This is a genomic window from Vibrio sp. 10N.286.48.B8 (genome assembly GCF_003050085.1).
Lineage (GTDB): Bacteria > Pseudomonadota > Gammaproteobacteria > Enterobacterales > Vibrionaceae > Vibrio > Vibrio crassostreae.
In genome coordinates, this window is sequence record NZ_PIGD01000007.1 from 1 (window position 1) to 115,343 (window position 115,343).

Consider the following 115,343-nt stretch of genomic DNA (forward strand, 5'->3'; position numbering starts at 1 on the left):
TCTCCTCCCAAAGAGTAACGGAGGAGCACGAAGGTGGGCTAAACACGGTTGGACATCGTGTGGTTAGTGCAATGGCATAAGCCCGCTTGACTGCGAGAATGACAATTCGAGCAGGTGCGAAAGCAGGTCATAGTGATCCGGTGGTTCTGAATGGAAGGGCCATCGCTCAACGGATAAAAGGTACTCCGGGGATAACAGGCTGATACCGCCCAAGAGTTCATATCGACGGCGGTGTTTGGCACCTCGATGTCGGCTCATCACATCCTGGGGCTGAAGTCGGTCCCAAGGGTATGGCTGTTCGCCATTTAAAGTGGTACGCGAGCTGGGTTTAGAACGTCGTGAGACAGTTCGGTCCCTATCTGCCGTGGGCGTTGGAAAATTGAAAGGGGCTGCTCCTAGTACGAGAGGACCGGAGTGGACGAACCTCTGGTGTTCGGGTTGTCATGCCAATGGCATTGCCCGGTAGCTAAGTTCGGAATCGATAACCGCTGAAAGCATCTAAGCGGGAAGCGAGCCTTGAGATGAGTTTTCCCTGGCGCTATAAGCGTCCTAAAGGGTTGTCGTAGACTACGACGTTGATAGGCAGGGTGTGTAAGTGCTGCGAGGCATTGAGCTAACCTGTACTAATTGCCCGTGAGGCTTAACCATACAACACCCAAGGGGTTTTGTGGACTCAAAGAAATACCAAACGCTTGAATGAGTTTGAAGAGAACAAAAACAGCTTTCCGAATTTTAAAATTTGCTTGGCGACCATAGCATTGTGGACCCACCTGATTCCATGCCGAACTCAGAAGTGAAACACAATAGCGCCGATGGTAGTGTGGGGCTTCCCCATGTGAGAGTAGGACATCGCCAGGCTTTAAATTAAATCTTTAGGTTGACCAACCTGGAGATATGGACGCTCACTTAGTGAGTTGACCACTGCGGAGTGGTAGTTCAGTTGGTTAGAATACCGGCCTGTCACGCCGGGGGTCGCGGGTTCGAGTCCCGTCCACTCCGCCACTTATTCGATAACCTCGCCTAGTGCGAGGTTTTTTCGAATCTGAAGTAGTAAAAAGTTTTAGGGGTGTAGCTCCAATTGGCAGAGCAGCGGATTCCAAATCCGCGTGTTGGGAGTTCGAATCTCTCCACCCCTGCCATATACGAAGCCTCAGCAGAAATGCTGAGGCTTGTTTACATCTGTTGCTTCTACGAAGCAATGTTGGGAGCTGGATCGCCAGCCCGGTCTAATCTCCGGAGTGCCGGCCCAGTCCACCCCTGTCATATTTAAGGCTCTAGCAGAAATGCTAGAGCCTTTTTGCTTTCTGAATCTAAGATACGCTATTAGTAAGCCGCGGATTCCCCGAATTACTAAAATAGAGGATGCAGGAATTTCGAATCTCTCCACCCCGTCATATCAAAGCCTCAGTAGAAATGCTGGGGCTTGTTTACGTCTGTTGCTTTGCCAGCTAGCTCGAATCTCCGGAGGGACCCAAGTCCACCCCAGGCTAGACTGCGCGTCCCGTAGAAATGCTAGAGCCTTTATTATTCCTGTCATCTTTAGAAGTTACACTGGAAGTACCAAGTGCTCCTTTAGCTATCTCTATCTACTCAACCTCTTGAACTCCTGCTTAGTACAGCCTTGTCGAATATAAAGACTTAGTTCAAAACCAGAGCTTTCTGATCAACACTCATTTTGTTCTGCAGTTTTGCTAATTAATAACTAGCGATATTAACGCTATTTAAGCGAGACGTTGAGTCCTGTTGTTTTTGTTTCCAGATGAAAGGTGAAGCCTTTTATCTGGCACTTATACAATCTTGTGAGTGGTTTATTGGGTAGACTCGCTACTGCGAATAGGAACTAGGCTGAACTTCCTGAAAGAGTTCTGGCCAAATCTAGTGTTTACCCTACATTGAGATTTTTGATTACTCCAATATCAGTACATCAAATGTCCTAGATACGATCGATGTGCTACATATACCTTTAGCTAGAGCTTCAGTGAGAAGATTGGTAAGTCTGATTTTCATCAGGTATAAAAAAGGCTACCTAAATTAGGCAGCCTAGTTTAATTTTTTAGATGTTAATCTAGCTCTTTCTCAGCTTGCTTCGCTTTTTCTATCATAGGAGTGATCGTCGAGCCTTGAACGAGAATCGAGAACACTACTACGGCATAGGTCATAACAAGGATTATCTCTTTAACATCTATTGCCTTATCTTCTATTACCCAGATACCTGAAGGGATTGAAAGTGCCATCGCTAGAGCTAGACCACCACGCAAGCCACCCCAAGTTAGAATCTTAATCGACCATGGGTTGTAAGTTCTAAAGCGTTTAAATCCGATGTAAGACAAGAAAACACTCAAGTAGCGTGCACTCAATACTAGAGGGACTGCGAATGCCATTAAGATCCAGTCTTCTTGGTGGAATTTGAATAGCAGCATCGACATACCAATTAATAGGAATAATACGCCGTTTAAGAATTCATCTATTAATTCCCAGAAATGATCTAGGTGATCTTCACTCTCTTTTGAGAATCCGATAAAGCGAGTCCAGTTACCAATCATGATACCTGATACCACCATTGCTAATGGTCCTGATACATGTAGAACTTCAGCAAACGCATAACCAGCAGTTGGGATGCCGATGGTCAATAGTAACTCCATCGAGTGGTCATCGGTGTTGCTGATTAGGTAGTGGAATACGAGACCTAAAACAAAACCGTAGACAATGCCGCCAATCGCCTCTTGAACGAATAACATGGTGACACTACCGACAGTCGGTGCTTCTGTGCCGAACGCGATGGTAAATAAGGTTACGAAGATAACTAAACCAAAACCATCGTTAAATAGAGACTCTCCCTCGATTTGAGTAGAGATTCGTCTTGGCGCATCGAGTTTCTTTACGATGGCTAACACGGCAATGGGGTCGGTAGGGGAGATTAGAGAACCAAACAGTAAGCAGTAAATCAGGTCAAATTGAATACCAATAAACTGACAGAACCCGTACAGCACAAAACCGATAAAGAATGTTGAAAACAGCGTTGCACCTAATGCGAGTACTGTTATTTCCCACTTCTGGTCTTTTAGGTTTGGTAATTTAATCCCCAAACCACCGGCAAAGAGCAAGAACCCCAAGATTCCCTTAAGTAAGAAATCTTCAAAGTTGATACTGGCAACGGTTTCTGAGGCGATGTCAGCCAATTGGAACCAATTGTTTTGTCCCGCAATGATAATCAATAGAGATAACATCATTGAGCCAGCTGTGATGGCGATGGTTGTCTGCATTTTACCAATTTTGGTATTCACGAAAGCAATAAGCATGGCTGCAGCGGACAAGAAGCATAAGGTGTAATAGACCGACATTGGGATTCCAACATGTAACAAAGTATGAATATGAATTTTCGTTGTCTCATGCTCAAATAGCAAACATTTTTTTGTCATGAGTCGGTAATCAATTTCCTTTTTTAGACGTCTAGACTCCTTTTTAATGTGTGATAGGATGGAGGGATAATTAAAGGAATGAGGTTGTACCGTGGGAAGTAATGTAAGGCAAAAGATTGACGCTCTGTTGAAGCAACGAATTTTACTGATTGATGGTGGCATGGGCACCATGATTCAGGATTATAAATTGGAAGAGCAAGACTATCGTGGTGAACGCTTTGCTGATTGGCACAGTGACTTAAAGGGTAACAATGACCTTTTAGTTCTTACACAGCCTAAGCTTATCAAAGATATCCATTCACAATATTTGGAAGCTGGGGCTGACATCCTCGAAACCAATACCTTTAACGCTACAACCATCGCTATGGCCGACTATGATATGGAAAGCCTTAGTGAAGAAATTAACTTTGCTGCTGCCAAGCTTGCTCGTGAAGCGGCTGATGAATGGACCGCAAAGACCCCAGAAAAGCCTCGCTTCGTCGCGGGTGTATTAGGTCCAACTAACCGAACTTGTTCTATCTCGCCTGATGTAAACGATCCAGGTTATCGAAATGTTAGCTTTGACGAGTTAGTTGAAGCTTATTCTGAGTCGACTCGCGCGCTCATTAAGGGCGGTTCAGACTTAATTCTTATCGAAACTATCTTCGATACGTTGAACGCGAAAGCGTGTGCTTTTGCGGTTGAATCCGTTTTCGAAGAAGTGGGTATCACTCTACCTGTTATGATCTCCGGTACCATTACTGATGCTTCAGGTCGTACGCTTTCAGGTCAGACGACAGAAGCATTCTACAACGCACTTCGTCATGTAAAACCTATCTCATTTGGATTGAACTGTGCATTAGGTCCTGATGAACTGCGAGAGTACGTTGGTGAGATGTCTCGTATCTCAGAATGTAACGTTTCCGCTCACCCTAATGCGGGCTTACCTAATGCATTTGGTGAGTATGACCTTTCTCCGGAAGATATGGCTGAACATGTTAAAGAGTGGGCTGAAAGTGGCTTCTTGAACCTAATTGGTGGCTGTTGTGGTACTACTCCAGAGCATATCCGCCAAATGGCTGAGGCAGTTGAAGGTGTAACGCCGCGTCAATTGCCGGATTTACCTGTTTCTTGCCGTCTTTCGGGACTAGAGCCACTGACGATAGCTAAAGAATCTTTGTTCGTGAACGTGGGTGAGCGTACTAACGTTACCGGTTCTGCCCGCTTTAAGCGCCTTATTAAGGAAGAGCTTTACGACGAAGCCTTGAGTGTTGCTCGAGAGCAAGTTGAGAACGGTGCTCAAATTATCGATATCAACATGGATGAAGGGATGCTAGACGCTGAGGCGTGTATGGTTAAATTCCTTAATCTATGTGCGTCAGAACCAGAAATCTCGAAAGTGCCAGTCATGGTCGACTCTTCTAAGTGGGAAGTTATCGAAGCTGGTCTGAAATGTATTCAAGGCAAAGGTATCGTTAACTCAATCTCTCTAAAAGAAGGCAAAGAGAAGTTTGTTGAGCAAGCCAAATTAGTTCGTCGTTATGGTGCAGCTGTCATTGTGATGGCGTTCGATGAAGTCGGGCAGGCTGATACTCGAGAGCGTAAAGTCGAGATCTGTACCAATGCCTACAACATTCTTGTTGATGAGGTTGGCTTCCCACCTGAAGACATTATTTTTGACCCGAACATCTTCGCGGTTGCTACTGGTATTGATGAACATAACAACTATGCGGTCGATTTCATCGAAGCTGTAGGGGATATCAAGCGTGATCTCCCTCATGCGATGATCTCTGGTGGTGTATCGAACGTGTCGTTCTCATTCCGCGGTAACAATTACGTTCGTGAGGCAATCCACGCAGTATTCCTATATCACTGTTTTAAAAATGGTATGGATATGGGTATCGTAAACGCTGGTCAGCTGGAAATTTACGATAATGTTCCAGAAGATCTGCGTGATGCTGTTGAAGATGTTGTATTGAACCGTCGTGATGATTCGACTGAACGATTGCTTGATATGGCGACCGAATACCTAGAGCGTGCTGTCGGTAAGGTTGAAGATAAATCTGCTCTAGAATGGAGAACTTGGCCTGTAGAGAAGCGCTTAGAGCACTCTTTGGTTAAAGGTATCACCGATTTTATCGTTGAAGATACCGAAGAAGCTCGCGTTAATGCCTCTCGCCCTATCGAGGTGATTGAAGGCCCTCTAATGGACGGCATGAACGTTGTCGGTGACCTATTTGGTGAAGGTAAGATGTTCTTACCACAGGTTGTAAAGTCTGCGCGTGTTATGAAACAAGCGGTTGCCCACCTAGAACCATTCATCAATGCATCGAAAGAAGTGGGCGCAACTAACGGTAAGATTCTATTAGCGACCGTTAAAGGTGACGTACACGATATCGGTAAGAATATCGTTGGCGTGGTTTTGCAATGTAACAACTACGAAATTATCGATCTCGGTGTAATGGTTTCTTGTGAAAAGATTCTGAAAGTCGCTAAAGAAGAGAACGTCGATATTATCGGTCTTTCTGGTTTGATCACGCCATCTCTTGATGAAATGGTACACGTTGCCAAAGAGATGGAAAGACAAGGTTTTAAGCTTCCTCTATTGATCGGCGGCGCAACTACATCTAAAGCGCACACTGCGGTCAAGATTGAACAAAATTATTCAGAACCAGTGGTCTACGTCAATAACGCCTCGCGTGCTGTAGGTGTGTGTACTTCACTACTTTCTGATGAATTGAAGCCCGCTTTCGTTGAGAAGCTAGATATCGACTATGATCGCGTTCGAGACCAGCACAATCGTAAGAAGCCGCGCACTAAGCCTGTCACACTTGAAAGAGCTCGTGCCAATAAAGTCGCTATCGATTGGGATGCGTATACGCCACCGGCACCCGCTAAGCCGGGAGTTCACATCTTCAATGATTTTGATGTGGCGACTTTGCGCCAGTACATCGATTGGACTCCATTCTTTATGACGTGGTCTTTGGTTGGTAAGTACCCTGCGATTCTTGAACATGAAGAAGTGGGTGAAGAAGCAAAACGTTTATTTAAAGATGCTAACGATCTACTGGATCGCGTAGAGAAAGAGAAGTTACTTGAAGCTCGTGGTATGTGTGCCATGTTCCCAGCGAACAGCGTTGGTGATGATATTGAAGTGTATACCGATGAGTCTCGTACTGAAGTTCTAAAGGTTCTACATAACCTTCGTCAACAAACCGAAAAGCCAAAAGGCTTTAACTATTGTCTGTCTGATTACATTGCGCCAAAAGAGAGCGGTAAAGCGGACTGGATTGGTGGTTTTGCGGTGACCGGCGGTATTGGTGAGCGAGAACTGGCTGATGAATACAAAGCGAAAGGTGATGACTACAACGCAATCATGATTCAAGCGGTTGCTGACCGATTGGCTGAAGCGTTCGCGGAGTATCTGCATAAAGAAGTGAGAAAGGACATTTGGGGTTACTCGCCAGATGAGGACTTGTCTAACGACGATTTGATTCGAGAGAAATACCAAGGTATCCGTCCTGCTCCAGGTTATCCTGCTTGTCCAGAGCACACAGAGAAAGGCACATTGTGGGAGTTGATGGACGTTGAGAAGGCCATCGATATGTCCTTAACGTCTAGCTACGCGATGTGGCCAGGTGCTTCAGTATCAGGGATGTACTTCTCACACCCTGATGCTCGATACTTTGCGATAGCCCAGATTCAACAGGATCAAGTAGATAGCTATGCCGACCGTAAAGGCTGGGATATGTTGGAAGCTGAGAAGTGGTTAGGGCCAAATATTAACTAGTTATTAAATCAGCGAGTTATTCGTAAAACTAGAAAGAGAAAGGGTTGCTTAATCGCAACCCTTTTTGTATTTGTGATTTGGTTAACTTAACCCAATCTCTTCATTGCCTTCTTATTCAAAAAGCTCTTGATGCAGTTTTTGAATTGCTAGCTTAGATACAGGTTCATCCAACAAGAAGCACAGATTGTGTGGGCTTGCTCCGTAACAAATCATACGTAGGTTGAAATCTTCTAGAGTGCCGAATACCTGCTTTGCATAGCCTTTGCTTTCGCTCATGTTGTTACCAATAAGAGCAACCAGGCATAGGTCATGCTCAATATCGACAGAACACAGTTCTTCAAGCTCAATACGCGCTGCTTCTGGTAATTCAGGAGCCCCACCTGATGTGTCTGTTTGATCCAGCGTAAGTGAAACGCTGATCTCTGATGTAGTGATAAGATCGACAGAGATCTTATGTGTAGCAAGGATCTCGAATACTTTCGCAAGGAAACCGTAAGCATGGAACATATTAGCGCTACGCAGCGTAACCATGGTTTGGTTGCAGCGAAGGGCAAGGGCTCTAAACAGAGGAGAGCTCTCAACTTCTTGACGAATCCAAGTGCCACCTAACTCTGGTGCTTTAGAAGATCCAACAAATACTGGGATTTGGTGGCGTAGTGCGGGTACTAGAGTCGATGGGTGCAAGATCTTCGCACCAAAGTTTGCCATTTCCGATGCTTCACTGAAGCTGATCTCTGGGATAGGAGAAGCTTTCGGTGCGATGCGTGGATCGGTAGTGTAGATCCCCGGAACATCCGTCCAAATTTCTAAGCCAATCGCTTGTACTGATTCGGCAATCAGTGCAGCCGAATAATCACTGCCTCCGCGACCTAAAGTCGTGGTATTGCCTTCACTATCAGCGCCGATAAAACCTTGAGTAACGACAACTTGCTGTTGGCAAAGTGGCATAAGTTTTTCTTGTGCTAGAGCGGAAATATCTTTTAGTTGAGGTTCTGCTTTGCCGAAGTCATCATTAGTGCGCATCACTTCTCTGATATCAAAGCGAACTGCAGGTGTGCCTCGTTCACGAATGATCTGAGCCAAGATGTGTGTCGACATCAACTCGCCACATGCGACAAGGTGATCAGTCAGTTTGGTACTGGTTTGAAATGATGCCGCTTCTGCTGCGCTCGCAATGTCATCAAGAATGCTGTGAACTTCTTTTTCGATGCTGACTGAGTCTGCCAGTTGGCCAAGAATTGCGTGATGAATGTCCGCTAATTGAGCCATCAATTCCTGACGACGAGCTTTATCTTGAACGCCATTCGCAAGTTCAACGAGCAAATTGGTCACACCAGAACACGCAGAACTTACGACTAACTTGGTATTTGAGTTGTTTTCAATAATGGCAGCACAACGGCTCATTGCTTCAAAGTTGGCAACACTTGTACCACCAAACTTAGCGACATTAAAAGAACCAGCTACATTAGATGCACTCACGATATATCTCCCACGACTTCCTAAAATAAAATTACGGTTGGGTAATCCAACGTCCGATGTTTTTCGAAGAGAGTTTTAGAGCAAAAAGAGAGGAATTATTAGAATAGTAACCTCAGAAGCTCTTCACCATATAGAAATGGCGACAGTTGACGGGATTCAGCCCGCTCAACCGATAATAAAGGTCCTGCATCCTTTTATTATCTCGGCACTGCTCCCCATAAATGTTTTGTATTGGAAATGCGGTTCCACAAAACACCTGCCTGGGCAGTGCTCCTCTTCTGCTAGATAGCCATTTCATTGAACGTGTTTGCGGTAACAATGTCAATCCGTAACTTGAGATAATTGAAAAATAATTTTAACAATTATGTGACAGTGGTTTGACCTCAATACTTATGGCTAATTGCTGAGGTACTCAATTTGCTTTAGGGTGGATTGTTCACAACATTAACGTAAGGGATGTACATGTCTAATTTAACACTCACTACTGCTATCGATAGCTTTTATCCACCACACCGAACGTTAATGGGACCAGGTCCTTCTGATATCTCACCTCAGGTACTGCAGGCTCTAAGCCGTCCGACGATTGGTCACTTAGATCCGCTTTTTATTGCGATGATGGATGAGCTTAAACAGCTTCTTAAATACGCTTTTCAGACTGAAAACGAATTTACGATTGCCGTTTCTGCACCGGGCAGTGCGGGTATGGAGACCTGTTTTGTTAACTTGATTGAGCCTGGTGAAAAGGTGATTGTTTGTCGTAACGGTGTCTTCGGTGAGCGTATGCGAGAAAACGTGGTGCGCTGTGGTGGCGAAGCGATCCTTGTTGATGATGAGTGGGGCAAGCCCGTTTCAGTTGAAAAAGTAGAACAAGCACTATCGGACAACCCTGACGCTGTTGCGGTTGCTTTTGTGCATGCAGAGACATCAACCGGGGCGCTATCTGATGCTCAAGCTATCTCAGCTATCGCTCGTCAGTTTGATGCGTTAACGATTGTTGATGCAGTGACATCACTAGGTGGTGTGCCATTGCTGGTTGATGAGTGGCAGCTTGATGCGGTTTATTCTGGAAGCCAAAAGTGTTTGTCTTGTGTGCCGGGTCTATCTCCGGTGACTTTCTCTCAGCGTGCCGTTGATAAAATGAAATCGCGCCAGTCACCTGTGCAAAGTTGGTTCTTAGATCAAAGCCTAGTATTAGGTTATTGGAGCGGTGAAGGTAAGCGTAGTTATCACCATACTGCACCCGTAAATAGCCTCTATGCACTGCACGAGTCTCTCGTGCTATTGAAAAACGAAGGTCTAGATAATGCTTGGTCTCGTCATCATGCGATGCATCAAGAGCTTAAAGATGGCGTAGAAGCACTAGGGTTAAAGTTTGTGGTTGATGAAGAGAGTCGCTTACCGCAGCTTAACGCACTTTATTTCCCTGAAGGAATTGATGAAGCTAAGATCAGAACGCAACTTTTAGAAGAGTATAATCTTGAAATTGGTGCAGGGCTGGGTTCTTTGGCTGGTAAGGCGTGGCGCATCGGCCTAATGGGTTACGGTGCTCGTAAAGAGAATGTTGCGCTGTGCCTCAAAGCGCTAAAAGATGTTCTGAAATAGTAGCGGCAATGAACTGAAATTAAAAAGAAAAGCGCCCGAGAGATCGGGCGCTTTTTTGTGTCAAACCGAAAGGTCAAAAATGGTGCATCAGTTCCGAATTCTAAACATCACTCAGCAGATGAAACGGTATCTTCTGCTTGTGACACTTTCTTATACTGAACCTTTGAAAAGTCTCTATCTGGGAACAAGAAGCTTGCTTCACTACGAATTTGTTCCGCCTTGCTGTGATCCCCCAATCCTTGATAAGCAAGAATAAGGTTGCTGTAAAAAGCCGGCCTAGGCTTACTCTTGATGATCTCTAACGACCAGTCGATGTAAGGCTGGATAAGGCTCGGGTCTGCTTTATAGAGACCAATATTAAGGTACGTGCTGTATACGTCCCAATCATAGCGATCCTTCCAGACTACGGGGTTGGTTACCTGCTTCAGAATGTCTGGGTTTTTAGGCTTAGACAGTTCAAATTGGGTCAGGACATAGTTGGTATGCAGAGCGCTCAACATATAAAAACTGACCAAGATAGGTATTACTAAGCTCGATACTCGAAACAAGGTTTTACTGATGATACTGAACGGCTGTTGATAGTGTCGGGAAGAGCGTTGATCGACCCAGTAAATCAATATAATGAATGTTATCCAATGAATCGCCGAATGATAGAAAGGATACTCGAGTTGAGAGTGCAAAAGGATTGGAATGAATAATGCGAGCAGAGCTAGACGCGTTCCCTTTGCAGAACTTGCTATGCGTGACATAACCAATATTGCAGCAATTAAGATTCCGATGATTGGTACTATGCCCCCTTCAACTCCCCAAAATAGGAACTCATTGTGAGGGTGATCCATTGAAGGAAGGCCGGGATGATAGTTCGAGTTGAGTTGATGTTGGCGAGCCGTATACAAGGTGTACTCAGATTCAAATTTCCCGTAACCATAACCGGTAAATGGCTTTTCGATCATCATATCTAGAGCTTGTGGAAAGGTATAAGCTCGTGGGCTTTCTAGATTCGCCTTCTTGCTAGCGATACTGTCTGTAGCGCTCAAGTTAATAACCGTAAACGCAACAGCGGTACCAGCCACTACAGATATACACCATCCGTAAAAGCGTTTTTTTGTCGAGAACTTGTAAAGATAAGGCAGGATACATATCAATCCAATTCCAGCCGCAAGCCAACCAGTACGAGAAGCGATGATAATCAACAGGGGTACGGTTAAGGTTGGGGTTAGATAAAGTAAAATGGACTCACTGATCTTATGGTTATATTTGGCGGGCTGCCTTGCTAAAAGATAAGCTGAAAGCACAAAGCCCGTAGCAAGGAAGCTTGCCATTACATTCGGTTGTTGGAATATCCCATATGGTCGGTTTGCCGCTGTGTTGTAGCCAAATAGGTTGCCAGGCTCTAAGAAGAAATATTGCACATAGCCAAATAGTGCTTGTATGACAACAGCAAGCACAATGAACCACAACATGCGCTGCTTGTGCTTATTGCTGAATTTAAATTGCTGCAGCACGAAGAATAATGCAAAGCCCGCCCACAATCCAAGCAAGCGTCCTGAAGCTCCTTGAGGAGCTGCATTGCTGTATAAAATGGGTAGTGTGAGTATGATGCAGCTTATCAACAAGCCAATCGTTAATTTTGAATACTTAAGTACTCGGTTGGTAGCGAGTTGGTAAAAGCCAATTGCTAGCGTGAAGCTTAGCGCCAGCCAAGTTGTTGGGTTAAATGATAACGCAAGCCCCGAGCCTCCAGGGTTAGGCATGAAAAAATGCATGGCTAACAAGAATACAACAGCTAAAGAAGCCAGAAATGCTTTGTTGAGTGGTAGCTGAGTGACCTGATTTTCTAGCTGGGTACCGCTAGTGTGTATTGTTGCCATAAATCCCTAACCTTATAAAAACAGAGCTTGTTCCTTCTGAAACAAGCTCTGTTACTTTAACATTTTTCTGTCTGCTCGCAGGGCGCTATTTTACACCTACTTCAAATTTAACATAGGCTTAAGGAAGCGAGCGGTGTGTGAACCTTCGACTAAAGCCACATCTTCAGGTGTACCTTCTGCAACAATCTCGCCACCACCTTGACCACCTTCTGGGCCAAGATCTAGGATCCAGTCTGCTGTTTTAACGACATCTAGGTTGTGCTCAATCACGACAACCGTATTACCGTGATCACGCAACCTATGTAGTACTGTTAACAGCTGCTGAATATCGTGGAAATGAAGACCTGTTGTTGGTTCATCGAGAATGTACAAGGTTTTACCTGTGTCTCGCTTCGATAGCTCACGCGCCAATTTAACACGCTGCGCTTCACCACCAGATAAGGTTGTCGCTGCTTGCCCTAAGCGAATGTAAGATAGACCCACGTCCATGAGTGTTTGCAGTTTACGAGCAATCACTGGAACCGGATTGAAGAACTCACGCGCATCTTCTACGGTCATTTCAAGGACTTCGTCAATGGTTTTGCCCTTGTAACGAACTTCTAGTGTTTCACGGTTGTAGCGTTTACCTTTACACACATCACACGGTACATACACATCTGGCAAGAAGTGCATCTCTACTTTGATTACGCCATCACCCTGACAAGCCTCACAACGACCACCACGCACGTTAAAGCTAAATCGACCTGGTTTATAACCACGAGATCGTGACTCTTGTGTGCCTGCGAATAATTCACGGATAGGTGTGAAGATCCCTGTGTAGGTTGCAGGGTTTGACCTTGGTGTACGACCGATAGGGCTTTGATCTATGTCGATCACCTTATCAAAATGTTCTAATCCTTTAATCTTTTTGTGTTGTGCAGGAACAGCAGTCGTGGCCCCGTTTAATTGAGTGTGGGCGACTTTGAAGAAGGTGTCATTGATTAGTGTTGATTTACCTGAACCTGATACACCCGTAATACAACTGAATAAGCCTACAGGAATTGTCGCGGTGACATTCTTTAGGTTGTTCCCCGTTGCGCCTACGATCTCTACGACCTTTTTCTTGTCGATAGGTGTTCTCTTTTCTGGCACTGCAATTTCTTTGGCGCCGCTCAGGTATTGGCCTGTCAAAGAGTTCGGGTTTTCGATGATGTCTTGCATGGTGCCTTCTGCTACCACGTGTCCACCATGCACACCTGCACCTGGGCCGATATCGATAACATGGTCAGCACAACGGATTGCGTCTTCATCATGTTCAACAACAAGCACCGTATTACCTAGATCTCTGAGGTGAACCAAAGTTTGCAGCAGACGTTCATTATCGCGCTGGTGGAGGCCAATCGATGGTTCATCCAGTACATACATAACGCCAACTAAACCGGCACCGATTTGGCTCGCCAAACGAATACGTTGCGCCTCACCACCAGACAGCGTCTCGGCACTGCGTGATAGGTTAAGGTAGTTTAAACCAACGTTGACTAAGAAATGCAGACGATCATTGATCTCTTTCATCACTTTATCTGCGATCTGCCCACGCTGACCGTCTAATTTCAATTCTTGGAAAAATTGTAGTGCGTCAGCAATGCTCAGTTCAACGATTTCCGGCAGTGTTGTATCACCAATGAAAACATTTCGAGCCTCTAATCTTAAGCGAGTACCATCACAGCTAGAACATGATTTGGTTGATATGTACTTGGCTAGATCTTCACGCACTGCGCTAGATTCAGTATCACGGTAACGGCGCTCTAGCGTATTTAAGATGCCTTCAAACGGATGACGCTTAACTCGAATATCTCCTCGGTCATTGATGTACTTGAATTCCACTTCAGTACGACCTGATCCTTTAAGAATGATCTCTTGAGTCTTTTTAGGCAGAGAATTAAGTGGCGCATACAAATCAAAACCATAATGTTCTGACAGCGATGTTAGCATCTGGAAATAGTAGTAGTTCTTTTGATCCCAACCTTTGATCGCACCTTCTGCGATACTTAGGTTCTCATCCAAAATCACTCGGCTTGGGTCAAAATACTGCTGAACCCCAAGACCATCACAAGTACCGCATGCCCCAGCTGGGTTATTGAAAGAGAATAGGCGAGGCTCTAGTTCCTGCATGCTGTAGCCACACTTTGGACAAGCGAAGTTAGCAGAGAATACGATCTCTTCTTGGTCTGTTTCATCCATCCAACCGACGACAGCGGTGCCGCCAGATAGCTCTAATGTGGTCTCGAATGACTCAGCTAAACGCTGTTGAAGATCAGGACGAACTTTGAATCTGTCTACCACAACTTCAATGGTGTGTTTCTTATGAAGTTCAAGTGCTGGTGGATCGGATAGATCACAGGTTTCACCATCAATGCGCGCACGGATAAAGCCTTGTGCCGCTAAGTTTTCCAGTGTTTTAACATGCTCACCTTTGCGTTCTTTGACGATAGGCGCCAGTAACATCATTTTTGAGCCAGCTGGTAGTTCAAGTACCTTATCCACCATTTGGCTGATAGTTTGCGCAGCTAGAGGGATGTTGTGATCTGGACAACGAGGTTCGCCAACTCGCGCATACAGTAACCTAAGGTAATCATAGACTTCAGTAATAGTACCGACGGTTGAGCGGGGGTTATGTGACGTCGATTTTTGCTCTATCGAGATAGCTGGAGATAAACCTTCAATGTGGTCTACATCGGGTTTTTCCATAAGAGATAGAAATTGGCGAGCGTAGGCAGACAAAGACTCAACATAGCGACGTTGTCCTTCTGCGTAGAGAGTATCAAACGCAAGTGACGACTTCCCTGAACCGGATAGTCCAGTGATAACCGTGAGTTTATCGCGGGGAATCGTTAGGTTAACGTCTTTGAGGTTATGCGTACGAGCGCCTCTAATTTCTATTTTATCCATCTCAATAGACCATGTAATTTTAAGTGGCTAAAGTATTACATAGAGTGAGATTTGTGCAAAGTTTTACTGGATAAAAAAACAGTAAAACAAAAAAGGGTGACTCATCGAGCCACCCTTTTACCATTCGAAACGCTAGTTATTAACCAGTCGTTATGCTTCTTTCTTGGTCGAGTGCTTACCTAGCTCGATTTGCTTTTGGTCTTTTTTGTATAGGTTTTCAAAGCAGTAGTTTGTTGCTTCGATGTAGCCTTCAACACTACCACAGTCAAAACGTTGGCCTTTAAATTTGTAAGCCAATACACAGCCCGCTTTTGCTTGTTTTAACAATGCATCGGTAATCTGGATCTCGCCGCCTTTACCTGGTTCTGTTTGCTCAATTAGTTCAAAGATATCTGGAGTCAGAATATAACGACCAATGATCGCTAGGTTGCTTGGAGCAGTACCTTGTTCTGGCTTTTCTACCATGTCATCAACACGAAAAAGATCATCTTTAATCATTTCGCCTGAGATAACACCGTACTTGTGAGTTTCTTCTTCAGGAACTTCTTGTACAGCAACAATAGAACAGCGGAACTGTTTGTATAGCGCAACCATTTGAGCCAATACACCTTGTTGCTCGTTAACACAAAGGTCATCGGCAAGTACAACGGCGAATGGTTCATCACCTACAAGTTCGCGACCCGTCAAGATAGCGTGGCCAAGGCCTTTCATCTCACGTTGACGAATGTAGGTGAAGTTTGCTGCTTCAATCGTTTCACGGATATTAACCAATAGGTCTTCTTTATTGGTGCCGCTAATCTGGTGCTCAAGCTCGTAGTTCTTATCAAAGTGATCCATCAGTGAATGTTTACCACGGCCAGTAACGATACACATTCCATCCATACCAGCTTCGATAGCTTCCTCTACACCGTATTCAATCAGAGGCTTGTTTACTACAGGCATCATTTCTTTAGGCATTGACTTAGTTGCAGGTAAAAAACGTGTACCGTAGCCAGCTGCCGGGAAAAGGCACTTTTTGATCATGATAAGACCCTTTATCTATAATAATTATTGATTCAACCTGAGTGGTTGATATTTCTGAGGGCAACTCTAGCACAAGTTATGTCGAAAATTCAGTAACAATAGCTATGGTTTTCTAGAGCTTCCCTCAAAATTATCGTCAGACTAAGAGGCGGATCGATTATGCAAGCAGATTCTGGTTTGCCCATGCAATCGCTTGAACTCTATTTTTGACCGCCAACTTACGGAATATCTGATAAAGGTGAGATTTAACCGTGAACTCACTAATAAACAAGTCATCGGCGATTTGTGTGTTTGAAGACCCTGATTGAAGACAGCGAATCACCTGGATCTCACGAATGGTTAAATCAACATTGGTTGGTGTCGTGTTGGTATTGACCATATTGCGATAATAAAACAACAGTTGATTGGTTACCTTCCTTGGCAGCCAGTTATCGCCATCAATGACTTCTTGAAGACCACGAGCAATCTTGTCCTTTTGTTCAGTGTTGTAAAAGAGTCCTTTTAGTACCCCATAGGTAAGAAGCTCTGAGGTTGGAAGTTGCTGGGGGACATTGAATAAAATGATTTCGTGATTTTTCCACATAACAGTCAGGTTAGGACAAATAACCAGTAGTTGTGGTACCTCTCTGTAATCGACGAGTAAGATCCGGTTACTCTGCTTTCTATCAACTAGCATTAATTCGTCGGGTGTCATTTTGTAGAGAATAATAGATAAGTGCTTTTCTATCTCTTTTACATGTAGATAGGTATCGTTTGGGTCGATGCACAGAAAATGCAAAGTGCGAGCGTATCTTGATTTTCTCATTGAAACGTCCTGTTTGAGTGGGATTAGATTCCACGTTGTCATGCAGGCTTTAGCTTCTCTAGCGTCTTGATAGTGACTTGCGTTGAATATCAATTATCAAAGTAAATGAGTGGTTTGTAAGTGGAGAAAAAAGCAACATCGCTCTGAATATCATGATTTGTTACGTTTTTATTCTTTGTAGTGGAGTGAGAATAGGAAGCGATTTATCACAGCAGAAAAGCATGCTATTCTTGTGCGCTAAAAATTTTCTGAGACTATGAATTTAGACGGAGCAAATCATGGCTAGCCGTGGAGTTAACAAAGTTATATTAGTGGGTAACCTAGGTAATGACCCTGAAATTCGTTACATGCCAAATGGCGGCGCAGTAGCGAACATTACCATTGCAACGTCAGAGTCATGGCGTGATAAAGCAACTGGCGAGCAACGTGAAAAAACAGAATGGCACCGTGTTGCTCTGTTTGGCAAGCTTGCGGAAGTTGCTGGTGAGTACCTACGTAAAGGTTCTCAAGTTTACATTGAAGGTCAACTTCAAACACGTAAATGGCAAGATCAAAGCGGTCAAGATCGCTACACAACTGAAGTGGTTGTTCAAGGCTTCAATGGTGTAATGCAAATGCTTGGCGGCCGTGCTCAAGGTGGTGCTCCTGCTCAAGGTGGTGCTCCTGCTCAAGGTGGCATGGGTAACAACCAACAGCAAGGTGGTTGGGGTCAGCCACAGCAGCCACAACAACAGCAGCAACAATATAGTGCTCCAGCTCAACAGCAGCCGAAAGCACCTCAACAAGCTCCTCAGCAGGCTCAACCTCAATATAATGAGCCGCCAATGGATTTTGATGATGACATCCCATTTTAAGCTCTGTTTTTAATATATTATAAAGACAGTATTAAATTGGAAAAAGCCGCGTTCATCGCGGCTTTTTGTTACCTACAATTCTTAACGCTTTATTTACAACGTCAATTTATAGTATAAGTAGCAATACGGTATAATGTGAGTTGAAAAGGATTTCGTTATTCATGAGATATACCCCGACACTAAAATTGAGCACCCGATTGGTCGCATTTGTCACAGTGATAGTGATCAGCGCGATGTTCATTCTTTTTATTGGTGGCACACTTTCCTTTAAGCGTATTGGACAGGAATATTTAGACCATTATTTGGTTGGTATTGTCGACGTTGTAGATAAAGAGATGGAAGATCCCGACGCCGCGTATTCAATGCAGCGTTGGATGCCTAAAATGTTGCAGGCGAGCAATATTGTTGAGATGAAACTCTCGAACAAGACTGGCATCGTCTATCGTTTCAAAGATACCTCCCCACAAATTGATCCCAATCGTCTTTATGAGAAAAGCTTCATTTTAGAGCGTAATGAAGGGTATCGAATCGAATTTAAAGCACTCCCTCCTTATATTGGCTACAACTACTCAATGGAAGCGATGTGGTCAATTACTTTGGCTGTCGCATTGGTCTTGTTCTGTCTGGCTCGCGGTGTTCGTTGGTTGAAAGAGCAACTCATGGGTTCTGAGATCTTAGAAGAGCGAGGAAGAATGATCCTTGCTGGACAGGTTGAACCTCACGCAAAGGGGGATGAGCGTGAATGGCCTTATACGGCAAGTGAAGCCTTAGATGTATTGATTGAAGAGCTACAAGATGCTCGTCAAGAGCGAAGTCGCTTTGATACCTTTATTCGTACCCATACCTTCCTAGATAAACTCACGGGCACGGCAAACCGAGTTTTATTTGATAATAAACTGGAATCGGTACTGCATGAAAGTGGTGCTCGAGGTGGTGTGTTACTGATACGTATCGACGAATGGGAACAAGTTCGTGATGCTAACGACAAGCAAATCACTGACGGCTTTATTATTGAAGTCGGTGAAGTCTTATCGAATATCGTTCAGCGTTATCCAGATGTCATTTTTTCTCGCTATTACGAAGCGGACTTTGCTGTATTCATCCCTCACCAGGGTGCAAAAGATATTGCGACCTTGGCAGCTCAATGTTTAAGGCAGTTGGATAAACTAACCCCGCCAGAGCCTTTGGAATCCGAAAACTGGTGTCATATCGGTGTGACTATGTATACCGAAGGTGATCGTCACAGCCAGATCATGGATGAAACGGAAACGGCATTAAAGAGTGCTCAGTTAGAGCGTATAAATAACTGGAGCCGTTACCCGAAACAGAATAAGAATGAGTTGGATAGAGGCAGTGTTCGTTGGAGAACATTACTTGATAAAGCGCTGCTTCCTGAAAATTTAGTAATCTTTGCTCAGCGGTGTTATCTTATGCCGGAATCTGGTCAAGCTAATGAATTACATAGAGAAATATTTACTAGAATTCAGGATCCTGATAAAGGTTTATTGAAATCGTCTCGATTTATGCCTGCGGTAGAGCAAGTGGGTTATCAAGCTCAAATGGACCAATCGGTTCTAAAGGTTGTGTTGAAATCGCTGAAAGAATCAACTCAACCTATCAACTATTCGGTGAATCTGAATGTTACCCCGTTTGCTAATAAACAGCACTTTAAGTGGTTTAGGAGTGAGTTGTTACAGCTTTCTGCTCAGCACCGCTCTCAGCTTTCATTTGAGTTTCCAGAAGGGCACTTGATTGCTCATCTTGATTATATGAGACCGGTGGCAAAGATGCTGCGAGGTTTAGGGTGTAAAGTTGTGGTTGGCCAAGCGGGGCGAACCATTGTTAGTACTCACTATATAAAAGATTTAAAGGTTAATTACATTAAGCTTCATCGAAGCTTAATCAAGAAAATTGATCAAAGGCATGAGAACCAACTGTTTGTCCGAAGCTTAATTGGGGCGTGCGGTGACTCTCCAACCCAAGTTATTGCCGTTGGAGTCGAGACAAAACAAGAGAAGAATACCTTGATAGAGTTAGGCATTAACGGCTATCAAGGAAGATATTTCGACGAAGAACAACAAATTATCCCTTTGCCTAGTCAAGCTGAAAAGGCCGTGAAAGCGGAATCTGTTGTCAAAGTTGGACGAAGAAATCGATGGCGTAAGAGTAGTAGTTAAGAATGAATTTTAAAGCGATTTTAGACAAGATAAAGCCAACGAATAATAAAGGTAGCTCGCAAGTTGTCCTGCTGGGCAATGATGCCATTTATATTTCACCGACAGAACAAGAACCTCAAGTAACCAGCATTCCCGTGGTTAATGGGGACTGGGAGAGTGCGCTAAAAAAATCGCTTAGCAGTGAGGCGTTTGCCAGTAATCGTCTCCAGTTGGTTGTCTGTGCTAACTACTACCAAACCTATCAACTTGATAAACCGGACATTCCAGAGAGTGAATGGTCGGTTGCGTTGCCATTTTTACTCAAAGATCTCGTCTCTGAAAGGGTTACTGAGATCACGGCGAGTGCGGTCGCGCTTCCGACGTCGAACAAGCTGCAAGTGTATGTCTTGCCTAAAAAGCTGTTAGATAAGCTTTTAAATATTGCCAACTCGGTTCAGATCGAATTAGTTGGAGTAGCTCCTGAAGATGAAATCTGGGGTTACAGTGCTGGCGAGTTGTCTAACTTCATCCTTTTACAGCGCAGCGCTAATTCACACTTTAAGTTGGGTGCGTTTGTTGAAAATACCGTTTGTTTTCAAAGAACGATTCGCAGTGTTGTTCCACCTTTAACGGGTGTTGCGTCAAGTGCTCTGCAGTTAGATGGTCTCGCTTTAGAGCTTCAACGCTCGATTGATTACCTTTCTTCACAAATTAAAGGTACACAGCTTCACCAGCTGAAAATTTGCTGTGACGAAGAAGATGAAGCAGAGTTACAAAGTGCCTTAAATAGTACATTGAGCTCGACAGTTTCATTGTTGGTTGAAGATGAACGTGATAATTCAGAGAGTTTGTTGGTTAAACTCGCAGCTGAAAAAGAGACGTTTAAGGTTAATCTTTACCCTGAACATCTTAAGCCTAAAAAAGAATATTTTACGCTGACCAATGTTGTTGCGAGCTGGGGGCTAGTTTGTGTTTTATTGCTTGGTGGTTACTTCGCGATGCAGTACCAAGTATCTAATCTAGATAAAGAACTAACAGCCCTGCAACAAGACTCGAATCAACTTAACAAGCAAGTTAACCAATTGAATAGTAAGTTAACTCAACACAAACCGTCCCCAGAGAAAGTGGCGGCCGTTGCGCGTCTCAAACGTGAGACTCAAGCAAAAAAAGAGGCTTTGAAGGCGGTCGGGCAATACGACGAATCCCAACAAGTCGGGTATTCTGGCGTCATGAATTCCTTAGCTAAACTAGGCCGAAATGACATCTCTCTTTCGCACATCTACATGACCCACGATACTTTAGATCTTAGTGGCTTGGCTCGTAACGCAAATGTCGTTCCTAACTGGATTGGTCAGTTTAAAAGTGAGCTTAATTTAGTTGGACGTGCTTTTGAAAAACTAAAAATAGGTCGTAATGATAAGGATGTGGTGACGTTTGAGTTAAGTACTCGTCGGGAGAGTAAATAATGCAGCAGTGGAATCAACTTAGCGATAAGTTTCTTGCATTGAGCCAAAGAGAAAAATGGCTACTTTTCGTGTGTGGTTTTGTTGGCCTATCCATGTTGTTGTTTACCTTATTGGTAGAGCCCGCGTATCTCGACTTACAAGCGAAAAATGCTAAGGCGACCAGCCTGACTCAATCAAACCAAAGGCAGCAAGGTGAGTTACTTGTTCTACAAGCTAAGTTAAACAAAGACCCAGATAAAGAAATTAACCTCGAATACAAGAAACTAATGCGAGAGAGCCAAGATCTTTCATTGCAGCTTTCAGAAATTGTCGACGGGTTGATTACGCCTTCTCAAATGTCGCAATTATTGGAGAGTGTTCTTAATGCCGGCAATGGGCTTAAGCTTGAATCGCTAGAGTCGTTAAAACCAGAGGCGATTTCGAACAATAAAGAAACCAGTGAATATTCAGGCTACTTTCTTCACCCTGTGAGAATGGAACTAACAGGTAGTTACTTTGATATTTCAGCTTACCTTCAAGCACTTGAGTCTCTTCCTGTTAGCTATTACTGGCGCACATTTGAATACACGGTAGAGGAATATCCTAAAGCTCGACTGGTGTTCGAGGTTTATACATTAGGTACCAGACAGGAGTTTATCGGTGGTTAGAACTCTTTTGTTGTTTCTGCTGTTTAGCAGTTCCGTGGTGTGGGCTGAGCAAGATCCAACGGCGCCATTAGGCTGGCTTTCACCTCAACAGAAAACGGCACCTGCTAAGAAAGCACCAACTCGCTATCGCTTACCTTCTTTAGAAAGCATCGTGTGTAAGGGAGATACGCCTTGCTATGCGATTATGAATGGTCAGATTCTCGGCCAAGGGGAAACGATCAGAGGGTACCGAGTTAAGAACATAGATCCAGAATACGTCACTCTGCAGAGAAGCTCTAAGCAGTGGAAATTAGAGATGTTCTCTTTAGATGTTAAGAATAATTAAGGTTAGAGTGAAGACATGCGTAAACTTGTAGTTGCAATCCTAGTGTCATCTTTGGTCGGCTGTTCGATGGGGCATAGAGATCCTGTTGAGATTAAAGAATCTTTAAACGAATCAATTAATGAAGCCAATAGCAGAGCGCTTCATGAGCTGCCTTCGTCGGTACAAGATGACCTTATGCCTCAGCTTAGTTCTGACTCTATGTCTCCGGGGATGGAAACGGTTAAGCGTTTTCGTATTCAGGCAAAAGGTGTTGAAGCGAGAACCTTTTTTGCAAGCTTAGTGAAAGGTACTGAGTATAGTGCTGCTATTCATCCAAGTGTTTCTGGAAAGCTCACTTTTAATTTAACCGATGTGACGTTAGATGAAGTGCTGGCTGTTGCTCAGGACATGTATGGCTACGATATTGAAAAGCGTGGAAAAGTCATTCAGGTTTACCCTGCAGGTTTACGTACAGTAACGATTCCTGTTGATTACTTACAAGTTAAACGTTCTGGTCGCTCATTAACGACGATCACGACAGGGACTATCACGACTTCTGATTCAAACTCGTCGAGCTCTTCCAGTTCCAATTCAAATTCGTCGAATTCATCCAACTCTTCTAACTCATCAAACTCGACATCGAACGGTGGTACAGAGATTGAAACGACCTCTGAAAGTGACTTTTGGCCACAACTTGAAGCCGCCGTTGCTCACTTAATTGGTTCTGGTGATGGACAGAGCGTCGTTGTTACCCCGCAAGCCAGTGTGATTACTGTGCGTGCTTATCCTGATGAAATCCGTGAAGTTCGTGAGTTCTTAGGCATTTCTCAGAAGCGCTTACAACGCCAAGTGATCTTGGAAGCAAAGATCATGGAAGTGACTTTGAGTGATGGCTACCAGCAGGGTATTAACTGGACCAAGATGTTCTCGTCAAATGGTACTAACTACACAATTGGCATGGGCTCTATTGTTAAAGATGCAGCCGGTACGATAATCCCAGGTACATTGCCAGGGATGGACCCAATTGGTGCAGCTTTAGGTGGTCAATCTAACCTAGTTGTTTCTGGTGGTAGCTTTGAAGCAGTATTAAGTTTCATGGATACACAGGGAGATTTGAACGTGCTGTCTAGCCCTCGAGTGACAGCTGCGAATAACCAAAAAGCGGTTATTAAAGTCGGTACTGATGAATATTATGTAACTGATTTATCAAGTGCGGTTGGTAGTGGCGATAACGCGAATGTCGCTCCTGAGGTTGAATTAACCCCGTTTTTCTCTGGTATCTCTTTGGACGTGACACCTCAGATCGATGATAAAGGCAGTGTGTTTTTACATGTCCACCCGGCAGTTATTGAGGTGGATGAAGAAGTCAAAGAGCTTAACTTGGGTTCAACAACGGGGGTCGTGACGCTTCCTTTGGCAAAAAGCTCCATTCGTGAGTCTGACTCAGTGATTCGTGCTCAAGATGGTGATGTTGTGGTTATTGGTGGCTTGATGAAATCAAATACCAGCGATGTAACCTCTAAAGTTCCATTCCTTGGTGATATTCCAGCCCTCGGCCATTTATTCCGTAATACCAGTCAGTTGACGCAAAAAACTGAGCTTGTGATCTTGCTTAAACCGACAATCGTCGGTGTGAACACATGGCAAACAGAGTTAGAGCGTTCTCGAGATCTGCTTCAACAGTGGTTCCCAGATGATGAAGAGTAGTTACTTACTTTTTCAATGTAGATTGGCAGTATCTAACTAAGCTAGGTTACTTATGTATCAAGCTCATTTTGGTTTTGAACAACTGCCATTTACCTTAACGCCGAATACCGATTTTTTTTATGGTTTAGCGCCTCACTTTGAAGCGATTCAGACGGTAATATCGGCGTTAGAAATGGGCGAGGGCGTGATTAAGGTCACCGGAGAGGTCGGTACTGGAAAAACCATGGTTTGCCGGATGCTGGTCAATCACCTAAATGATTGCACAGCTCTAATTTACCTGCCAAATCCTGTGCTCTCAGGTGCAGACTTACGCCAAGCCGTTGCTAAAGAGCTCGGTTTGACTATCGACAGTGAAGCAACCTTGGTTGACAACATTCAGCATAAGCTCATTGAATTGCACAATTCGGGTTTAAGAGTGGTGGCAATTCTTGATGAAGCTCAGGCTCTATCGGATGAAGCTCTCGAAACACTAAGGCTGTTTGGCAACCTTGAAACAGAAGATAAGAAGCTGCTGCAGATTGTTTTATTGGGGCAGCCTGAGCTGGATGCTCGACTAGAGGCTTACCATCTCAGACAGTTTCGCCAAAGAATCACGTTTAGCTCAACTTTGAGGCCGCTGACTCTCGATGAAACGGTGGCGTATATTGATAACCGGATCGCTAAATCTGGTGGTAATCCTGAGTTGTTCAGTTTGAATCAAAAAAAGGCGATTTGTCGATCGTCGTTAGGTATCCCTAGATTGATCAATCAACTTTGTCATAAGGCTCTATTGCTTTCGTTCAGTGAAGATAAGAAAAGTATCGACAACCAGCATCTGTTTTCCGCTATGCATGAAACATACGATGTGTGTAAGCCTAAATTTAAAACGCCAATACTGTGGGGTTGGAATTAATTATGAGCGTCATTAACAACGCCTTGTCTGAATTGGCAAAGAAAAAATCAGCGACTTCGATTGAAGCGGCAGTCGTACCTAAAGTAAAAACACGTTCCCCATTGGTTTGGGTCACAGCAGGTTTTACTCTGAGTTTAGCAATGGGCGGTTGGGCGATATCGCAAGGTCCAGTGATTGAGCAGCCTATTGTTGAACAGTCAATCTCAACTCGAGATCTACAGGTTCAGGTTTCTGTCGTTGATGATTCAAATGGTATTCAGGAAGCAGTTCAACCTATCTCATCACCAACTACGAAATTGGTGACACTAGACACTGCCAGCTTTTCAACAGAAAACACTGCGATGGTAAAAAGCGTTCAAGCTAAGCCAGTCGTATCTGAACCGGTTGCAGCGTCTATCCCACAGCCGACAAAACAGCAAGCATCAACGAAATCTCTAAGCGCGCCTCAAACGACTAAGACTGAAATTCCTCAGCCGACTTATGTTGCTAATGTGGCAAAAACAGATTCAGCCTCAGCCTCTATCTCTAATGGGTCAGTAACTTCTGGTGGTTCAGGAAATAACGGAATGTTGATCGAACAGGTTGAGTTAACACCTGCGCAGTTATCTGTGAATGCACAAGGGCGTGCTCAAAAAGCGCTTGATGCGAATGATCTTACTGGTGCTCTGAAAGGCTACACTGAAGCTCTACGTTATACGCCACGAAATGAAGATGTTCGTCAGAAACTCGCGATTCTCTATTTTGGTAAGGGTGATACACGTAAAGCGTACGAGCTGTTTCAGTCAGGGATTAAGCTTAATATTAACAGCGAAAAGCTACGCTTGGGCCTATCTAAGCTTTTGGTTAAAGCAAACCAAGCAGAAGCGGCTTTAAGTCCATTAATACATTTACCGCCGAACCCTACACAAGATTATCTAGCTATGCGTGCAGCATTGAGTCAAAAGTCTCAGCAAGAAGAAGTGGCCTTGGAAAGTTACCAAAAGTTGGTTGAGATTGATTCAGATAATGCTCGCTGGTGGTTAGGCTTAGCGATCCAGCAAGAACGTCAGCTCGATTTCGTAGCAGCTAAAGCGTCATACCAAGGTGCGTTAACCAGAGTAGGTATCTCATCTCAATCACAAAGCTTTGTGCGTGACAGGTTAAAAATACTCAATGCTTTAGAGGAGAGCGGCGATGCAAATTAGATTAAGAAAAAGGCTTGGTGATTTGCTTGTCGAAGAGGGCATTATCACGGAGACTCAAGTTGAGCAAGCACTGGCTGCTCAGAAAAGCACCGGTCGTAAGCTGGGTGATGCACTGATTGAACTTGGCTTCTTGTCAGAGCAACAGATGTTGAGTTTCTTGTCGCAGCAGTTAGCGATTCCTCTTATTGATCTAAGCCGAGCTGTTGTCGATGTCGAAGCGGTACAGCTTTTACCGGAAGTACATGCTCGTCGCCTTCGTGCATTGGTGATTGGACGCCAAGGTGACACTTTGCGTGTTGCAATGAGCGACCCTGCCGACCTGTTTGCCCAAGAATCTTTGCTTGGTCAGTTAGGAGATTACGCACTTGAATTCGTTGTCGCTCCAGAGAGGCAATTAGTTGATGGCTTCGATCGCTATTACCGAAGAACTAAAGAGATCGCCTCATTTGCTGAGCAGCTTCACGCTGAACACCAAGTTAATGATGCCTTTGATTTCGATATCGCTGAAGAAGACAGTGACGAAGTTACAGTAGTAAAGCTAATTAACTCGTTATTTGAAGATGCAATCCAAGTCGGCGCTTCTGATATCCATATAGAGCCAGACTCAAACGTACTGCGTCTTCGTCAGCGTATTGATGGTGTGCTGCATGAAACATTGCTGAACGAAGTGAACATTGCTTCTGCACTTGTACTGCGCTTAAAGCTGATGGCAAACCTCGATATCTCAGAAAAACGTCTTCCTCAAGATGGTCGCTTTAATATCCGTGCTAAAGGTCAGTCGGTTGATATTCGTATGTCGACCATGCCAGTACAGCACGGTGAGTCTGTCGTGATGCGTCTGCTTAACCAATCTGCAGGACTACGTAAACTTGAAGCATCGGGTATACCGAGCGATCTGTTGGTTCGTCTTCGTCAACAGCTGCGCCGCCCGCACGGTATGATCTTGGTTACTGGGCCGACAGGTTCGGGTAAAACCACAACCCTGTATGGGGCATTAAGTGAGCTCAACGAACCGGGTAAAAAGATCATTACCGCGGAAGATCCGGTGGAATACCGTCTTCCTCGTGTGAACCAAGTTCAGGTAAACCCTAAGATCAATCTCGACTTCTCTACAGTCCTAAGAACCTTCTTGCGTCAGGATCCCGATATCATTCTTATTGGTGAGATGCGTGACCACGAAACGGTTGAGATTGGCTTGAGAGCCGCGCTGACTGGCCACTTAGTATTAAGCACCCTCCATACCAATGATGCGGTAGACAGTGCACTGCGCATGATGGATATGGGAGCACCAGGTTACTTGGTCGCGAGCGCTGTTCGAGCGGTCGTTGCACAGCGATTGGTTCGCAAAGTTTGTACCGATTGTAAGGTTGAGGATGAGTTAGATGAACCTCGTAAGCAATGGCTGAGCGTTCGTTTCCCTAACCAAGTGGGTGTGCCGTTTATGAAAGGCCGTGGCTGTCAGAACTGTAATTTAACCGGTTACCGTGGGCGTATTGGTGTATTTGAAATGTTGGAGCTAGAACAAAACATGATGGATGCACTAAGAGCGAATGATGCAGTTGGTTTTGCTCAAACGGCGAGACAGTCTGAAAACTACAAACCGTTATTGGCTTCTGCGATGGAACTGGCTCTGCAAGGTGTTGTGAGTCTCGATGAGATCATGCATCTTGGCGAAGGTGATGCTTCTGGTGCCACCGACCCAATTTATCTTTAGGGGTAGAGTGATATGCCAATGTATCGTTATGTAGGTCGCAGCTCTGATGGTAGCCAAGTGAGTGGTCAATTGGATGCGAATAACGAAGATCTCGCAGCTGAAAGCTTGATGAGCAAGGGGATCATTCCAACCTCTATCAAGCTAGGTAAAAGTGGTGGTTCAGTCTTAGATATGGATGTATCGAGCCTGTTCTCTCCGAGTGTACCATTAGAGGTGTTGGTTCTGTTTTGCCGACAGTTATACAGCTTAACCAAAGCGGGTGTACCACTTTTAAGGTCGATGAAAGGCCTTACTCAAAACTGTGAAAATAAGCAGTTGAAGGCTGCTCTCGAAGAAGTGGTTGCTGAGCTAACTAATGGCCGCGGATTAGCAGCATCGATGCAGATGCATCCCAAGGTATTTAGCCCATTGTTTGTGTCTATGATTGGGGTTGGTGAAAACACGGGTCGTTTAGATCAGGCTCTTCTGCAGTTGGCCGGGTACTATGAGCAGGAAGTTGAGACTCGCAAGCGAATCAAGACCGCGATGCGTTATCCAACGTTCGTGATTAGCTTTATTTTGATTGCGATGTTCATTCTTAACATCAAGGTGATTCCGCAGTTCTCTAGCATGTTTGCGCGCTTTGGCGTCGACTTGCCGCTACCGACTCGTATCTTGATTGGTATGTCGGAATTCTTTGTGAATTACTGGGGCTTAATGCTTGGCGTGATCTTTGGCCTTATTTTTGCGTTTAAAGCCTGGGTTAAAACAGACAAAGGCTTGGAGAAGTGGGATCGATTACGCTTAAAAATGCCGGTTATTGGCGGGGTAGTAAATAGAGCACTATTGTCACGCTTCTCACGTACGTTTGCTTTGATGCTAAAAGCGGGCGTGCCACTAAACCAATCGTTAGCTTTATCCGCTGAAGCTTTGGATAACCGTTTTCTAGAGTTGCGAGTTCAAGCCATGAAATCGGCTATTGAAGCGGGTAGTACGGTGTCATCTACTGCTATCAACAGCGAAATTTTCACACCGCTGGTGATACAAATGATTTCAGTTGGTGAAGAGACGGGTCGTATTGATGAGTTGCTGCTTGAAGTGGCTGATTTTTATGATCGCGAGGTCGATTACGATCTGAAAACTTTAACCGCCAGAATTGAGCCCATTTTGTTAACCATCGTTGCGGGCATGGTGCTGATTTTAGCACTAGGTATATTCTTGCCGATGTGGGGAATGTTGGATGCAATCAAAGGCTAGGGAATGCTAAATAACCTACAACGCTCACGTTTTGTTATTTGGACTGTGGTTATTCTTTTTCTTATTGTCGGTGTGCTTTCGGCATTTAAAACGGTAGAAGAAGAAGCGACTAATACGGCATTTATTGTGGCGAGCAAGCGGATTTTAGAACAAGCCAATTTGTTCAAACAGCAGTATTTGTTATCAGGCTCCGAGCAAAACAATGATCCGGAGCACCCCAAAAGTTATAGTCGAACAGGCTGGTTAAAACCGATTCAAGGTACGGAGCGAGACTGTAATTATTGGCTGGATCAATTGTATCCCCAAGGGAGCATTTTAGGGCTAAGATCTCCAAGTGTTGAAGATAAAAGTGATAACATACTGTTTCACTGCAGTTATCATTATACTGATAAGTATCAGTTAGATATATTGCTCGAAAAAGAAAGGTTTAGTGTAAAAGCCAATATTTTGGCTTTGTGAAAATATTGACAGTTTTTGTATGGTTTTATACGTGCGCGAATGTATAATGCGCGTTAATAATTAGATGAGTAGGTAGAAAATGCTTAAGAATCAAAAGGGTTTCTCCCTTGTCGAATTAGTGATAGTGATCGTGGTCGTTGGTTTATTGGCGGTTGCTGCATTACCTCGTTTTCTCGATGTAACTGATGAAGCCAAGAAATCAAGCATTGAAGGTGTCGCTGGTGGTTTTGCGACCGCTGTTTTGTCGGCAAGAGCACAGTGGGAAGCAGAAGCAAGACCGTCAGAGAAGATTGGTGTTGAGACATACAATACTGTAAATTATGATGGTGTTGATTTTTGGTTAACAAGATCAAAGAACAGTAGCAACGTCGATACTGACTTTCGAGATGGCTATCCGTGGACTCTGAACAATAATTCGAGCACCGCGCCACAAGATATTTCAGATGAAACATGTTCTGAACTGATGGAAAACTTGCTGCAAAATCCACCTAAAGTAGGTGCAGTGGCAGATGTCGCTAACGACTCAAATTACAAATATTCAGCGCAAGCGAATTCAGGTGATGCAACCTGTACTTACGTTCAATTAGAAGGTAGTACAGAGCATGAATTTGTTTACGAAATTAAAACTGGTCGTGTGACCGTAACTTTGCAGTAAGTCTGCGTAAAATTAAACATAGAGAGAGCTTAACTATGAAAAGACAAGGCGGTTTCACCCTAATCGAACTAGTGGTTGTAATTGTTATTCTAGGTATTCTTGCTGTAACTGCGGCACCACGTTTCCTAAACCTGCAAGGCGATGCTCGCGCTTCATCTTTGCAAGGCTTAAAAGGTGCCATGTCTGGTGCTGCAGGTATTGTTTATGGTAAAGCAGCAATTGAAGGTGTTGAAACCGCAGTATCTGGTTCTGTAGACGGTATAGCTGTTGCTTATGGTTACCCTGACGCTACTTTAGCTGGTATTGGCTTAGCTGTTGAAGGTTTAACGGCAGATTGGACTAATGATGTTTCAGGTGCAACGTTTGTATCTACATTCAAAGCCGATACTGTTACTGATGCCGCGTCTATTGTAGCAACCAATTGTTATGTTCAATATAATCAAGCGACTAGTACAGCTGTTGGAACAACAGCTTCCGCAGCTGTTGTTGATACTGGCTGTTAATTAAAGCAACAAATAAAAAAGGTCAGCATTGCTGACCTTTTTTCTATCCATAACACACAAATGTCATAACTATTCAGATACATAAGTTCATCAGTTTCGTTATCTTCTATAATCAATACTTGTTAGGTAGTCAGAGGATTATTATGTATAACAGTCGGATATCTAAAGGTTTTACTCTGGTAGAGCTGATCGTTGTTATCATTATTCTTGCTATCGTATCAATTACAGCTGCATCTCGTATGTCAGGCCGAAGTAGTTTTGAACTATTCGCTTTGCAAGATCAAGCCATCTCAGTTGTGAGGCAAGTTCAGTTGAATCGAATGCAATCTAACATGGATATGTCTGTGTCAGGTGCTGAAAGCTTACGTTTAGTGGCTGTGAACAATTGTATCGGTTCGCAATCTGCTTGTGACAACACATCTGCAACAAGAAGTGATGTTATTGCTAGTGATGATTATAGTTTCTCGTCTGTACCGACCTCTAGCTACACTTCTCCAATCGAATTCAACCTTTTAGGTAACCCTGAAAATACCGCCTCATCTGGTGTTCAAATTACCATCTCATCCAATAATAGTTCAGACAAGGCTTGGGTTTGTATCAATTCTCAAGGTTTTGTTTATCCAAGTAATCAGGTATGCCCATGAAGTACGTAAATAGTGGCTTTACGCTTATCGAGTCGATCATTGTTATTGTACTACTTGGTTTTGCAATGCTCGCATTTTCTACTTTTCTTGCACCACAATCCGCGCTTTCAGGGCAAGTGAATTATTCCAACCGAGCTTCAGCATTAGGTCAAAGTATTATGACTGATCTTTTAGCTCGAGATTACGGCTCGGTGAGCTCTGGTACTCCAATTGAAATCGGTAGCACTTATACTAATTTTGATGTGGACTTGGTTGTTGCCAACGATACACCAACTGCTTCGATGCAGAAATTTACGTTAACAATCACCGCAAGCAATAATCCTCCTATCACCTTAGTTTCTTACAGAGGGGAGTATTGATGAAGGGGAAAGGGTTTACGCTTATAGAGATGATTTTAGCTATTGTCATCTCAAGTATCGTCTTGCTTGGTGTCGCGAATTTTACTGAGCTTGGTATGAGAGGCTATTTTGGCTCTGTAGAACGCTTTCGACTGCAAACTGAAGCCAGGTTTGTATTGGAAAAGCTTTCTCGTGAAGTAAGGCATGCTGTTCCTAACTTGTTCCCTGCTTCTGTAAGTAGCGGTTGCGTATCATTTTATCCAATTGTTGACTCGGGTTTTTACGCTATATCAGGGGCAGACATTAATTTTCTAGTTAGTGACAGTGGAGCGACAAGCAGCTCATTACAATCTATGTCATTGGTTATAAACCCGACTAGGCCACATACGGATATCAACAACCTAAATAATATATACCCCCTTGATAGTGTGGTTCCTCCGAGCGCGTCCGCTGCCTATTTTTCTATTCCAAACGGAGCTAACACTCTTGTCAGTGAATCTGTAGGTAAAAGGCACTACATTTTTGACTCAAATAACCTTGTGGAGTATTGCCTTGCGAATAGTAATTTACTAACTCGTAATGGTGTCACAATAAGCGATCGAGTTATGAGTGAGAATAGTACTCTGAGTTATCAACCTGCGGATGTTCAGAGTAATGGTGTTGTTGAGTTGACTCTCGAGTTTGCAGAAAATAATGAGTCCACAGTGTTTGAGCAAGATATACAGGTGATTAATGTCCCGTAAAGCAAGCCAAAGAGGTAGTGCGCTAGTCATGGTCATCTTTGTTATCGTGGTGCTTGGTTTCTTAGCGACAAGTTTGAGTCGAACTAGTTGGTCAGATAATGATTCAAACACTCGAGTTGTACTTGGTACACAAGCTTGGTTACTCAGTCATTCTGTTAATGAGTATGTTATGACTCAGTTTTATCCGGATCCTGATCCTCAGGCTTCTTCTGCTGTTGCTAGTGTTTGTAGCAGTAACGATCTTCAGCCTGGTGGTGGGATCTTTACGGTAGCAAGCTCTATGGTTGATACGGCTTCGGTGAATTGCTCTCTTGAGCGAGTGCAGTGTTCCAATCGAGGAGAGCTTGATGGCTTTGTTTTCTATGTTCTAGAGTCTTCGGTAATTTGCGGTTCCGGTGTGAATAAAGTGCAGCGTAATCAAGAGCTTTGGGTGAAGGAGTAAATCATAATGGAAGTATGTAAATATATTTTAGTTGCTTATTTTACTCTATTTCCTTTATTCGTTTCGGCGTCGACTTGTAACGTAAATCCTAGTGGCGAATTTAAAATATCATTTGATATAACGTCTGCTCAGTTGCTTGAGTCAGTTACTGCAGAAAAAGAACCAGGAAACAATAATACGGAATATGTAATCTGGACTAATGATACCAGTGTACAAAATGTTGGTGATACTCCTTATATTCGGGACCCTAGCTATATGATGATGGGCGGGGATTATAGTGTCGAGATTATTTATCAACCGGGAGTTGGGGGGAATGCTGGAACTGCCGATTACTATGTTGATGATGGGCAGGGTTTTACTTTTTTAGGTAATTACGAAGCAGACTTCAAAGGTATTCATCCTCAAAGCGTAAATATAGATGGTGGAAACTCTTCAAATTTAGAATGTGATAGTTCAGATACTACCCCTCCACCTCTTTATTCAAGAGACGCTAAATTTCAATTTGGTGTCGTACAATGTACAGGCTCAGAATGTAAGATTCCGTTGAACAAATCTTTTACGAATACGCCACTTTTGTTCGTGATGCCTACTATTGCTTCTAATAATCCTGACTTAGATGCCCCTGCATCGTTAATGGTTACTAATGTAACTAAAACGGAAGCCACTATCGAGCAGGTAAAAGCGCCTAAAAACGGTTGGGGACCTGATTTAAACAGCCAACCAATGACAGAGGTAAGCTACCTTGCCATTGAACCCGGTGTTGCTGATTTTAATGGACATCAAGTAATTGCGGGTTACATAGAGACAGATGAAGCAAGTGCAAAGTTTGGTTCAAACGATAATGATAGAGTTCTCTACAGTGATTTTGGTGGAGGTACATTTTCTTCAAACCCAGTCGTGTTACATCAGATCCAAACTCGGAACAACAGTCCTAAATGGATGACATCTGGAAAGGTAAAAAGAACTAATGAGCGATCTTATGTCGATCTATTTTTAGAGCTTAGTGCCTCTCACAACAGTAATCTCGACTATGAAGATGAAAAAATAGCCTTTTTAGCGACATTGCCGACTAACTCTAACCTTGAGGTTGATGGGTATAAGGTTCAGTTTGCAAGAGGGTATGATACACCTAGTCAAAATGGTAATGATCCAATGTTAGATGGTTGTGAAGATAAATATGCCACAACCTCTCTCACTAATATTGACGGGATCATAGCTAATAAACAAGAGAGGGCTGGTGGACACGGAGGTTGGTTACGTCGATGTAACATTAACACGAACCAAGTTAGCTTTGTTGTTGATGAGGACTTTAGAGACCGCACGCATATACCTGAAGAGGTTGGTTACTTTGCTTTTGAAATGGAAGATGTTCCATTAGATATATGTGATGTTGCTCCATATGTGGTTCAGTCTTGGGGGGATAATAGTAGCTTATTATGGACTTCAAATACGGCCTCGATTCAGATTGAAGGTACCTACCAGTCTAGTGGGCAAGTAGGCATATGGGTTGACCCGACAAACCCAACCGTTAACCCAAAGACACAATGTGATGGCAAGGAGTGTGTAGAGAACTCATCGCTATATATAACTGAGCCTAATATTGTCGATCTAGATTTACCAACAGGTCAAAATGTGGATGCCGGTTGGCAAGAAATCAACTTGGTTAGCGGTAAGTATAATACAGTATCCGCTGGAGGTTCAGGTACGATTAACTTGACTGGGGATACCTATTATATTGAGCATTTGATTGTAGGTGCTAGTGGTAAAATAATATTATCTCAAGATACTAAAATCTATGTGAATAGTTTTGAATTGTCGGGGACTGGGCAGGTCATCAATAACGATTTTAAACTATCTATATGGGCTGAAAATTATAAAGGTCATAATGCGTTAGTCCAAGTAGAAAGGAATTTGAATGCGCTTATTTTTAGTCGTGATAAAGTCCTTGTTACTGGTGGTAACGGCCTTATAAATGGTCGAGTAACTGCGAAAAATATAGAATTACGACCTGATGGGAAAATTATTGATAATGGCCAGTTTTGTCCTGTGCAACCATCAGATTATCAATTGGATTTGACGCCTAACAAAGACTTCTCTCTATTGTGTGAAACTCCACAAGTGACGGTCACCATAACTGATTCTCAAGGGAATCCAGCCACTGAGCAAGTTGAAGTTTATATTACGACACCTACCGGCATAACCGTTGATAGTGTTATTGAGGGACGCCATAACGGTGGCAACTCTTATTCGACAAATTTATCTGGGATATTAACACTCGGTTTGGATGCTGACTCAATTGGTACTTATAAAATTGAGGCTGAACTGGCGTCAGACTCCAATCAAAGTGACTCTGGCGACTTTTTAGTATCGCTATACAAGTTTGAAGCGAGCGATATATATGCTGTAGCCGGTCTGGCTGCGAGCTTTGACCTGAAAGCTTTGGCTTGTAAAGATGATACGGCAACACCTGTTTTAGGCTATCAAGGGGATAAAACTCTCAATGTCTCGGACTTTTCATTGGTGAACCCCACTTCTACCCAGGGAGCCGTTGATGGAAACTTATTGGTAAAAAGTAAGAGCGACTGGAGCGATACCTCGGTAGTCTTTGAATTTGACAGTTCCGCTCAAACTACTGGTTCAATTATTTACAGCGAAGCGGGTAAGGTTAGCTTCAAACTTTCCGATCCTACTTTTGAATGCCCTACAGGATATGATTGTGAAGATAATGACGGTGAAAGTTGGGATGCATTAGAAGGTGTCGTCGATGTCTATGTCAGACCTTGGAAATTTGCCATCTGCACGAGCAATAATTCTGATGGAAACAGTAGTGGTGGGAGTGCGTTTGCTGCTGCTGGGGAAGAGTTTGACGTGTTTGCTAAACCTATTCGGTTCACGAGTGATGCAAGTCAGCAATGTAATAATAGCTTGGTAACACAAAACTATTTGCTTTCTTCAGGTGCAGTAGGTGCAACTCATACATTAGATACACCTAGTAACAGTGGTGCAGTGTTAGGGAGTTTAGAGCCGACTAGTCAACTTACTCAATCTAGCTCAGATATAGTACTTGCTGATAACGGCTATAAATTTAAAAATCTAAAATACTCAGAAGCGGGTAGCTTTAACTTCATTGCGACAGAAACTGGGAGTTTCTACGGTTCAATTTTAGGTGGCTTCTCTGGCAGTAAATCAATTGGCCGCTTCTATCCGAAGTACTTCCTGCAAGAGAACCCTGAATGGAATGTCGCGAATCAAAACGACATTGCTTATTTGAGTCAACCTTACGACTCAAGCGTTCATCAAGTGTATCCAATGGCATCTGGTGAAAGCAGTGTTGGTAGCGCGCTTAATAACTATCAATTTTTCGCCTCGAGCCTACAAGCTAATTTTGGTGTTCTAGAGGATACAGCTGTCGATAATCGGTTCTTACTAGATACTGATGCTGGGTCTTGGTCTACAGAACGCAAGCACTGGTTGTTGAGTGATAGTGCCGCTGTTCTTGAGCGAGTTACGGATTCTGATGGGGTTAGCCGCAAGGATAATCCCTTTAATACATCGGATACTAACTCTACCGTTACTCATTTCGGTTTAACGGTAGGCGGTGCTGATCCTGTGTCATTTACGGACTCTGACCCTGTTACTGATTCGGCAGTATTCCCAGTTCAACCTCCGGCCCGCTATGGTCGAATGGCGCTCGATGATATTGGTGGCAATTCCGGTTCTACTTTAACGATTCCACTTCGTGCTGAGTTTTGGAATGGCAGTGAGTTTGTTGTTAACGAGGATGATGACCGTAGCACATTCAATGGGGCTAATTCTTGTAAACAAGTGATCTGGCATAGCGACGGTGCGACAACCACGTTAGCTTCGCTTAACGGCAATGACAGCGTAGATGATGGAGAGGAAGACGTAGCTGCGAACCAAAACACGCCTTCTGGTACAGATGCACCTCGTGAGCAAGTCCGCTTGTGGTTAAGAATGGATGACTCAAAACCAACCACTAAAACTAGTGAAAACTCTATTACTTGCTCAGGTAGCGATCAAGAGCAACCATGGTTGCGCTACAACTGGCGACAGTTAGGCGATGAAGATCCCTCTACCGTAGTCACATTCGGCATCTACCGCGGTAACGATCGAGTGATCTATCGAGGAGAAAGTGGCTTAACAGGTCAGTAATAATATAATTTTTGCCCCTTAAGTTAGGAATCTGTAAGAAATTACGGGTTTCAGTCCATGTTTGTACTTCAATGCCTTGCCGTAACAGCAAGGCATTGGTACATTTAGTGCAATTTTTGTCTTCTAATTCTTGCAGGATGAGCGAAGAATATGTTTAAAAAACTTCGTGGCATGTTTTCAAACGACCTATCGATTGATTTAGGTACAGCCAATACCCTTATTTATGTAAAAGGCCAAGGCATTGTTCTTGATGAGCCTTCAGTTGTAGCTATTCGCCAAGATCGTGCGGGTTCTGCAAAGAGTGTCGCTGCTGTTGGTCACGCTGCTAAGCAAATGCTTGGTCGTACGCCTGGTAACATCTCAGCGATCCGTCCAATGAAAGACGGTGTAATTGCCGACTTTTACGTAACGGAAAAAATGCTTCAGCACTTCATTAAACAAGTGCATGACAACAGTGTGCTTAAACCAAGCCCTCGCGTTTTGGTTTGTGTTCCTTGTGGTTCTACGCAAGTAGAGCGTCGTGCTATTCGTGAATCAGCATTAGGTGCTGGTGCTCGTGAGGTTTACCTAATCGATGAGCCAATGGCTGCAGCGATTGGTGCTGGCCTACGTGTCTCTGAACCAACAGGTTCAATGGTTGTTGATATCGGTGGTGGTACTACTGAAGTTGCGGTTATCTCACTGAATGGTGTGGTTTACTCGTCTTCTGTACGTATCGGCGGTGACCGTTTTGATGAAGCGATCATCAACTACGTTCGTCGTAACTACGGCAGCTTGATCGGTGAAGCGACGGCAGAGAAGATCAAACACGAAATCGGTTCAGCTTACCCTGGCGATGAAGTAGAAGAGATCGAAGTACGTGGTCGTAACCTTGCTGAAGGTGTGCCTCGTAGCTTTAGCTTAAACTCAAACGAAATCCTTGAAGCACTTCAAGAGCCTCTATCTGGCATCGTATCTGCAGTAATGGTTGCACTAGAGCAGTGTCCGCCAGAGCTAGCTTCTGATATCTCAGAAAACGGTATGGTACTAACAGGTGGTGGTGCACTGCTTAAAGACCTTGATCGTCTGTTAACAGAAGAAACAGGCATCCCTGTTGTTGTTGCAGAAGAGCCATTAACGTGTGTTGCTCTAGGTGGCGGTAAAGCTCTAGAGATGATCGACATGCACGGCGGCGATCTGTTCAGCGAAGAATAATATCTAGTGTTAGGCTCTTTTATTATCTAGTTTTATGTAAAGAGCCTAGGACCTTGTCTATAGGATCAAATGTAGCTCTAGGACCAAATATAGAATGAAGCCAATTTTTGGTAGAGGTCCCTCTCTACAATTGCGCCTGTTTTTTGCTGTAATTTTATCAGCCAGCCTTATGCTGGCTGATAGTCGTTTAGATGCTTTCTCAAATGTCCGCTATCTATTGAACAGCATGGTTGCGCCTATCCAGTATGCAGCCAACTTGCCTCGCACTATGTTCGATGGTGTTTATGACCGTTTTAGCACTCGCAAAGGGTTAATTGAATCCAACCATAATATTAAACGAGAAGTTTTGCGTCTTAAGAGCGAGTTGATTCTGCTTGAGCAATATCAAGAGGAAAACAAACGCCTACGTAAGCTGTTAGGATCTCCGTTTATCCGTGATGAGAAGAAAGTCGTCACAGAAGTTATGGCGGTAGACACTTCACCATATCGTCATCAAGTCGTGATCGATAAAGGTCAGATTGATGGGGTGTACGAAGGTCAACCGGTGATCAACGAGAAAGGTATTGTGGGTCAAGTGACCTTTGTTGCTGCTCATAATAGCCGTGTCCTTCTACTCACTGATGCAAACAATGCGATTCCCGTGCAGGTTATTCGTAATGACATCCGTGTGATTGCTTCGGGGAATGGCATGATTGACGAGATCCAGCTAGAGCACATTCCAACCAGTACTGATATACAGGAAGAAGATCTGTTGGTGACATCGGGTCTTGGTGGGGTGTATCCAGAAGGTTACCCAGTCGCCTATGTTACTGCCGTTGATTACGACCCGAAACGAGAATTCGCCGTTATCAAAGCAGAGCCTGTGGTTGAGTTCGACAAGCTCAGATACTTGCTGCTTGTATGGCCTGATGAAAATAAACAGATGCAAGCGGATCAATCCAGCATAGAACAAGCATTGTTAGAGGATGAAGATGGCCAATAGCGTTTTAAGAAGCAAGGTCGTAATTGGCTGCTCATTTTTAGTAGCCCTTATTCTGCAAACGATCCCTTGGCCTGGTAGCTTAGATCTATTTAGACCATCTTGGTTGCTGCTGGTTACGTGTTACTGGGTTTTGGCTCTGCCACATCGTGTTAACGTAGGTAGTGCTTTGATTCTAGGCTTATTGTGGGACCTTTTGATCGGTTCTACTCTGGGTATTCGAGGTATGATGATGGCAATAGTGATGTACATTATTGCCATGAACTTCCTCGTTATTCGTAACATGGCGCTATGGCAGCAAGCGATGATCATTGCTGCGTTAACGGTGTTGTTTGAGGTATTGATCTTCTTTGGTGAATATTTGATCCAAGATGTCGTTTTCAACCCATTATCGCTATGGAGCGCATTGATAAACTGTATACTTTGGCCTTGGATGTTTTTATTAATGAGACGCGTGCGTCGCCATTGGCATGTGAGGTAGCGTGACAATGCAAAAGAAACATTTAGTTTTGGCATCCGGTTCACCACGCCGCAAAGAATTACTATCGCAACTCGGTTATGAGTTCTCTGTCCTTGTAACCGATGTTGAAGAGTGTAAACACGCTCAAGAAACCGCCGAAGAGTATGTTAAGCGGCTATCTTTAGATAAAGCCTTAGCGGCATTGTCTTTATTGAAAGATAACCCTTCTGAAAGGCAGCATGTCGTTCCTAGTTCTGATACTGTAGATAATAGCTCTGAGATAGTCGTTCTTGGTTCTGATACCGTCGTTGTTAGTCAAGGGCAAGTACTTGAGAAGCCTAGCGATTTTTCTGACTCTAAGCGTATGCTTACTCAGTTAGCGAATGAACGTCACCAAGTGATGACGGCGATTTCTGTGGTTTCAGAAGAAAAACAAAGAACAGAAATCATTATTACCGACGTATGGTTTAAACCCCTCAGTGAAAAAGAAATAGAACAATACTGGCAAACAGGGGAGCCATGCGATAAAGCCGGTAGCTATGGGATCCAAGGTTTGGGCGGACGCTTTGTTACCCGAATTGAAGGTAGTTATTACGCCGTTGTCGGCTTACCTTTATTTGAAACGGACCAGCTACTGCAAGAATTCTTATAATTACTAATCTGAGGTGCACCATGAGTGCTGAATTGTTGCTGAACGTGACCCCGAGTGAAACTCGTGTGGCCATGATTGAAGGGGGGGCTCTTCAAGAGATCCATGTCGAACGAGATGCTCGACGCGGTATCGTAGGAAATATCTATAAAGGACGTGTAAGCCGTGTTCTTCCGGGAATGCAGGCGGCTTTTGTGGATATAGGCCTTGAAAAAGCAGCTTTTTTACACGCCTCTGATATTGTTCCACACACTGAATGTGTTGCTGAAAATGAAAAGAAGCAGTTTCAAGTTCGTGACATTTCAGAGCTTGTTCGTCAAGGGCAAGACATTGTGGTGCAAGTGGTCAAAGATCCTCTTGGAACTAAAGGTGCCCGCCTAACCACGGATATCACTCTACCGTCTCGTTATCTGGTGTTTATGCCGGGCGCAAGTCATGTCGGCGTTTCCCAACGAATCGACAGCGAGTCTGAGCGTAACCGTCTTAAAAAAGTCGTGTCTCGTTACTGTGACGAACACGGTGGCTTCATCATCCGCACTGCGGCTGAAGGCGCTGACTCGAATGAACTTGCACAAGATGCCGCTTTCTTGAAGCGACTTTGGCTAAAGGTTCTTGAGCGTCGTGGTAAACACAAAGCGCGCACTCGCTTGTATGGTGAACTTTGCCTAAGCCAACGTATCTTGCGTGATTTTGTCGGTACTGAGCTGAGTAAGATTCAGGTCGATTCTCGTCTAGAGTATGAAAACCTAAAAGAGTTTACCTCTGAATACGTGCCAGAGCTGACAGACAAGCTTGAGCTGTATGAAGGTGATAAACCTATCTTTGATATGTACGATACCGAGAACGAAATTCAGCGTTCATTGGATCGTAAAGTCGAATTAAAGTCTGGTGGATATTTGATTATTGACCAAACTGAAGCGATGACCACTGTTGATATCAACACTGGCGCGTTTGTTGGTCGCCGTAATCTAGAAGAGACGATTTTCAACACCAACGTAGAAGCGACTCAAGCGATTGCTCGCCAGCTACGTCTGCGTAACCTAGGTGGCATCATCATTATCGACTTTATTGATATGTTGTCAGAGGAACATCGTAAGCGAGTGCTCACTTCTTTAGAGGCTGCGCTAGATAAAGACCGTGTGAAAACCAATATTAATGGCTTCACGCAGCTTGGTTTGGTTGAGATGACTCGTAAACGTACTCGTGAAAGTATTGAGCATATCCTGTGTTCGAGCTGTCCTGCTTGTGAAGGTCGCGGCAGTGTGAAGACCGTTGAAACCGTTTGTTATGAAATTCTTCGAGAGATCACGCGAGTGAATCGTGCATATGACGCCGATAAATTTGTGGTTTATGCGGCAGCTGCCGTAGCTGAGGCGTTAGAGGGCGATGAATCTCATGCGCTTGCTGAGCTTGAAGTCTTTATTGGTAAGCAAGTTAAAATCCAGGCTGAGCCTCTGTACATACAAGAGCAGTTTGATGTTGTTATGATGTAATGGAAATTTTGTGAGCTCAAGCGTTACTCTGATTCTACGTGCATGTTTATGGTTAGTGGTTACTCTCTTAGTAACGCTAGCCATTGCCGTAACTACACTGCGTGTAGCCTTACCCAATTTAAATAAGTATCAATCTGAAATTGAGCTTTGGGTAAACCAACATTCCGGTTTTGATTTTTCAATTCAAGACGTGGGCGGTTTTTGGCGTAACACTCACCCTTCTATTGCTCTGCAAGGCGTTAAAGCCAGCCTTCCTAATGCAGAAGATGTGACCTTTTCTGTCGAGCGTGTTGAAGTCGAGTTTGACTTGATTCAATCGCTTGTTCAAATGCGTCCGGTTGTGGCCGATTTGGTCATGAATCAAATGTATCTTGATATCCGTTCTATTGATCTGTTTGCCGGGCAAAATGGCAAAGACGAACCTAAAGATCCCGGTTCTTCCAAGCGAGTGGTACAAGAGCTCGATAATTTACTGCTGAAAACTTTGGTGGATGTGACCGCTAAAGATTCCTCTCTTTTGTATCGCACTATCTCTGATGAAGAACGTCAGCTTGATATCGAAACTCTGAAATGGCAAAACTCTGGTAAGCATCACCTTGCGGAGGGTGTGGTAAGTATCAAAGATGCCAATCTAAACTCTTTGTCAGTGAGTGCTAACTTTGTTGATGGCGGCTCGTTAACGGATATGACGGGCGAGTTTTATGTCAGTGCAGACAGCATTTCGGTTAAGCCTTGGTTAACTCGTTATATGCAGGCGGAATCCGGCATTGAGACGGGCACTGTGAGCTTGAATAGCTGGCTAACACTGCGTAATAGCAAACCTGTGAGCGCTTATGTTGAAGTTCTGCCTTCAGAGTTGACTTGGAAGGAAGATGGTAAGCATGACCTGATGCTTGAGTCTGGTATCTTTAAGTTGTCTCCGATTGATGATGGTTGGCAGGTAAATGGTCACTCACTAAACCTTAGAACGGATGATACACCTTGGCCTGAGCTCGACTTTGCGTTCAAGTGGAACCAAGGTCCTTGGGAGCTCAATGTCTCTGAATTAAACATTGAGACAATTACGCCGTTGATTAAGCTGATGCCTGACTCTGAACAATCAACCAAAATGATCAACGTATTGGCGCCGGGCGGTACTGTTTCTGATATCCGTGTCTCAATGGATTCGGGAATCGATAGCCTACGCTACTCTGCCAGCTTTTCTGATCTTGCGATTGAGCAATGGGATTTAGTTCCAGGTTTTAGCCAAGTGTCAGGCAGTGTGTTTGGTTCGGCTTCGGAAGCCAAAGCTAGTCTGCATGTGATTGATGATGTGTTCCCATATGGTGATGTTTTCCAAGCCCCTTTGAACATCAAGCAAGGTCAGGTTGATATTGTTTGGCAGCAGGATGAAAACGGCTGGAAACTGTGGTCGGATAAAATCACGGCAGCCACACCAGACTTACAAGTACTAGGCGCATTTCGCTTAGACTTTCCAAAGGATGCGAGCCCATTCTTATCCTTCTATGGCGAAGCGGACGCTTACAATGTAGGTGAAACATGGCGTTACCTGCCGACACTGGCACTTGGACAAGACCTGACCGATTACCTTTCAACTGCGATTCAAGCCGGTAAGGCTGATACCGTAAAGCTATTGTGGCATGGTGATTTATCTCATTATCCCTACACTAATCATGATGGTATTTTCCAAGTTTGGGTCGGATTAGAAGATGCTAAATTCAGCTTTGATACAGCATGGCCATTGATTACCGACCTTCAGCTCGATCTGCTATTTGAAAATGATGCAATGCATCTAGATTCTCGCTCTGCACAATTAATGGATGTGACTGCAGATCGCATCACTGGACGCATTCCTTATCTAGGGGAAGGTGGTCATATTGAGATTGAAGCTAAGGCAACGGCGTCTGGCAATGCGGTGCGTGATTACATGACGTCTTCGCCACTGGTTGACTCAGTAGGGGCCGCGTTAACCGCACTTCAAGTGAGTGGTGATGTCTCTTCCGAGTTCCAGCTCAATATTCCGTTTGATTCTGAAAGAGAAGCAAGAGCATGGGGTTATGCTGACCTTAGTGGTAACCATGTTGAGATTGAAGCGCCGCCAATGGTGCTTGAGAACACCACGGGCCGTATCGAGTTTGATAATGATGTAGTGACAGCAAATGGCCTCGCCGCTGATTTGCTTAAGCAAGGGATATCGCTTGATTTTAAAGGTCAGAATGATGGCCCTGGCTACGCAGTTGATATCGATGTGTTAGGCGATTGGGATGTTAAACCTTTAGAACCTTACATTGGTGAACAATGGCTAAGTCGCTTATCTGGTCATGCGCAGTGGCAAAGTCAGATTGATATCCAACTGAATGACATCGGTTTTACCTACCAATTGGATTTGCAGTCTGATTTAAAATATCTCGCGAGCGATTACCCATATCCATTGGCCAAAAAGTCATTGGAAAGTGGCTCTGCAAGGCTACAAGCATCGGGTAACCAAGAGTCGATTACTGCGCGTTTGCAACTGCCGAATACTAAGTACCAAGCTGAAATCGATATTACAGGTGATGTGCCTGAGTTAACGGCGACTAACTTAGTTCTGGGTCGTGGTGGCTATAAAATTAGCCCTGTTGTGGGTCATCATGCACTGATTCGTACTGACAAGTTTAATGCGGATGATTGGTTATCTGTCGTGATGGAACCTGTACAGCCGTCAACCGCTGTGCTGAGTCAAATGAACACGCCAACCATTCCTGCGCCAAGTCGTGTGACCTTCGAAAGTAAAGAGCTGATTCTAGGTGGTATCTCTTGGAATGACGTTGATTTTAGTGCTCGTAAGAACAAGCAAGCTTGGCAAATGGAAGTGTCTAGCCAAGAGTTAGAAGGCGATATTAATTACCTGCCACCTTACGATTTGACCGTTTCACTGGATCGTCTACATCTGTTCGTTCCTGAGTGGAGCGACAAGAAAAATCAAGAACAACTGCTGCAACGTAAAGCACAAGAAGCGCCATTGATCTCTGAGCTAGATAGGAAGATCCACGATGTGATGCCGAACCTGAAGCTGACCCTGAACGATTTTTGGCTGCAAGGCTATAAGGTTGGCAAGGTCGATGTTGAGATGGCTAGACAAGATAATCGCATTGATTGGAAGAAGATTCAGGTTCGAAGCGGCGGCAATAAAGCGGATGTCAGTGGCTGGTGGGAACTGGACGGTGACAAGAGTCATTCCGCGCTAACGGTTGATGTTGAGGGTGAAAACAACAGTGAGTTGATGGAACGCTTTGGTATCACTTCAGGAATTCAAAAAGCACCATTTGCGTTAGAAGCTCAACTTGGTTGGGATGGTTCGCCTTGGGGCATTAAGATGGACACCCTTGATGGCAACGTGAAAACCAAGTTTGGTAAAGGAATTATCTCAGATGTGAGCGGCGCGGCTCGTCTACTTGGTCTGTTTAGCCTAGATTCGATCATCCGTAAGATGCAGCTCGATTTCTCAGATGTGTTTGATAAAGGCATGGCATTCAACAGCATCACAGGTACGGGCGAGATCCAAAACGGTATCTTCCTGACTAATGACTTGAATATGGATGCGGTGGCGGGTGAGATGAAGATCAAAGGCATCGCCAACCTAAATACGCGTCAGGTTGATGCAGAAGTGAACTTTACTCCAGATATCACTTCTGGAATTCCGGTATTAACGGCGTTTGCGGTAACCCCTCAAACGGCGCTGTACGTATTGGCGGTGACCACGGTTATTTCGCCGGTTGTTGAAGTCTTTACCCAAGTTAATTATTCGGTGAAAGGGCCATTGGATTCACCAACGGTGAGCGAGCTTTCTCGTAGCTCCGGTGAGTTCCAGCTACCAGAGAAACTCAGAAAGTTAGCCGAATAGGCCTTATATCCTAGTCAGCGAATATACGGTGAAATGCTGATTTCTGAATCATAATGAATGGAGGAGCGATACACATGGATTGTGTTGGGTTGATTCAAATGACATCTGGCCCTAGCCCTGAATTGAACTTTGAGTACCTTGTTCAAGAGGTAGCAAAGTGCAAAGAGTTAGGGGCGAAGTGGGTTGTGTGCCCTGAAAACGCGTTAGTCTTTGGCAGTAAAGCTGACTATCACCAGTATGCAGAGCCTCTAAATGATGGCCCACTGCAAAAGAAAATCTCTGAGCTAGCAAAGCTTCACCGAATTTGGATCGTTATTGGTAGTATGCCGATAAGCACAGCTAAAGGCGTGACTACCACAACCTTGGTGATTGACGATTTTGGCAGTTTAGTGGCTCATTACGACAAGCTACACATGTTTGACGTAGATGTCGCCGATGCCCATAAGTGCTATCGAGAGTCGGATATTTTCACACCGGGTGACCAAGTTGTGACAGCGGAAACGCCTTTTGGTCGCTTAGGTTTGAGTATTTGTTATGATGTGCGCTTTCCACACTTATATTCCGAGTTACGGAAACAAGGTGCGCAAATCATGGTTGTTCCGGCAGCATTTACTGCAGTAACCGGACAGGCGCATTGGGAAGCACTATTAAGATGCCGTGCGATCGAAACACAATCGTGGATCGTTGCGGTAGGACAAGGCGGCAAACATCCTTGTCAAAGAGAAACATGGGGACACTCTATGGTGGTTGATCCCTGGGGAAGAGTGGTCGCACAGTTAGATCAAGAACCTAAAAGTATGGTGGTTGAGATAGATACGTCCAGTTGCGAATCAATCAGGCAAAATATGCCCATCGCGCAACACTCTCGATTTACCAATCAATTTTAATTACAAACAAGAGCCATCTATGAGTATTAATCAAATTGAAGAAGCGCTACTGAACCCAACAGGGCTTACGGAGCAAAATATCGCAGATACATTGGCGAGCATTGCTACCCGCCAAATTGATTATGCTGATATCTACTTTCAGTCTAGCTGGCACGAATCTTTGGTGCTAGAAGATAGCATTATTAAAGACGGCTCTTTCAATATCGATTGCGGTGTTGGTGTTCGTGCAGTATCTGGCGAAAAGACCGGTTTTGCTTACTCTGACCAAATCCAATTGGATGGTCTTAAACAGAGCGCAATTGCGGCTCGTGGTATCGCGAAGCAAGGTCAAAACGGCAAGGTTCAAGCGTTTAAACGCAACTCTAACCAAACTTACTATGATGCAGTTAACCCGCTAGCGAGCTGGGAAAAACAGCAGAAAACGGAACTACTGAAATCATTGGATGCTTACATTCGTACGAAAGAGCCTATGGTGACTGAGGTATCTGTGAGCCTAAGCGGTGTACATGAGCAGATGCTGGTTGCTGCGACTGATGGAACTTACGCTGGCGATATTCGTCCGCTGGTTCGTCTATCAATCAGTGTACTTGCTCAGAAAGGCGATCGCCGTGAACGTGGTAGTGCTGGTGGCGGTGGTCGTTTTGGTTACGACTTTTTCCTAAGCGATGACAAAGGCACTCAGGTTGCTTACCAATTTGCGGATGAAGCGATTCGCCAAGCGCTTGTTAACCTTGAAGCAGTTGCTGCGCCTGCTGGTGCAATGCCTGTGGTTCTTGGTTCTGGTTGGCCGGGCGTTCTTCTACACGAAGCCGTAGGCCACGGTTTAGAAGGCGACTTTAACCGTAAAGAGTCTTCAGTATTCTCTGGTAAAGTTGGCGAGCAAGTCACTTCAAGCCTATGTACGATTGTCGATGACGGTACATTGACTGATCTTCGTGGTTCATTGAACGTCGATGATGAAGGTGTCAATGGTCAGTACAATACGTTAATCGAAAACGGCATCTTAAAAGGTTACATGCAAGATAAGCTGAACGCTCGCCTAATGGGTGTAGCACCGACAGGTAATGGTCGTCGTGAGTCTTACGCGCATCTTCCAATGCCACGTATGACGAATACATACATGCTACCGGGCGAACACACGCCGGAAGAGATCATCGCAACGGTTGAGAAGGGTATCTACGCACCGAACTTCGGCGGCGGTCAGGTGGATATTACATCAGGTAAGTTTGTATTCTCAGCTTCTGAAGCGTACATGATTGAAAACGGCAAGATCACTCACCCAGTGAAAGGCGCGACGCTAATCGGTTCTGGTATTGAAGCAATGCAGCAGGTGTCTATGGTCGGTAACGACCTAAGTATCGACCGTGGTGTTGGTGTGTGTGGTAAGGCTGGTCAAAGTGTACCAGTGGGTGTTGGTCAACCAACATTGAAGCTAGACTCGCTAACTGTTGGTGGTACTGAGTAACTCAGGTTAGCCTCAACAAGTCTGTTTAAAAAATTAATTGAAAAGCGCCTCCAATGTGAGGCGCTTTTTGTTTTTATATTACTGATTCAGTAAGCGTATAGAGTCACTACATGTTCTCTTCTGCAAACTCAGCCAGTCGGCTTCGCACTACACCATTGAGGTGGATGTTGGCACTGCCTTCGAAGTTTTTAAAACGCTCGACCATGTAGGTTAAGCCAGAGGTCACAGGGGTTAGGTAAGAAGAATCTATCTGCGCTAGGTTTCCAGAACAGATAATCTTAGTACCTTCGCCACAACGGGTGATGATGGTTTTGATTTGTGAAGCGGTGAGGTTCTGACACTCATCGAGAAGTACAAACGCATTCTGAATTGAACGTCCGCGCATGAAGTTAATCGATTTAAACTGGATATTGGCTTTGTCACAGATGTACTTCATCGACCCTTCGGTACAATGGTCGTTCTTGTGCAGCGCTTCCAGTGTATCGGTCACTGCGGCTAACCAAGGCAACATCTTCTCTTCCTCAGTACCAGGAAGGAAACCTATCGACTCACCTATATCAGGTGTGTTTCGGGTTACGATGATCTTATCGAACTGCTTACGTTCAATGGTTTGCTCAAGTGCAGCAGCCATGGCGAGCAGCGTTTTACCACTCCCTGCCGCACCAGTTAGGATCACCAGGTCAATATCAGGGTCGAGCAGGGCATCAATCGCCATTCCTTGGTAAATGTTTTTTGGCGTGATGTCCCAAGCTCTTCGGTTCATTAAGCGTTCACGGCTTAAGTCCCTGAGTGTGATGGTTTCGGTATCAATCTCTTCAACTCTTGCTGCAAAGTCGCTCTCTTCATCAATCACATATTGGTTGAGGAAGGTCGGCTCAAAAGGCGCTCTAGCTAAGGTGTGCAGTGTCTTTCCACCTAAACTTCTGCTCTCGACATTGTCGATACCATCCCAAAATGATCCTTCGAGCTGTTGAAAGCCTTTGGTGAGATATTGAATATCATCAATCAGTTGGTCTGTTTGATAGTCTTCAACAAAGCGAACACCAGCGCCTTTGGCTCGTAAGCGCATGTTGATGTCTTTGGTGATGAGAACCACTTCGCGTGGCGCGCGTTTGTTTTGAAGGTAGAGTACAGCGTTGAGGATTCGGTTATCGCCTGCCTTGTCGTCGGCAAAGGCTTTGATGCTTTCTTGAAGTTCGTAATCGGCGAGTATTGAAATACTGCCTGAGGCTTTAATGTCTTTGGTGAAAGGGATACCTTCCGATATTTGGTCTGGTGTAGCTTCCCTGAATAGATCTTCGAGAGTTCGTATCGCAATTCTCGCATCTCGGGCAACGTCTCTCTTACTGTCTTTGATTCTGTCTAGTTCTTCTAGCACTGTCATGGGGATAACGACATCGTGCTCTTGGAAAGAAAATATAGCGAAGGGTTCGTGAAGTAGGATATTGGTGTCTAAAACAAATAGCTTCCGGTTGGTCTCGCCCATAGCATCTCCTTGCCGACGTGCGGCTTGCCTTGCATTCATTGAACGTAGATAAAGCTCATATAAAGATTAGTATCTGATTCTGGTGATAGTCAACTACTCACCTAAACTTCATCTAGAGGAATACCACCATATCGTTGTAGATGACTATGGCGTATTCGTTTGAGAGCAGCAATCTGCTACCTATAGATTAACCATGATTTTTTGACAGTTTGATTGCACTGGCGAAAACAGAAAAAAAGCACGAAATCATCTCCTTTAGGCGTGACCTAAATCACAGCATCGAGTAAGATTAGCGACCTTTTTCTGCACCATTTTCTTGAGATATTTATTATCTAGAGCGCACTTAAAAAGTGGCTGCAAACTAGGCATTTTTGGCTATATTTTTAGTTCAGGAGCGAGAACGTTCTTGTTTGAAACTGCAGTTAAAAAGACCAAATTCCAACTATAAGATTGAGGTAGTCGATTCATGACATTTGCTTTGGGGCAACGCTGGATAAGCGATACGGAGAGCGATTTAGGTTTAGGTACCGTTGTAGCAATGGATGCTCGCACAGTGACACTAATGTTTGCAGCGTCAGAAGAAAACCGTGTTTATGCACGTACTGATGCTCCCGTAACCCGAGTAACGTTTAATGTAGGCGATGTCATCGAATGCCAAGAAGGTTGGTCTCTGTCTGTCGAAGAAGTTATCGAAGACAAAGGACTGCTAACCTACTTAGGTACTCGCGAAGATACCCAAGAAACAGAAGTCACTCTGCGTGAAATCTTCTTAAGTAACCAGATCCGCTTTAACAAGCCACAAGATAAACTGTACGCAGGTCAAATCGACCGTATGGATAACTTCGTGTTGCGTTACCGCGCGTTGAGTAACCAGTACCAACAACACAAGAGCCCTATGCGTGGCTTGTGTGGTATGCGTGCTGGCTTGATCCCTCACCAGCTATACATCGCTCATGAAGTGGGCCGTCGTCACGCTCCGCGCGTTTTACTGGCTGATGAAGTTGGCCTAGGTAAAACCATCGAAGCGGGCATGATCATCCACCAACAGGTGTTGTCTGGCCGTGCTGAACGAATTCTGATTGTGGTTCCTGAAACTCTACAGCACCAATGGTTAGTAGAGATGATGCGCCGTTTCAATCTGCACTTCTCTATCTTCGATGAAGAGCGTTGTATTGAAGCGTTTGCTGAATCGGACAACCCATTTGATACCCAGCAGTACGTTCTGTGTTCTTTGGATTTCCTACGTAAGAGCCGTAAGCGCTACGAGCAAGCACTTGAAGGCGAGTGGGACTTGCTGGTTGTCGATGAAGCGCATCACCTTGAGTGGAGCCAAGACAAACCAAGCCGCGAATACCAGGTGGTTGAAGGCTTAGCGGAAAATACGTCTGGTGTGCTACTACTAACAGCAACGCCTGAACAACTAGGTCGTGAGAGTCACTTTGCACGTCTGCGTCTGCTTGATCCTGACCGCTTCTACGATTACGAAGCATTCGTTGAAGAAGAAGACCAATACGCACCGGTTGCTGATGCTGTAACAGCTCTATTCTCTGGCGTGAAGCTTGAAAACAGTGCGAAGAATCAGATTACTGAACTGCTTTCTGAGCAAGATGTAGAGCCTCTATTCCGCGTTATCGAAGGTGATAGCAGCGAAGAAGAGCAAGCACTGGCTCGCCAAGAACTGATTGATAACCTTATGGATCGCCATGGTACTGGCCGTGTTCTATTTAGAAACACACGTGCTGCTATCAAAGGTTTCCCTAAGCGTAACGTAAACCTACTGCCGATGGACATTCCAACGCAGTACACAACCTCGATGCGTGTATCGGGCATGATCGGTGGCAAGATGGCACCAGAAGCTCGCGCGATGAAGATGCTGTATCCAGAAGAGATCTTCCAAGAGTTTGAAGGTGAAGACTCAAGCTGGTGGCAGTTCGATTCACGTGTTAACTGGTTGATTGAAAAGATTCAAGATAAGCGCAGCGAGAAGATCCTAGTGATCGCATCACGTGCAAGTACGGCGCTTCAATTAGAGCAAGCACTGCGTGAGCGTGAAGGTGTGCGTGCAACCGTATTCCATGAAGGCATGTCGATCCTTGAACGTGATAAAGCGGCGGCTTACTTTGCTCAAGAAGAGGGCGGTGCTCAGGTGCTTATCTGTAGTGAAATCGGCTCTGAAGGTCGTAACTTCCAGTTCGCGAACCAGCTAGTAATGTTCGATCTTCCGTTCAACCCAGACTTGCTTGAACAACGTATTGGTCGTTTGGACCGTATCGGGCAGCTGCGTGACATCGACATCCATGTCCCTTACTTAAAAGGCACGTCACAGGCGATTCTTGCGCGTTGGTTTGATGAGGGTCTAAATGCATTTGCAGAGACATGTCCAACTGGTCGCACAGTTTACGACAAGTACTCAGATGTTCTTATCGAAATGCTGGCTTCTGGTAATACAGAGCAGCTTGATGAAGTGATTGAAGAGTCTGCCAAGCTAAATCAAAGCCTAAAATCGGATCTAGAAAAAGGCCGCGATCGCCTATTAGAGATGCACTCAAACGGCGGCGACAAAGCACACGAAATCGCAGAGAAGATTGCATCAACTGATGGCGATACTAACCTAGTAACGTTTGCACTGAGCTTGTTCGACACGATTGGTTTGAACCAAGACGACAAGGGTGAAAATGCGCTAGTCGTGACACCATCTGAGCACATGATGGTACCAAGCTACCCTGGCTTACCATACGAAGGCGCAACCATCACGTTCGATCGTGATACAGCCCTTTCTCGTGAAGACATGAACTTCATCAGCTGGGAGCACCCAATGATTCAAGGCGGTATTGATCTGCTACTGAGTGAAGGTGTGGGTGCATCAGCGGTATCATTGCTGAAAAACAAAGCGCTGCCAGTGGGTACTATCCTGCTTGAGTTGGTTTACCTTGTGGATGCGCAAGCACCGAAACGCAGCGGTATCAGTCAGTTCCTGCCTAAGACACCAATTCGTTTGATGATGGATGGACGTGGTAACGATCTATCTGCTCAGGTTGAATTTGATAGCTTTAACCGTCAGCTAAGCCCTGTAAACCGTCACTTAGCGAGCAAACTAGTGAACTCGGTACAAGGCGAGATTCACAAGCTAATCGAAGCGGGTGAGACGCATGTACTGCCGAAGGTTGAAGAAGTTCGTCAGCAAGCTCAGAAAGATATGCAAACTAACTTGAACGGTGAACTAGAGCGTCTACAAGCGCTTAAAGCGGTGAACCCGAATATTCGTGATGAAGAGCTTGAGGTTATCGAAGCTCAAATCAATGAACTAACCGGTTACATCAGCAAAGCTCAGGTTCAGCTAGATTCATTACGCTTGATTGTGGTTTCTCACAACTAGTTTGAATTAGCGAAATGCTTCAACGAAATAAGGCCTTCATTACGAAGGCCTTATTGTTATCTAGCGTTTGAAAGATGTACTGGTTGTTGAAAGGTGTATCGGCTGAGGAATTACATCAACCACTTCCACCAAACAAATACCGCTAGGAAACCAAATAGGTAAACCAGACCCGCTACAGACAACCATTTTAGTTTGGTGCCAATCGCTAGAGCTTCAGGAAGCTTGGCTTTGTTTACCAAAATGAAGTTAAGCAGAGCGAAGAACGGTGTCGTTGCAAATGCAAGTACCATCGCAAAATCCAACATTGGCATCAGCGCAGCACTAAAGAACATCACAATCGCCAAGGCCGCGATAGAGACAATGATGATCCAGCCTTGCAGCATGCGTGGGCTCGACTCTTTTTTAAATAATAGTCGCTGTGATTCAGCAAGTACGCGTGAGTAGCCATCGATAACGGTAATGGTGCTGCCAAAGATACAGAAGAAAGCGACGATGGCGATCAGTGGACGAGACCATTCACCAATCGTAGAAGCATAAATACCGACTAACTGGTGAGTAAAGCCAATACCAGAGCGAGACAGTTCAACCCCCGAGCCGTGAAGTACCAGAGCGCCTAACGCAACGAACACTAGTGCAAGTAGTGCAGTACCAATGTAGCCAACATTGAAATCGAATAGCGCTGATTGAGCCGTGACTTCTTGTTTCTCTTTTTGGCTCTTTAGCCACATAGAGGTGATGCTGGATATCTCGATAGGCGCAGGCATCCAACCCATAGTCACCACGATAAAGCCAATAGCAGCCAATGACCAAGGCGACGGTGGAACAAAAGCAGCATCAGGTTCGACTGGAGAGCCTATAGCAATGGCGACTGCAGCTAAGGTTGTGATGGTCAGGATCGCCATGATCGCTTTGGACAGCGTATCAAGCGCGCGATAATGGCCAGCAAACAGAATGATCAAGCAGGTCGCTAAAACGATCATGCACAATGTGCTGGTGGCTAAATCAAAAGGAATAAAGTAACTCAGTAAGCTTGCGCTGAATAGCAGTAAGGCAGCGGTATTTACCACGGCGGAAATGGCACTTAGTATCGAAAAGATAACAAGGTACGGTCGACCGAGGTTAGAATACCCTTCCACCAAGCTTTGTCCTGTGCCAAGAGTATATTGGATACCAGCTCTAAAGAATGGGTACTTAAATACGTTAACTAAAAGAATCAGTGCGGCGAGTTGCCAACCATAAATAGCGCCAGCTTTCGTTGAAGCGACTAAGTGAGATCCACCGACCGCAGCAGCGGCCATCATGATTCCTGGGCCAAGAGATTTAATCAGGCTTGAAAGTGGTGCGGAGGTTGGTGTTGTGGTGGTTTTAGCCGTACTTTCCATCGTTTTTCCTTTGAGGCTTAGTTCTTATTTTCCGTTACCTTATCAATACCATGTTTCGTAACTTCGTCAACTTTTATGTACAAAAATGTTGGAAATTGTATTTATTAATAAACGAATTGACCGTGAATTATTTATTAACCAGTAATTAAGAGGCTCTAATGGCGTTAGAACAGTACACACCACCACGTGAACCGTGGACTGATATTGTCTATCAAGATGATGATATTCTTGTGGTTAACAAGCCAGCAGGCCTACTTTCGGTACCGGGGAGACTGCCAGAGCACTACGACAGTATGTGGAGTCGGTTGGTTGTGGATTTTCCGGAGATTCAGGTTGTGCATCGGTTGGATATGTCGACATCAGGCTTGATGTTGTTAGCTAAACATAAGCAGGCTGAGCGGCATTTGAAGAAGCAGTTCCAATATCGACTGACACATAAGCTCTATTACGCACGAGTGTGGGGGGCAGTAGAAGAAAAAGAAGGGCTTATTGATCTGCCACTCATCTGTGATTGGCCGAATCGCCCTAGGCAGAAAGTGTGTTTTGATGATGGCAAGCCATCAAAGACTCGTTATGTGGTAGAGCAAGAAGAGACTCAAACCACTTTGTTGAAGTTACTGCCGATTACCGGTCGCTCTCATCAGTTGCGTGTGCATTGTATGGAAATAGGGAACCCAATTGTTGGCGACGAGTTTTATGCAACGCCTGAAGCTTTTGAGTATAGCGATAGATTAGCTTTACATGCGTGTGAACTGAGCTTCTATCATCCGGAGAACAACCAACTGTTCAAAGCCTTTGTTCCTTGTGAATTTTACCCTCAAGCGTCACCACAAATTGAACAGCACTTTGAAATTGCGCCAGAGCTTCCAGACTACAGAAAGCTAAAAGCTTAGAATGGTGTCATCAATACCAATTCAAGGAAGTACAATGCCGAAGCTGAAAGTGGTCTTTCTCGACCGAGCCACCATCCCATCTCAAATCAATTTAAAACCTCTTAGCTTTGAACATGAATGGATTGAGTATGATTTCACAACTCCCGAGCAAGTCTCACAGAGAGTGGAAGGCGCCGATGTCGTGATCACCAATAAAGTGGTGCTCAATGAATCGAATTTGGCCCAAGCACATCAACTTAAGCTGATCGCGGTTTCTGCGACAGGTGTAAACAATGTCGATGTGGAATACTGCAAGAGCAACAATATCGCGGTGGCTAACGTACAGGGTTACGCGACTCAATCGGTTCCTGAGCATGTGATTGCAATGTTGTTTACGTTAAAGAGAAACCTCGTCGGTTATCATCAAGATATCGAGGCAGGCGAGTGGCAAAAGGACAAACAATTCTGCTTCTTTACTCATCCGATTCAAGATGTTGCAGGCAGTACATTAGGTTTAATCGGTAGTGGCAGTTTAGGCCAAGCAACCGCGATATTAGCTAAAGCGATAGGCATGAACGTCATTTTTGCTGAACGTAAAGGGGCGGATTCTTGTCGAGAAGGCTATCTGCCTTTTGAAACTGTTTTAAAGCGAGCGGATGCGATCAGCCTACATTGCCCGTTGGCCGAAGCAACCCGAAATCTGATTTCGGATCGAGAGCTAACTATGATGAAACCAAGTGCGGTGTTAATTAATGCTGGCCGCGGTGGATTAGTCGATGAGCAAGCCTTGGTTGAAGCATTGATAAATCATGATATTGCTGGTGCGGGCATGGATGTGTTCACACAAGAACCCGCAGATACGTCGAATCCATTATTGGCCAACAGTCACTTACCAAATTTACTGCTGACACCACATGTGGCATGGGGCAGTGACAGTTCAATTCAAAAGCTGTCGGATATCTTAATGGACAACATAGATGGCTTTGTCGCAGGTAATCCGCAAAACTTAGTGCGTTGATTCTTGAGATCTTTACTACGATTGGTATTAAGCGAGTAGAGTTCAAAACAAAAAAGGTTGGCTTTTGGGCCAACCTTTTTAGATCGTTATGTCGATTAAGTGATTTAGCCTTGCGGCTTAACTACCAATACATTGATTGGTGAGTTCTGTACCACTTTGCTTGCAACAGAACCAAGAACCACTTTGTCGATTTTCGAACGCTTATGGCTAGGCATCACAATAAGGTCGGCGCCAAGCTTTTCTGCGTAATCAAGAATCGTCGTGTAAGTTTTACCTTCAGCTACGTGAACCTTATACACCACTTCATCGTCGATGTGTTTGTCGGCAAACTCTTTCAGCTGATTTTTAACATCAAGCTTCATTTGGTTCGCCGCATCTTTCGGGAAGTAAGACGCCACCATCGACATGTGAATGCCCGGTAGTACGTTCAGAATGTGGATTTCAGCATTGCTGTGTTTCGCGTGCCATACCGCTAGCTCGACTGCTTTATCAGAAAAGCCTTTGTCGTTAAGATCAACGGGAACAAGGATTTGTCTATACATGTATTCGTCTCTTTTTGAGCAGCGCTTAGCACATACCAAACGCTGTAATTATCTTTTCCATGTAGTAAAAAAGCCAAATAGAGTAGAGCGCTACTTGGCTCTATCCATTACGCGCTAATCTCATCCTTACGAGCACGCCTTCTTTGGTTCATCGCTAAACCAATCAAAATCAGTAGGGCAGGTAAGAATACCCACTCTTTCATTGGTCGATCTGCATCTTGGATAACGGATTTAATTTCCCAATCAAAGTCAATGCCAGCGGCTTCTGCAGGGCTACCAAACTCAACCATATCAACAATCATCTTGTTGTCAGCTTGTGTCAGCATTAGGCCCATTGAAGCAATGCGGTCTTCACTTGTTGTCGCAGAATCTTCAAACGGAAGGCGAACTGTTTTCTCAGAATAGTTACCTTCTAAGTTTTCGCCACCTACTCTCAATTCAAGTGATTGTCCCACAGATAGATTTTCTGTGATTTGAGCGATCTCAACTCCTGGCGAAAGAACTTTCTCTGGGTAGATCATGTCCCACCAGAAACCTGGGCGGAAGAAAGAGAAAGTCAGAACGATAAGCAGTATGGTTTCCCACCACTTGTTCTTAGTGAACCACCAACCTTGAGTTGCTGCTGCAAAGATAAGTACCGCAGTAACCGAAGAGAAAATCGTTAGCGCTAAGTGCCACCAAGAATCAATGCCCATCAACAGTAGTTGGGTATTGAATATGAACATGAATGGTAAGATTGCGGTCCGGATATCGTAGGTAAAACCTTGAATACCTGTACGAATCGGGTCTGATTTCGCAATAGCTGCTGCGGCAAATGCTGCCAGACCTACCGGAGGTGTGTCATCCGCAAGAATACCGAAGTAGAACACGAATAAGTGCACCGCAATCAGTGGGATGATAAGACCGTGCGCAGCGCCCAGAGTAACAATTACCGGAGCCATTAGCGTTGATACAACGATGTAGTTTGCTGTGGTTGGTAAGCCCATGCCTAGGATCAAGCTGATTACCGCGGTGAATAGCAACATAAGAATGATGCTACCGCCTGAGATGAACTCAACGAAATCAGTCATTACAAGGCCGATACCCGTTAGAGTCACCACACCAACAACCGTACCTGCAGCAGCTGTCGCTACACCGATACCAATCATGTTACGTGCGCCTGAAACCAAGCTCTCTGCTAGATCAACGAAACCAGCTTTAGTTTGCTCTGCAAGATCGTCTGATTTGTTCATCAGAGTCATCAAAGGACGCTGAGTGATTAAAATGAAGATCATGAATACGGTTGCCCAGAATGCAGATAGACCTGGCGAGAAACGTTCAACGGTTAGACACCAAACTAGCACTACGATAGGCAGTAGGAAGTGCAAACCAGATTTAATTGTTGGACCTGGATCTGGAACTTCTTTCAGGTCCGCATCGATTTCCATGCCGCCTTCAGCTGCGTATTTTGCTGATACGCGAATTAGAGCAACATAAGCGATCAATAGCGCCACAGTTACGATCGGTGTTGCAGCATCGCCAAATACATCTTTCGTCCAACCCACACCGTAGTAAACCGCGGCACTAATAACACATAGACCTAATATGGTGCCAGTGAAAGAGAGTAGGCTTTGTACGATAGTTGGTGTGTGACGACGAGGTAAGCCGGTCATGCCAGCTTTACATGCTTCTAGGTGAACGATGTAAATCAGAGCTATGTAAGAGATCAGAGCTGGCAGTAGCGCCGCCTTGATAACTTCCACATACGAGATGCCCACATACTCAACCATTAAGAATGCCGCAGCACCCATGATAGGTGGCGTTAGTTGGCCATTGGTTGAAGCCGCAACTTCTACCGCACCTGCTTTTGTGCCCGGGAAACCAACACGCTTCATTAGCGGGATAGTAAAGGTACCTGTGGTTACCACGTTTGCAATAGATGAACCTGATACCAGACCAGATAACCCAGAGGCTACAACGGCTGCTTTTGCTGGGCCGCCTTTCATGTGACCAAGCAGAGAGAATGCAACCTTGATGAAGTAGGCACCAGCACCAGCACGTTCTAGCATTGCACCAAACAGTACAAACAAGAATACGAATGACGTTGATACGCCAAGAGCAACACCGAATACACCTTCCGTTGTTAGCCACAGGTGCGACATTGCCTTGTTCAGGCTTGCACCTTTATGGGCGATAACGTCTGGCATGTGTGGACCGCCAAAGGTGTAAAGTAGGAATACTGCCGCCACAACCATAAGAGGTGGACCTAAAGCGCGTCGTGTTGCTTCAAGCAGTAAAACCATGCCGAATACAGCAGCAACAATATCGAATGTTGTTGGTGCGCCCGAACGACCGGCAAGTTCAGTGTAGAAAATATAGATATAAGAAGCTGAAAAACTACCTACTAGCGCCAATATCCAGTCGACTGCAGGAATGCGATCCCGAGGCGAGTTCTTCATAGCTGGATAAGCGGTAAAGGCTAGGAAAATAGCAAACGTAAGGTGAATTGCTCGAGCTTCAGTGTCGTTTAAAATTGCGAAGTTAAAAATGAACGGCAGCGGAGATGCATACCAAAGTTGGAACAGTGACCAACATAGAGGCACAAACCATAAAATACGGCCTTGGATACCACGAGGGCTACGCGCACCAGTATCTGATTGTGCCACCATTTCTTGCACATCTGGAGACGGTGATGTTGTCTGCGTCATGTACTTTATCCTTATTATTGATGGTCTGCCTTTTCTTACGAACAACCAAACGTTATTTATTTCCTATCTAGTGTAGTGAATGGATAGGGAAATGCGTTCTTTGTTCGTCTTTGTCTTAGGCTTGATACGAAGGTAAGTCCTCCAAATTGGAGAAACTTAAAGGGTTGCTCTTTTCACTTAAGTTATTTTTATAAAACGTGAAAAGCCAATAAGGAGGGCTAGCCTCCTTATTGGTGTAGTAGGCTTAAAGTAGAATTACTTTAGAAGGCCCACTTCTTTGTAGTATTTTGCTGCGCCTGGGTGAAGAGGGATAGAGATACCCGCTTTAACCATGTCTTCTTTTTTCAGGTTAGCAAATGCTGGATGTAGGCGTTTGAAAGTGTCAAAGTTTTCAAATACTGCCTTAGCAACGTTGTATGCAACTTCTTCAGAAACGTCTGAAGTTGTTACCATTGTTGCTGCAACACCGAAGCTGTTTACGTCAGCGTCAGTACCACGGTACATGCCAGCAGGAACTGTGCTGTAAGCGTAGTATGGGTTTTCAGCTACGATCTTGTCGATCTGTGGACCCGTTGCTGAAACCAGTTTTGCATCACAAGACGTTGTTGCTTCTTTGATTGATCCGTTCGGGTGACCAACCATGTAGATAAATGCATCAATCTTGTTATCACAAAGTGCTTGTGAACGCTCAGAACCTTTAAGTTCAGAAGCAAGCTTGAAGCTGTCGTTCGTCCAACCCATTGCGTCCATTACAACACCCATCGTTGCACGGTCACCAGAGCCTGGATTACCAATGTTTACGCGCTTACCAGCTAGGTCAGAAACATTGTTAATGCCAGCATCGGTACGAGCGATGATGTTGAACGGTTCTGTATGTAGAGAGAACATAGCGCGAAGTTTCTTGTATTCGCCCTGATCTTTGAACTTACTTGTACCGTTGTAGCCGTGGTATTGCCAGTCCGATTGAACAACACCAAAATCTAGTTCACCAGCACGGATGGTGTTAACGTTGTAGATTGAACCACCAGTAGACTCTACAGAACAACGAATGTTGTGGTCTTTGCGGCCCTTGTTCACTAGTTTACAAATTGCACCACCAGTCGGGTAGTAAACACCCGTCACTGAACCAGTACCAATTGTGATGAACTCTTGAGCGTTAACAGCGCCAGCGCCCATTACAGCAGCTGCAATAGCACCAACTTTAATAAGTTTGGTAAATGCCATGAATTTCCCTTCCTTTATTCATTATTAACCCTGAAACAAGTGTAGTCGTTTCTGGAGTTTCCTATTTGGAAACGGCACCTTTTTCAATCCATGTGATGAAAAAGTGGCTGAATAATATCAAAAATTGGCAGAAAATTACTCGAATGTTAAAAGATATAGCTAAAAAATCTAACAAATGATGTCTAGATCTCGTGTTTAATTTGCTACTGAGTTTTTTAAAATCAATGATTTAGTGTAATTTCGGGAAGGGTGTATGGATATTCTAGGATGTGATTTGGATCACGAAGCGAATAGATGTTCGTGATCCATTAGTAAGGCTGATAGTTATGAAACAGTGAGCAATTATCCTGCGTATTCAAACAGTTCGCACACAGAATCAAACAGTTGCTTAGTGGTAACCGATAACGTTGGAGTAATAAAGATAGTGTCATCACCCGCGACTACACCCAGTATGCCTTCCGACTTACCTAGTGAGTCTAATAAGCGAGCGATAAGCTGAGCTGCACCAGGGCCAGTGTGTATCACAACTAATGCATTGTTGTGGTCAATATCTAGTACTAATTCTCGTAAAGAGCTAGAAACTGTCGGAACACCCAGTTCAGCAGGAAGACAGTAAACCATCTCCATTTTTGCGTTACGAGTTCGAACGGCACCAAACTTGGTTAACATACGCGAGACTTTAGACTGGTTGATGCTTTCAAAACCTTCGTGTTTTAGTGCATCTACAATTTCGCCTTGTGAGCCAAAACGTTCTTCTTTTAGTAAGGCTTTAAATGCACGAACTAAGTTGTCTTGCTTTTCTGTATTGCGCATATGTCATTCTTATTCATTAACAAAGATGTTTGCATATTCTCGCATACATATTCAATTTTAGCCAAAACATCCCTGTAATTTGTTAGTCATATCACTGTAAATATTTAATAGAATAATGTGTTATTTGCGACGACTTATTTTGTTATTTCAGTCGATTATCGCCATAATGCGAACTTGCTGTGTAGCACGGTTTTATTGACTTGCGCGAAGTCGCAAAGCTAGCGTTAATTGATTGTAATCACTTTGTGATTAATATAGTTTTTTAACTTAGATTTAGCTCAAGAATTACCCTACAAAGAATCTATAAGAGAAAGCTCTCAAGGAGAATAACAATGAAAGTAGCTGTTATTGGTGCCGCTGGTGGCATCGGTCAAGCCCTAGCCCTACTACTTAAGAACCGCCTACCTGCTGGTTCAGATCTTGCACTTTACGACATCGCTCCGGTAACACCGGGTGTTGCTGCCGATCTTAGTCATATCCCAACGCCTGTTTCGATCAAAGGTTACGCGGGTGAAGATCCAACACCAGCACTAGAAGGTGCGGATGTTGTACTTATTTCAGCGGGTGTTGCTCGTAAGCCTGGTATGGATCGTGCGGATCTTTTCAATGTGAACGCTGGCATTGTTAAGTCTCTTGCAGAGAAAATCGCAGTTACTTGTCCTACTGCTTGTGTTGGTATCATCACTAACCCAGTAAACACAACAGTGCCAATCGCGGCTGAAGTACTCAAGAAAGCAGGTGTTTACGACAAGCGTCGCCTATTCGGTATTACTACTCTTGATGTGATTCGTTCTGAAACGTTCGTTGCTGAACTAAAAGACAAAGATCCAGGCGACATTCGTGTTCCTGTTATCGGCGGTCACTCAGGCGTAACGATCCTTCCTCTGCTTTCTCAAGTTGAAGGCGTAGAGTTCACTGATGAAGAAATTGCAGCGCTAACGACTCGCATCCAAAATGCAGGTACTGAAGTAGTAGAAGCTAAAGCTGGCGGCGGCAGTGCGACACTGTCTATGGGTCAAGCGGCTTGTCGTTTCGGTCTTGCTCTAGTGAAAGCGCTTCAAGGTGAAGAGAACGTGATTGAATGTGCATACGTTGAAGGTGAAGGCGAACACGCACCATTCTTCGCTCAGCCAGTTAAGCTAGGTAAAGAGGGCGCAGAAGCGATCCTTAGCTACGGTGAACTGAGCGACTTCGAGCGTAACGCTTTAGACAGCATGCTTGAAACACTAAATGGCGATATTGAGATTGGTGTTGAGTTCGCTAAGTAAGCGATACAGCATTTAACTCAATTTAAAATTGCTAATAAATGCCGGTCATTATGATCGGCTTTTTTGATCCTTGGATTTGCCTCGTTCGTAAATAGTGTTTTAGAGATGAAAGTGGGGCAGCAGTTATGAGTCGTATTCAAAAAGGAATGAACGTCCATTTCCATTTAGGTAGATTGGGAAAGATCCTCGTTATAGATGAGCAAGAGCAATTTGCGCTGGTTGAGTCATACAATAGCCACGAGCAGTACGCAGTGCCGCTGGAAGAGATAGAAGAAGTCGAAGCTCAACTTCCGTTGTCGTTAGAGTCGAGTCGTTATTGACAGTGGATTTGAAAAGATTTTCGTGAGGATCAAAAAAAGAGCCCTGAGGCTCTTTTTTATTATCTATGTAATGTCGCTATATAGAAGACAGTCTACAAAGTTACTTGCTGCGTTTAACAGCCAAGTGTGCAAGTGTGGTTAGTGCTTGCTTATATTCAGAGTCAGGCAGTACAGAAAGCTCAGCAATCGCTTTGTCGGCTTCTTCATAGGCTTTATTAGTCGTGTACTCTAATGAGCCTGTGTCTTTCATCACCGCCATAATGTCGTCGAGACGTTCCATGCCGTTCGCTTTCTCAATTGCTTCACGAATCATGCTTGCTTGTTCAGGAGAACCATTGTGCATTGCATATAGTAAAGGCAGCGTTGGTTTACCTTCAGCAAGGTCGTCACCAACGTTCTTGCCCATCTCTTTACCATCAGCAGTGTAGTCCATCACATCGTCAATCAGTTGGAATGCGGTGCCTAGGTATTTACCGTAGTTTTGCATTGCCGTTTCGATTTCTGGTGATGATTCGCTAAGGATGGCACCGATTTGTGTTGCGGCTTCAAACAGGCGAGCGGTCTTAGAGTAGATCACTTGCATGTAGCTTTCTTCAGTGGTGTCTGGGTTGTTGCAGTTCATTAACTGTTGAACTTCACCCTCGGCAATCACGTTTACTGCTTCACTCATTAGTTCAAGGATCTTTAAGGATCCTAGCGTTGTCATCATTTGGAATGAGCGAGTATAAATAAAGTCACCCACCAAAACGCTAGCAGCATTACCAAAAGCTGCGTTGGCTGTCGCTTTACCGCGTCTCATGTCCGATTCGTCGACGACATCATCATGAAGTAGGGTTGCTGTGTGAATAAACTCGATAAAGGCTGCAGAGGTGATATGAGCTTCACCTTGGTAACCAAGTGCGCGAGCAGATAAAAGAGCAAGCAAAGGGCGTAGGCGTTTGCCACCACCGCTAACGATATAAAAACCAAGCTGGTTGATTAAACTTACGTCAGAATTAAGTTGGGCTTGAATTGTTTCATTCACTTTTGCCATATCATTGGCAGTAAGCGTTTGGATAGCTTTAAAATCCATTGTTCATCCGGCTGAAGTTAGACCCTGTAAGGCTTATACGTTGTATTTAATTGTTGAATAATACACTAAAAAACGTTGATTAATACATCGCTAAAGGGCATGATTGCCGCACTTTTCTTTGGCGAACAGGTTTTCGCCAATTTTTTAAAAATATGGCTTGTCATAGCGCCATGATTCCCGTAGAATCTGCGCCCTATTGATTAGTTTAGCGCACACCCGAGTTGTACAATTAACAACCATAGGCTGTGCGGAAAAAGCGGAGTAAAATATGTACGCTGTTTTCCAATCTGGTGGCAAACAACACCGAGTAAGCGAAGGTCAAACACTTCGTTTAGAGAAATTAGACGTTGAAACTGGTGCAACTGTAGAATTTGATAAAGTTCTTCTTGTTGCTAACGGCGAAGAAATCGCTGTTGGTGCACCTCTTGTTGAAGGTGGCAAGGTTACTGCAGAAGTAGTACAACACGGTCGTGGCGATAAAGTAAAAATCGTTAAGTTCCGTCGTCGTAAGCACTCGCGTAAGCAAGCTGGTCACCGTCAGTGGTTCACTGAAGTGAAAATCACTGGCATTAACGCTTAAGTATTAGGAGAGTTTAACAATGGCACATAAAAAAGCTGGCGGTTCTACTAATAACGGCCGCGATTCAGAAAGCAAACGTCTTGGTGTTAAGCGTTTTGGTGGTGAATCTGTTCTTGCAGGTAACATCATCGTTCGTCAACGTGGTACTAAATTCCACGCTGGCACAAACGTTGGCATCGGTAAAGACCACACTCTTTTCGCTCTTACTGAAGGTAAAGTGAAATTTGCTGTTAAAGGTCCTAAAAACCGTAAGTTTGTAAGCATCGAAGCTGAGTAATTTAATCTTTAATTAGATTATCTTATTAGCTTTCAAGCTGAATTCAAAAGCCCTGCCGATTCGGCAGGGTTTTTTATTTATAGCGAGAATAAAAAAGCAGACGCTCTTGCCTTAGCTTTAATAAGCTTAGCAAAGAACCTCTCCTTCTTTGTTCCTTGGTTGCAGGTCGGCCTAGATCTTAGGTGATCGATCTAAACACGGATCTGCTAGAATTTATATCACTCCTTGATGAGTGGTAACGCAACGTAAGTGCGGAGTTAAAAAATGAAATTCGTTGATGAAGCGGTAGTAAAAATAGAAGCCGGTGATGGCGGTAATGGTACAGTTAGCTTTTGGCGCGAAAAATTCGTCGCTAAAGGTGGCCCTGATGGCGGCGACGGCGGTGATGGTGGTGATGTTTACATCCAAGCGGATGAGAACTTAAACACACTGATCGATTATCGTTTCCAACGTTTTTACAACGCAGAGCGTGGTGAGAACGGTCGCGGTGGTAACTGTACTGGTAAACGTGGTAAAGACATTACACTGAAAGTGCCTGTAGGTACTCGTGCAGTTGATATCCACACCAACGAAATCGTTGCTGAAGTTGCTGAACACGGCAAGAAAGTGATGGTTGGTAAAGGTGGTTGGCACGGTCTTGGTAACACGCGTTTTAAATCGTCTGTTAACCGCGCTCCTCGTCAAAAGACAATGGGTACTAAAGGCGAAGTTCGCGAACTGCGTTTAGAGCTTCTTCTATTAGCTGACGTTGGTATGCTTGGCTTACCAAACGCAGGTAAATCTACTTTTATTCGTTCAGTATCTGCTGCGAAACCAAAAGTGGCTGATTACCCGTTCACTACCTTGATCCCAAGCTTGGGTGTAGTGAGTGTTGTTCCTGAAAAGAGCTTCGTTGTTGCCGATATCCCTGGTCTAATCGAAGGTGCAGCTGATGGCGCAGGCCTTGGTATTCGTTTCCTTAAGCACCTTGAGCGCTGTCGTGTTCTTCTGCATATGATCGATATTATGCCGATCGATCAATCTGATCCTATTCAGAATGCACTGACGATCATTGATGAGCTTGAGCAATACAGTGAAAAAGTTTCACAAAAACCTCGTTGGTTAGTGTTCAACAAAGTTGACCTAATGCCAGAAGACGAAGCAGACGAAAAGATTCAAGAAATCATCGATGCTTTGGGCTGGGAAGGCGAGTACTTCAAGATCTCTGCAGTGAATAAAATCGGCACCAAAGATCTTTGCTTCAAACTAGGTGAGTTTATGGAAAACCTACCTCGTGAAGTTGTAGAAGTTGAAGAAGAAGAGAAAGTAGACTTTATGTGGGATGACTACCATAAAGATGCAATGAGCGGTAAGAATGTCGTTACTGAAGATGACGACGATTGGGATGATTGGGATGACGAAGAAGATGACGGTCATGTTATCTATGTTCGTGACTAATCCCTCTTAACTTCTCATAAATCATCGGTCGCTTTTTCCAAGTACACTGATAGTTTTATTAAACCGCAATGAAAATTGCGGTTTTTTTGTATCTAAATCATTATGTACTGTCGAATTTTAATGCAGACTTTATTTCTAGATAATTAATACCAATCGTAGTAAATAACTGGTCACCCTAGCTTGTTAAAACGCTCGATAACTGCGTTAGAGATTTTGATTGTAGAATAACTACTTATCGAAAATCTCTGCCTTGTTCTCAAGCTTTTTTCCTGCGCTATTTCTGAACACTTACTTACTTACTTACTTACTGTGATTGGTATAACGCCTATGGGAAGGAAATCATGGCATCAAAGCAAAGAGCGATCTCAAGACTTGTCGCTCAATCGGGACAAATGTTACTGGCTCACGGGGCTGAGAGCACACTGGTCGGCGATATCATGCGCCGTATCGGCATTGCTTGTGGGGTTAATGAGGTTGAAGTCGCACTGTCAGCCAATGCGCTTGTTGTTACAACTGTGATGGATGATCACTGTATTACCACCACTCGAAGTTGTGCGGATCGTGGCATTAACATGCAGGTTATCACTGACATTCAACGCATTTGCATCATGATGGAGAAAGGAATTCTTGATTATGATTTGGCGTATAAAAAGATTCAAAACATCAGCCCCGAGCGCTACAACCGTTGGCTAGTGGTTGTGATGATAGGATTATCATGTGCCTCTTTTAGCCGTCTTGCGGGCGGAGATTGGCAGGTATTCATGATGACTTTTATTGCTTCAGCCTGTGGCATGATCGTCAGACAAGAAATTGGCCATCGTCATTTCAATCCTTTATTAAATTTTGCGATCACCGCATTCGTTACCACTACCATCTCTGCTCAAGCCGTACTTTACAATATTGGCGGACAGCCCACGATCGTGATGGCTTCATCGGTATTGATGTTAGTACCCGGCTTCCCTCTGATTAACTCTGTCGCTGATATGCTTAAAGGCCATATTAATATGGGGTTAGCGCGCTTTACCATGGCCAGCTTATTAACTTTGGCGACGAGCTTGGGTATTGTGGCAGCGATGAGTTTATCTGATGTTTGGGGATGGGCGAGCTAATGAGTATTTTCGAACTGTTTTTAGGTTTGCTCAATGATATGTTTTTCGCCGCGATTCCTGCGGTTGGATTCGCATTGGTGTTTAACGTCCCGCAACGCGCTTTAATTTATTGTGCACTTGGCGGCTCTATCGGCCATGGTAGCCGTTATCTGATGATGCACTTTGGTATTCCAATCGAATGGGCAACGTTCTTTGCCGCGACGGTGGTTGGCATGATAGGGGTTCATTGGTCACATAAACTGTTAGCGCATCCTAAGGTATTTACGGTTGCAGCCTTGATTCCTATGGTCCCAGGCGTGTTTGCCTTCAAGGCAATGATTGCTATGGTAGAGATTAACAGGGCAGGCTATACGCCTGAGTTACTGGCAATGTTGATGGAGAACTTTTTGAAATCAATGTTTATTATCGCTGGACTGGCGGTTGGCTTAGCTGTACCAGGGCTGTTATTCTACCGACGCAGACCTATCGTCTAGCATCAAATCTCTTTCAGTTAAGGACAGGACTTTCGATTTATGATCATCAGTATGATTGCAGCAATGGCCAATAACCGTGTAATAGGTAAAGACAACCAGATGCCTTGGCACTTGCCTGCGGATTTTGCATGGTTTAAACGCTCGACTATGGGTAAGCCTGTAGTCATGGGGCGTAAAACCTATGATTCGATCGGGCGTCCTTTACCTGGTCGATTAAACGTTGTGATTAGCCGTGATGCGAGCTTGGAAATTGAAGGGGTGACGACTGTTACTTCGATTGATAAAGCACTAGAGCTGGTCAACGATGTCGATGAAGTGATGATTATCGGTGGTGGTTCAATCTATGAAACTTGCCTACCTAAAGCAGACAAGTTGTATCTGACTTATATCGATTTTGATGTCGATGGTGATACGCAATTTCCAGACTGGGGAGAAGGTTGGAAGCAGAGCTTTAACGAGAGCTATCAAGCTGACGAGAAAAACAAACACAACATGGAGTTTGTGATTCTCGAGCGTTAACTCCTAATTTAAAAACACTTGCGCTGCTGCACGAGTAGCGCAAGTGTTTCGTATATCTATAACGCTTTTTGAGTAAAAAACTGTTTGTCTTCCCAGCGAAGTGCGGTTAAGTCTCCTCCCCAAACGCAGCCAGTATCAAGTCCAATCACGTCTTTTCCGTTATAGCCTTCAAGTGCAGCCCAGTGTCCAAAAACAACGGTTTTATCGAGCTTTATGCGTTGTGGAAGGTCAAACCACGGTACTAATGGTTCATCGGTAATTTCATTGGGTGGTAGCTTACATGCCATGTCGAGTCGACCGTCTTCAAAACAGAAGCGCATTCTTGTAAGGCTATTGATTGCATAGCGATAGCGCTCAATATCATGTAAATCCTGATGCCATAAATCAGGCGTGTTGCTGTACATGTTTTCGATAAGCCATTGCCATCTTTCCGACTTCAGCAAGGATACAACCTCTTGATTTTCGATACGTGCTGTTTCTATGCTCCATTGCGGCGAGATACCCGCATGGCACATCACGAACTCCGGGTGTTCCTGAAGCAAAGGTTGTTGCCTTAACCATTCGAGTAGTAGTTCACGATCTTCAGCATCAAGAATCGTTTGAGTCTTATCTTTTGGTTTCGCTGGAAATAGCCCTAAGGACACCGCCAGAAGGTGCAAGTCGTGGTTGCCTAATACAACCTTAGCTGCGTCACCAAGGCTACGAATAAAGCGTAGAGTTTCCAATGATTTTGGGCCTCGAGCGACTAGGTCTCCAGCTACCCATAAGGTATCTTGGTGTTTATCAAAGTTAATAGCTTCAAGCAGTAATTGAAGTTCGTCGAAGCACCCTTGGATGTCTCCGACAATATAATTCGACACAATAATTTCCTGTAGATACGGATGTACGGCTAATTAAGAATATTAGGGATTGCGAGTCTGAATGGGTCAACTTCGGTAATAAAATCAATGCCCTTGTTATCGGTCATCACATAGTGACCTTGCATAACGCCAACAGGGGTTTCGATGACAGTGCCACTTGTGTAGGTGTATTCGTCGTTGGCTTCAATCACGGGTTGTTGCCCAACCACACCATCACCCTCAATGGTGAGTTGCTTGCCGTTAGAGTCGGTAATTAACCAGCGGCGAGACATAAGCTGCACTGTTGTTTTACTTAGGTTTTTGATGGTAATAATGTAGGCGAAGACATAACGATTCTTCGTTGGCTCAGATTGTTCTTCTATATACTTAGAGTGAACCTGGCATTTGATACAAGGCGTAGATATATCCATATTCGCACCTTTTGTTGTTGATATACTTAATGTAATTAAAGTATTACATAAAAAAGGCTCCTAACCGAAGTGTAGGAGCCTTTTTTATTTATTTGTCAGCGTTGTGACTGTCGTACAACCAGTTTGCCATGTCGACAAACTGCTCGAGCGTTAAGTTCTCAGGACGCATGCTTGGGTTGATACCAAGCTCTTCCAGTACTTCCTTATCGATCAAGCTCTTGTAGCAGTTACGAACCGTTTTACGACGCTGGTTAAAGCCTTCACGACATACGCGATCAAGCCATTTCAGATCTTTTGCCGGGTAAGGCAGCACTTCGTATGGCTGTAGGCGAACAACTGCAGAGTCTACTTTCGGTGGCGGAACGAAGGCCGTTGGTGGCACTTCTAGCACAGGTGTCACTTTACAGTAGTACTGAGCCATCACAGTAAGACGGCCGTAAGCTTTGCTGCCTGGGCCAGCGGCTAGACGGTTAACCACTTCTTTTTGAAGCATAAAGTGCATGTCTTGCACGTCTTTATGGAATTCAAAAAGGTGGAACATCAATGGTGTAGAGATGTTGTATGGCAAGTTACCAAAAATACGTAGCTTGTTGTTTGGTTTAACCAGTTCTTGGAAGTCGAACTTCATCGCATCGCCTTCACGGATCGTTAGCTTATCAGCCAGATCCGGATGGTTACGCAGACGTTCTGCAAGGTCTCTATCCAATTCGATAACAGTAAATTTATCGACAAGCTTACCCACAGGCTCAGTAATAGCGCCTAGACCAGGACCGATCTCTACCAAGTTTTGACCAGGTAATGGGTTAATGCTCGATACGATGCCATCAATAATGTATGGATCGTTAAGGAAGTTTTGACCAAAACGTTTACGCGCTTTGTGCCCTAAGTGGACATCATTTCTCATTGCTTTTTCTCTACTAATTCAATGGCGTGCGTGAGCGCTGTTCTAAAGCTCCCTGTATCGGCTTGGCCTTTCCCTGCCAAGTCTAAGGCGGTACCGTGGTCGACTGATGTGCGAATAAACGGTAAGCCAAGCGTGATGTTCACTGAGCGACCAAACCCTTTGTATTTCAATACCGGGAGTACTTGGTCGTGATACATACCTAAAACAGCATCTGCATCTTGCAAATATTTTTCATTAAAGATGGTATCTGCTGGCAATGGGCCAACTAAATTGATGCCATCTATTTGGCGAATTTTTTCTAGCGTCGGGGTGATGGTTTCAATTTCTTCACGCCCTAAGCAACCATCTTCACCAGCATGTGGATTCAAGCCACACACGTAGATAGTTGGTTTCTCAATAGCAAATTTTTCAACCAAATCTTTATTCAGAATAGTAATAATTTGCTCTAATCTGTCTTCGGTCACTGCTTGAGATACATAAGCTAGTGGGATGTGAGTTGTTACTAGTGCAACACGCAGCCCTTCAGTTGCCAACATCATCACCACCAGTGGCGTATTGGACTTCTCTGCAAAGAACTCGGTATGGCCGCTAAAAGCAACGCCAGCTCGGTTAATTACACCCTTGTGAACAGGGCCGGTGACAATAGCATCAAATTCATCATTCATACAGCCAATTGCTGCGGTTTCTAAAGTATTTAATACGTAATGACCGTTAGCTTCGTTGAGTTGGCCTGCAACCGCCGTTTCAGCTAGTGGAACGTGTTTCACTACCAGTGTACCAGCGCGTTGAGGTGTCTTAGCTGCACTTGCGTCATAATCCAGCAGATCGACTTCGATGCCAAGAATTTTAGCTCGCTCGGCTAGCAGTGTTTTATCAGCACAAACCACGAGTTGATGAGGCCAGCTTTCTTGAGATAGAGCCAGAGTTAAATCTGGACCTATCCCTGCGGGTTCACCTGCGGTTATGACAATACGTTTAGTTGTTGTCATCTTGGTCGTCCTCAACCATTTCAACAAAGGCGCTTGCTCTTACTTCTTGTAGCCAAGCACCAGCTTCTTCGTTGAACTTACGGTTAAATAGAATTTGGTAAGCCTTGTTTTTCAAAGCTGAATCGGTACGGTCGACTTCGCGACGGTCTAGTACTTCAACAATGTGCCAACCGTGCACGGTTTTGAATGGCGCACTGATCTTACCTTCAGGTAGTGTTTCTACTTGGTGTTTGAATTCTGGTACGTACAAGTCAGGTGTTTGGTAGCCTAGCTCGCCGTCTTGAACTGCTGAGCCTGGGTCCTGGCTGTATTGCTGAGCAAGGTCACCGAAGCTCGCTTCACCAGCGTTAACACGACGTGTGATTTCTTCAAGTTGTTCCTTGGCGCCATCATCACTTAGGATCACTGTAGGCTTAATCAAAATATGACGTGCATTCACCTCAGTTACCGCAACAGTTTCTAAGCCTTTCACATCTTCAATTTTCAGAATATGGAAACCAACGCCGCTTCGGAAAGGACCGATGATGCTGCCTTTGTTCTGCATTTTGATTTGATCAGCAAAGATGGTTGGCATCTCTTCTTTGCGCATCCAACCCCAATCACCCCCTTGCAGTGCTTTAGGGCCCTTAGAGTAAGTATATGCCATAGTGCTGAAATCTTTGCCTGAGTTAAGTTCTTCAACTAGCTCAGTAGCTTGAGCTTCTAACTCTTCTTTGGTTTGGTCGTCATTAAAGCGCAGTTGAATGTGGCCAATTTTGTATTGAACGGTCGCGTTAGTCTCTTGCGCTAAGATATCCGCTAGGTTATCGACTTCCGCTGGAAGAATATTGATACGACGACGAACTAAGGCATTGCGCGCTTCACTTGCTGCAATCTCTTTTCTTACTTGCTCACGAAATGCATTGTAGCTAAGGCCTTCTTCCGCAACCGATGCGGTAAGCTGTTCCACCGTTTGGTTATTGTCTTTCGCGATACCTTCAATAGCTTGATCAAGTCGAGCATCATCAATACGGACACCAATGCGTTCCGCTTCTTGAGTTTGAATCGTATCGATGATCAGTTTTTCTAGCACTTGCTCATTGAGCACGTCTTGTGATGGCAGTGTTTGGCCGCTTTTTTTAGCATTTGCGCGCAGCGTTTTCATCGAAGCATCGATGTCGCTTTGTAAGATAACGCCTTCGTTAACGATAACTTTTACGCTATCGAGCTCGACCGGTGCGGCATAACTTGTTGATAAAGTACAAGTCGCTGCGATAGCAATTAATGTGCGTTTCCACAATGTCATGTGTAATCCTTTAAATTTACTGATGTTTTATCAATAAAGAAAATTAGTTATTTAAGAAGAATGGGCGACCGTAGCTCAGCGAGTTGTCGGAGCTACTATCCCCAACGGCGCCAGAGTCAGAACCAATGTTGGTACCAAAGCCTACAATACCGAAGTTAACGCTGAAGTTATTTTCATATTCAGGCGTAGTATTTGGATTACTAATGTTATTTGTCAAACGGTTACTATAGGTAAAGCCGATGTACCAGCAATCCGATTTATAATTGAGTCGAGCTAACCACTCTAGATCTTCTTGTGTTGTTAAGTCATAGAAATATTGAGCGCTTGTGCTCCATTTCGGTGAAATTTGGTACGCACCGAGTAAGCCGGCTTGAGAGATGCCATCTCTTGTTATTGATGATACGTCAAAATCTACAGTTTCATTTATGTATTCTTCTGTAACATAGCGATAGTTGGTTTGTATGTAACCACCAGCAAAGCGGTATTCAAGTGTACTATTCGCTAATTGCATCGAAGATGAGTCAATATCGTATTGCACGCCACCATGGTAGAACAGGTAGTCATCATAGTTGAAGTCCATTTCTATAGCCCAAGACGAATAATTAGTTTTGTTATCAGAGTCGTCGTTGTCTAAAGTCTGTTTTGTATCTTTATCGATATAAAAAATCTGACCAAAAGAAATATTCAAACGCTCTTTATACTCATCATCGAAGAAACGAGATGATGCACCATAACTAATTTGATTCGCAGATGCGATACGATCAACACCGCTATATTTACGGCTTCTAAATAGACCATAGTAATCGGTCTGTAGTAGTGTCGTATCGTAAAGACCAATGTCACTTTGATCTTCTTCTGGTACGTAAAGATACTGAACTTGAGGTTCGAGTGTTTGAGTGTAATTGCCCACAATTTTTGTATCACGTTCAAGAACGATACCTGCGTGGCTTCTAAACTCTGGAATAACTCGACTTACTGATTCTTCCAAGCCTTCATAATCAGAGCCTGCGCCGGTATCAACGCCATCAAGGTCTTGTTGATAGTAAGTACCAAGTAGTCGAGCTTCTGTTGTCCAAGTACCCCAAGTATTGCCTACAGGAATGGTAATGCCAGGTTCCACGTGAATACGGTTCGCAGATGGTTTACCTGCAGCGTCGGTATCAAATATTGAGACATGACTGATCATGTCGAAATCTAAATACTCCATCACTTCAGGAGCATAGTAATTGTACTCTAGCTGTGGCATTAGGCGGTAAGGTAGGTTATTGCTTGTAGTCAGAACTTGGAAATCTCGAACAAGTACCGATGCATCCCAGTTTTGGGAACGGTATGTCGCTCGGCCTTCCTGAAGTAGTTGGCCATCTTCACGGTTACCAATACCAGAACTTAGATCGGTAAAGTAATCAATATCACTGACTTTTGAATAGTCGACTTCAAACAACCACGATTGCTGGAATATCCCTGAATGTTGGAGTTGAGCACCCCAACGGTCACCTTTTTCTGAGTATTTTTTGTCATCCGGCAAATATTCAGACTCGATACTACCTGAGCCAAAATCGCTCAAGTAACGGAATTTACTGTTAAGTTGTGTACCACGCTCCTGCATGTACTTAAAAGTGGTTTCCAAGTCGTAGTTTGGTGCCAAGTTCCAATAAACTGGGATTTCAGCTTCAAAACCGTCGCTTGAACCGTATGAAACGGTTGGATACAAGAAACCGGTTTTACGAGTATCACCAATAGGAACCGTTAAGTACGGTAGGTAAAATACCGGAACACTTTGGATTTCAAAGCGTGGGTTATAAAAAGTGGCTTGTTCTTCGTCTTGGTCGACATCGATACTCGATGCTCTTAGACGCCAAGCATTGTCACCAATCGGGCAAGAGGTAATCGAGCCATCTTCAATCTCATAAACCGCTTTACCTGTTTTTGCGATATAAACAGCATCTCCGCGACCTGGTTCGCAGAGAAATTCGTAATCGGTATTTTCTAACGTCATCTCATCGGTAGTCAGATTGTTAGTCGCTCTATCTGACACCGATTTAATTTGACCATCACTAAAGTTTACGTTGCCTTCAGCTACAACGATATTTTCTTGTTGGTGAAGCGTTACATTATCAGCAAGGATGGTCTTATTTCCTTGCGTAACTCTTACATCTCCTGAATATATTGCCTTTTCACCATTGATAGCTTCTAAGCGATCTGACTCAACGTGAGCGGGTAGCTGTGTCTCGTTTTCTGCAGCGGGTTCGATCAAGCATTGATCTATAGAGGGCATTTCCTGCACACTACTATCGGTGATTGTTTCAGCTTGAGTTGTCGACACGTATAACGCCGTACTTATAGACGCGGCTAACAAGGTGCGGGAAAAAGATTGCATGAAGTTGAACTATCCTGTGTCACTAGATGAAGGGTTGATCTAGTATCAATCCAATTAATAAAGCATTTTCCTTATGATAAAGGAAATAATAGCATTCAGCATCATCAGACAGCATTACTCAGATAAAATTCATAGATAGAGAACACATAATGCAAATATTTGGCAAAATTTTGGGCGCGTTTTTTGGCTTTTTATTTGGAGGGCCGCTCGGTTTAGTTTTTGGTCTGTTTTTAGGACACCAATTCGATAAAGCTCGCCGATTGAACCAATCAGGCTTCAATAGTTCTGGTTTTGGTCGAGGTCCAAGCCAAGCAGAAAGACAGAACGAGTTTTTTAAATCCGCTTTTGCGGTTATGGGGCACGTTGCTAAAGCGAAAGGACAGGTAACGCCAGAAGAGATTCAACTCGCTTCCACCATGATGGAACGCATGAACCTGCATGGCGAACAACGCAAAGCGGCGCAAGATGCATTCCGTGACGGCAAAGAGAGCGACTTCCCTCTGAGCGAAGTACTTGAGCGAGTGAAAATCTCATCGGGTGGCCGTTTTGATTTACTACAGTTTTTTTTAGAGCTTCAGGTATCTGCCGCATTTGCGGATGGAAGTTTGCACCCGAGTGAGCGCCAAGTTCTGCATAAAATAGCGCAAGGCCTAGGGTTTTCGGCAGAGCAACTAGAGCGCCGCTTGCAGATGCAGGAAGCAGCGTTCCGTTTCCAACAGCAAGGTGGAAGCTTTGGTGGCCATCAAGGCCATGGGCAATCATCAGGTTGGCAACAGGCTTCACAACAGAACCAGCTAGGCGACGCATATAAGGTTCTTGGTGTGAGTGAAAGTGCTGACGGTAAAGAGGTGAAGAAAGCCTACCGCAAACTGATGAATGAGCACCACCCAGATAAACTGATGGCGAAAGGTTTACCGCCAGAGATGATGAATGTTGCGAAAGAGAAATCGCAAGAAATTCAAAATGCTTATGACTTGATAAAAAAAGTTAAAGGTTTTAAGTAACAGAACATAAGCCGAGCCATGACATTAAATGACTCGGTTTTTATTAAAGGGAATTATATGACGGTAACGTATCAGGATGTTCTAGAGTTTTGGTTCGATGAATTGACGCCAAAAGACTGGTTTACTGGCGGCGAAGAAATTGATGCTTTGATTGAGGCTCGCTTTTCTGACTTACACCGATCAGCAGCTCAAGGTGAGCTATTTGAATGGCGACAAAACGCACAAGGACGATTGGCAGAGATTATCGTGCTTGATCAGTTTTCTCGCAATATTGGTAGAAACAGTCCGGCAGCTTTTTCGGTTGATCCGATGGCGTTGGCTCTAGCACAAGAGGCGGTAGCGGGTGGTTTTGATCACCAACTTAACGAGCAACAAAAAAGCTTCCTGTATATGCCTTATATGCATAGTGAGTCTTTGTTAGTCCATGAACAAGCCGTGGAGCTCTTTTCTCAAACGGGATTAGAACATAATTTGGATTTTGAGTTTAAGCACAAGGTTATCATTGAGCGTTTTGGTCGTTACCCTCATCGTAATGAAGTGCTAGGGCGAACTTCAACGTCTGAAGAAGTGGAATTCTTGCAGCAACCGGGATCAAGTTTTTAATTGTAGAGATACGGTCAATATTTGAGAAGAGGCTAGTGGTTGATAAAACCCTAGCCTCTTTTTTGTTTTGCTTTAGTTATGAAGTTTAGCGTTATAGCTAGTTAGCTTGGTTGAGCGACCAATCGTACTCATAGTTGATTTTGTTAGTACTCGGTACTGACTTAACTCGATATTGGTCTAGGTGTTGAATAAGCTGCTTTTGGTCACCAAAATCCACAGCAAACCACTCATAAATCGATGATAGCTGGAGCTTATTACCTTTAACCAACACACCTTTATCACTATTAACAAATTCAGACGCTGCTTGTTCCAGTAGAGTTTCGGTGTTGTCAGAAGTAAAGGCTTGAGGTTGGAGGTTAGGGCAACCTAAACTCGCACAATTTACCGCGTAGTGTGTGCGGGGATCTTGCCAAATAGGTCTTAAAATCCGATGCTCAATATCATTGAGTGTCAGTGATTTTCCATTGACGATGACGACATCATCTCCCCATGGGCCAAAGCTAAATAGGCTTCCGAGCTTAGTGATAGATTTAACTGGGTAGGCATCTAGAATCAAATCGACAGTCACGGCGTTGTATAGATTAACCCAATAGGCATACTGCTCCGCTTTTGAATAGTCGAGCGGATTAACCTGTTCTAGTCTCTTGATGTATTGCTTGAGTTTGGTCTTATCGGCAGTGTTCACCGCTTGGTAGCGAACTAGGGTATTTTGACCTTGTTGAACTAAGTAGTTGTCGAGGAATCGCTGCCAATCTTGATGAGATACCTGTTCTAGATTGGTTTCGTCGCTTTGATTCCAGTATGGCCAAAGATCGGATTTAGGTGCAGACCAAGCTAAGGTTGAGAAAAGTAGGCTGATAATAACGAGTAGTTGTTTCATGGCATTCTCCTGATGACTGACTACTAAGACCTTATGCTTTGCGATTTTCTTTCATGGCTCTTCAGTTAAATTACAGACTTAAGTCTAATAAATATATTCAGTTAAATAAAAAAGGTTGGCACTAGGCCAACCTTTTATGTGTACACAAAACAGTGCGATTCTATTTCAATACTTCTTATTTTAAGAAGCTAGGAATCTTAGCTTCAAACTCTGAAATCTTATCGGCGTGTTGAAGTGTTAGGCCGATGTTATCTAGGCCATTCAGTAAGCAGTGACGACGGAACTCATCAATTTCAAACGAGTACTCTTTACCGTCCGCGCTAACTTTCATTGCTTCTAGGTCAACTGTGATTTCTGCACCTTCATTCGCTTCAACGAATTGGAATAGCTCATCCACTTCTTGCTCAGTCAATCGAACTGGCACCATTTGGTTGTTGATCGAGTTACCGTAGAAAATGTCGGCAAAGCTTGGTGCGATCATTACTTGGATACCGTAATCGGCAAGTGCCCAAGGTGCGTGTTCACGAGATGAACCACAACCAAAGTTTTCACGAGCTAGAAGAATTGAAGCGCCTTGGTAGCGTTCTTCATTCATTACAAATTCAGGGTTTGGTTGCTGGCCTGCGTCATCTAAGAAGCGCCAATCGTGGAACAAGTGCTTACCAAAACCGATGCGGTTTACTTTCTGTAGAAACTGCTTTGGAATGATCGCATCAGTATCGATGTTGGCCGTATCTAGAGGAACGACTAATCCGGTGTGTTGTTGAAAACCTGACATGTTAAATCCTCTAATTAAAGTTCACGAATATCGACAAAGTGACCAGCGATCGCTGCTGCTGCTGCCATTGCTGGGCTAACTAGGTGCGTACGACCATCACGGCCTTGGCGACCTTCAAAGTTACGGTTGGATGTAGAAGCACAGCGCTCTTGTGGACCAAGACGGTCGTTGTTCATTGCAAGACACATAGAACAGCCTGGTAAGCGCCATTCAAAGCCTGCTTCGATGAAGATCTTATCTAGGCCTTCAGCTTCCGCTTGTGCTTTAACTTGTTCTGAACCCGGAACGATAAGCGCTTGAACGTGTTTCGCTACTTGACGGCCTTTCGCTACCGCTGCTGCTGCACGCATGTCTTCGATACGAGAGTTAGTACAAGAGCCAACGAATACTTTATCGACATTGTAATCCGATAGAGATTTACCTGCTTCAAGGCCCATGTAAGCTAATGCTTTTTCAGCCGATGCTTTTTCTACAGGGTCAGCGAAGCTTTCAGGTGCTGGGATTGGTGTGTCTACCGAGATAACCTGACCTGGGTTTGTTCCCCAAGTGACTTGTGGTTTGATGTCTGCCGCTTCTAGCGTGACAACGGCATCGAATTTAGCGTCAGCATCGGTTTTCAATGTGTCCCAGTATTCAATTGCCGCTTCTAGGTCTTCGCCTTGTGGAGAGAACTTGCGACCTTTGATGTATTCGTATGTTGTTGCATCTGGAGCAATTAGACCCGCTTTAGCACCCAACTCGATTGCCATGTTACATACCGTCATACGACCTTCCATCGTAAGGTCTGTAATTGCCTCACCACAGAATTCAACCACGTAGCCAGTACCGCCAGCCGCTGTTGTTTTACCGATGATCGCTAGCACGATGTCTTTTGCAGTGATACCCGGATCAACCTTACCTTTTACTTCGATCTTCATGGTTTTAGCGCGAGCTTGTTTTAGCGTTTGCGTTGCTAGAACGTGCTCCACTTCAGAAGTACCGATACCGAATGCTAAAGAACCGAATGCACCGTGTGTTGCTGTGTGTGAGTCACCACATACGATGGTCATGCCCGGCAGAGTAATACCTAGCTCTGGGCCCATTACGTGCACAATACCTTGGTATTTGTGGTTTAGATCGTAAAGCGTGACACCAAATTCTTCACAGTTTTTCGATAGCGTTTCCATTTGGATACGAGCCATCTCACCAGAAGCGTTGATGTCTTTCGTTTGTGTCGATACGTTGTGATCCATGGTCGCAAAAGTTTTGCCTACTTGGCGAACTTTACGGCCTTTTTCACGCAGGCCATCAAAGGCTTGTGGCGAGGTTACTTCATGGACTAAGTGGCGATCGATATAAAGAATTGGTGTTTCGCCCTTCGCTGCAACCGCAACGTGAGCGTCATAAACTTTTTCGTATAAGGTTTTTGCTTGCTGGTTTGTCGACATAGCTTTTCTTCCTTGGGAGCATCAGTCCCAGTGTTTGTTTCGAGCCAAGTCATGCGGTTTACGCTGACTTGGCTTGATATTATTCTTATGTACTTGCTTTTAATCGGAGCATTTAGCTTATGAAACTAAGATGTACTCAGCGATCTTGTCACCCATTTCAGAGGTAGTCAGTGCTTGGTTTTTACCTGCAAGGTCTGCTGTTAGCTCGCCTGCTGAAAGCGCTTTAGATACCGCTGCTTCGATGTCTTGTGCTGCCGCTTCTTCGCCTAGGCTGTAACGAAGCATTAGTGCTGCAGAAAGGATTTGCGCTACTGGGTTTGCAATGTTCTTACCTGCGATATCTGGTGCGCTGCCACCTGCTGGCTCGTATAGGCCGAAGTTGCTTTCGTTCAAGCTAGCAGAAGGAAGCATACCCATAGAGCCTGTGATCATTGCGCACTCATCAGAGATGATGTCGCCGAAGATGTTTGAACACAGCATTACGTCAAACTGAGAAGGATCTTTGATTAGCTGCATGGTCGCGTTGTCGATGTACATGTGGTTTAGCGTGACATCTGGGTAATCTTTTGCAATCTCTTCGACAACTTCGCGCCATAAGATAGAGCTCTGTAGAACGTTCGCTTTATCGATTGAGTAAACGTTTTTGTTACGTAGGCGTGCCGATTCAAACGCAATCTTTGCAATACGTTCGATTTCGTAGCGGTGGTAAACCTCAGTATCAAATGCTTTTTCAGTTGCGCCTTCGCCTTCACGACCTTTAGGTTGGCCGAAGTAGATGCCGCCTGTTAGCTCACGTACTACCACGATGTCGAAACCGTTACCTGAGATGTCAGCACGTAAAGGAGAGAAAGACTCTAAACCTTTATGGATTTGTGCAGGACGTAGGTTGCAGAACAGTTGGAAGTGTTTACGGAGAGGAAGTAGGGCACCACGCTCTGGTTGATCGTTTGGTGGAAGGTGTTCCCATTTAGGACCGCCGACAGAACCAAAAAGTACTGCGTCAGATTCTTCACAGCCAGTTACTGTTGCTTCTGGAAGTGGACAGCCGTGGTTATCAATCGCAATACCACCAACATCATACTCTTCGCGAGAAAAGCTAATCGCGTGCTTCTTTTCGATCGCGTCTAGCACTTTATGTGCTTGTTGCATTACTTCTGGGCCAATGCCATCACCAGGTAGTACGGCAATTTTGTATGATTTATCAGTCATGTTAATCCTTTAATTCTTTGTTACTGAGCTATTTGGCTCGTTTTAAATTTTGTCCCTAAAGCCAATAACATCGGCTCTAGGGCTCTGTTATTGGGTATTTAAACTGTCGCGATTTTTTGCTGTTTCATTTCAGCAATGGTGTCGGCACGTTGAATGCTATTGATAACATGCAGTAGCGCCTGACCAGAAGCTTCAACGATATCGGTTGATACGCCTGTACCGTGGTACTTGCGGCCTTTATAGTTAGCAATAATATCAGCTTGGCCTAGGCCATCTTCGCCTTCACCTTTGGCGGTAAGGTCGAATTTATCCAATGCAATTTCGTAACCCGTTAAGCGGTAAATACATTGATATAGCGCATCAACAGGGCCGTTACCGACAGCCGCTTCGCATTTCTCTTCATCGCCACATTGCAGCTTGATGCTGGTGGTAGACATAACACTACCAGATTGTACGCTTAGGTAGTTAAGTTTATAGAAGTCATCTTCGTCGCGTAGGTTCGCGAAATGCATTAATGCTTCTAAGTCGTAATCGAATACTTGGCCTTTACGGTCAGCCAGCTTCAAGAAGTCTTCGTACAATGAATCTAGGTTGTATTCGTTGTCTTTGTAGCCCATCGCGTCCATGTGGCTCTTAACAGCCGCTCGGCCACTACGGCTGGTTAAGTTCAATGCTTTGTTTTTCAAGCCAATAGACTCAGGCGTCATGATCTCGTAAGTGTTCTTGTTCTTAAGCATGCCATCTTGGTGAATACCTGAAGAGTGGCTGAATGCGTTAGCACCGACGATTGCCTTGTTGTCTTGAATTGGCATGTGGCAAAGCTGGCTAACCAACTTACTGGTACGGTGAATCTCTTTATGATCCAAGCCGGTGTGAACCCCCAAAAGCTCTTGACGAGTTTTGATGATCATTGCGATTTCTTCTAAAGAACAGTTACCTGCACGTTCGCCAATACCATTGATTGTGCCTTCAATTTGACGAGCGCCCGCTTGCACAGCAGCAATTGAGTTTGCAACCGACATACCTAAGTCATCGTGACAGTGAACAGAGATGATGGCTTGGTCGATGTTGGGTACGCGATCGAATAGCGTTTTGATAATGCCACCAAACTCATTCGGTACTGTATAGCCTACCGTGTCTGGAATATTGATGGTTTTTGCGCCAGCGTTAATCGCGGCTTCAACCATACGACATAGGTTGTCGATAGGGGTACGACCGGCATCTTCACATGAGAACTCAACATCGTCAGTGTAGTTACGCGCGTGTTTGACGGCTTTCACTGCCATCTCGACAACATCGTCGTAGCTGCGGCGTAATTTGTCTTGTACGTGAACTGTTGATGTTGAAATGAAGGTATGAATACGGAACTGGTCAGCAACTTTAAGCGCTTCTGCAGCGGCGTCGATATCTTTCGCTACGGCACGAGAAAGTGCACAAATACGGCTGTCTTTGATGTGTTTAGCGATGGTTTGTACAGACTCAAAATCACCTGGCGAAGAGATAGGGAAGCCAGCTTCGATAACATCGACACCCAGTCTCTCAAGAGCATAAGCGATCTGTAACTTCTCTTTTACCGTAAGGCTTGCAGCCAATGCTTGCTCGCCGTCACGTAAGGTAGTATCAAAAATTATTACTTGATCGTTCATGGGTGCTTCCTTATATCGATAATGAATCGATTGCTATCCAAATTATTATTAAGAATGATGTTCTTTTAAAAGTGCCAGTTACAAAAAAACCCGCTCAGTGCGGGTTTTAATATTTGTGTAGTTCTTGACCCACAACTTACCCGCGCGATTGGTTCACGATAAGGAGAAGTTTCAGCAGTAGAGAAGAAGAAAAAATCATTACACAAATATCCGTAAATAAACTGTTAACACCATATTTACCGCAATTTATTCTGAGCGTCAAACAAGAAAATCCAATATCAGCGTACATTGGCAGTGTTTTGGTTTGGTTTGTGCTGTTTTTTGTGCTTTAGTTGGTCAAATCGACTGATTGGTGGTTTTGTATTGGCGGGTTAGTTTATCGTTTGGTCGATGTGTAGGTTAAAACTTTGTAGTAAATCTTTTTGATGGAACGATTCACCAAAAAAATTACAAGCGTGACCCAATTAATTAATCACTTGATTAAATAGTGAGTAATTAATCTTCTACTGTTACGCCTGTTTATCTCTATAATTAATCGGATGATTAATTATAGAGATGGATTTTGGCCATGACGGCACGAAAAGCGGGGCGACCTCAACAGAACTTAGATGTTCGACAGTTATTGATTGAGCATGCTCGCGATCTGTTTGTTGTTCAGCCATACGACAAGGTCTCGACACGTCTGATTGCTGATCGTGCGGGTGTGAACATTGCGATGATCCGTTATTACTTTGGCAGTAAGGCTGGGTTATTTGAGGCGATGCTACGTGAAACCCTACGACCGATGCAATTGCAGATGCAAAGGTTGGTTGAAGAAAGCAGTCATGAGAACTTTCTTGATCTAATGCGGACTTACTACAAAGAGATGGTCAAGGTGCCCAAGTTTCCTCGCTTGATTGCCCAAGTAATGAATATGCCCCCCTCTGAAGTGCAAAGAGAGTTGCTCGAAAAGGTTTTCCTCGATGTGGCCAAGCCAGCCCAAGATGTCATTTTTGAAAAGTTGGTGGCACAAGGTGTCTTAAGAAAAGAGATGGATCCCAAGCTCTGTCGCGTGTCGTATATAAGCTTGATGGTATTTCCGTTCATTGCGCCGCCCCCTCTATTAGCAATCCATGGTATTGAGATTAATGAAGAATTTCTTAACCGTTTAATCGAACACAACATTCAATTGATGACAGAAGGCTTTATAAACACGCCTAGCCCTTCTTCCGTGCAGGACCAAAGATAATGAAAATAAATAAAAAACTACTCTTCTTTCCGGCACTTGCGGTTGGTGTCATTGGCCTTGTGGTTGCGATTAACTTGAAGCCGGATCTTCCAACCAAGCCTGCGGATGATAGAGCTCGCTTAGTTGACACAGTAAGCCTAGAGCAACAACTGATAGCACCGTTAGCGGTTGGCTTTGGCAAAGTGGTGCCGAAAGTCGAATGGAAAGCGATTGCCGAGGTGACTGGACAGATCGTTTATCGTCATCCGGATCTTGAGAAAGGTCAGGTGATCCCTGCGGGAACGGTTGTGCTCAAGGTTGATCCATTGGATTACGAATTGAAACTGATACAAGCAGAGGCGGATCTAAAATCAAGCCAAACCTCATTAGCAAAATTGAATCAAGAAGAAGACAACCTGAATCAGACTCTTAAGATCGAAAAGAATCGCTTAGTGATCAGCAACAAAGAGCTACAACGTAAACAAGATCTGCGTAAGAAAGGGCTGACTTCTCAATCGGATGTCGACCTGCAACAACAAAGTGCACTGTCTCAACAGAAGCTAGTGTTGGATATCGCGAACCAAATCGCTTTAATGCCTGATGAAAAACGCGTTGCGGAAGCGGTGATAAAGGTCAATGTGTCTAAAGTAAAAGAGGCGCAGCGCTCTCTCGATAAGACCACCATCATTTTGCCAAGAGCGATGAGAATTGCTCAAGTTGATATCGAACAAAACCAAGTGGTTAACCTTCAGCAAGAGATGTTTGTTGCTCACGGAATTGATGTCATGGAAGTGGAGGCGCAACTTTCTATTCACGATATGCAAACTTTAGCCTCCAGTTTTAAGCAGTTCCCTCGCGATGCTGCAGGGATCCCTAATCCTTATGAAGCGCCAATCAAAGCGACGATTCAACTTAACAGCGGCAACCTGAACCTGAGTTGGCCTGCGAAGGTGGCAAGAATCAGTGAGACGGTTGATGAAAACCAAGCGACAGCCGGAATTATTCTCGAGATCGCTCAAGACTATTCACAACTGCAGCCAAGCAATGCGACCCCTTTGGTCAACGGCATGTTTGTAAAAGCTGAGATTGAAGGTGTCGCGAATCTAAGTTGGGTGGTTCCAGAGCGAGCATTGCACGGTGACAAGGTTTACCTGATGGATGACAATCAGCGCTTGCAAGTGGTGAATGTTGAAGTGCTTTATCGCAGAGATAACCAAGTGGTTGTGAGTGGCGAGCTACAAACGGGAGATAAATTGGTTCTTAATGACGTCCTGCCAGCTATCGAAGGCATGTTACTGAAAGAGTCGAACTCTACAGAGGTTAAGCTTGAATCGGATACTCAGGAGAGTGCGTCATGATCAAGTTCTTTTCTAGGCACCCAACAGCTGCAAATTTGTTGATGCTTGGGTTATTGATCATGGGTATAAGCTCATTATCAACCATCAAGCGTGAAACCTTCCCCGCTTATGATCCGCCTTATATTATGGCTGCCATCGTTTATCCCGGTGCATCACCACAAGAAGTGGAAGAAAGCTTGTGTGTACGAATGGAAGATGCCGTCGATGGCCTAGCTAACATTGAAGAGACTCAGTGTGAAGCCATCGAAGGTAGCGCACGTCTAATCCTGAAGTTGAATGAGAAAGCGGATATCGGTCGAATGCTGGTGGATGTGCAAACTCAAATCAACTCGATCAATGATTTCCCAACTGAGATTGAATCGCCTGTTGTTCAAGAACTGGATTGGAATGAACCGGTTGTTGATATCGCCATCACAGCAGAAACGTCGTGGCCGGAGCTTAAGGCCTACGCTGAAGACCTCAAACGTATCATGAAGCTTGATTATGATGTTTCACTGGTCGATGTTAGCGGCTTCTCTGATCATCAATACCGCGTTGAACTGGATACCCAAGCCATTCGTCAGCTGGGTTTGAGTGTCGGTGATATCGCAGATCAGATTGGCCGTCAAAATGTAAAACTGCCGAGCGGTAACGTTGAAACACCAGACAAGAACTTTCTGATTCGTTTCGACGAGAGACGTATTACGCCTGTTGAACTGGAAAGTATCGTGGTTGGTTCTGCGCCTAATGGCTCTGTGATCCGTTTGAGGGATATTGCTAAGATCACCGATCGCTTTGAACTGGATGAACAGAAGGTGTTATTTGATGGTAAGCCTTCTGCGCTATTGAAAATCAGTAAGAATAAAGAAGATGATGCGTTACGAATCAAAGAGAACGTGACGCGTTTCGTTGAAGATCAGAGCGCGATTGCCCCTGATGGCGTGACGCTACAAATGACCAACGATCTCTCCTCTGTGCTGTGGGATCGCCTTACCATGATGGTTCGCAATGGCTGGCAAGGTATTGTGCTGGTATTTGCCACCATGTGGCTGTTCTTCAGTTTACGCTATTCATTCTGGGTTGCGGCTGGCTTACCGGTTGCCTTCCTAGGTGGCTTATTCTTAATGGCTAACCTTGGTTTATCAATTAACATCATGTCATTGGTTGGCTTGCTAATGGCGATTGGTATCATGATGGATGACGCCATCGTGATTGCCGAATCGATAGCGTCCCATTTAGATCGGGGGCAAAACGTTGATGATGCGGTGTACAACGGCGTTAAGAAAGTGTTTCCCGGAGTGTTGTCTTCTTTCTTAACCACGGTGTGTATTTTCGGTAGCTTACTGTTCCTAGATGGCGAGATGGGCGCGGTGCTTAAGGCCGTTCCTCAAGTCTTGATTTTGGTGCTGTCGTTGAGCTTGATTGAAGCCTTCCTGATCCTACCTAATCACCTATCTCATTCATTACACAAAGAAAAGAATGACAAGCCAGCGCTGCGTTTTAAGGTTGTGTTGCTTGAGAAGTTTGAGAACTTCCGTAATACCACTTTGATGAACATGGTTGAGAAAGTCGTGACGTTCCGCTACGCCTTTATGGGCGGAGTGATTACGCTATTGTTGCTTTCAGTAGCCTTGATTGCTGGCGGGGTTGTTAAGTTTCAACCTTTCCCTGAGCTGGATGGTGATATTGCCGAAGCGCGTATCATTCTTCCACCGGGCGCATCACTGTCTCAAACCGAAAAAGTCGTCGATAAAATTGTCGCGTCGGCTGAGCGTTTGAACAAGCAATGGAGCGAAGAGGTTGAAGAAGGCAATACACTGGTCGAGCACATAACTAGCCAATTCAATGCTAACGCCGATGCCAATGAATCTGGCCCACACCTAGCCACAGTGCGCTTAGACTTACGCGGAGCAGAGAGTCGTAATACGGTGATCGATGATTTCATCGATGCATGGCGAGAGGACATCGGTGAACTTGCAGATCCAATCTCACTGGTATTCAAGCAACCCACCATGGGGCCGGGTGGTCGCGCTATCGAGATTCGAGCTAAGCATGATGACCTAAGTGCATTGAAATCCGCTTCTCTGGATATTCAGGAATACCTTAATCAGTTCGATGGCGTGCACGGCGTGCTTGACGACATGCGTATGGGTAAAGAAGAGATCTTGGTGAAGCTGCGTCCGGGAGCTGAAACCTACAATGTGAATGGGCAGATGATTGCTTCCCAATTGCGTGCGGCTTTCTTTGGTCAGACAGCGGATGAGATTCAAATCGGTGTTGAGAATATCTCGATTGAAGTGCGTCTTGATAAAGAGCAAGCGGGCGACATACAGCAGCTGGCCAACTTCCCGATCATCACCGCAGATGGCAGTCAGATCCCGCTAGCAACGTTGGCGACGTTAGATTTCCAACGTAATTACGTGCGAATTCAGCGTATTGATGGGCTGAGAACCATCAGTATCTTTGGTGATATTGATAACAAGAAAGCGAGTTCATCCGCGATCTTGGCTCAGTTCCAAAAAGATGAAGCCGCCAAACTTATTCAGAAGTACCCGGGTTTACGCTTTGATTTCGAAGGGGAGGCCAAAGATGCGGCTAAGACTGGAGCCTCTATGGGCAAAGGCTTCTTACTCGGCTTATTTGGCGTGTTTGCGATTCTTAGCTATCAATTCCGAAGCTACTTAGAGCCTGTGGTTGTGATGTTGGCGATTCCACTGGCGTTCATTGGTGTCGTTGTTGGTCACTGGTTGTTAGGTCACGCACTGAGTATGCCAAGCATGATGGGTTTTGTGTCGCTCGCTGGGATCGTGGTTAATGATTCGATTTTGTTGGTGCAATACATACGTCACCATGTCGATGAAGGAGATAGCGTACATGATTCCGTTGTTAAGGCGAGTCGTGAGCGGTTCCGAGCGGTATTTTTGACCTCAATGACAACCGCCGCAGGTTTACTACCGTTATTAACCGAAACCAGCTTGCAGGCTCAGGTTATTCAGCCACTGGTTATTTCAATCGTATTTGGTATTTTTGCTTCGACCTTATTGGTGCTGTTTATGATCCCTGCTGCTTACGCAATATTGGCGGACTTTGGTTTAGTGAAAAAGCACGAGCCTCTCTCGCTATAGACATTGGAAGCAAGAAAATAAGTAATAAACAATAAAGCGGCCTAGTGCCGCTTTATCTTTATAGGGTGTTTTTTCATATCCTTGGCCCGAGCGGCTGCACTGCGCATCCCAAGGAAATTTCATTTTAGTTCATTCAAAACGTCACTTAACTGTCATTTGTTGAGCATAACTTGAGCCTTAACTGAATAAGGATTGTTAAGGAGATCGTATGCGTACAATCGAACCTATTGTCCGTTGGGATGTGGCATTTTCTGTTTTCTGTTTAAAAAACCGTTATAGCGGGCAACATGCAACGCTCAGTAAAGCGGTGTCTCATACTGGAGATGGACACCTTTACGTGTTAATTGCATTGATTGCTTTGTTGGCTGATAGCAGTACTGGCCGAGATTTTCTATTGGTCGGTTTAACCGCCTTTGCTATCGAGTTGCCTATCTACTGGCTCGCGAAAAATACCCTCAAACGCCGCAGACCGGCAGAGTTCTCTTCACTGCTTTATTCCCACATTGTGCCATCCGATAAATACAGCCTGCCATCTGGGCATTCCGCGGCGGCTTTTGTTATGGCGACCCTAATCGGACATTTCTATCCGAGCTTATATCTCTTTAGTTTGTTTTGGGCGATCGCGATCGCTGGCTCTCGAATCTTACTTGGTGTGCACTTTTTAACAGACGTACTGATAGGTGCCGCCTTGGGCATTGCTTGTACGAGTCTAGCTATCAGTTTCATTCTGTAATCATTTTTTTGGCAATCTCTGCCGCGTTCAAGTGGCAACTCTAAAGGAAAAAGTATGAAAATCTTATATGGCGTACAGGGCACTGGAAATGGTCATATTACACGAGCAAGGGCAATGGCTGTCGCGTTTCGTCAGCAAAATATCGATGTCGACTTTCTATTCTCTGGAAGAGATGAGAGCAAGTACTTCTCGATGGAAGAATTTGGAAACTACCAAACCCGCAGTGGCTTAACGTTTTATAGTGAGCAGGGGCAGGTGAAATACGGCAAGACATTCATGAAGAACAACATCTGGCGATTTCTGAGTGAGATTAACCAGATCGATCTGACACCATATGATTTAGTGCTTAACGACTTTGAACCCGTGACCGCTTGGGCAGCTAAAAGACAGGGCGTACCTTGCATAGGGATAAGCCACCAGAATGCGTTTCGTTATGATGTACCCAAAGAAGGGGGTAACTGGATTGAACATTCAGTGATTCAACATTTCGCCCCAACCGCGCACTCAATTGGGTTGCACTGGTATCACTTTGAACAGCCGATACTTCCTCCTATTGTTCATACGCCGATCGCTCACACGCTAGTTGGTGAGCAACAAACCAAAACAGCACAAGACTTTACGTTGGTCTATTTGCCATTTGAGGATCTTGAGTCGATCTCAGAGCTGCTGATGAAGTTCATTTCGCACAACTTTGTCTGTTACCACCCAGATGTTATTGAGCATAGCCGAGTCGAAAATATTGAGTTCAAACCACTCAGTCATGCGGGCTTCCAATTCGACCTTAATCAGTGCTCAGGTGTGGTCGCAAATGGCGGCTTTGAATTGCCGTCTGAAGCTTTAACCTTAGGGAAGAAATTGCTTCTCAAACCACTTGAAGGGCAGTTCGAACAACAGAGCAATGTGGCGACGCTAGAGGCTCTTGGATTAGCTCAGACCATGACCTTTTTAGATGCAGCTATCTTTCGTGCTTGGCTCAGTGAAAAACAGGCTGAAGTGGTCACCTATCCAGACGTGGCAAGTGCACTCGTTGAGTGGGTATTAGCGGGAAATTGGTCTAATCAAGATGACTTAAGAAAGCAACTTTGGGACAAGGTAGACTTTCCAAGTTATGCATCGCTCACCTAACTCATAAGTGTTATTTCTGAATCAGCTGGCCAACTAATTCATCGGTTCAATAAATTGTAACAATTGTAACCAAAAGATAGAACAGCTAAATAAGTCGAAATCAAACTCATAAGTTGAGCTTTTTATATTTTTTTATAACTCTATAAATTACTGATTTTTAGAAGTTATTTAATCATTAAGGTAAAATAAAATTATTCTTTATCAATCTTGTTGGTAGCTCGAGATGTATTGGTTAATAGTAATGTCAATCCGAAAAACATCGGTCTGATAAATATAAGAATTAGTGGTTATCTATTCTCATACCATTACCAATTTAACGCTGTCGAACCGACAAGAGGCAACTTGAATGTTAGATAAAAAAGACGCAATGAGTGCTATTGCAAGCTACAGAATGGAAAGCACACTTCGTGGAGTCGACTTAAATCTTTTGACTGTATTTGATGCAGTTATGCAAGAGCAAAACATTACACGTGCAGCTCACAATCTGGGTATGTCTCAGCCTGCTGTAAGTAACGCTGTTGCTCGTCTAAAAGTGATGTTTAACGACGAACTATTCATGCGTCAAGGTCGTGGTATTCAACCGACTCAACGTGCTCGTCAGTTGTTTGGTCCAATCCGCCAAGCGCTACAATTAGTACGCAACGAACTACCAAGTTCTGTGTTCTCTCCGGAGTCGTCTTCTCGCCTGTTCAAACTTGCGATTTGCAGCCCTTGTGACATGCGTTTTGCACCTAAGATTATGTCTACAATCAACGACCAAGCACCGAGCGTTAAACTGCACATGGATGCTGAATTCGATCGTCAACTTTCTGAGCGTATGCGTTACCAAGAAATCGACTTCGTTATCGATTACGCTCGTTTTGATGAGCAAGGCTTCTCAAGCACTGAAATCTTCCAAGACGAGTTAGTTGTGGTTGCTTCTGCTTCTCACCCACGCATCAACGGTGAAGTTTCTGCGGCAGAGCTGCTTAACGAAAAGCACGCAAAACTGTCTCGCATCCATGGTCAACGTAGCTTCTCTGAGCAAGCTTACCGTGACCTAGATTGCACGCCTTTCTACGAAGGTACGAGCTTGAGCAACGTTCTTTACGTTGTAGGCCAATCTGAACTAGTAACAATTGCTCCTCGTTGGATGGTTGAACATGCTGCAAACAAAGAGCAGCTTCAGATTCTAGATTTCCCATTCGATAATGCGGCGATTTCTGGCTTCCTAAGCTGGCACGAATCAAGTGAAAAGGATAAAGGACACATTTGGTTACGAGATCAGTTAATGATGATCTGTGGCGAAGTAGTGGCACTTAACTAGACACTAATCCCTATGATTTATAAGCCCTAAGCTAGGAGTCTGGCTTGGGGCTTTTTTGTACCTGCTATTTTTGTTGATAGAAAACTTAGCGTGAGACGTACTATTACTTATAACTTTGAGCTTCATCAGTTGCCTTTTCCATGATCAGAGGTACACTTGTGCGCTCAAAAAAGCTTACAGGTGTAAGCCAAAGGTAAAGAGATGGCCAATTTAGATTTTCATATCGTAAAAAGACTTCGTGACCAAATTGCCCAAGGCGGCAACCGTACAGCTTTGAAGCACAAAGTAGACAATGTATGGCAAGGCATTAGCTGGGAACAGTTTGGACAACAAATCGATACGCTTTCATTAGCACTGTTGGCTCAAGGACTGAGAGTTCAGGATAAGATCGGTATCTATTCGAACAATATGCCTCAATGGACCGTGGCAGATTTTGCATCTTTACAAGCACGTCTTGTGACTGTGCCGATTTATCCAACCAACACAGCAGCGCAGTCGTCTTACATCATCCAAAATGCAGATGTGAAGATCTTATTCGTTGGTGAGCAAGTTCAATTCGATGCGGCAGTTAGCCTGTTTGAAGAGTGCGAGCAGCTAGAAGTTGTTGTAGCTATGTCTGATGACATCGACCTGCAAGGACACAGCTTTGCCGTATCTTGGAATGACTTCATGGCGCGTGGCGTTGAAGCACAACAAGCAGAACTTGACGCGCGTCTTACTGATGCAAGCATGGATGACTTACTGACTCTTATTTATACCTCTGGTACTACAGGTCAGCCAAAAGGCGTAATGCTTGATTACACTAATATTGGTTACCAGTTAGAAGGCCACGATGAGCGTCTTAGCCTAAGTAAAGACGATGTCTCATTGTGTTTCCTACCTCTGTCACACGTATTTGAGCGTGCTTGGACGTTCTACGTTCTCTATAAAGGCGCAACCAACTGCTACCTGCAAGATACGATGCAAGTGCGTGATGCGCTAAGCGATGTGAAACCTACCGTAATGTGTGCGGTTCCACGCTTCTACGAGAAGATCTTCTCAGCTATTCACGAGAAGGTATCTAAAGCGCCGTTTATCCGTAAAGTGCTATTTACTTGGGCGGTGAACATGGGAGCGAAGCTTTCAGTTTGTCACCAGGAAGGCCGTACTCCATCGTTAATGCTGAAGAAGAGCCATGCACTAGCCGATAAGCTTGTGCTGTCTAAACTGCGAGCTTTGCTAGGTGGTAACATCAACTTCATGCCATGTGGTGGCGCGAAGCTAGATGAGACGATTGGTCGCTTCTTCCATGCTATCGGTATCAACGTAAAACTTGGCTATGGCATGACAGAAACTACAGCAACAGTATCTTGCTGGGATGACCGCTGTTTTAATCCTGATTCGATTGGTATGTCGATGCCGGGTGCAGAAGTGAAGATTGGTGCGAAGGATGAAATTCTTGTTCGTGGTCCAATGGTGATGCGTGGCTATTACAAGATGCCAGAAGAGACGGCTAAGACGTTTGACGAGCACGGCTTCCTGAAAACTGGTGATGCGGGTCATTTTGATGAAAATGGTAACCTGTTCATTACTGATCGTATCAAAGAGTTGATGAAAACCTCTGGTGGTAAGTACATTGCACCGCAAGTGGTTGAAGGCGCGATTGGTAAAGATCACTTTATCGAACAGATTGCTGTTATTGCTGATACACGCAAATTCGTTTCTGCGCTGATTGTACCTTGTTATGACTCGCTAGAAGAGTACGCCAAAGAGCTTAATATCAAGTATCACGATCGCGTTGAGCTTGTTAAGCATCACCAAATCGTTGAGATGCTAGAAAAGCGTGTAAATGACTTACAGCAAGAGCTGGCTAAGTTTGAGCAAGTGAAGAAATTCAAACTGCTACCGAAAGCATTTTCGATGGATGATGGTGAACTGACACCAACTCAGAAACTGCGTCGTAAAGTTATCAACGATAAGTATCAAGACGAAATCGAAGAAATGTACAACGAAAAGCCTAAAGATAAGTAGTTTTCTGCTTAGATAAATTTTCAGTTGTTTAAAAATCCCCCTACGAATGTGATTGCATTTTTAGGGGGATTTTTTGTATCTAATGACACAGCACTATGTGCGAAAGCGCACACCAACAGGCTCGCTGTTTATCGATAAATAGCGTTCTATCGAAATATTAAGTGCTTTTTTTTGCCCGCGTACTAGTTTTTAAAACTAGTTGTTAAGGTTGGTTTGGGTTTTATTTGATGCTTTGAGCTAATAGTTGGTTTTTTGGCACAGTTGCCGAATAACAGGTGTTAGACCAGATGATAATAAAGCGTTAAAGTTGTTTCGTATTACTGTTTGTTGTTATCACGACAGACAGCCATAGCCGAAAAAGTGGAAGTATTTCGAATTAGGCTACGAATAAGCCCTAGACTATGAAAAACCAGCCCAACATGTTCACCAAATATGATTGGAAACTGGTGAGGAGAGCAATATGACAACAAAACCTGAAACAGCAATGTTATCCGGCGCTGAGATGGTGGTGCAGTCTCTAATTGAAGAGGGTGTAGAACAAATCTTTGGTTACCCAGGTGGTTCTGTACTTGATATCTACGATGCGCTGCATGCTAAAACTAATGAAATTAAACACGTATTAGTACGACACGAACAAGCCGCTACCCACATGGCAGATGGCTACACTCGTTCTACCGGTAAACCGGGTGTAGTACTTGTGTGTTCTGGTCCAGGTGCGACCAATACCGTTACTGGTATTGCAACAGCCTACATGGACTCAATCCCAATGATTGTTATTTCTGGTAACGTACCAAATAACCTTATTGGTAACGACGCCTTCCAAGAGTGTGACATCGTGGGTGTATCCCGCCCGATCGTTAAACACAGCTTCTTAGTTAAGAAAGCGGAAGATATCCCTGAAGTCGTTAAAAAAGCATTCTATATTTCAACGACAGGACGTCCTGGTCCTGTGGTTATTGATCTGCCAAAAGATATCTTAAACCCACAAATCAAACTTCCTTATGAATACCCAGAAACGATCAAAATGCGTTCGTATAACCCAACGGTTACGGGTCATAAAGGTCAAATCAAAAAGGCACTAAAAGCCCTTCTTGAAGCGAAGAAGCCGGTACTTTATGTCGGTGGTGGTGCGGTTATTTCTGAGGCAGATAAGCCGCTGTTAAAATTAGCAGAGGCACTGAATTTACCCGTGGTAAGTACCCTAATGGGGCTTGGTGCTTTCCCTGGCACCCATAAGAACTCTTTGGGCATGTTGGGTATGCATGGTTTGTATGAAGCCAATATGGCGATGCACAATGCGGACTTGATCTTTGGTATTGGCGTGCGTTTCGATGACCGAACAACCAATAACCTAGATAAGTACTGTCCTGATGCGAAGATCATGCACATTGATATCGACCCATCTTCGATCTCTAAGAACGTAAAAGTGGATCTACCGATTGTAGGTTCTGCTGAAAAAGTTCTAGAGAGTATGGTCAACCTGCTGGTTGAGCAAGGCGGCACCAATGATGTAGAAGCAATGGAAAGCTGGTGGAGTGAAATCAAGGTGTGGCAAGATCGTGATTGCCTAGCTTATGAAAAATCTTCAGAGTGCATCAAACCACAACAAGTTATTGAAACACTTCATAAAGTAACTAATGGTGATGCTTACGTTGCTTCGGATGTAGGTCAGCACCAAATGTTTGCAGCATTGTACTACCCGTTTAACAAGCCACGTCGTTGGATTAACTCTGGTGGTCTAGGCACGATGGGCTTTGGTCTGCCTGCTGGTATGGGCGTTAAGTTTGCAAAACCAGACGAAGAAGTTGTTGTAGTAACCGGTGACGGCAGTATTCAAATGAATATCCAAGAGCTGTCGACTGCGCTGCAATACAATATTCCCGTTAAGATTATTAACCTTAACAACCGTTTCCTGGGCATGGTAAAACAGTGGCAAGACATTGTTTATCAAGGTCGTTACTCTAACTCATATATGGACTCTGTTCCTGATTTTGCTGCTATTGCTGAGGCTTATGGCCACGTTGGTATGCGTATTTCATCTCCGGATGAACTGGAATCAGGTTTGGAAAAAGCACTAGCGATGAAAGACCGTTTGGTATTTGTCGATATTAGTGTGGATGACACCGAGCACGTATACCCAATGCAAATCAAAGGCGAGGGTATGGATAACATGTGGCTAAGCAAAACGGAGAGAACATAATATGAGACACATTATTTCACTACTAATGGAAAACCAACCTGGTGCGCTTTCTCGTGTAGTTGGCTTGTTTTCTCAGCGTGGCTACAACATCGAGTCTTTGAACGTATCGCCAACCGATGATCCGACGCTGTCTCGTCTTAATGTAACCACTAACTCGAGCGAAATGCAGCTTGAGCAGATCCAGAAACAGCTGCATAAGCTAATCGACGTACTAAAAGTGCAAGAGGTCTCTGAGCTTGAACACATCGAGCGTGAGCTGTTGATGGTTAAAGTTCGCGCGAGCGGCTTTGCTCGCGCAGAAGTGAAGCGCACAGCAGATATCTTCCGTGGTCAGATTGTTGATGTAACGGCTTCGCAATATACGGTTCAAATGGCGGGTACGAGCGAGAAACTGGATGCATTCATTCAGGCGCTGTCTGAAGTAACAGAAGTGCTTGAAGTGGCTCGAAGTGGTGTTGTTGGTATCGCACGAGGCGAACGTGCGTTGAAAGCCTAGACGATAAGTCTTTAAAAAATATATTTAAAGCCGCTTTTTTAAGCGGCTTTAATTTTGTTAATTTTTTAGAGTGCTATAATCCCGCGCTGCACTTCCATTCATCTGAGTTAGCAATGAGAAATAAAAAATCAATAATTACATTGCTGATTATCTCTATCATATTGTCTTCTGCAGTATGCCTGTATTATTTGCAGCGTTACAAAGAAGTAAAACAGCAGAGCTTTGACTACTCAGCTAAGCAAGCTGTCCATCAACTAGTGTATGCCAAGCGAGATTATGATCTTCTCAAGACTCAGTTAGTCTCGGTAATGGAGCTACTCAGTCATAGCCAGAGCTTGGTTAACTTTGCTTCTTCTCCCTCAGACCAAACCAAAGATCTACTTGAGGAGGTCTGGCAATCTGTTCTTGTGAATCAGAAGTGGTATACACAAATTCACCTATTAGATATCACAGGTAAAGAGCTGGTGCGCGTTAACTATTCTTCTGATACCGGTAGGGTGACGTTACCCCAGCAACTGCAAGATAGGTCGGATTCTAACTACTTCCAATACGCTCAAAAACTAGAAGCCGAACAGATTGGCGGCTGGGGGATTGAGCTTGAAACGGAGCATGGTGAAGTCACCTTTCCTTATTCGCCAGTAATCCGTGTATTTACCCCGGTAGAAACCCCTGACAAAAGAGTGGGCTATCTAGTCATTAATCTCGATGTATGGGGCTTATCGTCGCGTCTTAGCTTTTCACCTGATAACGACCTTAGAGCTGAAGTTATCAATGAAGCGGGTTATTTCATCGCGAGTAACAACAGCGATAAGTTGTTCGGAGACGCTATTCCTGAAAGAAAGAGTTACAACCTGAAAAATATCGCGCCAAAGACGTGGAATGCGATCTCCAATGAGCAGGTGGGGTACGTTTTTGAAGGTGACAACTTGTTTGCCTTTAACACGGTTATGCTTGCGAACAGTCAAAAGGTCCATTTGCTGATTCAACTTAATCAGAAGCAACTGATGGAGCGGGCTGAGCGTGACCTGAATGATTTGGCCTACGAAGAGATCATTGTTTTGATTACGGTGCTGATTTTCGCCTTCCCGTTTGCTTACTTGGTGACGCACTATCGACGCCGAAGCCTTGAGAGTAAATTGGCGCGCGCCGCATTGAATGGCATGTCGGCAGTGATGATCTCTGACAAGCAGCACCGCACAATGATGACCAACAACGAATTTGAAAACATGACAGGGTACTGCAAAAAACAAGTTATCGGTCAGAATGCCCTGCAGTTGTTGCTTGAGAATACCGACCAAGTACTCTCAAGTTCGGCTATCTGGAGTCATTTAGAGCAAGAAGAAGTATGGGAAGGGGAAGTTCAGTGTAAGAACAAACTGCGTATTCCTTTTACAGCGATCATGCGAGTGCATGTGGTCAAAAACAATTCGGGTAAAGTCAGCTACTACATCACCTCGTTGGTGGATATTTCCGTGAGGAAGGAGCTTGAAGTACGTTTGAGGATCTTAAGTGAACGTGACTCTTTGAGTAACCTTTGGAATAGACGAAAGTTCGAAGAGCAGCTCGCGTATTATTCTCGTCGGGTAGAGCGTTACCCCAATGAATCGACGACTTGCTTAGCTTTAGTCGATATCGATAACTTCAAGCGAATCAACGACGAACTTGGTCATGACGAAGGCGACCGGGTGATAGCAAGTGTCGCTAAGCTTCTGCAAGATAGCCTTCGCGGGACTGACTTTGTTGCACGTGTCGGAGGAGAAGAGTTTGCACTGTTGATGCCACACACCTCACTATCGGAAGCAAAGCGCGTATTGGATCGCTTGCGAATCGAGATTGAACTGGCAGCCGGAACTAAGGTCACGGTGAGTGTTGGCTTTACTGATTTAACAAGTAACAGTACTCGCTCATACAAGTGTGCCGATGTTGCGCTTTACGAATCTAAATCGTCTGGTCGTAATACGGTCTCTATGTGTCCTAGCTACGATGATGTCGCTTAGCTTTAATCCTTTCCTCTCTTTGCTTCACCTCTTCAAGCTGGCCCCGACTCACTTTATCTCTCCCCCTTTTTCTAGGAATCTCACTTTTGAGCGACCTATGTCACAAAATCTATACAGTTAGACTAAAGTCTAATGCCGGTGAAAGTTTGAGCTAAAATGAACAATAAGTAAACTACTTTGCTTCAGATTACATCGTGTTAAACGATGTAATAAATAGAGTGTTTACCAGATGTAAAAGGATGACACCGTTAACTTAATTCAACTGATTAGCTAGCTTTTTCAATGATTTGAGAGGCAGCAGTAGAATTAGGTTAGCTGGAGCAAGAGTTTGGGGATCATACAGTCTGGTTAAAAGAGGCGTGGTATGTTTGTCGATTTTTTAGTGAGGTTAACCATAGGCACATTAGCCATTCTTGGCTTTCAGCTGAGTGCATTGTATTTTTTACCTATGGTTGTGCTGCTCAATACTCATCACAAAGAGTTTTTTGGGTGGTAGTTCAGTCGTGATACTGAAACAAAAAACGGAGCCGTTGGGCTCCGTTTTTATTTAGTTAGAATCTATCTTGGCATTATGCTGCTTCGATAACTTCTTCAATTCGTTTCATTGAACCTAGCAGGTGTTGATCAAGCAGTTCAGTCGCTTGTTCTACATTCTTAGACAGTACTAGTTTCATGATCATTTCGTGTTCATCAATATTGAACAGATCATCTGATGCGCTTTCTGCAGACATAGCGAGGAAGCGGTAACGTTTTACTTGGTTGATCAGGTCATCAAAGAACTTAAACATGTTTTCTGAATCAGCGCCTTCAAGTAACGCAACGTGGAATTGTTGGTGACGCTCTTCCCATTCAACACAATCAAACTCTTCAGATACGTACTGTACTCGTGACAGTTTATGGTAAGACGTTAGTACATCCAGCTCCCAGCTCTCATCACCCGCTGAAATCGCCTTTTTTAGTAGAACAGAAGAGACAACACGAAGGCTTTCGTATAGGTCATTCAATTCTTTCTTTGATACAGGAGATACCCAGCAGCCTTTCTGTGGCTCTAGTTTTACGTATTTGCTCCAAGATAACTGTACCAAGGCTTCGCGAATAGGAGATGCGCCAACGTTGTAGCGTGCTTTTAGATCAGCAACAACGAGCTTTTGACCTGGGGTTAACTCACCATTAAGAATATCTTGGCGAATCATCTTTGATACTTTGTCAGTGAGCGTAGGACTAGACATTACAAACCTCATCTATATATGATTTCTAGTCTGCTAATCCGTCTCTTAGAAAGAGCCAATTGGAAGTTAACAGTACGTAGTTCTATTGTGATTGATAATACAGCGTACTGAAAAGTTAGGCAAGATTTTGTTTCATAAAAAAAGAGGGCCGAAGCCCTCTTTTATATTTTATGCGAATCGGTTCATTCTTATAGAACGTGAACAGATGCCGTATTTGTAGTACCAGAAGCTACTAGAGCACCAGAAACCATAACTACGATGTCGCCTTTGTTACCTAGGCCAGATTGTAGAGCGATTTCTTTACCGTTGATGTAGAACGCGTCTGTGTTCTCGATAGAGTCAACAAGAACAGGCTTAACACCTTTAGTAAGAACTAGCTGTGCAGCTGTCTTTTCGTTAGTTGTTAGAGCAAGGATGTTTGCAGTTGGGAAGTACTTACGTACTGAACGTGCAGACTTACCGCCTTCAGTTGCAACAACGATTAGAGGAGCAGCTAGCTTCTCTGCTGTGTCTACAGCGCCTTTACATACTGCTTCAGTGATGCGTAGACGTGGGCTGTCTAGACGAGAACCTAGCTCAGCTTTAAGAGCTGAATCAGTACGGTTCGCGATTTGAGCCATGATAGTAACAGCTTCAACTGGGTACTTACCTTTAGCAGTTTCACCAGAAAGCATTACTGCATCAGTACCATCCATAATTGCGTTCGCAACGTCACCCGCTTCAGCACGAGTTGGACGTGGGTTGCTGATCATAGAGTCAAGCATTTGAGTTGCTGTGATAACCATCTTACGTGCGCGGTTACACTTCTCGATCATCATCTTCTGAGCGAAGATTACTTCTTCAGCTGGGATTTCAACACCTAGGTCACCACGAGCAACCATGATGCCGTCAGAAGCTTCAAGGATTGAATCGAAGTTATCAACACCTTCTTGGTTTTCAATCTTAGAAATGATGTGGATGTTCTCGCCGCCGTTAGCGTTTAGAAGCTCACGGATTTCTTTAACGTCTTCTTCTTTACGGATGAAAGAAGCAGCAACGAAATCAACGCCTTGCTCACAACCAAACTTAAGGTCAGCTTTGTCTTTCTCAGAAAGAGCAGGAAGTTGAACAGAAACGCCAGGAAGGTTAACACCTTTGTTTTCGCCTAGAGCACCGTTGTTAAGAACTTTACACTTAACTTCAGTTTCTGTTGTTGCGATAACTTCCATTTCGATTAGGCCGTCATCAACAAGGATAGTGTTACCCGCTGTTAGGTCTTTAGCGAAACCTAGGTAAGTTACTGCTACTACGTCTTTGTTACCAACAACTGTTGCGTCAGTTGTGAAAGTGAACTCTTGACCAGCTACTAGATCTACGTCGTTACCATCTTCAAGTTTGATAGTACGGATTTCTGGACCTTTAGTATCTAGAAGGATAGCAAGTTGCTCACCTTTGTTTTCCATTACTTTACGGAAGTTCGCGATACGAGTGCCGTGCTCTGCGAAATCACCGTGAGAGAAGTTAAGACGCATAACGTTCATGCCAGCATCTACTAGTTCAGTTAGCTTCTCTACAGATTCAGTTTTAGGGCCAATCGTACATACGATTTTGGTCTTTTTCATGGAAGGTACTCTCCGGTAAGTATTGTTACAATTTGAAATTTATTTAAGTTCTGAAGATTGGTCCGCTACATCAACATTTTGTGCCTGTTGTGTAAAAGCGCGGGACTTCCAATATGTCCTTCAGAGTTGTAAGTCTTTCATCAGTTTTAGTCATTTTATGACCAAAAGAATTTGATTCAATATCGGTTTTCTGTGACTTACCCCACTATATAGGTGGTAAGTTGCAAAAAAATAACAGTCAGTTTTGTAATTTTTTTTCTTTTCGGGTGCGGATTCTACCACCTAATGAGTTCAATATCACTGCTTAACAATTGTCTTAGGACAAGGTTTTATCGCTATTTATTAATTTTTTGGATCAAAATAAATGGACTAAATAGTTTCGTTGTAACTATAATATGTTTCATATCGAAACTTAGTGGCCTTTTTTAAATGTCGAAACGAAACACCCAGCTCAGAAGACATGCAATTTCTAACCTAGTGAATGAAAAAGGGGAGGTTAGTGTTGATGAATTATCCGCTAAGTTCGAAACCTCAGAGGTCACTATTAGAAAGGACTTGGCGTCTTTAGAGAAAAACGGTCAGCTTTTACGCCGTTATGGTGGTGCGATTTCGTTACCGAAAGAGGTTGTCAACGAAGAACTGGGTCAACAAGTTTCGACTCGAAAGGTTTCATTGGCAAAAGCCGCTGCAGATTTAATTCGCGACCATAACCGCATCGTGATCGATAGTGGCAGTACTACCGGTGCCCTAATTCAGCAGCTAAATGCTAAGCGTGGCTTGGTTGTGATGACCAACTCATTGCACGTCGCTAATGCGCTTAATGAGCTTGAAAGCGAGCCGACGTTATTAATGACTGGCGGCACTTGGGATACCCATTCGGACTCTTTCCAAGGCAAAGTCGCAGAGTCGGTGCTCCGCGCTTACGATTTTGACCAACTATTTATCGGAGCAGATGGTATCGACCTTGATAGAGGCACAACTACGTTTAACGAACTGGTTGGCCTGAGCAAAGTAATGGCTGAAGTGTCACGAGAAGTGATCGTGATGGTTGAGTCGGAAAAAGTGGGACGAAAGATCCCGAACTTAGAGCTGGCATGGGAACACATTGACATCTTAATTACCGATACAGACTTGAGCGAAGAATCTAAAGCAAGTATCGAATCACATGATGTTCGCGTGATCCTGACTGATCCAGCGTAAAAACAAATTAAAATATTATGCATTTACCTTCCTATAATTGATCTTAATAAAGATATGGCCTTTGCTTGCTGCCAATAGGAATAAAAAAATTGATGGAGTGAAACTATGTGTGGAATTGTTGGTGCAGTAGCACAGCGTGATGTAGCTGAAATTTTAGTAGAAGGCCTTCGTCGCCTAGAATACCGTGGCTACGATTCAGCAGGTGTCGCTGTAGTCGATACTGAATCTAACCTAACTCGTGTGCGCCGCCTTGGTAAAGTACAAGAGCTAGCAGACGCAGTCGATCAGCAACATGTGATTGGCGGTACTGGTATCGCTCATACACGTTGGGCGACGCACGGTGAACCATCTGAAGCGAATGCACACCCACACATGTCTGGTGATATTGCAGTTGTACACAACGGCATTATCGAAAATCACGAAGCACTGCGTGCTCTTCTTCAAGAGCGTGGTTATGTGTTTACTTCACAAACGGATACTGAAGTTATCGCTCACTTAGTTGAATGGGAACTTCGCACTTCTGATTCATTGGTTGAAGCGCTTCAAAAGACAGCGAAACAATTAGACGGTGCATACGGCACGGTGGCGGTTGATCGTAAAGATCCTAGCCGTATTGTAGTTGCTCGTTCAGGTAGCCCAATCGTTATCGGTTTTGGTGTGGGCGAGAATTTCCTAGCCTCTGACCAACTTGCACTATTAAGCGTAACTCGTCGTTTCATGTTCCTAGAAGAAGGTGATGTTGCTGAGGTTACTCGTCGTGATGTAACGGTATTTGATGTAGCGGGCGAGCGTGTTGAGCGTGACATCGTTGAATCAAACGCAGAGCACGATGCTGGTGATAAAGGTCAATACCGTCACTTCATGCAAAAAGAGATTTTTGAGCAGCCAACAGCATTAGTCAACACGATGGAAGGTCGTATCTCTGACACCTCTGTAATCACTAATGCAATCGGTGTTAAAGCTGAAGAGATCTTAAGCAAGGTAGAACACGTGCAGATCATCGCATGTGGTACGTCTTACAACTCAGGCATGGCAGCTCGTTACTGGTTTGAGTCTCTAGCAGGCGTAAGCTGTGATGTAGAGATCGCTTCTGAGTTCCGTTACCGTGATTTCGTTGTTCGCCCGAACAGCCTTTTAGTGACTCTGTCTCAGTCTGGTGAAACGGCGGATACGCTTGCTGCACTTCGTCTTGCAAAAGAGAAGGGTTACATGTCAGCAATGACCATCTGTAACGTAGCAGGTTCTTCGCTTGTTCGTGAGTCTGATTTTGCCTTTATGACTCGCGCAGGAACGGAGATCGGTGTTGCTTCTACTAAAGCCTTCACAACACAGCTAGCGGCTATGCTGATGATGGTAACGTCAATTGGTCGTCTACAAGGTCGTATCAATGAAGAGAAAGAAGCGGAAATCGTTCAAGCACTTCACCAACTGCCTGCTGATATCGAGAAAGCATTAGCGTTTGATAAAGAGATCGAAGCACTGGCACCTGATTTTGCTGATAAGCACCACACACTGTTCTTGGGTCGTGGTGAATTCTACCCAATCGCGATGGAAGCATCTCTTAAACTGAAAGAGATCTCTTACATCCACGCAGAAGCATACGCGGCTGGTGAGCTTAAGCACGGTCCTTTGGCTCTTATCGATGCAGATATGCCAGTTGTCGTTATTGCACCAAGTAACGACTTGCTAGAGAAGCTGAAATCAAATGTTGAAGAAGTCCGTGCTCGTGGCGGTCTGCTGTATGTATTTGCAGATGAAGCTGCTGGTTTCGAAAGCGATGAGAACATGAAGATCATCAAGATGCCTCATGTAAGTGAAGTAACTGCATCTATCTACTACACAGTACCAATGCAGCTGCTGTCTTACCATGTTGCGTTGATCAAAGGTACCGACGTTGACCAACCTCGTAACCTAGCGAAAGCTGTAACGGTTGAGTAATCGACAGCTTATCTAAGAAATAGATAATAAGAAGCCCATCCTGTGATGGGCTTTTTTATGTCTGTTACTTAAAGCTGTAGCGTCATTAAGCGCTAAGTGCTTGCTCTAGGTCAGCCAAGATATCGTCAATGTGCTCGATACCTACTGAGAGGCGAATCATCTCTGGTGATACACCGGCTTGCTTTTGTTCTGCTTCGCTTAGCTGACGGTGTGTTGTAGAAGCAGGGTGGCAAGCCAGAGACTTGGCATCACCAATGTTCACTAGGCGCTTGAAGATTTGTAGCGCGTCGTAGAAGCGGACACCAGCTTCATAACCGTCCTTCAAGCCAAAAGATAGAATAGCCGATGGCTTACCCTGCATGTATTTTTCAGCAAGCGGGTAGAATTCTGAGCTAGGCAGACCAGCGTAGCTTACCCAACTGACTTTTTCGTGTTGGCTGAGGTATTCTGCCACTTTCAATGCATTCTCTGTGTGTCGCTCCATACGTAACGACAATGTCTCCAAGCCTTGCATCAACATGAAAGCATTCATTGGCGACAGTGCTGCACCTGTATTACGTAGGGGAACCGTTCTAGCTCGACCAATAAACGCAGCCTCACCAAATGCCTCGGTATAAACCACGCCATGATAAGAAGGCTCTGGCTGATTAAAAACAGGGAAGCGCTCTTTGTGCTCTGCCCATGGGAATTTTCCTGAATCGACAATCACGCCACCTAACGTTGTACCGTGACCACCCACGTATTTGGTTAGTGAGTGCACCACGATGTCAGCACCAAAATCGATAGGTTTACACAGCACAGGCGTCGCGACTGTGTTATCAACAATCACAGGCACTCCTTGTGCGTGGGCAAGTTCTGCAACACGTTCTAAGTCGATGATATTACCAGCAGGGTTACCAATACTTTCACAGTAAACCGCCTTGGTTTTTTCATCGATCAGTGCCGCTAAGCTTTCTGGTTTGTCGTCTTTAGCAAAACGAACTTCAATTCCTTGGTTTGGCAACATGTGAGCAAATAGGGTGTAAGTACCACCGTAAAGCTGAGGCGTTGAGACAATGTTGTCACCGATTTGCGCCAACGTCTGAATCGCGTAGTTGATCGCAGCACTGCCCGCACTTACCACTAAGCCTGCAATCCCCCCTTCTAAGGCTGCCATGCGTTTTTCTAACACATCATTGGTTGGATTCATTATCCGTGTGTAGATATTACCTGGCACCGCAAGGTTAAACAGGTCGGCGCCATGTTGTGCGTCATCGAATTCGTAAGCGACGGTTTGGTAAATAGGTGTGGCAACCGATTTGGTTGTTGGATCAGTTTCGTAGCCGAAGTGAATCGAGAGTGTTTCGTCTTTCATGTTTCTTCCCTGAACTATTGAATGATTTGTGTACACTCATATTGCCGATTTTTTTATAAAAGAAAAGTATGTTTAGTCACAGAGAGGCAATTGGAATTGTGTGCGGGATGATTCGTTATTGGTTAGGAAATGCAGGGCGTAAGTTGTACAGATTTAGAAAAGCAAAAAGCCAGAGCAGCATGAACTGTTCTGGCTTTTCTAATTTGGTGGCCCCTCCCAGATTTGAACTGGGGACCGAACGATTATGAGTCGTGCGCTCTAACCACTGAGCTAAGGGGCCGTAGGGCATAGATTATAGGGGAAGCGTTCAATGGTGTCTAGACACTATAAGGGGCAATTCCGCTTACATCTTAGCCACTTAAATCACACAGATAAAAAAAAGGTGAGCCAACGCTCACCTTTTCTTATTTATGCTTAAAAGCTAACCACACTTGAGTGTGCGATTACTCGTCTAGGAAGCTACGCAGAGTTTCTGAGCGGCTTGGGTGACGAAGTTTACGCAGTGCTTTTGCTTCGATCTGACGGATACGTTCACGAGTTACGTCGAACTGTTTACCAACCTCTTCAAGAGTGTGGTCAGTGTTCATGTCGATACCGAAACGCATACGCAGTACTTTAGCTTCACGAGGTGTTAGGCCTGCAAGAACGTCTTTAGTTGCACCGCGTAGGCTGGTTGCCGTTGCAGAGTCTAGAGGTAGTTCTAGCGTTGTATCCTCGATGAAATCACCTAGGTGCGAATCTTCGTCGTCACCGATTGGTGTCTCCATTGAGATTGGCTCTTTAGCGATTTTCAGTACTTTACGGATCTTGTCTTCAGGCATTTGCATGCGTTCAGCCAGTTCTTCCGGAAGTGGTTCACGACCCATCTCTTGTAGCATTTGACGAGAGATACGGTTTAGTTTGTTGATCGTTTCGATCATGTGAACCGGAATACGGATAGTACGAGCTTGGTCGGCAATCGAACGAGTGATTGCTTGACGGATCCACCAAGTAGCGTAAGTAGAGAACTTGTAACCACGACGGTATTCAAACTTATCTACCGCTTTCATCAGACCGATGTTACCTTCTTGGATTAGATCCAGGAATTGTAGACCACGGTTTGTGTACTTCTTAGCAATCGAGATTACTAGACGTAAGTTCGCTTCAACCATCTCTTTCTTCGCACGACGAGCTTTCGCTTCACCGATAGACATGCGACGGCTGATATCTTTGATGCTTTGAACAGTAAGAGACGTTTCACGTTCGATCATATCCAGTTTTTGGATAGAGCGACGGATGTCGTGCTCGTTACGTTTAATCTTTTCTGCGTATGGCTTGTCTGAAGCAAGAACTTCATCCAACCATGCTTCGCTAGATTCGTTGCCAGTAAATAGAGCAATGAAAGATTTCTTCGGCATTTTGCCGTACTCAACCGTTTGACGCATGATTAGGCGTTCTTGAGTACGTACACGATCCATAGAGTTACGCAGTTCGTTTACTAGGTAATCAAACTGTTTTGGTGTTAGACGGAACTCTTTGAATACGTCTTGCATCATTGTCGTTGCAAGCATTGCTTTCGGGCTTTCATGGCCGTACTCGTTGATCGCTAGTTGACGATTCTGGTAGCTAGTACGAAGTGCTGTGAACTTCTCAAGAGCAAGTTCAGGATCGATACCTGTATCTTCTTCTTCCTCTTCCTCGTCGTCTTCTGCGTCTTCTTTGTCTTCGTCTTCCAGATCAGTTTCAGCAAGTTCTGAACCGATGTGAGTCGCCGTTGGCGCAGCTGTGCCATCGTCGTCTGGGTCAACAAAGCCATTGATTAGGTCTGTTAAGCGAATCTCTTCTGCTTGTACGCGGTCAAACTGTTCCAAGATGTATGGAATAGTGCCTGGGTACTCAGCAACCGATAGTTGAACTGTATTGATACCATCTTCAATACGCTTCGCAATGTCGATTTCGCCTTCACGAGTCAGTAGTTCAACTGTACCCATTTCACGCATGTACATACGAACTGGGTCAGTAGTACGGCCAATCTCGCTTTCTACGCTTGAAAGCGCAGCAGCTGCAGCTTCGGCTGCATCTTCATCTATATTGGCATCGTCATCATTAAGTGCTAGATCATCAGCATCAGGTGCAGTTTCAACTACCTTGATACCCATGTCGTTAATCATTTGAATGATGTCTTCTACCTGTTCAGAATCCACGATTTCTGCAGGTAGGTGGTCGTTTACTTCGGCGTAGGTCAGATAGCCTTGTTCCTTGCCTTTAATAACAAGTAATTTAAGCTGTGACTGCGGATTTTGATCCATAGATGATATCCAACTTCAGGTCTGGTGAAGGACGTTGCATTCTCAAATGCAAACCAATTATGTTAACAAATTTATTAAATGCTGACTAATCAAACAGGGTTACGCTTTTAGATCTAGCATTAAAGCTAGTAGCTCCCTTTTTTCTTCGGCTGATAAACCGACGCTTCTTGCTTTGGCCTGCAGGTTTTCAATTTGTTTTTCAACGCACTGGGCAAGTATATTGTCCAATGAGTCTAAAAATATGTCTTCTTGATTGTCTTCGTCGAGGGGGATTTCCCAGCTCGCGAGACGAGACAGAAGAGCCTCATGTTTATTGTGTCGCCAATGCTCTAATAATTGGCCTGTGTTGATATGGGGATGCGCATGGCATTTATCAAGTACTTCGACGAATAAACTTAGTCCAGGCAGCTGTAAGCCTTTGACACTTGATAAATCCGGTACCATATCAGCATAGCTCGGATTTTGGATAAGCAAAGCGATAACTTCACGCATTGGAGTGCGTTTCAGCTCTTTATGCGGTTGAGGTGTCGGGTTCTGTGTATGAACACGCGCTCGCCTCAATTGGTTATCAAATCCAGTGCGCTCATCGAGCAATTTTTCGAGCAACTCTTGGAAGTAACTGTCAGGGATTTTGTTAATCAATGCGCTAGCGTGTGCGCGCAGTGCCGATTTCCCTTCGGTTGTTCCCAAGTTTAACTTGTGTATTTCAATCAGGTTATCGAACAAATAGGTCGAAAGCGGTGTCGCATTTTGAACAAGCTGTTCGAAAGCGGCTTTGCCGTGTTCTCTTATATAGCTGTCTGGGTCTTCACCGTCGGGCAAGAACAGAAATTTAAGCGTGTTACCGGTTTTCAGGTACTCAAGGGCATTTTCTAGTGCGCGCCATGCGGCTTCTTTACCCGCTCGGTCACCATCGTAACAACAAACCACTGTGCTGGTTTGGCGGAACAGCATTTGAACGTGGTCACCGGTTGTTGATGTGCCCAGTGATGCTACTGAGTAATCAACACCATATTGCGCTAATGCCACGACATCCATGTAACCTTCAACCACAAGTATTTGCGGCGGTTCACGGTAGGCTTGCAGCACTTCATAAAGGCCGTAAAGCTCTTTACCTTTATGGAAGATAGGCGTTTCTGGTGAGTTGAGATATTTTGGAGTACCGTCTTCTAATACACGACCACCAAAACCAATCACACGGCCACGACGATCGCGAATCGGGAACATTACGCGTCCACGGAATCGGTCGTATCGGTTACCTTTATCGTTTTCAATTAACATGCCGCCAGTTACGAGCATGTCTTGGGCTTCTTTCTGTTGGCCAAAGTTCTTACGAACTAAGTCCCACTCATCGGCCACATAACCAATGCCAAACTTCTGGACGATCTCGCCCGAAAGGCCACGATTCTTTAGGTAATCAATCGCAGGTTTGTTGGCTGATATTTTCAGTTGAGAGCGGTAAAAATTACTGATGCCGCCCATCAAATCGTAGAGGTTACGTTTTTGTTCGCTGTTGGCTCTTGGTGCTGTTGATATCTCGCCGCTGCGTTGCTCTCTAGGAACATCGAGGCCTAAGAAAGAGGCAAGCTCTTCAATCGCTTCAACAAAATCGAGACGTTCGAACTCCATAATGAAGTCGATAGCATTACCGTGTACGCCACAACCAAAGCAGTGATAAAACTGTTTTTCTTGGCTTACGCTAAAAGAAGGGGTCTTTTCGTTGTGGAATGGGCAACATGCACCATAGTTTTTGCCTTTTTTCTTAAGTTTCACGCGTGCGTCCACTATGTCGACAATGTCGAGACGCGCTAGGAGATCATCAATGAAACTACGCGGGATGTGTCCTGCCATAAAACCTTAGAAAAATGCACTAACTGAGAGTGTGGATAATAATAGTTTGAATAGGTTACAGATACAAACAAGCCGTGCGTTCCGAAGGATTGCACGGCTTGTTGCAATTTGATTTGGGATTAAGCGAGTTTAGAACGAACTAAACCACTAACTTTACCCATATCTGCACGCCCTTGAATTTGTGGTTTCAAGATAGCCATTACTTTACCCATGTCTTGCATGCCCGCTGGTTGAGCTTCGGCGATTGCGCTATCAAGTAGTGCAATAACTTCTTCATCAGTTAGCGGTTGAGGCATAAAGCCTTCAAGTACCGTAATTTCTGCTTTTTCCACGTCAGCAAGATCTTGACGATTTGCTGATTCATATTGAGCAACAGAATCGCGACGTTGCTTAACCATTTTAACTAATACAGCAAGAATGTCGTCGTCGTTCAGAGTGATCCGTTCGTCAACTTCACGTTGCTTAATTGCTGAAAGAGCTAAGCGGATAGTGCCAAGGCGCGGTTTGTCCTTGGCTTTCATCGCTAATTTTTGCTCTTCTTTGAGTTGTTCAATAAGAGCCATAACTCAGTCCTTATGGATTAAGTTATTAGTACAGGCGAACGCGACGTGCGTTTTCGCGAGCTAGCTTCTTAGCGTGACGCTTTTGAGCTGCTGCTTTAGCGCGTTTGCGAACTGTAGTTGGCTTTTCGTAGTGCTCGCGACGGCGAACTTCAGAAAGGATACCTGCTTTTTCACAAGAGCGCTTGAAACGACGTAGTGCAACGTCGAACGGTTCGTTTTCACGTACTTTAACTATTGGCATATGCCTTTCACCTCAGGGGTTATTCATTATCGCTGGCTACTCAGTACCAAATCAGAGAAGTTACCCATCGAGCTAACTCTCTATTCGCGTTTGGCCATTAACCAGCTTGATCAAAAATGGTGCGGAATTTTAATCCGATCACAGTGGCTTTGTAAAGCACTTTGTCGATTATAGTCTGTACAATATTTGTTTGAAGAGCTTAGGCAGGGTAATATTGCGCTAATTTCCCATTTTAGACGAAAGCGTGCCGAGAAAATTATGCGCATTATTGGTATTGAAACCTCTTGTGATGAAACAGGAATCGCGATTTATGATGATGAGCAAGGGCTGCTTTCTCATCAATTATATAGCCAAGTAAAGCTGCACGCCGATTACGGTGGTGTGGTACCTGAGCTAGCTTCACGTGACCACGTGAAAAAAACAATTCCTCTTATTAAAGCGGCATTAGCTGAAGCGAACCTAACGTCGAAAGACATTGATGGTGTGGCTTACACAGCTGGCCCTGGTTTAGTGGGTGCACTGCTGGTTGGTGCAACGATTGGTCGCAGTATTGCTTATGCGTGGGGAGTACCTGCAGTGCCTGTTCACCATATGGAAGGTCACCTTCTTGCGCCAATGCTAGAAGATAACCCACCACCATTCCCATTTGTGGCTCTGCTGGTTTCTGGCGGCCATACCATGATGGTAGAAGTGAAAGGTATTGGTGAATACCGAATCCTTGGTGAATCGATTGATGATGCAGCGGGTGAAGCGTTTGATAAAACTGCGAAACTGATGGGCTTAGATTACCCTGGTGGTCCACTGTTATCTCGTTTGGCGGAAAAAGGCACTCCGGGTCGTTTTAAGTTCCCGCGTCCAATGACCGATCGTCCGGGTCTAGATATGAGCTTTTCTGGTTTGAAGACGTTCGCAGCGAATACCATTCGCGATAACGATAATGATGACCAAACTCGCGCTGATATCGCTTATGCATTCCAAGAAGCTGTTTGTGCAACCTTAGTAATCAAGTGTAAGCGAGCCTTGGTTGAAACGGGCATGAAACGTATAGTGATTGCTGGCGGTGTAAGTGCCAACAAACAACTGCGTGTTGAGCTTGAAGCTCTTGCTAAGAAAGTCGGTGGTGAGGTGTACTACCCACGCACAGAATTCTGTACAGATAATGGTGCGATGATCGCTTATGCGGGTATGCAGCGCTTGAAGAATGGCGAAACGGCTGATTTGTCTGTTCATGCCACTCCGCGTTGGCCTATTGACCAGCTAGAGCCAATTGCGTAATTGAATATAGTGTTTCGATAAACGGTCGCCTTGTGCGGCCGTTTTTATATCTTAGCTTACCGACTGTATGTCGATAAATAATTGCTGATAGAGATTAGGGAAGAAGATGAACAAGTTCACAGTAGACAATCAATCGATGGCGTACCTAGATGAAGGTCAAGGCCCTGTTGTTGTATTAGGCCACAGCTACCTTTGGGATAGTGCAATGTGGAAGCCACAGATTGAGGCGTTGAAAACTCAGTACCGTTGTATTGTGCCTGAGCTTTGGTCTCATGGTGAATCTCAAGCTGCACCAACTTCGATGCGTAACTTGAAAGATTACGCTCAGCACGTTTTGGATCTGCTTGATCATTTAGAGATCGATGAATTCTCAGTGGTAGGTTTATCGGTTGGCGGTATGTGGGGAACGGAGCTTGCGGAGTTAGCACCTGCTCGAATCAAGTCATTGGTATTAATGGATACCTTTGTGGGTTTAGAGCCAGAAGTTGCGCACGCTAAATACTTCCACATGTTAGACACCATCACTCAAACTAAGATGGTTCCTCAACCGATTGTTGAAGCTGTGGTTCCACTGTTCTTCGCAAACGATGCTCAAACCCACACGCCAGCTTTAGTGGAAGGTTTTACTCAGCAGTTATCTGAACTTAAGGGTGATAAAGCGGAAGAAGTGGCGCGCATCGGTCGAATGGTCTTTGGACGTCGTGATATGATCGAATCAGTAGAGAACTTCGCGCTACCTGTGTTGATTGCGGTAGGACAAGAAGACAAACCACGTCCGGTACTTGAGTCATACCTAATGCACGATTGCATTACGGGCAGTGAATTAGTGGTAATTCCTAGCGCAGGTCATATTAGCTCGTTAGAGCAACCAGAGTTTGTGAACACAATGCTGAAGACGTTTTTAGATAAACATCTGCTGTAAGCTTTAAATACTGAATACTATGGTTCGGCTTAGACGTGACAGTTTAAGCCGATTTTTTTTGTCCGAGTTTTGGTTCGCTGCCATCGAGTAGGCGGCGGATATTCTGGTGGTGACGTAACACGATCAAACAGCACAGCATGGCTACTGGCAATGTGTATTGAGGTTTGACTAACCAAGCGTAGAAAGGGGCAAGTAGCACAGTAACCAGTGCCGCTAAAGAAGAGTAACGAAACAAAAACGCCACAACTAACCAAGTCGCCATGATCATACCGGTTAGATCGAATCCTATTGGGGCGATAGCTCCGAGTGCGGTTGCGACGCCTTTACCACCTTTAAAGTGGAAGAAGATCGGATACATATGGCCAAGACACGCCGCAATCGCCACAACGCCTAAAATGATTGGGTCGATCTTGAGGTAGTAGCCAAGCCAGACGGGGATGGTGCCTTTCAGCATGTCGCACAGGAGGACTGCTGCAGCTGCGCCTTTACCGCCAACGCGCAGTACATTAGTGGCACCAGGGTTATTGGAGCCCACCGTTCTTGGATCAGGAAGCCTTAAGACTCGGCATATCAAGACCGCACTAGAGATTGAACCTAGCAAATAGGCTGCAATGATCATGATTAGTGCCAATGGGGTCATGTCTTTCCTTAAACGGTTATAAGCCTAACGATGGGAAAATAATGCTCAATCCAAGAGTAATTGATATCATATCTCGAATTACGCAAATAATACGTTTTTTTCCCCAATATGGGTATCCGACCTCTAAAAGGACAAGTCATGGCACTGGATAAAGTTTTCATTGAACAGCTAGAAGTAATTACAACGATCGGTGTTTACGATTGGGAACAAGAGATTAAACAAAAACTTGTGCTTGATATTGAAATGGCTCATGACAACCGCCCTGCAGGTAAGAGTGATGATGTGGTTGATGCTTTGGATTACTCGACTGTGAGTACTGCCGTGCTTGACCACATTGCGAATGGCCGATTCCTGCTAGTGGAGCGTGTGGCTGAAGAAGTCGCTGAATTGATCATGACTCAATTCTCTGTGCCTTGGATCAAAATCCGCTTGGCTAAACCGGGCGCAGTACCACAAGCAAAAGCTGTTGGCGTGATCATCGAACGAGGCCGAGCATGACAGTAGCCTATGTTGGTGTTGGCACGAACATAGACCGCGACAAGCATGCAAGGGTGGCATGGACAGAGCTTCAATCGTTAGGGACTAACCTTAAATGCTCTAAAATCTATCACTGTGAGCCCGTGGGTTTTAATAGCCATCCGTTTTATAACTTTGTGATAGAGCTCGACACGTCACTCTCATTGACTGAATTTTCACAGCAGCTGCGTAAAATTGAGTTTAAATGGGGTCGCTCTCAAGATGCGCACAAACTTCAAGATCGAAAACTCGATCTTGATATTGTGCTGTTTGGAGAGGTGGTTTCTGAGCGCGAACCAGAATTACCACGCAGTGATATCTACAAATATCCTTTTGTAACACAACCGCTTTATGATCTTTGTCCTGCGAGAGTGATCCCGCAAGACGGAAGAACCGTCAGTGAAATATGGCAGAAGATGCAGCAATTAGACTCGCTCTCTGTCGTAGATATAAAACTATAATTTTTAAGGTAAGTAATGAGTTATTTTGAAGCGTTTATGTTGGCGTTGGTGCAAGGCTTTACTGAGTTTTTACCTATTTCCAGTTCTGCACACTTAATCCTTCCTTCTGCTGTTTTAGGTTGGGAAGATCAAGGCTTGGCTTTTGATGTTGCTGTCCATGTCGGTACTTTAGCCGCCGTCGTTATCTATTTCCGTAAAGAAGTGGTCTCTCTGTTGAGCGCATTCTTTGGTTCAGTGTTTAAAGGCGATCGCAGCAAGGAAGCGAAGTTAGCGTGGATGATCATTCTCGCGACGATTCCAGCGTGTATCTTTGGTTTGTTGATGAAAGATATTGTTGAGCTTTACTTACGCAGTGCGTGGGTGATCGCAACCACAACGATTATCTTTGGTTTGTTGTTATGGTGGGTGGATAAGAACTCAAGCTTGCGTGATGACGAATACCAAGCAGGTTGGAAAAAGGCGCTGTTTATAGGCCTTGCTCAAGCAATGGCGATAATTCCGGGCACGTCTCGTTCTGGTGCAACCATTACCGCGGCACTGTATCTTGGTTTCACACGCGAAGCAGCAGCTCGATTCTCTTTCTTGATGTCTATCCCAATCATCACTCTGGCTGGTGGTTACTTGGGGCTGAAGTTAGTGACCAGTGGTGACCCAATCCATGCTGGCACTTTGCTAACGGGAATCGTGGTTTCTTTCATTAGTGCTTATATCTGTATTCACTTCTTCTTGAAGCTTATCTCTCGTATGGGTATGACACCGTTTGTTATCTACCGCCTGATTCTAGGTTTTGGTCTATTTGCTTTCTTGATGATGCAGTAGCGCTCGACTTACGAAGACAAATACTTCGTCCTACAGATTGAAACGGAAAAACCCGCTTA

90 protein-coding genes, 3 tRNA genes, 2 rRNA genes and 1 riboswitch are annotated in these 115,343 nt (G+C 44.5%); of the genes, 62 read left to right on the top strand and 33 right to left on the bottom strand.

Annotated elements, in window-relative coordinates; translation table 11 throughout:
* From CWO08_RS10185 to CWO08_RS10200, 4 genes are all read left to right on the top strand, one after another.
* Positions 1–648 (top strand): 23S ribosomal RNA (locus CWO08_RS10185); the annotation flags it as partial.
* 94 nt (positions 649–742) lie between these two features.
* Positions 743–858, top strand: a 5S ribosomal RNA gene (gene rrf / locus CWO08_RS10190).
* Positions 859–925: 67 nt separating this feature from the next.
* A tRNA-Asp gene (locus tag CWO08_RS10195) sits at positions 926–1,002 on the top strand.
* 60 nt (positions 1,003–1,062) lie between these two features.
* A tRNA-Trp gene (locus CWO08_RS10200) sits at positions 1,063–1,139 on the top strand.
* 921 nt (positions 1,140–2,060) lie between these two features.
* On the opposite strand, the gene CWO08_RS10205 is transcribed toward CWO08_RS10200, so the two are convergent.
* The gene (locus CWO08_RS10205) at positions 2,061–3,341 is read right to left on the bottom strand and encodes a sodium:proton antiporter (protein WP_017061334.1); all 1,281 of its coding nucleotides are present in this window, start codon (positions 3,339–3,341) and stop codon (positions 2,061–2,063) included.
* 169 nt (positions 3,342–3,510) lie between these two features.
* Between CWO08_RS10205 and metH the strand changes: the two genes are divergently transcribed.
* A complete protein-coding gene (metH, locus tag CWO08_RS10210; protein ID WP_108020384.1) occupies positions 3,511–7,188 on the top strand; it encodes a methionine synthase in 3,678 nt (1,225 codons plus the stop codon).
* Between the two features lie 111 nt (positions 7,189–7,299).
* Here metH and lysC read toward each other — a convergent pair whose 3' ends face one another.
* Positions 7,300–8,667, bottom strand: a complete 1,368-nt coding sequence (lysC, locus tag CWO08_RS10215; protein ID WP_108020385.1) for a lysine-sensitive aspartokinase 3 — start codon at positions 8,665–8,667, stop codon at positions 7,300–7,302.
* A gap of 108 nt (positions 8,668–8,775) precedes the next feature.
* Positions 8,776–8,953, bottom strand: a riboswitch (Lysine riboswitch).
* Between the two features lie 176 nt (positions 8,954–9,129).
* Between lysC and CWO08_RS10220 the strand changes: the two genes are divergently transcribed.
* Complete coding sequence (locus tag CWO08_RS10220; protein WP_108020386.1) at positions 9,130–10,269, top strand: alanine--glyoxylate aminotransferase family protein; 1,140 nt, start codon at positions 9,130–9,132, stop codon at positions 10,267–10,269.
* 107 nt (positions 10,270–10,376) lie between these two features.
* Here CWO08_RS10220 and CWO08_RS10225 read toward each other — a convergent pair whose 3' ends face one another.
* From CWO08_RS10225 to CWO08_RS10240, 4 genes are all read right to left on the bottom strand, one after another.
* Positions 10,377–12,140 carry a PglL family O-oligosaccharyltransferase gene (locus CWO08_RS10225; protein WP_108020387.1) on the bottom strand — a complete coding sequence of 588 codons (1,764 nt, stop codon included), beginning with the start codon at positions 12,138–12,140 and terminating at the stop codon, positions 10,377–10,379.
* Between the two features lie 96 nt (positions 12,141–12,236).
* A complete protein-coding gene (gene uvrA, locus CWO08_RS10230) occupies positions 12,237–15,068 on the bottom strand; it encodes an excinuclease ABC subunit UvrA (protein ID WP_108020388.1) in 2,832 nt (943 codons plus the stop codon).
* Positions 15,069–15,218: 150 nt separating this feature from the next.
* Positions 15,219–16,091 carry a UTP--glucose-1-phosphate uridylyltransferase GalU gene (galU, locus tag CWO08_RS10235; RefSeq protein WP_108020389.1) on the bottom strand — a complete coding sequence of 291 codons (873 nt, stop codon included), beginning with the start codon at positions 16,089–16,091 and terminating at the stop codon, positions 15,219–15,221.
* Positions 16,092–16,248: 157 nt separating this feature from the next.
* Complete coding sequence (locus CWO08_RS10240) at positions 16,249–16,896, bottom strand: LuxR C-terminal-related transcriptional regulator (RefSeq protein ID WP_029222919.1); 648 nt, start codon at positions 16,894–16,896, stop codon at positions 16,249–16,251.
* A 278-nt stretch (positions 16,897–17,174) separates the two neighbouring features.
* Between CWO08_RS10240 and CWO08_RS10245 the strand changes: the two genes are divergently transcribed.
* From CWO08_RS10245 to tldD, 26 genes are all read left to right on the top strand, one after another.
* Positions 17,175–17,750, top strand: coding sequence for a single-stranded DNA-binding protein (locus CWO08_RS10245; protein ID WP_108020390.1), 576 nt, complete (start codon positions 17,175–17,177; stop codon positions 17,748–17,750).
* Between the two features lie 161 nt (positions 17,751–17,911).
* A complete protein-coding gene (csrD, locus tag CWO08_RS10250; protein WP_108020391.1) occupies positions 17,912–19,927 on the top strand; it encodes an RNase E specificity factor CsrD in 2,016 nt (671 codons plus the stop codon).
* A gap of 2 nt (positions 19,928–19,929) precedes the next feature.
* Positions 19,930–21,372: an MSHA biogenesis protein MshI gene (locus tag CWO08_RS10255; protein WP_108020392.1), complete on the top strand. Its 1,443-nt coding sequence runs from the start codon at positions 19,930–19,932 to the stop codon at positions 21,370–21,372.
* Positions 21,372–22,019: a type 4a pilus biogenesis protein PilO gene (gene pilO / locus CWO08_RS10260; protein ID WP_048662721.1), complete on the top strand. Its 648-nt coding sequence runs from the start codon at positions 21,372–21,374 to the stop codon at positions 22,017–22,019. Before CWO08_RS10255 ends, pilO begins: the two co-directional genes overlap by 1 nt.
* Entirely contained in the window at positions 22,012–22,344 is a 333-nt protein-coding gene (locus CWO08_RS10265; RefSeq protein WP_048657948.1) for a hypothetical protein, read from the top strand. The genes pilO and CWO08_RS10265 overlap by 8 nt, the downstream gene beginning before the upstream one ends.
* A gap of 15 nt (positions 22,345–22,359) precedes the next feature.
* Positions 22,360–24,030 carry a pilus (MSHA type) biogenesis protein MshL gene (gene mshL, locus CWO08_RS10270; protein ID WP_048657949.1) on the top strand — a complete coding sequence of 557 codons (1,671 nt, stop codon included), beginning with the start codon at positions 22,360–22,362 and terminating at the stop codon, positions 24,028–24,030.
* Between the two features lie 52 nt (positions 24,031–24,082).
* Positions 24,083–24,922 (top strand): ExeA family protein, encoded by an 840-nt coding sequence (locus CWO08_RS10275; RefSeq protein ID WP_055318979.1) that lies wholly within the window; start codon positions 24,083–24,085, stop codon positions 24,920–24,922.
* A gap of 2 nt (positions 24,923–24,924) precedes the next feature.
* Positions 24,925–26,106 carry a lipopolysaccharide assembly protein LapB gene (locus tag CWO08_RS10280; protein WP_107898888.1) on the top strand — a complete coding sequence of 394 codons (1,182 nt, stop codon included), beginning with the start codon at positions 24,925–24,927 and terminating at the stop codon, positions 26,104–26,106.
* Complete coding sequence (locus tag CWO08_RS10285) at positions 26,096–27,820, top strand: GspE/PulE family protein (RefSeq protein WP_048657952.1); 1,725 nt, start codon at positions 26,096–26,098, stop codon at positions 27,818–27,820. The genes CWO08_RS10280 and CWO08_RS10285 overlap by 11 nt, the downstream gene beginning before the upstream one ends.
* Before the next feature lie 12 nt (positions 27,821–27,832).
* Entirely contained in the window at positions 27,833–29,056 is a 1,224-nt protein-coding gene (locus tag CWO08_RS10290; RefSeq protein ID WP_108020393.1) for a type II secretion system F family protein, read from the top strand.
* 3 nt (positions 29,057–29,059) lie between these two features.
* A complete protein-coding gene (locus CWO08_RS10295) occupies positions 29,060–29,515 on the top strand; it encodes an MSHA biogenesis protein MshF (RefSeq protein ID WP_102480901.1) in 456 nt (151 codons plus the stop codon).
* Positions 29,516–29,594: 79 nt separating this feature from the next.
* A complete protein-coding gene (locus CWO08_RS10300; protein ID WP_017062964.1) occupies positions 29,595–30,170 on the top strand; it encodes a prepilin-type N-terminal cleavage/methylation domain-containing protein in 576 nt (191 codons plus the stop codon).
* A gap of 35 nt (positions 30,171–30,205) precedes the next feature.
* A complete protein-coding gene (locus CWO08_RS10305; RefSeq protein WP_048662725.1) occupies positions 30,206–30,673 on the top strand; it encodes a prepilin-type N-terminal cleavage/methylation domain-containing protein in 468 nt (155 codons plus the stop codon).
* Positions 30,674–30,816: 143 nt separating this feature from the next.
* Positions 30,817–31,317: a prepilin-type N-terminal cleavage/methylation domain-containing protein gene (locus CWO08_RS10310; protein WP_108020394.1), complete on the top strand. Its 501-nt coding sequence runs from the start codon at positions 30,817–30,819 to the stop codon at positions 31,315–31,317.
* A complete protein-coding gene (locus CWO08_RS10315) occupies positions 31,314–31,676 on the top strand; it encodes a prepilin-type N-terminal cleavage/methylation domain-containing protein (protein ID WP_108020395.1) in 363 nt (120 codons plus the stop codon). The genes CWO08_RS10310 and CWO08_RS10315 overlap by 4 nt, the downstream gene beginning before the upstream one ends.
* Positions 31,676–32,398 carry a PilW family protein gene (locus tag CWO08_RS10320; RefSeq protein ID WP_108020396.1) on the top strand — a complete coding sequence of 241 codons (723 nt, stop codon included), beginning with the start codon at positions 31,676–31,678 and terminating at the stop codon, positions 32,396–32,398. Before CWO08_RS10315 ends, CWO08_RS10320 begins: the two co-directional genes overlap by 1 nt.
* The gene (locus CWO08_RS10325; protein ID WP_108020397.1) at positions 32,388–32,840 is read left to right on the top strand and encodes an MSHA biogenesis protein MshP; all 453 of its coding nucleotides are present in this window, start codon (positions 32,388–32,390) and stop codon (positions 32,838–32,840) included. The genes CWO08_RS10320 and CWO08_RS10325 overlap by 11 nt, the downstream gene beginning before the upstream one ends.
* Before the next feature lie 6 nt (positions 32,841–32,846).
* Positions 32,847–37,013 carry a DUF6701 domain-containing protein gene (locus CWO08_RS10330; RefSeq protein WP_108020398.1) on the top strand — a complete coding sequence of 1,389 codons (4,167 nt, stop codon included), beginning with the start codon at positions 32,847–32,849 and terminating at the stop codon, positions 37,011–37,013.
* A gap of 150 nt (positions 37,014–37,163) precedes the next feature.
* A complete protein-coding gene (locus CWO08_RS10335; RefSeq protein WP_017062957.1) occupies positions 37,164–38,207 on the top strand; it encodes a rod shape-determining protein in 1,044 nt (347 codons plus the stop codon).
* A gap of 94 nt (positions 38,208–38,301) precedes the next feature.
* Positions 38,302–39,189, top strand: coding sequence for a rod shape-determining protein MreC (gene mreC, locus CWO08_RS10340; protein WP_048657962.1), 888 nt, complete (start codon positions 38,302–38,304; stop codon positions 39,187–39,189).
* Positions 39,179–39,667: a rod shape-determining protein MreD gene (gene mreD / locus CWO08_RS10345; RefSeq protein WP_004735926.1), complete on the top strand. Its 489-nt coding sequence runs from the start codon at positions 39,179–39,181 to the stop codon at positions 39,665–39,667. Before mreC ends, mreD begins: the two co-directional genes overlap by 11 nt.
* Before the next feature lie 7 nt (positions 39,668–39,674).
* On the top strand, positions 39,675–40,298 hold the full coding sequence (locus CWO08_RS10350) for a nucleoside triphosphate pyrophosphatase (RefSeq protein WP_108020399.1): 624 nt from the start codon (positions 39,675–39,677) through the stop codon (positions 40,296–40,298).
* 20 nt (positions 40,299–40,318) lie between these two features.
* Positions 40,319–41,788 carry a ribonuclease G gene (rng, locus tag CWO08_RS10355; protein ID WP_017061363.1) on the top strand — a complete coding sequence of 490 codons (1,470 nt, stop codon included), beginning with the start codon at positions 40,319–40,321 and terminating at the stop codon, positions 41,786–41,788.
* Between the two features lie 10 nt (positions 41,789–41,798).
* Entirely contained in the window at positions 41,799–45,671 is a 3,873-nt protein-coding gene (locus tag CWO08_RS10360; protein ID WP_108020400.1) for a YhdP family protein, read from the top strand.
* A 74-nt stretch (positions 45,672–45,745) separates the two neighbouring features.
* Positions 45,746–46,558, top strand: a complete 813-nt coding sequence (locus CWO08_RS10365) for a carbon-nitrogen hydrolase family protein (protein ID WP_108020401.1) — start codon at positions 45,746–45,748, stop codon at positions 46,556–46,558.
* 19 nt (positions 46,559–46,577) lie between these two features.
* On the top strand, positions 46,578–48,023 hold the full coding sequence (tldD, locus tag CWO08_RS10370; protein ID WP_008220563.1) for a metalloprotease TldD: 1,446 nt from the start codon (positions 46,578–46,580) through the stop codon (positions 48,021–48,023).
* Between the two features lie 106 nt (positions 48,024–48,129).
* Here tldD and CWO08_RS10375 read toward each other — a convergent pair whose 3' ends face one another.
* Positions 48,130–49,509 (bottom strand): PhoH family protein, encoded by a 1,380-nt coding sequence (locus CWO08_RS10375; protein WP_048657967.1) that lies wholly within the window; start codon positions 49,507–49,509, stop codon positions 48,130–48,132.
* Between the two features lie 466 nt (positions 49,510–49,975).
* Here CWO08_RS10375 and rapA point away from each other — a divergent pair, with 466 nt between their 5' ends.
* Positions 49,976–52,885: an RNA polymerase-associated protein RapA gene (rapA, locus tag CWO08_RS10380; RefSeq protein ID WP_108020402.1), complete on the top strand. Its 2,910-nt coding sequence runs from the start codon at positions 49,976–49,978 to the stop codon at positions 52,883–52,885.
* Positions 52,886–52,995: 110 nt separating this feature from the next.
* Here the strand turns inward: rapA and CWO08_RS10385 are convergent, their stop codons facing one another.
* Complete coding sequence (locus tag CWO08_RS10385; protein ID WP_108020403.1) at positions 52,996–54,267, bottom strand: NRAMP family divalent metal transporter; 1,272 nt, start codon at positions 54,265–54,267, stop codon at positions 52,996–52,998.
* A 158-nt stretch (positions 54,268–54,425) separates the two neighbouring features.
* On the opposite strand from CWO08_RS10385, the gene CWO08_RS10390 reads away from it, so the two are divergent.
* Together CWO08_RS10390 and CWO08_RS10395 are read left to right on the top strand one after the other, a co-directional pair.
* Complete coding sequence (locus CWO08_RS10390; protein WP_108020404.1) at positions 54,426–55,160, top strand: pseudouridine synthase; 735 nt, start codon at positions 54,426–54,428, stop codon at positions 55,158–55,160.
* Positions 55,161–55,194: 34 nt separating this feature from the next.
* Complete coding sequence (locus CWO08_RS10395) at positions 55,195–56,157, top strand: D-2-hydroxyacid dehydrogenase (RefSeq protein ID WP_108020405.1); 963 nt, start codon at positions 55,195–55,197, stop codon at positions 56,155–56,157.
* A gap of 104 nt (positions 56,158–56,261) precedes the next feature.
* Here CWO08_RS10395 and CWO08_RS10400 read toward each other — a convergent pair whose 3' ends face one another.
* From CWO08_RS10400 to argR, 4 genes are all read right to left on the bottom strand, one after another.
* Positions 56,262–56,699, bottom strand: a complete 438-nt coding sequence (locus CWO08_RS10400; protein WP_010434405.1) for a universal stress protein — start codon at positions 56,697–56,699, stop codon at positions 56,262–56,264.
* A 107-nt stretch (positions 56,700–56,806) separates the two neighbouring features.
* The gene (locus tag CWO08_RS10405) at positions 56,807–59,386 is read right to left on the bottom strand and encodes a TRAP transporter permease (protein WP_108020406.1); all 2,580 of its coding nucleotides are present in this window, start codon (positions 59,384–59,386) and stop codon (positions 56,807–56,809) included.
* Between the two features lie 255 nt (positions 59,387–59,641).
* Positions 59,642–60,610, bottom strand: coding sequence for a TAXI family TRAP transporter solute-binding subunit (locus CWO08_RS10410; RefSeq protein WP_017061374.1), 969 nt, complete (start codon positions 60,608–60,610; stop codon positions 59,642–59,644).
* 342 nt (positions 60,611–60,952) lie between these two features.
* Positions 60,953–61,423 carry a transcriptional regulator ArgR gene (gene argR, locus CWO08_RS10415; protein WP_004740827.1) on the bottom strand — a complete coding sequence of 157 codons (471 nt, stop codon included), beginning with the start codon at positions 61,421–61,423 and terminating at the stop codon, positions 60,953–60,955.
* 332 nt (positions 61,424–61,755) lie between these two features.
* Here argR and mdh point away from each other — a divergent pair, with 332 nt between their 5' ends.
* Both mdh and CWO08_RS10425 read left to right on the top strand, forming a co-directional pair.
* Positions 61,756–62,691: a malate dehydrogenase gene (gene mdh / locus CWO08_RS10420; RefSeq protein WP_009847834.1), complete on the top strand. Its 936-nt coding sequence runs from the start codon at positions 61,756–61,758 to the stop codon at positions 62,689–62,691.
* Between the two features lie 125 nt (positions 62,692–62,816).
* Positions 62,817–63,011, top strand: coding sequence for a hypothetical protein (locus tag CWO08_RS10425; protein WP_102432791.1), 195 nt, complete (start codon positions 62,817–62,819; stop codon positions 63,009–63,011).
* A 100-nt stretch (positions 63,012–63,111) separates the two neighbouring features.
* On the opposite strand, the gene ispB is transcribed toward CWO08_RS10425, so the two are convergent.
* Positions 63,112–64,083 carry an octaprenyl diphosphate synthase gene (gene ispB / locus CWO08_RS10430; RefSeq protein WP_048657974.1) on the bottom strand — a complete coding sequence of 324 codons (972 nt, stop codon included), beginning with the start codon at positions 64,081–64,083 and terminating at the stop codon, positions 63,112–63,114.
* A gap of 268 nt (positions 64,084–64,351) precedes the next feature.
* Here ispB and rplU point away from each other — a divergent pair, with 268 nt between their 5' ends.
* The 6 genes from rplU to folA all read left to right on the top strand — a co-directional run bounded on the left by rplU (position 64,352) and on the right by folA (position 68,478).
* Entirely contained in the window at positions 64,352–64,663 is a 312-nt protein-coding gene (gene rplU / locus CWO08_RS10435; RefSeq protein ID WP_004740823.1) for a 50S ribosomal protein L21, read from the top strand.
* A gap of 19 nt (positions 64,664–64,682) precedes the next feature.
* Entirely contained in the window at positions 64,683–64,940 is a 258-nt protein-coding gene (gene rpmA, locus CWO08_RS10440; protein WP_004735905.1) for a 50S ribosomal protein L27, read from the top strand.
* A 264-nt stretch (positions 64,941–65,204) separates the two neighbouring features.
* Positions 65,205–66,377 (top strand): Obg family GTPase CgtA, encoded by a 1,173-nt coding sequence (gene cgtA / locus CWO08_RS10445; RefSeq protein WP_017061377.1) that lies wholly within the window; start codon positions 65,205–65,207, stop codon positions 66,375–66,377.
* Between the two features lie 341 nt (positions 66,378–66,718).
* Positions 66,719–67,486: a threonine/serine exporter ThrE family protein gene (locus CWO08_RS10450; protein ID WP_048657975.1), complete on the top strand. Its 768-nt coding sequence runs from the start codon at positions 66,719–66,721 to the stop codon at positions 67,484–67,486.
* Positions 67,486–67,959 (top strand): threonine/serine exporter family protein, encoded by a 474-nt coding sequence (locus CWO08_RS10455; RefSeq protein ID WP_017062945.1) that lies wholly within the window; start codon positions 67,486–67,488, stop codon positions 67,957–67,959. Before CWO08_RS10450 ends, CWO08_RS10455 begins: the two co-directional genes overlap by 1 nt.
* 39 nt (positions 67,960–67,998) lie before the next feature.
* Positions 67,999–68,478 (top strand): type 3 dihydrofolate reductase, encoded by a 480-nt coding sequence (gene folA, locus CWO08_RS10460; RefSeq protein ID WP_065676151.1) that lies wholly within the window; start codon positions 67,999–68,001, stop codon positions 68,476–68,478.
* 56 nt (positions 68,479–68,534) lie between these two features.
* Here folA and CWO08_RS10465 read toward each other — a convergent pair whose 3' ends face one another.
* The 6 genes from CWO08_RS10465 to lptD form a co-directional block, all read right to left on the bottom strand.
* Entirely contained in the window at positions 68,535–69,338 is an 804-nt protein-coding gene (locus tag CWO08_RS10465) for a symmetrical bis(5'-nucleosyl)-tetraphosphatase (RefSeq protein WP_102478675.1), read from the bottom strand.
* A 29-nt stretch (positions 69,339–69,367) separates the two neighbouring features.
* Positions 69,368–69,748, bottom strand: coding sequence for a Co2+/Mg2+ efflux protein ApaG (gene apaG, locus CWO08_RS10470; RefSeq protein WP_004735899.1), 381 nt, complete (start codon positions 69,746–69,748; stop codon positions 69,368–69,370).
* Positions 69,749–69,836: 88 nt separating this feature from the next.
* Positions 69,837–70,652 (bottom strand): 16S rRNA (adenine(1518)-N(6)/adenine(1519)-N(6))-dimethyltransferase RsmA, encoded by an 816-nt coding sequence (gene rsmA, locus CWO08_RS10475; RefSeq protein WP_017062942.1) that lies wholly within the window; start codon positions 70,650–70,652, stop codon positions 69,837–69,839.
* On the bottom strand, positions 70,649–71,641 hold the full coding sequence (gene pdxA, locus CWO08_RS10480) for a 4-hydroxythreonine-4-phosphate dehydrogenase PdxA (protein ID WP_108020407.1): 993 nt from the start codon (positions 71,639–71,641) through the stop codon (positions 70,649–70,651). The genes rsmA and pdxA overlap by 4 nt, the downstream gene beginning before the upstream one ends.
* Positions 71,628–72,926, bottom strand: coding sequence for a peptidylprolyl isomerase SurA (surA, locus tag CWO08_RS10485; protein ID WP_102530523.1), 1,299 nt, complete (start codon positions 72,924–72,926; stop codon positions 71,628–71,630). The genes pdxA and surA overlap by 14 nt, the downstream gene beginning before the upstream one ends.
* A gap of 43 nt (positions 72,927–72,969) precedes the next feature.
* Positions 72,970–75,303 carry an LPS assembly protein LptD gene (lptD, locus tag CWO08_RS10490; protein WP_108020408.1) on the bottom strand — a complete coding sequence of 778 codons (2,334 nt, stop codon included), beginning with the start codon at positions 75,301–75,303 and terminating at the stop codon, positions 72,970–72,972.
* Positions 75,304–75,452: 149 nt separating this feature from the next.
* Here lptD and djlA point away from each other — a divergent pair, with 149 nt between their 5' ends.
* Entirely contained in the window at positions 75,453–76,307 is an 855-nt protein-coding gene (djlA, locus tag CWO08_RS10495; RefSeq protein WP_019826912.1) for a co-chaperone DjlA, read from the top strand.
* 57 nt (positions 76,308–76,364) lie between these two features.
* A complete protein-coding gene (locus CWO08_RS10500) occupies positions 76,365–76,910 on the top strand; it encodes a DUF924 family protein (RefSeq protein ID WP_019826910.1) in 546 nt (181 codons plus the stop codon).
* A gap of 97 nt (positions 76,911–77,007) precedes the next feature.
* Here the strand turns inward: CWO08_RS10500 and CWO08_RS10505 are convergent, their stop codons facing one another.
* The 5 genes from CWO08_RS10505 to leuA form a co-directional block, all read right to left on the bottom strand.
* Positions 77,008–77,790, bottom strand: coding sequence for a DUF547 domain-containing protein (locus CWO08_RS10505; RefSeq protein WP_108020409.1), 783 nt, complete (start codon positions 77,788–77,790; stop codon positions 77,008–77,010).
* A 175-nt stretch (positions 77,791–77,965) separates the two neighbouring features.
* On the bottom strand, positions 77,966–78,568 hold the full coding sequence (gene leuD, locus CWO08_RS10510) for a 3-isopropylmalate dehydratase small subunit (RefSeq protein ID WP_048657985.1): 603 nt from the start codon (positions 78,566–78,568) through the stop codon (positions 77,966–77,968).
* Positions 78,569–78,582: 14 nt separating this feature from the next.
* Entirely contained in the window at positions 78,583–79,995 is a 1,413-nt protein-coding gene (gene leuC, locus CWO08_RS10515) for a 3-isopropylmalate dehydratase large subunit (RefSeq protein WP_108020410.1), read from the bottom strand.
* Between the two features lie 117 nt (positions 79,996–80,112).
* Positions 80,113–81,204 (bottom strand): 3-isopropylmalate dehydrogenase, encoded by a 1,092-nt coding sequence (gene leuB / locus CWO08_RS10520; RefSeq protein WP_108020411.1) that lies wholly within the window; start codon positions 81,202–81,204, stop codon positions 80,113–80,115.
* Between the two features lie 98 nt (positions 81,205–81,302).
* A complete protein-coding gene (gene leuA / locus CWO08_RS10525) occupies positions 81,303–82,850 on the bottom strand; it encodes a 2-isopropylmalate synthase (RefSeq protein ID WP_108020412.1) in 1,548 nt (515 codons plus the stop codon).
* A 568-nt stretch (positions 82,851–83,418) separates the two neighbouring features.
* Here leuA and CWO08_RS10530 point away from each other — a divergent pair.
* The 10 genes from CWO08_RS10530 (at position 83,419) to CWO08_RS10575 (ending at position 98,386) form a co-directional block, all read left to right on the top strand.
* Positions 83,419–84,078: a TetR/AcrR family transcriptional regulator gene (locus CWO08_RS10530; protein WP_017077646.1), complete on the top strand. Its 660-nt coding sequence runs from the start codon at positions 83,419–83,421 to the stop codon at positions 84,076–84,078.
* Positions 84,078–85,415, top strand: coding sequence for an efflux RND transporter periplasmic adaptor subunit (locus CWO08_RS10535; RefSeq protein WP_108020413.1), 1,338 nt, complete (start codon positions 84,078–84,080; stop codon positions 85,413–85,415). The genes CWO08_RS10530 and CWO08_RS10535 overlap by 1 nt, the downstream gene beginning before the upstream one ends.
* Complete coding sequence (locus tag CWO08_RS10540; protein WP_108020414.1) at positions 85,412–88,519, top strand: efflux RND transporter permease subunit; 3,108 nt, start codon at positions 85,412–85,414, stop codon at positions 88,517–88,519. The genes CWO08_RS10535 and CWO08_RS10540 overlap by 4 nt, the downstream gene beginning before the upstream one ends.
* A 208-nt stretch (positions 88,520–88,727) precedes the next feature.
* Positions 88,728–89,252 carry a phosphatase PAP2 family protein gene (locus tag CWO08_RS10545; RefSeq protein ID WP_102432783.1) on the top strand — a complete coding sequence of 175 codons (525 nt, stop codon included), beginning with the start codon at positions 88,728–88,730 and terminating at the stop codon, positions 89,250–89,252.
* Between the two features lie 54 nt (positions 89,253–89,306).
* Complete coding sequence (locus CWO08_RS10550; protein WP_108020415.1) at positions 89,307–90,377, top strand: MJ1255/VC2487 family glycosyltransferase; 1,071 nt, start codon at positions 89,307–89,309, stop codon at positions 90,375–90,377.
* Between the two features lie 346 nt (positions 90,378–90,723).
* Positions 90,724–91,683 (top strand): transcriptional regulator LeuO, encoded by a 960-nt coding sequence (leuO, locus tag CWO08_RS10555; RefSeq protein WP_019826889.1) that lies wholly within the window; start codon positions 90,724–90,726, stop codon positions 91,681–91,683.
* A 201-nt stretch (positions 91,684–91,884) separates the two neighbouring features.
* Entirely contained in the window at positions 91,885–93,693 is a 1,809-nt protein-coding gene (locus tag CWO08_RS10560; protein WP_102433152.1) for a long-chain fatty acid--CoA ligase, read from the top strand.
* A gap of 460 nt (positions 93,694–94,153) precedes the next feature.
* Complete coding sequence (locus CWO08_RS10565; RefSeq protein ID WP_048657996.1) at positions 94,154–95,893, top strand: acetolactate synthase 3 large subunit; 1,740 nt, start codon at positions 94,154–94,156, stop codon at positions 95,891–95,893.
* Between the two features lies 1 nt (position 95,894).
* Positions 95,895–96,389, top strand: coding sequence for an acetolactate synthase small subunit (ilvN, locus tag CWO08_RS10570; RefSeq protein ID WP_008219984.1), 495 nt, complete (start codon positions 95,895–95,897; stop codon positions 96,387–96,389).
* Positions 96,390–96,502: 113 nt separating this feature from the next.
* Positions 96,503–98,386 (top strand): GGDEF domain-containing protein, encoded by a 1,884-nt coding sequence (locus tag CWO08_RS10575; protein WP_108020416.1) that lies wholly within the window; start codon positions 96,503–96,505, stop codon positions 98,384–98,386.
* A gap of 569 nt (positions 98,387–98,955) precedes the next feature.
* Here CWO08_RS10575 and CWO08_RS10585 read toward each other — a convergent pair.
* Positions 98,956–99,627 (bottom strand): GntR family transcriptional regulator, encoded by a 672-nt coding sequence (locus CWO08_RS10585; protein WP_019826885.1) that lies wholly within the window; start codon positions 99,625–99,627, stop codon positions 98,956–98,958.
* A gap of 176 nt (positions 99,628–99,803) precedes the next feature.
* Positions 99,804–101,216, bottom strand: coding sequence for a pyruvate kinase PykF (gene pykF, locus CWO08_RS10590; RefSeq protein WP_017061403.1), 1,413 nt, complete (start codon positions 101,214–101,216; stop codon positions 99,804–99,806).
* 429 nt (positions 101,217–101,645) lie between these two features.
* On the opposite strand from pykF, the gene CWO08_RS10595 reads away from it, so the two are divergent.
* Positions 101,646–102,416, top strand: a complete 771-nt coding sequence (locus CWO08_RS10595) for a DeoR/GlpR family DNA-binding transcription regulator (protein ID WP_108020417.1) — start codon at positions 101,646–101,648, stop codon at positions 102,414–102,416.
* A gap of 105 nt (positions 102,417–102,521) precedes the next feature.
* Positions 102,522–104,354, top strand: a complete 1,833-nt coding sequence (gene glmS, locus CWO08_RS10600; protein WP_108020418.1) for a glutamine--fructose-6-phosphate transaminase (isomerizing) — start codon at positions 102,522–102,524, stop codon at positions 104,352–104,354.
* An 85-nt stretch (positions 104,355–104,439) separates the two neighbouring features.
* Here glmS and CWO08_RS10605 read toward each other — a convergent pair whose 3' ends face one another.
* The 6 genes from CWO08_RS10605 to rpsU all read right to left on the bottom strand — a co-directional run bounded on the left by CWO08_RS10605 (position 104,440) and on the right by rpsU (position 110,651).
* Positions 104,440–105,708 carry an O-acetylhomoserine aminocarboxypropyltransferase/cysteine synthase family protein gene (locus CWO08_RS10605; protein WP_048657999.1) on the bottom strand — a complete coding sequence of 423 codons (1,269 nt, stop codon included), beginning with the start codon at positions 105,706–105,708 and terminating at the stop codon, positions 104,440–104,442.
* Positions 105,709–105,912: 204 nt separating this feature from the next.
* Positions 105,913–105,988: transfer RNA gene (locus CWO08_RS10610), tRNA-Ile, on the bottom strand.
* Positions 105,989–106,151: 163 nt separating this feature from the next.
* Positions 106,152–107,996, bottom strand: a complete 1,845-nt coding sequence (rpoD, locus tag CWO08_RS10615) for an RNA polymerase sigma factor RpoD (protein WP_048614894.1) — start codon at positions 107,994–107,996, stop codon at positions 106,152–106,154.
* A gap of 99 nt (positions 107,997–108,095) precedes the next feature.
* On the bottom strand, positions 108,096–109,847 hold the full coding sequence (gene dnaG / locus CWO08_RS10620) for a DNA primase (protein ID WP_017062923.1): 1,752 nt from the start codon (positions 109,845–109,847) through the stop codon (positions 108,096–108,098).
* A 119-nt stretch (positions 109,848–109,966) separates the two neighbouring features.
* Complete coding sequence (locus CWO08_RS10625) at positions 109,967–110,410, bottom strand: GatB/YqeY domain-containing protein (protein WP_017069475.1); 444 nt, start codon at positions 110,408–110,410, stop codon at positions 109,967–109,969.
* A 25-nt stretch (positions 110,411–110,435) separates the two neighbouring features.
* Positions 110,436–110,651, bottom strand: coding sequence for a 30S ribosomal protein S21 (gene rpsU, locus CWO08_RS10630; RefSeq protein ID WP_004396009.1), 216 nt, complete (start codon positions 110,649–110,651; stop codon positions 110,436–110,438).
* Positions 110,652–110,909: 258 nt separating this feature from the next.
* Between rpsU and tsaD the strand changes: the two genes are divergently transcribed.
* Positions 110,910–111,926, top strand: a complete 1,017-nt coding sequence (gene tsaD / locus CWO08_RS10635) for a tRNA (adenosine(37)-N6)-threonylcarbamoyltransferase complex transferase subunit TsaD (RefSeq protein WP_017061410.1) — start codon at positions 110,910–110,912, stop codon at positions 111,924–111,926.
* A 106-nt stretch (positions 111,927–112,032) separates the two neighbouring features.
* Positions 112,033–112,848, top strand: coding sequence for an alpha/beta fold hydrolase (locus CWO08_RS10640; RefSeq protein ID WP_108020419.1), 816 nt, complete (start codon positions 112,033–112,035; stop codon positions 112,846–112,848).
* Positions 112,849–112,891: 43 nt separating this feature from the next.
* On the opposite strand, the gene plsY is transcribed toward CWO08_RS10640, so the two are convergent.
* Complete coding sequence (gene plsY / locus CWO08_RS10645; RefSeq protein ID WP_009847793.1) at positions 112,892–113,488, bottom strand: glycerol-3-phosphate 1-O-acyltransferase PlsY; 597 nt, start codon at positions 113,486–113,488, stop codon at positions 112,892–112,894.
* 138 nt (positions 113,489–113,626) lie between these two features.
* On the opposite strand from plsY, the gene folB reads away from it, so the two are divergent.
* From folB to CWO08_RS10660, 3 genes are read left to right on the top strand one after another with little or no spacing between them, the layout of a single operon-like run.
* Positions 113,627–113,986: a dihydroneopterin aldolase gene (gene folB / locus CWO08_RS10650; protein WP_055319014.1), complete on the top strand. Its 360-nt coding sequence runs from the start codon at positions 113,627–113,629 to the stop codon at positions 113,984–113,986.
* A complete protein-coding gene (folK, locus tag CWO08_RS10655) occupies positions 113,983–114,465 on the top strand; it encodes a 2-amino-4-hydroxy-6-hydroxymethyldihydropteridine diphosphokinase (RefSeq protein ID WP_048662646.1) in 483 nt (160 codons plus the stop codon). Before folB ends, folK begins: the two co-directional genes overlap by 4 nt.
* A gap of 15 nt (positions 114,466–114,480) precedes the next feature.
* Positions 114,481–115,284 (top strand): undecaprenyl-diphosphate phosphatase, encoded by an 804-nt coding sequence (locus tag CWO08_RS10660; protein ID WP_048658005.1) that lies wholly within the window; start codon positions 114,481–114,483, stop codon positions 115,282–115,284.
* The last annotated feature ends 59 nt before the right edge of the window (positions 115,285–115,343 follow it).

What these genes read in the sequence shown, in the direction of transcription:
- CWO08_RS10205 (WP_017061334.1), bottom strand. Translation starts at nt 3,341, where the DNA reads ATGTCGGTCTATTACACCTTATGCTTCTTGTCCGCTGCAGCCATGCTT.
- CWO08_RS10220 (WP_108020386.1), top strand. Translation starts at nt 9,130, where the DNA reads ATGTCTAATTTAACACTCACTACTGCTATCGATAGCTTTTATCCACCA.
- CWO08_RS10225 (WP_108020387.1), bottom strand. Translation starts at nt 12,140, where the DNA reads ATGGCAACAATACACACTAGCGGTACCCAGCTAGAAAATCAGGTCACT.
- uvrA (WP_108020388.1), bottom strand. Translation starts at nt 15,068, where the DNA reads ATGGATAAAATAGAAATTAGAGGCGCTCGTACGCATAACCTCAAAGAC.
- galU (WP_108020389.1), bottom strand. Translation starts at nt 16,091, where the DNA reads ATGATCAAAAAGTGCCTTTTCCCGGCAGCTGGCTACGGTACACGTTTT.
- CWO08_RS10240 (WP_029222919.1), bottom strand. Translation starts at nt 16,896, where the DNA reads ATGAGAAAATCAAGATACGCTCGCACTTTGCATTTTCTGTGCATCGAC.
- CWO08_RS10245 (WP_108020390.1), top strand. Translation starts at nt 17,175, where the DNA reads ATGGCTAGCCGTGGAGTTAACAAAGTTATATTAGTGGGTAACCTAGGT.
- csrD (WP_108020391.1), top strand. Translation starts at nt 17,912, where the DNA reads ATGAGATATACCCCGACACTAAAATTGAGCACCCGATTGGTCGCATTT.
- CWO08_RS10255 (WP_108020392.1), top strand. Translation starts at nt 19,930, where the DNA reads ATGAATTTTAAAGCGATTTTAGACAAGATAAAGCCAACGAATAATAAA.
- pilO (WP_048662721.1), top strand. Translation starts at nt 21,372, where the DNA reads ATGCAGCAGTGGAATCAACTTAGCGATAAGTTTCTTGCATTGAGCCAA.
- mshL (WP_048657949.1), top strand. Translation starts at nt 22,360, where the DNA reads ATGCGTAAACTTGTAGTTGCAATCCTAGTGTCATCTTTGGTCGGCTGT.
- CWO08_RS10275 (WP_055318979.1), top strand. Translation starts at nt 24,083, where the DNA reads ATGTATCAAGCTCATTTTGGTTTTGAACAACTGCCATTTACCTTAACG.
- CWO08_RS10280 (WP_107898888.1), top strand. Translation starts at nt 24,925, where the DNA reads ATGAGCGTCATTAACAACGCCTTGTCTGAATTGGCAAAGAAAAAATCA.
- CWO08_RS10285 (WP_048657952.1), top strand. Translation starts at nt 26,096, where the DNA reads ATGCAAATTAGATTAAGAAAAAGGCTTGGTGATTTGCTTGTCGAAGAG.
- CWO08_RS10290 (WP_108020393.1), top strand. Translation starts at nt 27,833, where the DNA reads ATGCCAATGTATCGTTATGTAGGTCGCAGCTCTGATGGTAGCCAAGTG.
- CWO08_RS10295 (WP_102480901.1), top strand. Translation starts at nt 29,060, where the DNA reads ATGCTAAATAACCTACAACGCTCACGTTTTGTTATTTGGACTGTGGTT.
- CWO08_RS10300 (WP_017062964.1), top strand. Translation starts at nt 29,595, where the DNA reads ATGCTTAAGAATCAAAAGGGTTTCTCCCTTGTCGAATTAGTGATAGTG.
- CWO08_RS10305 (WP_048662725.1), top strand. Translation starts at nt 30,206, where the DNA reads ATGAAAAGACAAGGCGGTTTCACCCTAATCGAACTAGTGGTTGTAATT.
- CWO08_RS10310 (WP_108020394.1), top strand. Translation starts at nt 30,817, where the DNA reads ATGTATAACAGTCGGATATCTAAAGGTTTTACTCTGGTAGAGCTGATC.
- CWO08_RS10315 (WP_108020395.1), top strand. Translation starts at nt 31,314, where the DNA reads ATGAAGTACGTAAATAGTGGCTTTACGCTTATCGAGTCGATCATTGTT.
- CWO08_RS10320 (WP_108020396.1), top strand. Translation starts at nt 31,676, where the DNA reads ATGAAGGGGAAAGGGTTTACGCTTATAGAGATGATTTTAGCTATTGTC.
- CWO08_RS10325 (WP_108020397.1), top strand. Translation starts at nt 32,388, where the DNA reads ATGTCCCGTAAAGCAAGCCAAAGAGGTAGTGCGCTAGTCATGGTCATC.
- CWO08_RS10330 (WP_108020398.1), top strand. Translation starts at nt 32,847, where the DNA reads ATGGAAGTATGTAAATATATTTTAGTTGCTTATTTTACTCTATTTCCT.
- CWO08_RS10335 (WP_017062957.1), top strand. Translation starts at nt 37,164, where the DNA reads ATGTTTAAAAAACTTCGTGGCATGTTTTCAAACGACCTATCGATTGAT.
- mreC (WP_048657962.1), top strand. Translation starts at nt 38,302, where the DNA reads ATGAAGCCAATTTTTGGTAGAGGTCCCTCTCTACAATTGCGCCTGTTT.
- mreD (WP_004735926.1), top strand. Translation starts at nt 39,179, where the DNA reads ATGGCCAATAGCGTTTTAAGAAGCAAGGTCGTAATTGGCTGCTCATTT.
- CWO08_RS10350 (WP_108020399.1), top strand. Translation starts at nt 39,675, where the DNA reads ATGCAAAAGAAACATTTAGTTTTGGCATCCGGTTCACCACGCCGCAAA.
- rng (WP_017061363.1), top strand. Translation starts at nt 40,319, where the DNA reads ATGAGTGCTGAATTGTTGCTGAACGTGACCCCGAGTGAAACTCGTGTG.
- CWO08_RS10365 (WP_108020401.1), top strand. Translation starts at nt 45,746, where the DNA reads ATGGATTGTGTTGGGTTGATTCAAATGACATCTGGCCCTAGCCCTGAA.
- tldD (WP_008220563.1), top strand. Translation starts at nt 46,578, where the DNA reads ATGAGTATTAATCAAATTGAAGAAGCGCTACTGAACCCAACAGGGCTT.
- CWO08_RS10375 (WP_048657967.1), bottom strand. Translation starts at nt 49,509, where the DNA reads ATGGGCGAGACCAACCGGAAGCTATTTGTTTTAGACACCAATATCCTA.
- rapA (WP_108020402.1), top strand. Translation starts at nt 49,976, where the DNA reads ATGACATTTGCTTTGGGGCAACGCTGGATAAGCGATACGGAGAGCGAT.
- CWO08_RS10385 (WP_108020403.1), bottom strand. Translation starts at nt 54,267, where the DNA reads ATGGAAAGTACGGCTAAAACCACCACAACACCAACCTCCGCACCACTT.
- CWO08_RS10390 (WP_108020404.1), top strand. Translation starts at nt 54,426, where the DNA reads ATGGCGTTAGAACAGTACACACCACCACGTGAACCGTGGACTGATATT.
- CWO08_RS10395 (WP_108020405.1), top strand. Translation starts at nt 55,195, where the DNA reads ATGCCGAAGCTGAAAGTGGTCTTTCTCGACCGAGCCACCATCCCATCT.
- CWO08_RS10400 (WP_010434405.1), bottom strand. Translation starts at nt 56,699, where the DNA reads ATGTATAGACAAATCCTTGTTCCCGTTGATCTTAACGACAAAGGCTTT.
- CWO08_RS10405 (WP_108020406.1), bottom strand. Translation starts at nt 59,386, where the DNA reads ATGACGCAGACAACATCACCGTCTCCAGATGTGCAAGAAATGGTGGCA.
- CWO08_RS10410 (WP_017061374.1), bottom strand. Translation starts at nt 60,610, where the DNA reads ATGGCATTTACCAAACTTATTAAAGTTGGTGCTATTGCAGCTGCTGTA.
- argR (WP_004740827.1), bottom strand. Translation starts at nt 61,423, where the DNA reads ATGCGCAATACAGAAAAGCAAGACAACTTAGTTCGTGCATTTAAAGCC.
- mdh (WP_009847834.1), top strand. Translation starts at nt 61,756, where the DNA reads ATGAAAGTAGCTGTTATTGGTGCCGCTGGTGGCATCGGTCAAGCCCTA.
- CWO08_RS10425 (WP_102432791.1), top strand. Translation starts at nt 62,817, where the DNA reads ATGAGTCGTATTCAAAAAGGAATGAACGTCCATTTCCATTTAGGTAGA.
- ispB (WP_048657974.1), bottom strand. Translation starts at nt 64,083, where the DNA reads ATGGATTTTAAAGCTATCCAAACGCTTACTGCCAATGATATGGCAAAA.
- rplU (WP_004740823.1), top strand. Translation starts at nt 64,352, where the DNA reads ATGTACGCTGTTTTCCAATCTGGTGGCAAACAACACCGAGTAAGCGAA.
- rpmA (WP_004735905.1), top strand. Translation starts at nt 64,683, where the DNA reads ATGGCACATAAAAAAGCTGGCGGTTCTACTAATAACGGCCGCGATTCA.
- cgtA (WP_017061377.1), top strand. Translation starts at nt 65,205, where the DNA reads ATGAAATTCGTTGATGAAGCGGTAGTAAAAATAGAAGCCGGTGATGGC.
- CWO08_RS10450 (WP_048657975.1), top strand. Translation starts at nt 66,719, where the DNA reads ATGGCATCAAAGCAAAGAGCGATCTCAAGACTTGTCGCTCAATCGGGA.
- CWO08_RS10455 (WP_017062945.1), top strand. Translation starts at nt 67,486, where the DNA reads ATGAGTATTTTCGAACTGTTTTTAGGTTTGCTCAATGATATGTTTTTC.
- folA (WP_065676151.1), top strand. Translation starts at nt 67,999, where the DNA reads ATGATCATCAGTATGATTGCAGCAATGGCCAATAACCGTGTAATAGGT.
- apaG (WP_004735899.1), bottom strand. Translation starts at nt 69,748, where the DNA reads ATGGATATATCTACGCCTTGTATCAAATGCCAGGTTCACTCTAAGTAT.
- rsmA (WP_017062942.1), bottom strand. Translation starts at nt 70,652, where the DNA reads ATGAGAAATGATGTCCACTTAGGGCACAAAGCGCGTAAACGTTTTGGT.
- pdxA (WP_108020407.1), bottom strand. Translation starts at nt 71,641, where the DNA reads ATGACAACAACTAAACGTATTGTCATAACCGCAGGTGAACCCGCAGGG.
- surA (WP_102530523.1), bottom strand. Translation starts at nt 72,926, where the DNA reads ATGACATTGTGGAAACGCACATTAATTGCTATCGCAGCGACTTGTACT.
- lptD (WP_108020408.1), bottom strand. Translation starts at nt 75,303, where the DNA reads ATGCAATCTTTTTCCCGCACCTTGTTAGCCGCGTCTATAAGTACGGCG.
- djlA (WP_019826912.1), top strand. Translation starts at nt 75,453, where the DNA reads ATGCAAATATTTGGCAAAATTTTGGGCGCGTTTTTTGGCTTTTTATTT.
- CWO08_RS10500 (WP_019826910.1), top strand. Translation starts at nt 76,365, where the DNA reads ATGACGGTAACGTATCAGGATGTTCTAGAGTTTTGGTTCGATGAATTG.
- CWO08_RS10505 (WP_108020409.1), bottom strand. Translation starts at nt 77,790, where the DNA reads ATGAAACAACTACTCGTTATTATCAGCCTACTTTTCTCAACCTTAGCT.
- leuD (WP_048657985.1), bottom strand. Translation starts at nt 78,568, where the DNA reads ATGTCAGGTTTTCAACAACACACCGGATTAGTCGTTCCTCTAGATACG.
- leuC (WP_108020410.1), bottom strand. Translation starts at nt 79,995, where the DNA reads ATGTCGACAAACCAGCAAGCAAAAACCTTATACGAAAAAGTTTATGAC.
- leuB (WP_108020411.1), bottom strand. Translation starts at nt 81,204, where the DNA reads ATGACTGATAAATCATACAAAATTGCCGTACTACCTGGTGATGGCATT.
- leuA (WP_108020412.1), bottom strand. Translation starts at nt 82,850, where the DNA reads ATGAACGATCAAGTAATAATTTTTGATACTACCTTACGTGACGGCGAG.
- CWO08_RS10530 (WP_017077646.1), top strand. Translation starts at nt 83,419, where the DNA reads ATGACGGCACGAAAAGCGGGGCGACCTCAACAGAACTTAGATGTTCGA.
- CWO08_RS10535 (WP_108020413.1), top strand. Translation starts at nt 84,078, where the DNA reads ATGAAAATAAATAAAAAACTACTCTTCTTTCCGGCACTTGCGGTTGGT.
- CWO08_RS10540 (WP_108020414.1), top strand. Translation starts at nt 85,412, where the DNA reads ATGATCAAGTTCTTTTCTAGGCACCCAACAGCTGCAAATTTGTTGATG.
- CWO08_RS10545 (WP_102432783.1), top strand. Translation starts at nt 88,728, where the DNA reads ATGCGTACAATCGAACCTATTGTCCGTTGGGATGTGGCATTTTCTGTT.
- CWO08_RS10550 (WP_108020415.1), top strand. Translation starts at nt 89,307, where the DNA reads ATGAAAATCTTATATGGCGTACAGGGCACTGGAAATGGTCATATTACA.
- leuO (WP_019826889.1), top strand. Translation starts at nt 90,724, where the DNA reads ATGTTAGATAAAAAAGACGCAATGAGTGCTATTGCAAGCTACAGAATG.
- CWO08_RS10560 (WP_102433152.1), top strand. Translation starts at nt 91,885, where the DNA reads ATGGCCAATTTAGATTTTCATATCGTAAAAAGACTTCGTGACCAAATT.
- CWO08_RS10565 (WP_048657996.1), top strand. Translation starts at nt 94,154, where the DNA reads ATGACAACAAAACCTGAAACAGCAATGTTATCCGGCGCTGAGATGGTG.
- ilvN (WP_008219984.1), top strand. Translation starts at nt 95,895, where the DNA reads ATGAGACACATTATTTCACTACTAATGGAAAACCAACCTGGTGCGCTT.
- CWO08_RS10575 (WP_108020416.1), top strand. Translation starts at nt 96,503, where the DNA reads ATGAGAAATAAAAAATCAATAATTACATTGCTGATTATCTCTATCATA.
- CWO08_RS10585 (WP_019826885.1), bottom strand. Translation starts at nt 99,627, where the DNA reads ATGAGGTTTGTAATGTCTAGTCCTACGCTCACTGACAAAGTATCAAAG.
- pykF (WP_017061403.1), bottom strand. Translation starts at nt 101,216, where the DNA reads ATGAAAAAGACCAAAATCGTATGTACGATTGGCCCTAAAACTGAATCT.
- CWO08_RS10595 (WP_108020417.1), top strand. Translation starts at nt 101,646, where the DNA reads ATGTCGAAACGAAACACCCAGCTCAGAAGACATGCAATTTCTAACCTA.
- glmS (WP_108020418.1), top strand. Translation starts at nt 102,522, where the DNA reads ATGTGTGGAATTGTTGGTGCAGTAGCACAGCGTGATGTAGCTGAAATT.
- CWO08_RS10605 (WP_048657999.1), bottom strand. Translation starts at nt 105,708, where the DNA reads ATGAAAGACGAAACACTCTCGATTCACTTCGGCTACGAAACTGATCCA.
- rpoD (WP_048614894.1), bottom strand. Translation starts at nt 107,996, where the DNA reads ATGGATCAAAATCCGCAGTCACAGCTTAAATTACTTGTTATTAAAGGC.
- dnaG (WP_017062923.1), bottom strand. Translation starts at nt 109,847, where the DNA reads ATGGCAGGACACATCCCGCGTAGTTTCATTGATGATCTCCTAGCGCGT.
- CWO08_RS10625 (WP_017069475.1), bottom strand. Translation starts at nt 110,410, where the DNA reads ATGGCTCTTATTGAACAACTCAAAGAAGAGCAAAAATTAGCGATGAAA.
- rpsU (WP_004396009.1), bottom strand. Translation starts at nt 110,651, where the DNA reads ATGCCAATAGTTAAAGTACGTGAAAACGAACCGTTCGACGTTGCACTA.
- tsaD (WP_017061410.1), top strand. Translation starts at nt 110,910, where the DNA reads ATGCGCATTATTGGTATTGAAACCTCTTGTGATGAAACAGGAATCGCG.
- CWO08_RS10640 (WP_108020419.1), top strand. Translation starts at nt 112,033, where the DNA reads ATGAACAAGTTCACAGTAGACAATCAATCGATGGCGTACCTAGATGAA.
- plsY (WP_009847793.1), bottom strand. Translation starts at nt 113,488, where the DNA reads ATGACCCCATTGGCACTAATCATGATCATTGCAGCCTATTTGCTAGGT.
- folB (WP_055319014.1), top strand. Translation starts at nt 113,627, where the DNA reads ATGGCACTGGATAAAGTTTTCATTGAACAGCTAGAAGTAATTACAACG.
- folK (WP_048662646.1), top strand. Translation starts at nt 113,983, where the DNA reads ATGACAGTAGCCTATGTTGGTGTTGGCACGAACATAGACCGCGACAAG.
- CWO08_RS10660 (WP_048658005.1), top strand. Translation starts at nt 114,481, where the DNA reads ATGAGTTATTTTGAAGCGTTTATGTTGGCGTTGGTGCAAGGCTTTACT.